This is a genomic window from Bradyrhizobium sp. Arg816 (assembly GCF_029989365.1).
In the GTDB taxonomy this organism is placed as follows: Bacteria; Pseudomonadota; Alphaproteobacteria; order Rhizobiales; family Xanthobacteraceae; genus Bradyrhizobium.
The window spans coordinates 55,411-159,475 of sequence record NZ_JAPRAQ010000019.1 but is presented as its reverse complement, the minus strand read 5'-3'; the positions used below and the strand labels follow the sequence as shown (position 1 = coordinate 159,475).

Below are 104,065 nucleotides of genomic sequence, written 5' to 3'. Positions count from 1 at the left end.
GCGCGTCGAAACGCGGGGCCCGCGGCGCACGCGGGGCGTCGCCCGGGTCATCGACATTGAAGGACGGGCGGTCGGCACGCGGCGGCGGCGGAGCCGGACGGGTGCGCGGAGCGGCCGGCTGAGACGGCGGCGGGTTGCCCTCGGCGGCGCGGGTGCTGGCCCGGCGGAAGGCGTCACCGCTGCCGCTGCTGCGGGCGCCGCCACCGGGACCGGGGCGCGAGGCCTCCCGGGCGCGCTGGGCGGCTTCCGATTCGACCTTGCGGACGGCCTCTTCCAGCGACAGCCGTTCGCGGGTGATCTCGGATTCGGAGAGCGGCGGTTGCACGCTGCGGAGCTGCGCGATCAGGGCCGTGCGCGCGCGCTCATAGAGCGCGCGACGGCTTTCGCCGGGAGCGTTGGGGTCCAGGGCGGCAATAGCGCGGGCGATCAGCGGATAGTAATCAGCCATTTCAACTCAACTAGCGCACGTCCCGGTAAGATATCGTTAAGCCTCAAACGGATTTTGCACCAGAATAGTATCCTCGCGTTCGGGGCTGGTGGAAAGCAGTGCGACCGGACACCCCACCAATTCCTCGATCCGGCGGACATATTTGATGGCCTGGGCCGGCAAGTCTGCCCAGGAGCGGGCATTGGCGGTCGGCTCCTTCCAGCCCTCGATGGTCTCGTAGATCGGCTCGACCCGGGCCTGGGCGCCCTCGCCGGCCGGGAAGTGGTCGATCTCCTTGCCGTCCAGCCTGTAGCCGGTGCAGACCTCGATCGTGTCGAAGCCGTCGAGGATGTCGAGCTTGGTCAGCGCCAGGCCGTTGATGCCGCAGGTCCGCACGGTCTGGCGGACCAGCACGGCGTCGAACCAGCCGCAGCGGCGCTTGCGTCCGGTATTGACCCCGAACTCGCGGCCCCGGCGGCCGATCTCCTCGCCGATCTCATTCAGAAGCTCGGTCGGGAATGGGCCCTGGCCGACCCGGGTCGTGTAGGCCTTGCAGATGCCGAGCACATAACCGACCGCGCCCGGGCCCATACCGGTGCCGGTTGCCGCCTGCGCCGCCACCGTGTTGGACGACGTCACATAGGGATAGGTGCCGTGATCGACGTCGAGCAGCGCGCCCTGCGCGCCTTCGAACAGGATGCGCTTGCCGGCGCGCCGCTCCTGATCGAGCAGGCGCCACACCGTCTCGGCATAGGGCAGAAGCTGAGGCGCCAGCGCGCTCAGCTCCTTCAGAATGTCCTTGCCGTCGAACTCGGGCAGGTTCAGGCCGCGGCGCAATGCATTGTGGTGAGCAAGCAGCCGGTCGATCTTGTGCGGCAGGGTGTCGAGGTCGGCGAGGTCCATCAGGCGGATGGCACGACGGCCGACCTTGTCCTCATAAGCCGGCCCGATGCCGCGACGTGTGGTGCCGATCGCAGTCGCCGAGTTGGAGGACTCGCGCAGAGCGTCGAGCTCGCGGTGCAACGGCAGGATCAGCGTGACATTCTCTGCGACGCGCAGGTTCTCCGGGCCGACCGCCACGCCCTGTCCGCGCAGCTTGGCGACCTCGTCGAGGAAGGCCTGCGCATCGAACACGACGCCATTGCCGATCACCGCCAGTTTCGACGGGCGCAGCACGCCCGAGGGCAACAGCGCGAGCTTGTAGGTCTCGCCATTGATGACCAGCGTATGGCCGGCGTTGTGGCCGCCCTGGAAGCGCGCGACGATGTCGGCCTGCTCCGACAACCAGTCGACGATCTTGCCCTTTCCTTCGTCGCCCCACTGGGCTCCGACGACGACAACGTTGGCCATTCGCGGGTAATCCTCTGAAGATTTTAGATGCGCCAGCCCAGCTGACGGCCGGAGCCGTTCGCACGCGAGGCAGCCAACCGGATAAAGGAAGCAGCCTCTCTAGGCAAGCAAGAACGGGGCTTTTTCGGGGCTCAGGACGCACTTTAACCCTTTGATATCCCCGGAAAATCCAGAAGCCTTCCATGGCCATTTCGTAAGCTTCCGCCAAAGCGCGAGGCTGACCCGCCACTGCATGGTCGCGATGCGTCCGCCCCCCGTTGATGCAGGCTCGATTTCCGTGTCTTTGGGGAGCCGCCGGGCTATCTGCCGGCCCGACCTCGCCGGGCCGGGGCTCCGGCGCATGACGGGGCCATAACAATCACAATGTCCGCCACCGGCCAGACCACGGGCTCCGAATCATCCAGTCACAGCTGGATCGCCAACCAGCCTTACCTGCTGCTCAGCATCACCGCGCTGTGCTGGGCCGGCAACGCCATTGTCGGGCGGCTCGCCGCCGGCCACATCCCGCCGGTGACGCTGTCGTTCCTGCGCTGGACCTTCGCCTTCCTGCTGGTGCTGCCGTTCGCCTGGAAACATCTCGCCCAGGACTGGCCCGCGATCCGCAGCAGGCTCGGCCTGATGATCGTGCTGTCGATCACCGGCATCGGCGCCTTCAACACGCTGCAATATTGGGCGCTGGAACATACCCAGGCGCTCAACACGCTGCTGCTGCAGTCGGCAGCGCCCCTGATCGTGGCGCTGTGGTCGCTGGCCATCCTCGGCGTCCGCCTCACCGCGGCACAGGCGTTCGGCGTAGCTCTCTCGATGTGCGGCGTGCTGACGATCCTGCTGCATGGCGATTTCACCACGCTGTCGAACATCGCGTTCAACAAGGGCGACCTCATCTTCATCGTCGCGCTGATCATCTTCGCGCTGTATTCGGTGCTGACCCTGAAGCGGCCGCCGATGCACGGCCTGTCGTTCCTCGCCTTCACCTTCGGCGCCGGCGCCGCCTGCCTCATCCCGCTCGAGATATGGGAATTGTCCGCGCGTCCCGTGATGAAGCTCGACGGGCCGAACCTGCTGACGCTGTTCTATGTCGCGGTGTTCCCGTCGACGCTCGCCTATCTCTGCTTCAATCGTGGCGTGCGCCTGATCGGCGCCAACCGCGCCGCGCCGTTCTTTCATGTCGTGCCGGTGTTCGGCTCGATCATGGCGATGGCATTCCTCGGCGAACACCCGCAGGCGTTCCACTTCATCGGCTTCGCGCTGGTGCTGGCCGGTGTGTTCGTGGCGTCAAGGAAGCAGACGACGTAGGGTCGCCTTCAGATATAGCGCGCAGCCCCCATGCAAAGCGCGGTGATGCCGAGCAGGCCCGCCGCCACGCGCTGGGCGATCGCGATGCGCGAACGCACGCCCTGGAGATCGCCGGCACCACGGCGCAGGGTGAGGACTGCGCGAGGACCGATGGCCGCCTGAACGCCGACCGCGATCAGCGCGCAAACCGCGCCAAGCGCCAGCACCTGCTCCGCCGTACCGAAGCTGCCGGCATGAACGAGATGGCCGAGATAGCCCCCGGTCAGGATCGCAATCGTCGCCGCGCCAAGCTGGGGAAAGACGAGTTGCTCGCCGCCGGCTCCGCCGGTGCGTGCCAGCGCGAAACTTGATCCGGCCCAAAACACGGACGACAACACATGAAGCGACAAGGCGATCACGAGGGCAGTCTGCATGGCAAGCTCCAAACCGGCTTCTATATTGGATATACAACTTGTATAGTCAATGCGTCAAGATGAAGGCGAGGCGATGCCGAAGCGCAGCTATGTGAGCCCGACGCGGGCGTCCGCGGCGGCGGAAACGCGCGAGCGCATCATCGCGGCCGGCGCACGCCTGCTGCGAAAGGACGCGAGCATCGCGAACTTCTCCCTCGACGTGGTGGCGAAGGCGGCCGGCGTCACGCGACTGACCGTCTACAACCAGTTCGGATCGCGGCGCGGCTTGCTGGAAGCCGTGTTCGACGACATCGCGCGCGAGGGCGGCCTGTTCGAGCTGGCCGAGGTGATGACGATGGCGGACCCGCGTGCGGCGCTCGACCGCGTCGTATCGATCTTCTGTACTTTCTGGTCGCACGATCCTGCCATTGACGGGCTCAACCAAGCCATGGCGACCGATCCCGAATTCGGCGAGGCGCTGGTCGCGCGCAACGAACGGCGTCGCGAGCTGCTGACGGGGCTCATCACGCGCATCACGGAGAAGCGCGCGGGCAAACGGGCCGTGCAGGACGCAGTCGACCTGATCTTCGTGCTGACGAGCTATCCGACGTTTGGGGCGCTGAGCCAGCAGCGTTCGACGGAGGACGTCTGCCGCCTGCTGCAGATGACCTGTCGTGACGCTGTGGATGCGGTGACGCAGGAGCGGAAGAAGTGAATGTTCCGCTTCCTTCTCCCCTTGCAAGGGGAGATGGGAAGATCGCGCGCTATTTCGTCTTGAACTTGCTGTACGCCTCACTCGTGGCAATGATCACGTGCTCGGCGCAGCCGTTGACGCGATGCGGATCGGCCTGCGTCTCGTAGGCCTCCGACGTCATCATGTCGATGAAAGCCGCAACCGTCGGGTAATGGACCAGCGCGACGAAATCCCAGTCGTTGCCGTCGTGCGGACCGAGCGCGACGGCTCTGGCTTCGCCGGTCCAGAGCAGCGTGCCGCCGCGTGCCTTGATCATCGGCACCGTGATCGCGCTGTAGCGCAAGTACGCGTCCCAGCCGGAACCGTCGCCGTCGCGCGAGCGCTGGTGAAAACGCATCAGGTTCAGCATCACAACCGGCGCATTTGCATCGAGCCGCTCCAGGCCCTCGATGTTCAACATATTAACCGCCAATGACACCTCCTCAAGCCATGCCTGCATTGTAGCCTTGCGGCCGCGTGACTTGTGTCACAACAGAAATCCGGCACAAGCTTGTATCCAACGCCAATGACGATTGCCTCGCCCGCGCCACCGGCCTCGAATCCGGCCAGTTGGCTCAACAACCAGCCTTACCTGCTGCTCAGCCTGAGCTCGCTGTTCTGGGCCGGCAACATCGTGCTCGCGCGCCATGTCGGCGCGCATGTGCCGCCGCTGACGGTGACCACGATCCGCTGGTTCGGCGTGTTCCTGATCCTGTTGCCGTTCGCCTGGCCGCATCTGAAGCGCGACTGGCCGAATTTGCGCAAGAGCCTGCCGCTGATGCTGTTCCTGTCGCTGGTCGGCTTCGCCTTCAACAACGCGATCTCGTACTGGGCGATGCAATACACGGAGGCGCTGAACGCGCTGCTGATCCAGTCGGCCGGACCGCTGTTCGTGGCGCTGTGGTCGCTGGTGCTGTTCGGCGTGCGGCTGACGGGTGCGCAACTCGCCGGCATCGCGATCTCGCTTCTCGGCGTGCTGATCATCATCCTGCGCGGCGATCTCGCCGCGCTCGCGAGCATCAGCTTCAACAGGGGCGACATCATGTTCGCCTCCTCGCTGGTGGCGTTCGGGCTCTACTCCGCCTTTATCCCGCGGCGGCCTAAGATCCACCAGCTCTCCTTTCTCTCCTTCACCACCTTTTGCGGCGCAACGATGTTGCTGCCCGCCGCGATCTGGGAAGCGCTAAGCGGCCGTGTCCTGCAACTCGACGCGGTGACGCTGGCGACGCTGGGTTACATCCTGATCTTTCCCTCGACGCTGGCCTATCTCTTCTTCAACCGCGGCGTGGCGCTGATCGGCCCGAACCGCGCCGCACCGTTCTTCCATCTGGTCCCGGTGTTCGGCTCGGCGATGGCGATCCTGCTGCTCGGCGAAAAGCTCCAGCCGTTTCATTTGATCGGCTATGCACTCGTGCTCGCCGGCGTCGTGTTCGCCTCTCGCCAGGGATCGTCGGTGAAGTAATTCCGCAACGCGGGCGACAAACTCCCGTCTTCCGATTTTTGCGAAGAGAAGCTAGGTTCCCCGCCAACGAAAAAGAGGGAACGTCCAGACATGCTGTCATCACTGATCCGCGCTCTGCGCGCTGCCGGCGCGGCCGCACTTTGTCTCGCCGCCACATCCGCCGCGCAGGCCGACAATTATCCGAACCGCAACATCACGCTGGTGCTACCGTTCGCGGCCGGTAGCGGCACCGACACCACGACGCGGCTGATCTCGCAGCATTTGTCGCAGGCGCTCGGCGTCGGCATCGTGATCGAGAACAAGGCCGGCGCCAACGGCATGATCGCCGCGACCTTTGTCGCGCGCGCCGCCCCCGACGGCTACACGCTGCTGGTGACGACCAACACCACGCATTCGGCCAATCCCTATCTGCTCAAGAGCCTGACCTACGATCCGGTGAAGGATTTCACCCCGATCGCGCGGACCGGCGACCTGCCCTTCATGCTGGTGATTCACCCGGAGGTGCCGGCCAAGACCGTCGGCGAGCTCGTCGCCTACGGCAAGGCCAATCCGGGCAAGCTGAGCTACGCGTCGGGGTCGTCCTCGGCGATCGTGTCGGGTGCGACCTTTGCGCACAATGCCGGGCTCGAGCTCCTGCACGTGCCCTACAAGAGCTCGCCGCCGGCGCTCAACGACGTCATGGGCGGCCGCGTCTCGATGATGTTCGTGGACATCCTGACCGGCCTGCCCCACGTCCAGGGCAACGCGCTGCGCGCGCTCGCCGTCACCACCAAGGACCGCTCGCCGCTGGTGCCGAACCTGCCCTCGATGCAGGAGGCCGGCGTGCCGGATTTCGACATCTCGTCGTGGCAGGGCTATTTCGGCCCCGCCGGCATGCCCAAGGAGATCGTGACCAGACTCAACGCCGAGATCAGGAAGATCGTCGAGAAGCCGGAGATCAAGGCCCAGCTCGCCACGCTCGGCATGGACGCCTTCTCCGGCACGCCGGAGCAGCTCGGCACGTTCGTCAACGAGCAGCTGGTGCTGTGGGAGAAGCTGATCACGAACGCGAAGATCGAGAAGCAGTAGCAGCTCTCGTAGGGTGGGCAAAGCGAAGCGTGCCCACCGAGACGTCACCGCGCACTCAAAAAGAAAAGGTGGGCACGACGCTTTCGCGTCTTTGCCCACCCTACGAATTCAGCGCAAGAATTTACGCCGCGCGGACCTTGGCGAGGAAGCCGTCGACGGCGCTGCGTAGCGCGCCGGACTGGCTGTCCAGCTCGCGGGCGTTGGTGAGCACGTCGGTGGCGGCAGTGCCGGTCGCTTCCGCGGCCGAAGTGACGCTGCCGATATTGGCGTTGATCTCGCTCGAGCCGGCCGCGACCGACTGGATGTTGCGGGCGATCTCGCGGGTCGCTTCGCCCTGCTGCTCGATCGAGGCGGAAATGCCGGCGGTGATCTCGCTCATCTCGGCGATGGTCTGGGTGATGCCGGAGATCGCCGTGACCGCGTCGCTGGTCGAGGTCTGCATCGCCGCCACTTGCGCGGAGATTTCCTCGGTTGCCTTCGCGGTCTGGTTCGCCAGCGCCTTGACCTCGGAGGCCACCACCGCGAAGCCGCGGCCGGACTCGCCGGCGCGCGCCGCTTCGATGGTGGCGTTGAGCGCGAGCAGGTTGGTCTGCGCCGCGATCGAATGGATCAGCTTGACGACCTCGCCGATCTTCTCGGCGCCGGTCGAGAGCACCTGCACGGTGGCGTTGGTGCGCTCGGCATCGTTGACGGCCCGGCTCGCGACTTCGGTCGAGCGCGTGACCTGGCGGGAGATTTCCGCAACCGAGCTCGACAATTCTTCGGCGGCTGCGGCAACCGTGCCGACATTGCCGGAGGCTTTTTGCGAGGCGGCGCCGACCGTCGCCGCACGCGACGAGGCGTCGCTGGCCGTCGCAGTCATCGACTGCGCCGTGCTCTGCATGCCAGCGGCGGCCGAGGAGACCGAGCGGACGATGCCGTTGACGCTGCGTTCGAAGTCGCTGGCGATGCCCTCCATCGCGCTGCGACGTTCCGCCGCGGCACGCTGCTTGGCATCGGCCTCGGTCTTCTCGAGGTCGCGGATGCGGACCGCGTTGTCCTTGAAGATCTGGACGGTCGAGGCCATCGCGCCGACCTCGTCGCCACGGCCGACGCCGGGAATCTCACCCTCGAGCTTGCCGTCGGCGAGATCCTTCATGCGGGTGCCGAGCAGCGCCAGCGGGCGGCTGATGCTGCGGCCGAGCAGCCAAGCGACGCTGCCGGCGACAATGACGATGCCGAGCATGGCGAAGCCGAGCAGCCAGTAGACCGGGCCCATCTTGGCGTCGATGTCGTCGAGATAGGCGCCGGTGCCGAGATACATGTCGAAGCCGGGGACCGCGACCGCATAGCCGATCTTGCGGATCGGCGTTTCCTGGCCGGGCTTCACATATTCATAATAGAGCAGGATCGAGCCGTTGGCCTTGACACCGTCCATCAGCTCGACGGACAGCTTGCGACCGTTGGTCACGACGTCCATGCGGTTGGCGCCGACCTGCTTCGGATCGGGCGCGAGCTGGGTGATGCCGTCGTAGGATGTGCCGAACAGATAACCCGAGCCGTTGTCGTAGGTCATCGCATTGCCGTAGCGGCGAAGGTCGGCCATCGCCACATCCTTCGTCAGCTCGCCGGCATCGACGCGTTTCTTCAGCGCCGCGGCGTAGTTGCGACCGAGGTCGACGATCGATTTGGCCTGGTCGATGCGCGCATTCACCATCTCGCGCTTCATCAGATAGCCGGCGAGAACACCGGAGACGCACAGGCCGAACAGGGTGACGCCGACGAGGATACCGAGCTTCGGGACGATCTTCAGATTGCTCAACTTCACGGGACAGCTCCGGCAATAATGGGATACGGACGCGCAAGGGAATCGAAAAATTTGAATCAACTTTTAGTGGGTGACCTCTTATCAACCTGTTACGGGCGGCTCCGTAGAAGCCCGGACGGAAGGCAGAAACAGCCAAACAAATCGCCGCGGCGGCAACCGACGATTGTACGCGACCGCCCCGATTTCGCGTAAAAGACGCAAAGGCCCACCGCGAAGGCCGGGCCACAACAAGAACCGACAGACCAAATCGGGAGCAGGAAATGCCGAAATACAGGGTGGTGACGCCGAAGGGCGCGAGCTTCACGGTCGCAGGCAGCGACTATTCCTTCGAGCGCGAGGCGCTCGATCCGATCGATGCCGAGATCGTCGAAGCCCCCGCCAACGAGGCCGAGTTCATCGCCGCCGCGAAAACCGCCGATGCCATCTACGCCAAGGGCATCCCGATCTCCAAGACCATCATCGACGCGCTGGAGAGCTGCAAGGTGATCACGCTCGGCTCGGTCGGCGTCGACAGCGTCGACGTGAAGGCCGCGACCGCCCGCGGCATTCCCGTCACCAACATTCCCGACACCTTCATCGAGGAGGTCGCCGACCACGCCATGATGCTGCTGCTCGCCGGCTTCCGCCGCCTGGTCGAGCAGGACAGGATGGCGCGCGACGGGCGCTGGGCCGAAGGCCGGCCTGCGCTGTTGAAGATCCCGCGGCTGATGGGCCAGACGCTCGGCTTCATCTCGTTCGGCCGCGTCGCGCGTGCCGTTGCGAAGCGCGCCGCCCCGTTCGGGCTGCGCATGATGGCCTACGATCCCTTCATCCAGGAAACGCTGATGTACGACCACGGCGTGATCCCGGCGACGCTGAACGAGGTGCTATCGCAATCCGACTTCGTCTCGATGCACGCCCCCGCTCGGCCCGAGGTGCATCACATGCTCACCGAGAAGCACTTCCGGCAGATGAAGAAAGGCTCGGTCTTCATCAATACCGGCCGCGGCGCCACCGTGGACGAGGAAAGCCTGATCAAGGCGCTCCAGGAGGGCTGGATTGCGCACGCCGCGCTCGACGTGCTGGAGAAGGAGCCGCCCTCGCACAACAATCCCATCCTCAGCATGGAGAACGTGACGCTGACCGCCCATGTCGCCTCGGCCTCGGCACGCTTCGATGAGGCGCGCAAGCGCCGCGTGGGCTACGAATTGTCACTGGTGCTTCAGGGCATGTGGCCGGTAAGCTGCGTCAATCCGTCGGTGCTGCAGAACACCGCGCTCCGTCGCTGGCAGCCCGTCAGCATGGATCGCGGCCCGAACAGCTAGGCGGCCGGCGCCAAGCGCGCCGGGAATCGGCAAGAGACCGAAACGGCCCTTCACCGGCGATCAACGCCGGGAAGGGAGACATCATAGGGAGGAACTGATGAGGAACGACATCACGCGTCGTGATGCCTTGGTGCTGGGCCTGTCCGCTACGGCGCTCGCGGCAACCGGTGTTGCAGCGCACGCTCAATCCGCAATCAAGGCCGCCGACGTCCCCGCACCGAAACTGCCGATCGAAAAAGGCGCAACCCTGCGCATGCTGCGGCCGGTGCGCTTCGTCCAGGCCGACGAAGACGTGTTCCGCGCCAACGCAGCCAAGTTCACCAAGGAGACCGGGGTCGAGGTCAAGGTCGACTTCGTCGGCTGGGAGGACATCAACCAGCAGACCGCGGTAACCGCCAATTCCGGCGCCGGCCCCGACATCATCATCGGCTTCTCCGATGCTCCGCACATCTATATCGACAAGCTGATCGAGCTGACCGACGTCGCCGACTATGTCGGCAAGCGCTATGGCGGCTGGCTGCCGCTGGCGCAGCGCTACGGCAAGAGGAACAAGAGCGACGCCTGGATCGGACTGCCGTTCGGCGCCACCGCGGGCCCCCTGATCTACCGCAAGTCGATCCTGCAATCGGTCGGCTTCGACAAGGTACCGGAGGACCACGCCGGCATCGTCGACCTCTGCCAGAAGCTGCAGAAGGCCGGCAAGCCGGCCGGCTTCGCACTCGGCAACGCCAAGGGCGACGGCAACGGGTTCGCGAACTGGGCACTGTGGTCACACAACGCCGCCCTGCTCGACGAAGAGGGCAACGTCGTCATCAACAGCAAGGAAACGATCGCCGCGCTGAACTGGGTCAAGCAGCTCTACCCGACCTTCATCCCCGGCACGACCTCGTGGAACGACGTCAGCAACAACCGCGCCTACGCCTCCCAGGAGATCTCCCTGAGCGCCAACGGCGTCTCGCTGTATTTCTCCCTGAAGAACGATCCGGCGACCAAGGCGATCGCCGACGATACCGAACATCAATTGCTGCCGAAGGGCCTGGCCAAGGTTTCTCCGATGGCGGGCCTGACGCTGAACGCCATGGTGTTCAAGCACAGCCAGTATCCCAACGCCGCGAAGGCCTTCCTGCAATACATGCTGGAGAAGGACCAGTACGAGCCGTGGCTCAACGCCAATTCCGGCTATTGGGCCCAGCCGCTGGCGGCCTATGCCGATGCCGCCGTGTGGTCGCAGGATCCCAAGGTCCAGCTGTTCAAGAACACCATGAACAGCACCTATTACGACGGCTATGCGGGTCCGATCTCGACGGCGACCGGCGCCGTCAGCGCCGACTACGTGCTGATTCAGATGTGCGCCTCGGTCGCGACCGGCGCTGCGACGCCGGAGGCCGCAGCCGCGGAAGCCGAGCAGCGCTGCAAGCGGTACTTCCGGCGGCAGAAGTAGAGACCGTCATTGCGAGCGAAGCAATCCAGTCCGTCCCCGCGGCAACAACCCGGATTGCTTCGTCGCTTCGCTCCTCGCAATGACAACGTGGTGAAAGCCTAGAACAGGACAACACACTGATGTCCGTGACCACACTTCCCCCTCTCGCCCTCGCCCACCGGCAGCCAAACTGGCTGGTCCGCCTGTTCGACTACAAGCCGTTCCTGATCGTGATGTGTCTTGCGCCCGCGATCGGGCTGCTCGCGGTGTTCCTGACCTATCCGCTCGGCCTCGGCATCTGGCTCGCCTTCACCGACACGACGATCGGCCGCAAGGGCGTCTATGTCGGCCTGGAGAACTTCCAGTATCTGCTCACCGATTCCCTATGGTGGAACGCGGTGTTCTACAGCGTCGTCTACACCGGGATCGCGACCTTCGGGAAATTCGCGCTCGGCTTCTGGCTTGCGCTGCTGCTCAACAACCATTTTCCGTTCAAGAGCCTGCTGCGGGCGATCATCCTCCTGCCCTGGATCGTGCCGACGGTGCTGTCGGCGCTGGCGTTCTGGTGGATCTACGATCCGCAATTCTCGATCATCTCCTATTTGCTGGTGGACGTGCTGCATTGGCGCACGACCAATGTCGATTTCCTCGGCTCGCCCTGGCCGGCGCGCTTCTCGCTGATCGCTGCCAATATCTGGCGCGGCATTCCCTTCGTCGCGATCTCGCTGCTGGCGGGCCTGCAGACCATCTCACCCTCGCTCTACGAGGCCGCGATGCTCGACGGCGCCAGCGCCTGGCAGCGCTTCCGCTACATCACCTTCCCGATGATGATGCCGATCCTCGCCATCGTCATGACCTTCTCGATCATCTTCACCTTCACCGACTTCCAGCTGGTCTACGCCATCACCCGCGGCGGTCCCGGCAACTCGACCCATCTGCTGGCGACGCTGGCCTTCCAGCGCGGCATCGCCGGCGGCGAGCTCGGCGAAGGTGCCGCGATCGCGGTGTCGATGATCCCATTCCTGGTGTTCGCGACGGTGTTCTCCTATTTCGGCCTGGCGCGCCGCAAATGGCAGCAGGGAGAGAGCAATGACTGATACCGTCGCCCAACCTGCCGTGGCCGACGCGAAGGCGGCGCCCGACACCATGGCCTGGGATTCCGGGCTGCGGCGGCTCATGATGATCTACCTGCCGCTCGGCTGCTTCGTGCTGATCCTGCTGTTTCCGTTCTACTGGATGGCGATCACGTCGTTCAAGCCGAACGCGGAGCTGATGAACTACAAGGAGCACAATCCGTTCTGGATCTCCTCGCCGACGCTGGCGCACATCAAGCACCTGCTGTTCAACACCTCATATCCGCGCTGGTTGTGGACGACGATGACGGTCGCGATCGGCTCGACCACGCTGTCGCTGATCGCCAGCACGCTCGCCGCCTATGCCATCGAGCGCCTGCGCTTCCGCGGCAGTCCCTATGTCGGCCTCGGCATCTATCTCGCCTATCTCGTGCCGCCGTCGATCCTGTTCATCCCGCTCGCCACCGTCGTGGTGCAGTTCGGCCTGTTCGACTCACCGATGGCGCTGATCCTGGTCTATCCGACCTTCCTGGTGCCGTTCTGCACCTGGCTCCTGATCGGCTATTTCAAGTCGATCCCCTACGAGCTCGAGGAATGCGCGCTGGTCGACGGCGCCACGCGCCTGCAGATCCTGCGGCGGATCACGCTGCCGCTGGCGGTGCCCGGGCTGATCTCGGCCGGCATCTTCTCCTTCACGCTGTCCTGGAACGAGTTCATCTACGCGCTCGCCTTCATCCAGAGCGGCGCCAACAAGACCGTGCCGGTCGCGATCCTGACCGAGCTCGTCACCGGCGACGTCTACCAGTGGGGGGCGCTGATGGCGGGATCGCTGCTCGGCTCGCTGCCGGTTGCGATCTTCTATTCGCTGTTCGTGGATTATTACGTCTCCTCGCTGACCGGCGCGGTAAAGGAGTAACGGACCACGGCGCGCAATCGTCGCGCATCGTGCAATCCTGATAGACGGCTTTCGTCCTTGGTCGCACCTTGCCGCGTCAGCGGCAGGGGCGACCGTGGGCACAGTCGATACTCGCCCCAGAAAGCGAGCATCGCATGGGATCGCCAAAGCTCCATTCCATGTCTCGACGCGGCTTTTGCCTGTGCTGCGTCGGCGCTACGTTCGCCGCCACGGCGGGATGGCTTAGCCCTCGACAGGCCTACGCAGAAGTCCGCGGCCTCGTCAGTCTGATCAAGGACAGCGCGGCAACGTCTCCCATCACGACCTACAAGCTGCGCAACAATGTCAGCGTGCTCGAAGGATCCGGCGGCAACATTGCCGTCCTCACGGGACCTGACGGCAAGCTTCTGGTCGATGCCGGCATCGGCGTCTCACGCCCTCAGCTCAGCAAGGCGCTGACCGAACTCGGCAGCGAACCAATCGCGCATCTGATCAATACGCACTGGCACTTCGACCACGCTGACGGTAACGAATGGCTGCATGCGGCAGGCGCGACGATTCTCGCGCACGAAAATACCCGCAAGCACCTTTCCGTCGTTCAGCGGGTCGAGGATTGGGACTACAATTTCCTCGCCCTACCAGCCAGCGCTTTGCCTGCGGAAGTGTTCGCCAAGGACCACAACTTGAAGCTCAACGGCGCATCGATCACCCTGAAATATTACGGGCCCGCGCATACCGACAGCGATATTTCGGTGATGTTCGCCGAAGCCAACGTTCTGCATGTCGGAGATACGTTCTGGAACGGCATCTATCCATTCATCGACTATTCGACCGGCGGCAGCATCGACGGCATGATTGCGGCGTCCGACGCCAATCTCGCCGCGGCCAAAAGCGACACCATCATCATTCCCGGTCATGGCAAGCCCGTCAGCAACAAGGCGGAGCTCCAGGAATTCCGCGACATGCTGGTCGCAATCCGGGACAATGTCGGCAATCTCAAGAAGAAGGGAAAGACGCGCGACGAGGCCGTTGCCGCCAAGCCGACGGCCGCGTTCGATGCGAAATTTGGCCAGTTCGTCATCGACCCCGGCTTTTTCACCAGGCTGGTCTACGAAGGCGTATGAGACGTAGCGATGCGGCGACCGAGGTAAAGGAGTAGATGTCGGCTGCGGCGTTTCGCCCAGTTTCACAAAACTGCAATATGCCATCCGCATAAGGCGTCGTCCGCTAACAGGAGACGCACATGCGCGCGATTTTTCTTGCCTCCGTCGCAACGATCATTCTCACCGCGAGCACCGCGCTTGCACAGAACGAGGGTGAATTCCCGGCGAAGCTCGCCGGCCACGTGGTGATGCCGGCCGCGACCTTCATCGACGCGCCGGCCGACGCGCCTGCCGATCTCAAGACCTCGGGCAAATACACCACCGGCAAGCGCGTCGACGCGCTCGGCACCGTGATGGGCAAGTCCTACGAGCGTGCGACCGGCGTGTCGCTGCCGTTCAAGGGCCAGCCGCTGCAGGGCCATTCCGGCATCAAGCACATGCCCGACGGCAGCTACTGGGTCATCACCGACAACGGCATGGGCGCACGCGCCAACTCGCCGGATTCGATGCTGTACCTGAACCGCTACAAGATGGATTGGGCCAGCGGCAAGATCGAGCGTCAGGAAACCATCTTCCTGCACGATCCCGACAAGAAGGTGCCGTTCCGCATCGTGCATGAGGACACCCAGAAGCGTTACCTGACCGGCTCCGATTTCGACACCGAGGGCTTCCAGATCATCGGCGACACCTTCTGGATCGGCGACGAGTTCGGCCCCTATATCCTGAAGGCCGACAAATCAGGCAAGATCCTCGGCGTGTTCGAGACGGTTGCCGACGGCAAGCCGGTGCGCTCGCCGGACAACTGGGCCGTGGCAACGCCGGGCGCGCCGGGCGCGACCTACACCAATGTCAACCTGCGCCGCTCCAAGGGCTATGAGGGCTTTGCGTCGTCCAAGGACGGCAAGTTCCTCTACGGGCTGCTCGAGGGCCCGCTGTGGGATGCCGACAAGAAGGACTGGGAGAAGGTCGACGGCAAGGAAGCCTCCCGCATCCTCGAATTCGACGTCGCCGCCGAGAAATTCACCGGCCGCTACTGGCAATATGTGTTCGAGCAGAACGGCAACGCCATCGGCGACTTCAACATGATCGATCAGGCCTCCGGCCTCATCATCGAGCGCGACAACGGCGAAGGCACCGCCGACAAGGCCTGCCCGCAAGGCACCCGCGGCGAGAACTGCTTCCCCGACATCGCCAAGTTCAAGCGCGTCTACAAGATCGAGCTGACCGACGCCAATGTCGGCAAGCCCGTGCGCAAGATCGGCTATATCGACCTGATGAAGATCCAGGACCCCGATAAGAAGGCGCGCAAGCCGCTCAATGACGGCGTCTACACCTTCCCGTTCTTCACCATCGAGAACGTCGATCGCGTCGACGAGACCCACATCATCGTCGGCAACGACAACAACCTGCCGTTCTCGTCCAGCCGCGATCCCAACAAGGCCGACGACGACGAGTTCATGCTGCTCGAGGTCGCGGATTTCCTGAAGGCGAAGTAAGCCGAACTCGCTCCTCTCCCTCTCCCCGCTTGCGGGGAGAGGGTTGGAGACGACAGCGTCGCCTCAACCTCCATCATTGCGAGCGCAGCGAAGCAATCCAGAATCTTTCCGCGGAGGCAGTCTGGATTGCTTCGCTGCACTCGCAATGACGAGGGTAGAGCTTTATTCCGCACTCTCGATGAGTCCGCGGAGAGGCATCATCACCTCACCGTAAACTCCACCGGAATCGTAAAGCCCATCGAACCGTTCTTGATCTCGTCCGGGATCGGCGGAAACGGCGCGGCCTGGCGGACCATCGACATGGCCTGGGCATCGAAGGCGGCGACGCCGGATGAGCCGGCGAGGCGGCTGGACGTGACCTGCCCGCCGCGGCTGAGCGTGAAACTGAGCCTCGCGACACCGCGCGCGCCGCCACCACTCGAAGGATATTGGTGAAAGCGCATCAGATGCGCGCGAACGCGTTGATTGTAGGACGCGATTGCTGAAGCCACGGCGCCTGCACTCATGGCAGACGCCATCGGCGCCTCGCGCTCGGCCCGCGGCGGCGCGCTGGTCCGTGGCGCAGGCGTCGCATCCGAGCGCTTTTTGGCTTCGCGGCGAACCACCTTGGGCTTCTCCGGCGCGGTCTTTTCGACCGGCACGATCTTCGCAGGTTCGGGCTTGGCAGGTAGCGGCTCCAGCTTCTGCTCCGGTGGCGCAACGACTTCAGGCTTTTCCTGCGGCGGCGTCGGCGCGATGGTCTCCTCGACGGCCTGCTGCTGCATCGGCTCCGGAGGCGAGGCGTCGGCCTCCTGCATCACCGGCCCGGGCGCGACGTTGTCCGGCGTCGGCTGCGGTGCCGAGGTCACCGGCGCCATATCGACCATGATCGCCGGGAAGGTGACGCCCTGCTCCGGCTGCGACCTGAGCCAGCTCATCGCCAGCACCGCAGCGGCAACATGCAACGCCACGATCACCGCGCCCGATACACCCCAGCGCGCGGTTTCGCGCTCGCCAAGCGGCTCGTGCAGGGCAAAGGCGTTCGCGGCCATCAGCTGCGTCCGTCGAGACCGACCAGCGCGACCTTGAGGTAGCCGGCATTGCGCAAGGTGTTCATCACCTCCATCAAATCGCCGTAGCTCACGGCCTTGTCGGCGCGCAGATAGATGCGCTCGTCCTTGCGGCCATTGGTGGCCGCAGCGAGCGCAGCGGCGAGGCCGTCGCGTGCCATCGTGTCTTCGCCGACGGCCACGGTGAGATCCGGCTTCACCGTCACGAAGGTCGGCTTGTCCGGCCGTGGCGCCGGCTCGGCTGCGGTCGCCGGCAGCTCGACGCCGATATCGACGGTCGCGAGCGGGGCGGCCACCATGAAGATGATCAGCAGCACCAGCATCACGTCGATGAACGGCGTGACGTTGATCTCATGGGTGACGTCGAGATCGCCGGGGTCGCCGCGCCTCAGCGGCGATCCCCCGCGTGCACCGAGCTTGGCAGCCATGGCCTACTCCGCCGCCCGCGCCAGGCGGAACTCTCTGTTGTCGCGTTGCCGGCTGACCAGCAGCATGAGCTGCGCCGAGGCGTCCCCAAGCAGCGCGCGGTAATTGGCGATGCCGCGGACGAGATGGTTGTAGATCACCACCGCCGGAATAGCCGCGACGAGTCCGAGCGCTGTCGCAAGCAGCGCCTCGGCGATGCCGGGCGCGACCACCGCAAGGCTCGTGGTGTGGCTCTCGGAGATGCCGATGAAGGAGTTCATGATGCCCCAGACGGTGCCGAACAGGCCGACGAACGGCGCCGTGGCGCCGATGGTCGCGAGCACGCCGGTGCCGCGCGCGATCTGCCTGGACATCGCCGCCTCGACCCGTTCCAGCCGCAGCGCCACGCGCTCCTGGAGGCCGTCATCGACAATGCCGCCGGAGAGCTCGGCCTCCTTGGCACAGGACTGGATGAGCTGGGCGACCGCATCATGCGCGTCGCCGGTCCGCTCCGCCGCCTCCGCCAGCTTCATCCTGCCCTCGAGCGCGCGCGTCCGCTGCACGGCGAGCGCGCCTTTGCGGCGCAGCTCGATGGTCTTGGCGAGCCACACCGTCCACGTCACCAGCGAGGCGATGGCGAGCCCGACCATCACCGTCTTCACGATGATGTCGGCACCGAGGAACATGCCCCAGGGCGACAGATTGCGCGGCAACAGCGCTTCGTCGATCGCGAAGGCCGGGGCCGGCGCGAGCGCCAGCGCGATTGCTAGGATCATGTGCCGAAGCCCAAAATTGCCCTGCATCCTGATCTCCCGACAGACAGAAGGAAATTACGCCGCGCCCCGTGCCGCGACGCGATCCGCCAGTTGCCGGAATCGCACGAGCTGATCCGCCCGCAGCGCCCGGGTCTCGTCGCGGCCGACAAAGACCTTGAACATGATGCCGCCGTCGGCATTGACGAAGGCAACGAAGGCCGAGGTCTTGCCCATGAAGGGACGCTCGACGAAGGCTAAGGCCGCGCAGCGCTCGTGGCGGAGATGGCCGTGCAAGCCCTTCGGCTGCATCAGGTTGAAATAGCCGCGGCCGATCTCGCCCGCCGGGACCGCGCCCGTGAACTCGAAGATCGCGTCATCCGTATGCACGATCAGCGTGACCTCGCCCCACGCGGCGATGTCCTGCATGGCGGCGGCGAAGTGATCGCCGCCACCGATACGCACCATCGACGACGGCAGCGCCTCGATCACCGCGCGTGGAGTGACCTTGCGCTCGCGCGCAACGTCCTCGATCACCGCACCGGGATTGTCAGCCATATACGCCTTGAGATCGGCGAGATCGGTGCTCAGCATGTCCGGCTCCCTTTCGTGATCCGCCGCGATCTCAAGCGGCCGCGTTCGTCTTGCGCTCGGTCATGATGACCTCGAACCCTTCGAACTTGGGATGGCCGAGATAGAGGCTTTCGCCGGTCTTGTTGTCGGCGCGCGCGTGGGCGCGACGGAATTCGTCCGATCGCGTCCAGGCCTCGAAGGCTGCCTTGTCGACCCACACCGTGTGCGAGGAATACAGCGTGTGGTCCTCGAGCGCCGGCCCCTTGAGCAGGTGGAATTCGACGAAGCCGGCCATGCTGCCGAGATAGGATTCGCGGGTGCGCCAGACGGTCTCGAAAGCGACCTCCGAGCCGAGCTTCACCTGGAAACGATTCATGGCGATGAACATAAGAGTCTCTCCTTCTGATCAAGACGAAAATGCGCCGAAGCCGCGCTGGAGCATCAGCGCGGCCCGGCGAGGATTGCGGGTGTCGCGAACCTTTCGGCTTACGCACCTCCAAAGTGAATCTTCAAGCCGGCCTTGTAGACCCTGCCAGGTCCCGGGCTCGACCACAGCACGTCGTTCTGCGTGGTGCCGTCGGTCGAGGTGCCGGGAATGGCGTAAGGCCGGTAGTACTGGTTCAAGAGGTTGTCGATCGAGGCCGAGAACACGATGTCCCTGGTCGCGTTGTAGGTCAGGTACAGGTTGACCAGCTCGTACCCGGTCGCAGGCAAATAGCCGGCGGGCACGTCGTTGTTGGGACCGAACGAGGCCCACTGTGCGGACAGGATCAGCGTGCGATCGAGCAGGCGGACACCACCGGTCGTGACGACCTTGCGCGGGGTGATGCTCGCGAGCCCGACATTGGTGACAGCGTTCTTGCCCTGGATGTAATGGCCGGCGACGCCGATGAACCAGTTGCCGGCATCGTACATCGTCTCCGCTTCGAAACCCTGGATACGGGCCTGTGCGATGTTCTGATACTGGTAGTACTGGCTGAAGGAGCCGAACGGCGGCACCGCAACCGGCGCCGAAGCGACGAGATCGATGTAATCCGAAACATCGTTGCGGAACAGGTTGATCTTGCCGCGGAAGGAGTCACTGGCGCTGAAGATGTTGTCGTACTTCAGATTGAAGCCCACTTCCTTGTTCTTGCCGACTTCGGGACGAAGATTCGGGTTGGGCAGGAAGCAGAACAGACCGACAGTTCCGTCGGGACAGGGGAAGAAGGCCGGTCCGCCGCCGGTCGCGTGCGCGCCGGAGATCACGGTCTCCGTGATCGATGGAGCGCGATAGCCTTCGGCGTAGCTGACATAGGGCTGGAAGCCGGCAACCGGCGTCACGCCGAGAGTGATCTTCGGCGAGAAGCGGTCGCCGCTGCCATTGGTCTTGCCCGATTCCAGATCGTAGCGGTCGTAGCGGATCGCACTCACCGCCTCGAACCAGGTGCTGTAGTTCTGCTTCAACTGCAGGAACCCGCCCGACACGGTGCGGATGCCGCTCGGCGTCGTGATGTTGGAGTTGCCGCGGCTGTCGGTCGTGATCACGTCATCCTGGAACGCGTCGAAGCCCACGGTGAGCGCATTGCGCCAGTCGCCGACGTTGAAGCGCGTGGTGTTGTTCGCGTCGATACCGTAGGTATTGAGGACATAGCCGCGCTTGTCGCCGACGCAGCCCGAGATGTTGTTGCCGAAATTGCCGGTGCCGCACAGGGCCGCGCCCGATGTCGAATAGTGATAGGTCTTGGTCTGGTCGTTATCGACGCGGTTGCCGTAGACCGACATGTGCCAGTCGAACAGATTGTCGCTCGGCAGCGCATAATTCCAGGTGATCGTGCCGGTGTAGTTCTTAGCGTCGGAGGCGTAGACCGACGAGCCCTGATAGAGCGCGCGCTGGGCTGGGGTCGCGACTGGCCCCCTGTTGAACTGGCCGATATCGTATTGATAGTCCTGGAAGATGGCGCCGAACTTGACCTCGTGGCCGAGGGCGGGACGCACCGTGAGCTTCATCAGGCCGCTCTCGACCTGGTTGCCGGTGTTACCGATCTCGGTGCCGTTGCCGTCCTTGTAATTTCCTTGCGTGCGGTAGACCGCGCCGCCGAAGATATCGACGTCGGGCGTGGCGCGCACGCCGCCGAACACCGAGCCGAGGCCGCGATTGTTGTTGGAGCCGTAGGAGCCGGAGAGATCGACGCCCCAGCGCTCGCCGGGACGCAGCACATCATTGATGTCCTTGGTGCGGAACGAGACCAGGCCGCCGATCGCACCGGAGCCGTAGATGTTGGCAGTCGGGCCGCGCACGACGTCGACACCACCGACCAGTTCGGGATCGAGGAAGAAGGAGCCGCTCGCATTGTGACCGGTGCGCTGGTAATTCTGCCGCGCACCGTCGACGACGACCGCGACGCGCCCGAACTCCTGCAAACCGCGGATGTTGATGACGGTCGCGGGATCATCGCCGCGCTCCTGGAACGACACGCCGGGCACGGCATAGAAGATGTCGGACAACCGGTTCGGCTGAAGCCCCTGGATCTGGTCGAGCGAAATCGAGCTGACCGGCGCGAGCGCATCGATCGCGCGCTCCTTGGTCTTCGTTGCTGCGACCGTAATGGTGTCGAGCACCTGAACCGGCGCCGTGCCGCCGGTCTGGGCGCGGGCGTTCATGATTTCAGGCGTTGCCTGCTGTGCAACTTGCGGCTTGGCTTGCCTGCGCTTGGCCTGCTTCGCCCGTTCAGACGACGTACTTTCGGCCTGCGGCGATGCGGTCTGCGCAAAACTGCTCACCGGCGACACCGCCGCAATTGAAACCACCGACGCGCCCAAAATCAGCGCGCGCGAATACCTAGCCCCGTCAGCCATACACCCAACCCAATCATGAGATGTCTTGTTTGGCTGGCGTGCGCTCGCGCGGCGAGCGACTAGCTGGCTATTCTCTGGTGCAGACCCCCGGCCCGCATTGTTCCATTTGGTTACGTGGCAACACCCTGACGGTCAATGTCATCCGGTTGCAGTTTATATCGATTGTAAATTGCCGCCGTTGGAATGCGCCTGATGCCGCTTATACAAACAAGACGCATCTGAAATTTCGAAAGCGCATCACACCTACCATGTCAGCAGCGTCCGGAGACAATAGCGGCGATGCGGCGGGGCCGACACAAAGCCCTTCTGCAACAACGAGAACTCTAACCATGCGCGGGAGCCGGATCGACAGCCGCGAGCTCTTTGCGGCGGAGCGCGAGATCATCATCGCGCATGGCGAGGACGCCTATCGCCTTCGCCTGACCTCGCAGAACAAGCTGATCCTGACGAAGTAACCTGCAATGACATTTTGTCGCACCCTCGCAAACCTGCTGCTTTCCGGCACAATCGCGCTTGGCTCCGCCGCGCACGCCGCCGGTATCACCGTGCATGATGCGCGCAATCGCGATGTCGCCGTTGCCGACTTCGCGCGCACCGTTTCGATCGGCGGCGCCATCACCGAGATCCTCTATGCGCTCGGGCTGGAGAATCGCCTGGTCGGCGTCGACACCACGAGCCTGTATCCGGCGGCGGCGCTGCACGACAAACCCAATGTCGGCTACATGCGTCAGATTTCGGCCGAGGGCGTGCTGGGCCTCAACCCGACCCTGATCCTGGCGATCCAGGGATCGGGCCCGCGCGAGACCATGGACCTGCTGGAGACGGCGAAGGTGCCGCTTGTGCTAGTGCCCGAGACCTTCTCCGAGGAGGGCCTGATCGAGAAGATCAAGCTGGTCGGCCATGCCATGGGCGTCGATGCGCGCGCCGAATGCCTGGCGACCGCAGTGGCTGCGGATCTTGCGCAGCTGCGCGCACTGCGTGCCAAGGTCACGAAGCCGGTCCGCGTGATGTTCGTGATGTCGCTCCTGAACGGACGGGCGATGGTCGCCGGTCACAAGACCGCTGCCGACGAGATCATCCAGCTCGCGGGCGCCACCAACGCGGTCGAGGATTACGACGGCTACAAGAACATCGGCGACGAGGCGATCGTCGCGGCAAAACCCGACGTCGTGCTGTCGATCGAGCGCGGCAAGGATTCGCTCCAGGCCGACGCGGTCTACGCCCATCCCGGCTTCGCCCTGACGCCGGTCGCTGCCAACAAGAGCTTCATCACGATGGACGGCCTCTATCTGCTCGGCTTCGGACCGCGCACGGCATCTGCGGCGCGTGATCTCTCCGTCAAGCTCTATCCGGCATTGGCTAACGGCGGCGCCTTCACGTCGGCTCTGTCGGCGGCGAACTGCCGGCAATGAGCGTGGCGATCGGGACGGACTCGCGGAGCCCGCGGCGCGCGGGCGCAGGACGGCGATTTACGTCGATTGCCATTCCCCTTCTCTTGGTGATCCTCGCGGCCACCGCCATCGTCGCGCTGACCGTGGGCGCAGCCGGCATTCCCCTCTCTCGCTTGCCCGCCGCGCTCGGTCTTGCAGGCAACACCACCGCCGACGCCATGACGGCGCGCGACCAGCTCGTGTTGTGGTCGATCCGCATTCCCCGGATCGCGGCGACCGCGATGGTCGGCGGCCTGCTCGCCGCGGCCGGCGCGATCATGCAAGGATTGTTTCGCAACCCGCTCGCCGATCCCGCGCTGGTCGGCGTCTCCAGCGGCGGCGCGTTGGCGGCCGCGAGCGCGATCGTCTTCACCGATTCGCGCTTCGGCGAGACGCTGCGTTTCCTTCAGACCGAGCTCTTGCCGCTCGCGGCCTTTGCGGGCTCGCTGGTGACCACCGCGATCCTTTACGGCATCTCCAGCCGCGCCGGGCGGACCTCGATCGCGATCTTCCTGCTCGCCGGCGTCGCCATCACGGCCATCACCAATGCCGGCATCGGGCTTCTGGTGTTCATCGCCGACGACCGCCAGCTTCGCGACATTACATTCTGGCTGCTGGGCTCGATGAGCGGCGCGACCTGGACCAAGACCGCCGTGCTCGCGCCGATCCTCATCATCGGGCTCGGCGCCTTCGCCTTCATCGCACGCGGTCTCGATCTCCTGGTGCTTGGCGAGGCCGACGCGTTTCACGGCGGCGTCGACGTCGAGCGTCTGAAGCGGATCTCGATCGTCATGGTCTCCGCCATGACCGGGGTCGCGGTGTCGATCAGTGGCGTCATCGGCTTCGTCGGCATCGTCGTGCCGCATCTGCTCCGCCTCATCATCGGGCCGGCGCACCGCCTGTTGCTGCCGGCCTCGGTGCTGCTCGGCGCGATCCTGATGGTCGGCGCCGACACGCTGGCGCGCACCATCGTGGCGCCCGCGGAGATGCCGGTCGGCATCCTGACCGCGGCCGTCGGCGCGCCTGTCTTCCTCGGCATCCTGCTGCGCCAGCGCGGGCTCGCCTCACTATGAGCGCCGTGATCGAGGCGCGACGCTTAAGCAAGCGCGCCGGCCGCGCCACGCTGCTCGATGGGGTCGGTCTCTCGGTTGAAGCCGGCGAGATGGTCGCGATCATCGGCCCGAACGGCGCCGGCAAGTCGACGCTGCTGCGGCTACTCTCCGGCGATCTTCGTCCGAGCGAGGGCGAGGTGCGGCTGAAGCAACGCGACATAACGAGCTATACACCGCGCGAGCTCGCCGCGCGCCGTGCGATGCTGTCCCAGCACATCAACGTCACCTTCCCCTTCACGGTCGAGGAGATCGTGCTGATGGGCGCGGGCGACCGCAGCCTGCGCGATGCCGTGCCGCTCGTCGACGCCGCGCTCGATGAGGTCGGCCTCGCACATTTCCGCGAACGGCAATTGCCGACGCTGTCGGGCGGCGAGCAGCAGCGCACTCATTTCGCCCGCGTGCTGGTGCAGCTCGCCTGCGGCGAGGCCGAGCACGGACCAGGACTTCTGCTGCTGGACGAGCCGACATCGAGCCTCGATCTGCGTCACCAGATCGACCTCGTCGAAGCCGCGCGCCGCCGCGCTGCAGGCGGCACGGCTGTCATCGCAATCCTGCACGACCTCAACCTCGCGATCCGCTTCGCCGACCGGCTGATCGTGCTGAACGGCGGCAGGCTTGCCGCCGACGGCCCGCGCAGCAAAATCGTCACGCGCGAGACCATCCGCGACATCTTCGAAATCGACGCCGTCGTTCATCAGGCCGACGACGGCGTGCCCTACGTGCTGCCGCAATCGATGCGCGCGGCGACGCCTGCTTCGCGGTGAAGGTGCACTCCCTCGCCCTGCTTGCGGGGCCGCGACGAGCTTCGCTCGCGCTGTGAGGGTTGGGGTGAGGGGCCTCCCTCCACACGCGAGATCGTCGAGAGACCTGTACCCCCTCACCCGGATTGCATCTTCGATGCAATCCGACCTCTCCCCCGCAAGCGCGGCGAGGTAAGAAGGCATCACGCCTCAGGCTCCTAACCCGCCGGCGCCATGACGATGCCCTTGTCCTTGGGCCAGCGGATGCGCCAGGCGAACTTGATCTCCTTGATCTCGCCGGGTTTTCCGTCGAACGCCCATTCCAGCACGCCGCGCTTGTCGCGCAGATTGGTGGTCGTGGGCGGCGTGGTCGAGGACAGCATCTCGACGCCAATATCCTCGCTCTCGCTGACCGGAAGCTGATCCTCGATCGCGATGCGGATCGGGAAGTCGTGCCCGTTACGAACGACGGTGCGGAACGAACGCGTGTCGGTCTTGGATGACGCGATCACGCCGGCCGTGCCTTCGTTCTGCCTGATGACGGTGCGCTCGATCTTGATCTTGTCGTCGGCACCGAAGCCGAGCCGGATCGCGTCGTTCCGCGCGCCGGTCGAGAATTTACTGCGACCGACGAACGTGCCGTCGCGGAAGATCGCGACCTTGCCGGGCAGCAGATTGGTATCCTCGGCAAGCTTGAATGACGCCTCGAGGTAAGCGGTGGGATCCATGACCGGGGCGGCGCGGATGGCGAGGTCAGGCGTCACCGTCATGGAGGAGATGAGCAGGCTCTTGGCGCCCTCATTAGCGCCGAGACTGACGCGGCCGCTGATCTGATACACGGCCTGGAAATCGCCGATCTCGGCGTTGGCCTGCTGCTCGTCCGCGCGCTCACGCAGCTCGGGCTCCGCCGCTTTCGCCATCGCCGGAGATTGCGCCTGCCGCGTCATCGGCTGCGCGGGCATCGCCATGTCCGACGCCGTGCCCAATGCCAGCGGCTTCGGCAGTTGCGGATACCTCACGACCAGCGAATTCAGCTCCGGCGCGCTACCGCCGCGGCTGACGCGAACGGTGGAAACACCGAGGCTGACATTCGACCAGTCTTCGCCGGTCGACTGCGTAACCTCGGCGCGGCGAACCAGCTCGAGCTGCGGCTTGCGATCCTTGGCACCGGTGTCGAGCCGGGCGTCATACAGCGGCAGCCAGCGCGCATTGCGGACTGCATAAGTCACCCGCAACGTCGCCTTCGTCGCGGCGGCGGAGGCGACATCGATGCGAACCTCGAGCTTGCTCGGCGGCTTGGCGGAACGCTCCGCTTCAAGTTGCGCGAGCTGCCGATCGATCTCGCGCTGCTTTCGCGTGGCGTCGCGGATCGCGGTGTCGGCGGTCGCGATCTCCTCGGCGACCGCGGCAAAGGCCGCACGCCATTCGGTGATCGGCCGAGCCTCGCCCTTCTCGCCAAGGCCGGCGGGAGAAGCCTCCGCAAAGTGCTGCGCGAATTTGCGCCGGGCGTTGGCCGCATCGATGTCGCCTTGCAGATCGGCGCGCTGATCCTTCAACGCTTCGATGCGCTTGTCGAGCTCGGGCAAGTTGATGGGAGGCGCCGCGCGCGGCGGCCGCGCGTCGATGGTCCCGATGGTGAGTTTGGCGCCCGCCTCGCCCTCGACCCGGAGGGAGGATGGATCGAGCGAAAGCGGAAAGTCCTTGGCCACCAGCGTGCTGTCGCCGGAGGCGAGGTCCAGCGCGATGATACGGGTGACGGTGGCGCCATCGGGATAGACGGTGACGGTGTCGATGGCCGATGTGGCGTCCACATCGGCGGCCCATGATGGCGACGCGGCCGCCATGGTCACCAGAACCAGGCTCGTCGTTGCCAAACATCTTGCGGTGATGCGCATAAAGTCCCTCCTGCCTTATCGCCGCGCCGCCAGCCGGACGCGTGCGATCAAATGCCTCGCCAACATGGTTGGACGCGGCAGCGAAGGAACTGGTTCGATTGAGGTTTCCGTGGGGCGTCGCCGCGGCGGCACCAAGGCCGCGGAACGTGTCGTCGTCCCGTGGCGAAGCCGTTAAACTCAGATCCTTAGACCTGGATGGGCGACCCCTGGCCGAAGATGCGGCGGAGCAGATCAGTCACGTTCCGGGCGCCTGCCTTCTTCAGGATGCCGGCGCGATAGCCTTCGACCGTGCGCGCGCTCAGATGCATGCGCCGGGCGATCTCCTTGTTGGTCAGGCCGGCAGCAAGGTGCTCGAGCACATCGCCTTCGCGCCCGGTCAGGGGCTCGCAGCCGGGCAGCCAGCGTTGCCGGTTTGAACCCGGCTGCGCGAACTCGTCGATGGCGGCATCGATCCGGTCGACGATGTCGCGGGTGCGGAACGGCTTCTCGATGAAGTCGGCCGCGCCGCTCTTGATCGCGTCGACAGCCATGGCGATGCTGCCGTTCGCCGAGGTTACCAGAACCGGCGCCATGCAGTTCTCCTCGCGCAGGCGCTTGAGCACGTCGAGGGCGGAACGATCCGGCGGCATCTCCAGCAGCACGCAGGCCGGCATCCGCGCCTTGGCTTCCGAGAGCAGCGACGCGCCGTCGGCAAAGCAGATCACGTCATAGGCGCTCTGTTGAAGCGCCATTGAAAGTTGTTCGCGGGAGGTCGCGTCAGTTTCAATGACGAATACCTCACCCTTGGAAAGCAAGTTTCCCGGCATCATCCCGATCCAGCAATGTCTTGGTCAAATGGCCCGAGACGGCAGCGGGGCTTCGTCGCGCCGCGTCGTCATACGCACGGCATTCACGCCCGTGCTTCGGTTTCCCTTATGTATGTTCCATCCTGTTCCCGGATTTGACGGATCGGGACAGAAACTTTACATTTCGGGACATCTGCGGGAATGGCTGGCAGGAACGGGTCGCATGACCGACCTCATTCGCAGCGCAGGCTTGAGCTACTACCCGGATGTCGCCCGGTCGGTCGGACTCGACCCGAAACAGATGATGCGCAAGGTCAGGCTGCCGCTGGCCGTGCTCGACAAGCCCGATACCCCCATTGCCGTGACCAGCCTGCGCCGGCTGCTCGAATTGTCGGCAGAGGCGTCGGGTGCCGAAGATTTCGGCTTGCGGCTCGCCGAGCGCGGCGGGCTGACCAATTTCGGCGCGGTCGGCCTGATCGTGCGTGAACAGGCGACCGTCAGTGAGGCCATCGAAGCGTTCTCGCGCTTCATCCACGTTCATCACGACGGCATGAAGCTTGAGGTCACGCGCGACAAGCAGACCGTGACGGTCACACTGCATCTGCGCGGCCGGCAGCCGACCGCGCCGCGCCAGTCGATCGACATGGCGCTCGGCAGCGTCCACCGCATCATCCAGTCGCTGTTCAGCAGCGATTGGCGGCCGCTCGAGGTACATCTGCATTATCCGCCACCGCACGACCGCAAGCGCTACCGCGACTTCTTCGGTTGCCGCGTCACCTTCAATGCCGATGACGATGCGATCCTGTTGTCGGCGCATGACATGGAGCGGCGGATCCCGAGCGCGCATCCGCTGATCGCGAGCTATCTGCGCAAACGGATCGAGGCGATCGAGACGCGGCCGGCAAGCTGGGAGGGGAAGGTCGACGAGGTGGTACGCATCCTGCTCGCAAGCGGCGACTGCACGGTCGAGCGCGTGGCCGAGCATCTCGCCTGCACCCGCCGCACCATCCATCGGCACCTCGCCGCATCAGGCACCAGCTTTTCTGCCATCCTCGACGCGCAGCGCGCCGATCTCGTGATCCAGCTGATCGACGACCCCGGCCGGCCGCTGGCCGATGTCGCCGCGCAGCTCGGCTTCTCCGCGCAGAGCGCGATGGCGCGCTGGTTCCGCGGCCGCTTCGGCTGCACCATCACTGCATGGCGCAAGGGCGTGCGGCCACTGGCCAAGCCCGTCGGCGTTCCCTCGGCGTCCGCGGCCTAGGCTCAGCGTGCCGGAGCGGGCACGCCCATGATGGCAAGGGCGCGCCGCGGATTTCCGGCGAGCAGCGGTCCGAATGCGACGGCAAAGCCGAGGAACGCGACGATCCAGCCGCAGGCCGCAATATGCAGCAGCACATCGCTTTGCGCCGGCAACGCAACAGCAGCCACCCGCGCCAGTGCCGCGATGATGATCGCGACATAGATGCCCTGGGTGGCGAGTGACGCCGTCAGCGCCTGCCCGGTATGGCCAAGGCTCGCGCGCGTCATCACCGCAAGTGTCATGATTCCGGCAGCCCCCGTCATCCAGGCGTGAATGCCCGCGCTCGGCGGCAGCAGGCCGAAGCCGGCCAGGGCGTTGAGGAGAAAACCGAGCGGCACGAAGACGTACCCGACATGCAGGATCAGCAGCAGCGGTTCGCGCGACGTGCGGTCGCCGGCCCAGCGCGCGAACCGCACCAGATGGAGCACACCGACGAGCGCCATCACCACGCCGGTGACCGTGTTCAGCGGCGCCACGATCCATGCGATCAGCGCGAGCGCGCTCAATCCGACCACCGCGCCGTCAAAACGCCCGAACGTCACCGGCAGGCGGCCGGGATTGAACTTGACCAGCCAGTTGCGGGTGAAGCTCGGGATGATGCGGCCTCCGATCAGCGAGATCAGCAGCACGACCACGCCGATGCCGACGCGGATGCTGACATCGGCCGCGCCCTCGAAGTGCGCTTCGAGATGGAAGGCGACGTTACCGGCGAGCAGCACCAGCACGAGCACCACCACCGGCAGATTGCGCCAATTGCCGCCCGCGATGATTTCGCGCGTGGCCGCGGCAACGACCAATGCCAGGAAGGCGGCATCGACGACGAGCGCGAACGCCCAACCGATATCGGCGGACACAGTCACCGCGGCGCGTCCGGCAAGCCAGACGACCAGCAGCGCGCCCAGCGACGTCCCCTGGATCGGCAGCCGCCCGGTCCAGTTCGGGATCGCCGTGAACAGGAATCCCGTGATCACCGCCGGCAGGAAGCCATAGAGCATTTCGTGGACGTGCCAGTCGCGCGGCGCGAAGGCCGAACTCACCGACAAGTCGCCGTAGAACATCGGCAGCCACGCCAGGATCGACAGCCCCGCCTGGATCGCGGCGAGCAGGAAAAACGGCCGAAAGCTGTTCGCAAACAGCGGCCAGCCCTCAAAGTTACGGGATCGGGCGCCAGCCATGGGAGCAACTCCTGTGAATTCGGACGGTCACTTGGATCGTCATTTGGAAAAATACTGCCGTCCGGCCGGCCCGTTTTGCGCTATCGCAAACTGCCTGACGAATACAGGTGCCATCACACTCCCTGATGCCAAGGAGGCAGAATGGCCAAGGTCGACACATCGCTGGTTGCGCATTTGCCGCTGTTTTCAGGCGTCAAGCCGGAGGACCTCGAGGAAATCCTGCGCGAGGCCCGCTCGGCGCGCTATCCCAGGAACAGCGCCATTTTCGAACAGGGCGCCGACGCGCAATCGTTCTTCCTGCTGCTGCACGGCCACGTCCGCGCGGCCAAAACCACCCCGACCGGCGAGCAGATCGTGGTGCGCTATGTCGCCCCCGGCGAGACCTTCGGGCTCGCGATGGCGATCGGAGCGGCGCACTATCCGGCGACCGCGATGGCGGTCGACGACAGCGTGGTGCTGATCTGGCCGAATTCGGCGTGGCCGCGGCTGATCGAGCGATTTCCGGCAATCGCCGCCAACACGCTCCAGACTGTCGGCGCGCGACTGCAGGAGAGCCACACCCGCATCCTGGAAATGTCGACCCAGCAGGTCGAGCAGCGCGTCGCGCATGCGCTGCTGCGGCTCGCAAAACAGTCCGGCAGGAAGCTCGACCACGGCATCGAGATCGACTTCCCGATCAGCCGCCAGGACATCGCGCAGATGACCGGCACCACGCTGCACACCGTCAGCCGCATCCTGAGCGGCTGGGAGAGCCAAGGCCTCGTCGAGAGCGGCCGCCAGCGCATCATCCTGCGCGATCCGCACAAGATCGTCGTGCTGGCGGAGCGTACGGCGGACGGCAATTCTGCGTAAGATAGGGGTGAGGGCGCTTCCGCTTACGGCGCAAGCCCGCCCTCACCCGGGAGTCCGCGCGCGACCCGCGCGAACTCCGACCTGCCTCACGCCGGCACGCATTCGCACAGCGCAGCGAGGAATTTGTCGCGATCGATGCCATGCTCGCGGCAGGCGTCTTCCACGGTATGGAAGGTCGCGATCGGACAGCCGACGCAAGCCATCCTGAAGGCGAGGAACACGCGGATCGTGTGCGGCGCCGCACGCATGATGTCATCGACCAGATCGTCGGATCGGAAGGGCATGGACAACTCCGTTCCGAAGTGACGATAGCCGAGGGGGGCCGAGCTTCTTTGTTGAAGCGCAAGCTGGTGGTTGCTTCTTCGTTTCCCCGTTCTTACGGGGAGACGTGAACTACACCGCCCTGCTGTGCAACTGCTTCGCCGGGTCCAGATGCGCATCGAACGCCGCGGCGACGCTGCGGACCAGGAAGCGCGAGTCGGTTGCGACCGCAAGACGGTCGCCGTCGAGCCTGACGATGCCGTCCGAGATCAACGGCTTCAGGCGCGCGGCCGATTGCAGCATCGCTTCGGGTTCCGCGCCATGGCGCGCGCAGATGTCGCCGAGATCCGCGCTGAACTCGCACATGATGCGCTCGATGATATCGGCGCGCAGCCGGTCGTCGTCGGTGAGCCCGTAGCCCTTGGCCGTCGCGAGGCGACCGGCGGCGATGCTTTGCGCGTAGGCGCCGATCTGCACCTGGTTTTGCACATAGCCCTGCGGCAGATGTCCGATCGCGCTGGCGCCGAAACCGAGCAGGACCTCGCCTCTGTCGGTGGTGTAGCCCTGGAAATTGCGCCGCAGCGTCCGTTCCTCGAAGGCCACGGCCATCGCATCGTCGGGTCGCGCGAAATGATCGAGTCCGATCTGCACGTATCCGGCCTCCTTCAGCGCATTGGCGATCGCGCAGGCCTGATCATGACGCGCGAGGCCGTCCGGCAGCGCGGCCTCGTTGATCATGCGCTGGTGCTTCTTGAAATCAGGCACGTGAGCATAGCCGAACACCGAGAAACGATCGGGCCCGAGTTCGAGGCTGCGCCGAACGGTGTCCAGACAGGACGCGACGGTCTGGTGCGGCAGCCCATAGATGAGGTCGAAGTTGATCCCGTTGATGCCGGCGCGATGCAGCCTATCGACGACGGAAGCCGTCTGCTCATAGCTCTGCACGCGATTGATCGCGCGCTGCACGACCGGATCGAGGCTCTGCACGCCCAGGCTGGCGCGGTTGACGCCGGAGAGCCGCATGGCCTCCACCATCTCTGATGTCAGCGTGCGTGGGTCGATCTCGACCGCGATCTCGGCCGAGGGCAGCACGAAGAACGAATGGCGCATCGCTGCCATCAACTCGGCAAAGGCCTCCGGCGCCATGATGGTCGGCGTGCCGCCACCGAAATGGATATGCTCGACCTTGATGCGGCGGCCGATGGTTTCAGACACCTGCGCGATCTCGCTGCGCAGCGTCCGCTGATAGGCGGCGATCAGCCCGTCGCGGCGGACGATCTGGGTATGGCAGCCGCAATACCAGCACATCTCGCGGCAGAACGGCACGTGCAGATAAAGTGACGCGCTGGCGCCTGCCGGGAGTCCGGCGAGCCATTCGGCATAAATATCCGGGCCGACCGCCGGCGAGAAATGCGGTGCGGTCGGATAGCTCGTGTAGCGCGGCAGACGTTCTTCGCCGTAGCTCGCTGCGAGATCGGTCCTCATATCTCACCCATTCGTAAATCGATGCCACGCGGTGGCGCGGCAAATCCCTGTTAGCATTGGATGACGCGTTTTCGGGCGGACCACCTTGCGCTCGCTCAAAGTCCGAGCGCCGGATCGGAGCCATGATCACGTTCAATCATGACTCACTGGAGATAGGCCATGGCGTCGCTCGCGCTCGATCTCGTTCTCTGGCTCACCGGCGTTCGCGGTCATATCCCGCGCTTCGACGATTTTCGTCCCGTTCCCGCGGCACATTCTGCCGGCGCAGGTCATCTCATGCGGGTGCTGGCGATCACCGCCGCCATCTTCGCCGCGCTGTCGCTCGCGGTCTGGGGCACGGTCTGGATTGCGATCCAGCTTCTCTGATCGACAACCATAGATTCACAATCGAGCGCAGCTGAACATGCGAACGATTTGCCGCTGGCGCAACTGACGCCGCGCGACGTCGTGCATTTCGCACGGCCGATACGCGCTTCGGCAAACCTCCTAAGGATTTTACCGGAGGCGAATTCGGCAAAAGCTTGTCGCAGCGCAAACACTCTTGCCGTAACAGGCGCAGACTGCATCCGTCATCAAAACCCTTTCAGATGAAGGATGCTTCCGATGTTCACCCGCAGAGCCGCATTGATCGGCGCCGCCGCGACCGCCCTGATGCTCGCGACACCCGCGTTCGCCGCCGGCGACCTCAAGCTGCCGCGGCAGAAGGTCGAGCTGGTCGCCCCGCCCTTCGTGCACGCGCACGAGCAGGCCACGACGCAGGGGCCCAAGATCGTCGAGTTCAAGCTCAACATCGAGGAGAAGAAGGTCGTCATCGACGACAAGGGCACCACCTTCCAGGCCATGACCTTCAACGGCTCGATGCCGGGCCCGCTGATGGTCGTGCATGAAGGCGACTACGTCGAGGTGACGCTGGTCAATCCCGCGACCAACACCATGCCGCACAACATCGACTTCCACTCCGCGACCGGCGCGCTCGGCGGCGCCGAGCTCACGCTGGTCAATCCCGGCGAGCAGGTCGTGCTGCGCTGGAAGGCAACGCGGACCGGTGTGTTCGTCTATCACTGCGCCCCGGGCGGCCCGATGATCCCCTGGCATGTCGTCTCCGGCATGAACGGCGCGGTGATGGTGCTGCCGCGCGACGGACTGAACGACGGCAAGGGCCACGCGCTGAAATACGACAAGGTCTACTATGTCGGCGAGCAGGACATGTATGTGCCGCGCGACGAGAAGGGCAATTTCAAGTCCTATGATTCGCCGGGCGAAGCCTTCACCGAGACCGAAGAGGTGATGAAGAAGCTGATCCCCACGCATGTGGTGTTCAACGGCAAGGTCGGCGCGCTCACCGGCAAGAACGCGTTGACGGCCAAGGTCGGCGAGAACGTGCTGATCGTGCATTCGCAGGCCAATCGCGACAGCCGTCCGCATCTGATCGGCGGCCATGGCGACTATGTCTGGGAGACCGGAAAATTCTCCAATGCGCCGGAGACCGGGCTCGAGACCTGGTTCATCCGCGGCGGCTCCGCGGGAGCGGCGCTCTACAAATTCCTGCAGCCCGGCATCTACGCCTATGTCACGCATAATCTGATCGAGGCAGCCGACCTCGGCGCCACCGCGCACTTCAAGGTCGAAGGCAAGTGGAACGACGATCTGATGACCCAGGTGAAGGCGCCCACGGAGATACCGGCTCCCAACACCAACTAGACGCGACAAGGGGCCGGTCATCGCCGGCCCCTTCCTTCTTCGGGGGACGACCATGCTGATCGCATTCAAGCTGAAACTGCTGCTCGCCTGCGCCGCCGGGCTCGCAGGGCCGATCGCCGTGGCGCCGCTGGTCTCGGACATGGCGGTCCACGGCACGGCGACGGAGCCTGCCATCGTCAGGGTCGCGCCGGGCAGTCTCTCCTATCGCGAGGCCGGCGATTTCACCCGCGCCGGGCAACAGGCCGAAGTGCCGCTGCGCGCGATGCGCTTCAACCGGCCGCTGCACATCATGCGGCACCAGGTCTCGTCATCCGACTATGAGCTCTGCGTGCAGGATAGCGCGTGCCGGGCGCTCGATCGCGGCGTCGCGATTGCGTCTGATCGTCCCGCGGTGCAGGTGAGCTGGCACGATGCGCAGGCCTATGCGGGCTGGCTGTCGCGCAAGACCGGCCACACCTATCGCCTGCCGAGCGACGCGGAATGGGCCTTTGCGGCAGGCTCCCGGTTCAGGGACGACGGCGCGCCTGTGGACGCAGACGATCCTTCAAAGCGCTGGATCAGCCGTTACGAGCGTGAATCCGAGCGCGATTTCTCCGACACCACGGCCCATCCGTTCGGCAAGTTCGGCCCCAACGAGCACGGCATCGAGGACATTGCCGGCAATGTCTGGGAATGGACCTCGACCTGCTTCGTGCGCTCGCGGATCGACGAAGCCGGCAATGCCGGCCGCCCGACCGTGAATTGCGGCGTGCGCGTCGAGCCGAGGGCGCGCACCGCGCCTACGTCACCGACTTCATCCGCGACGCTCGCGCCGGCGGCTGCGCGCAGGGCGTACCGCCCGCCAATCTCGGCTTCCGCCTGGTGCGCGAGGAGCCGTCATGGGTCGCGAGCGTGTCGGCGCGGTGGGGCAAGGTGTGGGCGGCGAGGTCGTAGCGGCACGCCTCTGCTGTCGTTGCCCGCGAAGGCGGGCAATCCAGTGCTCCGAGACGGTTGTGCTGGAATCGATAGGCCGCGGCGTACTGGATGCCCCGCCTTCGCGGGGCATGACAGCGTCAAATGCGGGAGGCGCGAGCGTCAAACAACGCCCCGCCCGGGCTACTCCTCAAACGAAAATGGCCGGGACGAAGCCCGGCCATTTCACAATCATTCGAGACTGCTCTCTTACGTATTCTTCAGCGCGACGCGGAATTCGGCTTCGGTCTTGGCCTTGACCTCGTCGAGCGAGACGCCGTCGGCGAGCTCGATCAGGGCCATACCGCCGTCGCCATGCTTGTCGATGGTGAAGACGGCGAGATCGGTGACGACCATGTCGACCACGCGCTCGCCGGTCAGCGGCAGATTGCACTTCTTCAGCAGCTTCGAGCCGTCCTTGGCCGAATGCTCCATCACGACGACGACGCGCTTGACGCCGGCGACGAGATCCATCGCGCCGCCCATGCCCTTGACCATCTTGCCGGGGATCATCCAGTTGGCGAGATCGCCGTTCTGGGCCACCTGCATGGCGCCGAGGATCGACAGATCCATGTGGCCACCGCGGATCATCCCGAAGGAATCCGCGCTCGAGAAATACGAGGTCGACGGCAGCTCGCTCACGGTCTGCTTGCCGGCATTGATGAGGTCGGCATCCACCTCGTCCTCATAGGGGAACGGTCCCATGCCGAGCATGCCGTTCTCGCTCTGGAGGCTGACATCGACCCCGTCGGGGATGAAGTTCGAGACCAGCGTCGGGATGCCGATGCCGAGATTGACGTAGTAGCCGTCGCGCAGTTCCTTGGCGGCGCGCGCAGCCATCTGTTCACGGGTCCAGGCCATGTGAGTCTCCTGACGCTTAAGCGGCGGTGCGCGGACGGGTGTTGCGGAATTCGATGCGCTTCTTGGCCGTACCGACCTCGACGATGCGCTTCACGAAGATGCCGGGCGTGTGGATGTGGTCGGGATTGAGTTCACCGGCCGGAACCAGATGCTCGACCTCGGCGACCGTGATCTTGGCGGCGGTCGCCATCATCGGGTTAAAGTTGCGCGCGGTCTTGCGGTAGATCAGGTTGCCGGCGGTGTCGCCCTTCCAGGCGTGGACGATGGCGAGGTCGGCGAACAGGCCGCGCTCCATCAGGTACTTCTCGCCGTCGAACTCCTTCACTTCCTTGCCTTCGGCGATCAGCGTGCCGACGCCGGTCTTGGTGTAGAAGGCCGGGATACCGGCGCCGCCGGCGCGGATGCGCTCGGCCAGCGTGCCCTGCGGATTGAATTCGAGTTCCAGTTCGCCGGCCAGGAATTGCTGGGCGAACAGCTTGTTCTCGCCGACATAGGACGAGATCATCTTCTTGATCTGGCGGGTTTCGAGCAGGCGGCTGAGGCCGATGCCGTCGACGCCGGCATTGTTGGAGACGACCGTCAGGCCCTTGACGCCGGATTCGCGGATCGCGTCCGACAGCTCCTCGGCGATGCCGCAGAGGCCGAAGCCGCCCGACATGATCATCATGTTGTCCTTGAGAACGCCCTCAAGAGCCGACTTGGCGTCGGGATAGACCTTGTTCATGCAAAAAACCTCGACTGAACCTTCGGCTGGCAGGCGTCGCGCCTCATTGGCGGCGATTATTAGGCGAAATCCTCCAAAGCCGTCAATGATACGGGGTTCTCCGTTCCGCGGTCCGGTGATAGAAGCTGCCCACGCCGTGGGCAGAGCCGTCCGCGGCCTTGAAAGCGACAAGAAAACCCATCAAGTTGCGGGGGTTGGGCGTGGGCACGCAGGTTTCCGGTCCGCCCTTCTGGCTCCAGCGACCAACCCGATCAGGACATGCCATTGACCATGGCCCAAGGAATGAAGCGCCTCGGGACGCCGATCGCGGCGCTGCTCGGCCTCGCGCTGATCGCCCTGATCGCGACCTCCTGGCTCATCAACCGCGACGCGCTGCGCAAGGCGGTGGAAACGCAGATCCGCGACGTCACCGGGCTCGAGCTCAGCGTGGCAGGCAGCATCGACATTTCGCTGCTGCCGGCGAGCTACATTTCCTTCCATGACGTCGGCCTGAAGGGCGGCGGCACCAGCGATCCCGCGCTCCATGTCGACGTGCTCACCGCCAATCTCCGGCTGCTGCCGCTGCTGCTGCAGCGGTTCGAGATCGCCGACCTGACCCTGCTGCGGCCGCGCATCCATGTCAGCCTGAAGCAGGATGGCGAAAGCAACTGGACGCCCTTCATCCAGACCATTGCGCGCACCATGAAGCCGGGCGCCGACAACCAGGTGTCGTTCTCCGAGATCAGAATCCAGGACGGTGTGCTCAATTACGAGGACGCCACCACCCACGCCCCCGAGAAGTTCGAGGACATCGACCTGTCGCTGGCCTGGCCCTCGATCTCGCGGTCCTTCGCCGCGACCGGACAATTCGACTGGCGCGGCGAGCGCGTCGACGGCTCGATCAGCTTCGCCGATTTCGTCGCCGCCCTCTCCGGCGACCGCTCCGGGCTGAAGGCGCGGATCGCCAGCGCCCCGCTCAAGCTTGCCTTCGACGGCAGCGTCGCCAACCGCACCAGCCCGATGATGGAAGGCACGCTCACCATCGACAGCCCGTCCTTGCGCAACGCGCTGCGCTGGACCGGTCAGCCGCAGCCCGGCAGCGGCGGCTTCGGCCGTTTCGCGCTGAAGGCGCGCGCCAATGTCGTCGGCGCCTCGATCGCGCTCACCAACGTCAATGTCGAGCTCGACGGCAACACCGCCGAGGGCGTGATGACCTACGCCAATAACGGCCGGCAGACGCTGCAAGCGACGCTTGCCGCCGACGCGCTCGACTTCACGCCTTATATCTCGACCTTCCGCCTGCTCGCCAGCGGCGCCCGCGACTGGAACAGGCAGCTGTTCGATCTCAACGGGCTTTCGACCACCGACCTCGACATGCGCCTGTCGGCAGCCAGGCTGACAGTCGGGTCGTCGAAGCTCGGCCGCACCGCGATCGGCGCCAATCTGCGCAACGGCACGCTGGCGCTCTCCGTCGGCGAAGCTCAGGTCTATGGCGGCATCGCCAAGGGCTCGTTCGGGATCGCGCGCTCCGACACCGTCGCCGACGTCAAGGCGCAATTCCAGTTCACCGATGTCGATCTTCAGGCCTGCGCCTCCGAATTGTTCGGCCTCAACAAGCTGTCCGGCCGCGGCAACATCAACGTCTCGCTGCTGGCCTCCGGCTCCAGCCCGTTCGGCCTCGTGCAGTCGCTCGACGGCACTGCCACCGTGACCGGGCACGACGGTGCGATCTCGGGCTTCAACGCCGAGCAGCTCCTGAAGCGGCTGGAGCGGCGGCCGCTGTCGGGTGGCGGCAATTTCCGCAACGGCTCGACCCCTTATGACACCCTCACCATCGCGGTGAAATTCTCCGATGGGATCGCCACCGCCGAGGACATCCGCATCGAGGGGCCGGCTGCGAAGATCACGCTGACGGGCACCGCCTCGGTGCCGACGCGCGAATACGACATGAAGGGCGTGGCGAGCCTCAATACGACGTCCGGCTTTCAGTTGCCCTTCATGGTGCAGGGTCCCTGGGACGATCCGCTGGTCTTCCCCGACCCCGAAAGCCTGATCCGCCAGTCGCCTGCGGCGTCCCCCTTCCTGGACCTCCTGAAGCGGCGCATCACCGGCGAGAAGCACCCTGCGCCGGCAGATTCGCCGACGGCGGAGAATGCCAAGGAAAACGCCAAGGACAACGCGAAGTCCAACTGAGGACGGCGATCGTCCGGCGCTGCCGGACCATCGCGAATTGATCCGGCCGAATTGATGCGGCGATTGGATCGATGCGCGGATTAAGCATCTCCGCTGGCCCCACACCCCACGACCTATGTCTGACAAGATGCCGCTAGATCGGCTGACGGCCATGCGCTAGTGTTTTATACGACCGGTTAAAAACACCGGCCGTTTGAGGGAGAAAAACGTGAGATCCAAGGTTATTGGCGCAGTATCATTGGCGGTCGCTGCGGTTGGGCTTTTTGCGGCCACTGCACCCGCCTTTGCGCAGCAGAAGACGATCACGGTCTGGTGGGGCAAGGGCTTCTATCGGTCCGAAGACGACGCGCTGATCGAGACGATCAAGAAGTTCGAAGCCAAGACCGGCATCAAGGTCGAATTGTCGCAGTACGCGATCCAGGACATGATTCCGAAGACGGTCGCCGCGCTCGATGCCGGCACCGTGCCCGATGTTGCCTATTCCGATTCCTACGACGTGCAGGCGCAGGGCAAGTGGGCCTATGAGGGCAAGCTCGAGGACCTCACGGACGTCATGGAGCCGATCAAGGGCCGGTTCGTGCAGAACACGCTCGACGCGTCGATCCTCTACAACGACGTCACCAAGAAGAAGGCCTATTACGGCTTCCCGCTGAAGCAGCAGAGCATGCATGTCGAGATCTGGAACGACATGCTGGAGAAGGCCGGCTTCAAGCTCGCCGACATCCCGACCGATTGGGCGGGCTACTGGACGTTCTGGTGCGACAAGGTCCAGCCGGGTATCCGCAAAGCCACCGGCCAGCGCATCTACGGCGTCGGCCAGCCGATGGGCGTGGAATCCACCGACGCCTTCCAGTCGTTCTACACCTTCATGGACGCCTACCACGTCAAGCTGGTCGACGACGATGGCAAGCTCCTGGTCGACGATCCCAAGGTGCGCGAGAATCTGATCAGCGCGCTGAAGGATTACACCGACACCTATATCAAGGGCTGCACGCCGCCCTCCTCCACAACCTGGAAGGACCCCGACAACAATGTCGCCTTCCACAACAAGACCATCGTGATGACCCACAACTTCACGATCTCGATCGCCGCGAAGTGGTTTGAGGACTCGCAGAACCAGGCTCTCACGCAGGAGCAGCGCGACGCCGGCAAGAAGGCCTATGAGCAGGACATCGTCACGGCGTCCTTCCCGAAGGCGCCGGATGGTTCGACCATCCGCTACCGCTCGGACGTCAAGACCGGGCTGGTGTTCACCGCGGCCAAGAACAAGGCCGAGGCCAAGCAGTTCATCAGCTTCCTGCTCCAGGAAGAGAATGTTCGCCCCTATATCGAGGGCGCGCTCGGCCGCTGGTTCCCGGTGACCAAGGAAAGCCAGGCCAGCCCGTTCTGGCAGGCCGACAAGCACCGCAAGGCGGTCTACGCCCAGTTCACCGGCGGCACCGCCGCGTTCGACTTCACCAAGAACTGGAAGTTCACGATCCTCAACAACGAGAACGTCTGGGCCAAGGCGATGAACCGGGTCGTCAGCGAAAAGGTCCCGGTCGACAAGGCCGTCGACGAGTTGATCGTCCGCATCAAGCAGGTTGCAGGCTAAATCTTCTTTCTTCCTCTCCCCGCTGGCGCGGGGAGAGGCGAAACGCTAATACCGGCCGCCTCGTGCGGCCGGAAGTCCTTTCAAAGAGTCCTGAAGAATGGCGATTACGCTCTCTGGCGATCAGTCGATGCCCGCTCCGCCCTTGTCGTCGCGGCTGACCCCGGCGCAGGTCTGGGGCATCGTGCTGCTCGCGCCCTATCTGCTCGTCTTCCTCGCCTTCGTTGTCTATCCCGTCTGCTACGGGCTGTGGCTGGCGCGGGCCCCGTCGAATTATGTCGCGCTGTTTCACGATCCGATCTTCGCGCGCGCCGCGGTCAACACGCTGATCTTCCTGGTCATCGGCATCAACATCAAGATGCTGATCGCGCTGTTCCTGTCCGGCTTCTTCGCGCAGCAGCGCACCTGGATCAAATGGCTCTCGGTGATCTTCATCCTGCCCTGGGCGGTGCCGTCGATCCCGACCATCCTGTCGGTGCGCTTCATGTTCAATCCCGAATGGGGCGTGGTCAACCACCTCATCTTCTCCCTCACCGGCGACGACGGCCCGAACTGGCTGAACGACCCGACCGTGGCGCTGAGCATGGCGATCGGCGTGCACATCTGGAAGTCACTGCCGTTCTGGACGCTGATCCTGATCACCGGACGCCTTGCGATCGCGCACGATCTGTTCGAGGCCGCCGAGGTCGATGGTGCGAGCTGGTGGCAGAAATTCCGCTACATCACCTGGCCGTCGATGCAGACGCTCTACATCACCTGCACGCTGCTCTCGATGATCTGGACGCTCGGCGATTTCAACAGCGTCTATCTGCTCACCGGCGGTGGCCCGGCTGACCTCACGCACGTGCTGGCGACGCTGGGTATCCGCTATCTCCGGCTCGACCAGCTCTCGCTCGCGATGGCCTCCATCGTCTGCGCGATGCCGTTCGTCCTGCCGCTCGTGTACTTTATGATGAAACGGTTGTCGCGATGAAGCTTCCCGGCGTAAGCGAATTTTCCTGGCGCGACGTCGCGGTCGAAGCGCGGCTGCTGCTGATCGGAATTCCCGTCTTCCTGTGGACGATGATTCCGATCTACCACATGTTCCTGTTCGCGATCTCCCCGAAGGAGGACGCGTTCTCGGGCAAGCTGTGGCCGGATCATCCGACGCTCCACAACTTCGAGATCGTGTTCAAGCAGCAGCACTACTTCCTGCGCGACTTCTACATCCAGTTCTGGAACTCGACGGTGATCGCAGTCTCCGTCGGCGTGCTAACGCTGTTCATTGCGACCGCGGCTGCGTTCTCGATCTCGCGGCTGAAGGTGCCGGGCGGACGCAGCGTGTTGAACCTCGCACTCTTCACCTATTTCATTCCGGCCGCGTTCCTCGCCGTGCCGATGTACCGCACCATGGGCAATTACGGCCTGCTCAACAATCACTGGTCGCTGATCCTGGCCATGGTGACGATCGCCAGCCCCTACGCGATCTGGGTGCTCAAGCAGGCCTCCGACAAGCTGCCGGTCGAGCTGGACGAAGCCGCGGTGATGGACGGCGCCACGACGCTCCAGATCTTCCGCCTGGTCTACCTGCCGCTGATGATGCCCTCGCTGGTCGCGATCGGCACCTATGCGGTGCTGCTCGCCTGGAACGAATATCTCTACGCGTTCCTGCTTCTATCCAACGACCGCGAGATCACCCTCCCCGTCGCACTCGGCAACTTCCTCGCTGCCGACGATTCGCCCTGGGAGCTGTTGATGACCACCGGCTTCATTTACGCGCTGCCGCCGGCCGCAGTCTACTACGCCTTCCGCCGCTACATGGTGGGCGGGCTCACGGCAGGCGCGGTGAAGTCGTAGGGACTTTTCGTCATTGCGAGCGTAGCGAAGCAATCCAGAATCTCTCCGCGACGGCAGTCTGGATTGCTTCGCTGCGCTCGCAATGACAGCCGGACCTATAGCGGCGCCGCGCTCTCGCCCTGCGAGCTCGACAGTTTCGAGGCAAGCGAGGCGATGACGATGACCACCGCGATCAGGGCGATCACCAGCGTGCAGATCGCGTTGATCTCGGGCTTCACGCCAAGCCGCACCTCCGAGTAGATCCGGATCGGCAGCGTCGCCGAGCCGGGGCCGGTGGTGAAACTCGCGATTACGAGATCGTCGAGCGACAGCGTGAAGGCCAGCATCCAGCCCGCCACGATCGCGGGCGCGATCAGCGGCAGCGTCACGGCGACGAAGGCGCGAACCGGGTTGCAGCCGAGGTCCATCGCCGCCTCCTCCAGCGAACGGTCGAGCGAGCCGAGGCGGGACTGCACGACCACCGCGACGAAGCACATCGTCAGCGTGGTGTGGGCGATCGTCACCGTCCAGAAGCCGCGCTCGGCGTTGAGCGCGACGAACAGCAGCAGCAGCGACAATCCGGTGATCACCTCCGGCATCACCAGCGGCGCGTAGAGCATGCCCGAGAACAGCGTGCGGCCGCGAAACCGCTCGCCGCGCGACAGCGTAACGGCTGCGAGCGTGCCGAGCAGCGTGGCGATGGTCGCAGAGGAGACCGCGACCCGCAGGCTCATCCAGGCCGCCTCGATCATGGCGCGGTCGTTGAAGAACTCGTGGTACCAGCGCAGCGACCAGCCGCCCCACACCGTCACCAGCCGCGAGGCGTTGAAGGAATAGATGACGAGGATGAGGATCGGCAGATAGAGGAATGCAAGCCCCAGCGCGAGCGAGGCGATGTTGAAGCGAGACAGGCGGGAGACCTTGCGCATCGCTTCAGCGCCCCTGTTCCAGCTGCCGCTTCTGCAGCCGCTCGTACAGCAGCAGCGGCACCAGCAGCAGCACCAGCAGCACGATCGCCGCTGCGGAGGCCACCGGCCAGTCCTTGTTGGTGAAGAATTCGAGCCACAGGGTCTGGCCGATCATCAGCGAATTGGAGCCGGCCAGAAGGTCAGGAATCACGAACTCGCCCACGATGGGGATGAAGCACAGCAGCACGCCGGCACCGACGCCGGGCAGCGACAGCGGAAAGGTGACGAGCCAGAACACCTGCCAGGGCGGCGCGCCGAGATCAGAGGCCGCCTCCTCCAGCACCGGCTCCATTTTCGCGAGCGTCGCGTAGAGCGGCAGGATCATGAACGGCAGATAGGAGTAGACGATGCCGATATACATCGCAGTGTCGGTCGAGAGCCACACCACCGGCTGGCTGACCAGATGCAGCGCCAGCAGGATCTGGTTCAGCAGGCCGTCATGCTGGAGGATGTTGATCCAGGCATAGATGCGGATCAGGAACGAGGTCCAGAACGGCACGATCACCAGCACCATCGCCACCGCCTGCCAGCGCTTCGGCAACCGCGCCATGCCATAGGCGATGGGATAGCCGATCACGAGCAATAGCGCAGTCGCGGTGACGGCGACGGTGAGGCTGCGCACATAGGCGAACACGTAGATGTCGTCGGAGGCGATCAGCCTAAAATTGTCGATCGACAGCGCGGCGAACGCGGCCTTGAGCGCCTCCCATCCCGCCATCAGGTCGAACACCGGTTCGTAGGGCGGCTGCGCGATCGCCGTCTGCGACAGGCTGATCTTGAGCACGAAGCCGAACGGCACCAGGAAGAACAGCAGCATCCAGACATAGGGCGCGATCGCGGCAAAGCGCGCCGGCCGCGCGAAGATGCGGCGCGAGCTCATGATTGCAGCACCACGCAGTCGTCGGGCGTGAACCAGGCGACGACATGCTGGTTCAGGCTGTAGGCGTCGACGTCGAGGCGCGCGCTGTTGGGGACCGACGCCTGCACGATTCCGCCGGCATCGAGCTTCACCTTGTAGGTGGTGGTGCCGCCGAGATAGCAGATGTCGGCGACCACGCCGTCTAGGCTGTTGATCGCCGTCTCACGACCGGCCACGCTCACCGGACCGCGACGCGACAGCTTGACCTTCTCCGGGCGGATCGCGACCGCCAATTTTCCCGCGCCGACGCCTTCGCGCGGCTCGGCGACCACCAGCGCACCCGCATCACGCGTGCCAATGATCAGACGATGACCGTCGCGCAATTTGGACTCGCCGTCGAACAGATTGATGTCGCCGACGAACTCCGCGATCCAGCGCGAGCGCGGCGCTTCATAGAGTTCGCGGGGGCTCGCGACCTGGGCCAGCTTGCCGGCCTTCATCACGCCGATCCGGCTCGCCATGGTCATGGCTTCCTCCTGGTCGTGGGTGACGATGATGAAGGTCATGCCGAGCCGGCGCTGCAGCTCCATCAGCTCGCCCTGCGTGCTCTCGCGCAGCTTCTTGTCGAGCGCCGCGAGGGGCTCGTCGAGCAGCAGAAGCTGCGGCCGCCGCGCCAATGCACGCGCCAGCGCCACGCGCTGACGCTGACCGCCGGAGAGCTGGTCGGGCTTACGCTTCTCCAACCCCTCGAGCTTCACCAGCGCAATCATTTCCGCCACGCGCGTGGCGATGTCGCCGCGCGCCATGCCGGCCCGCTTCAGGCCGAACGCAATGTTGTCGCGCACGGAGAGATGCGGAAATAGCGCGTAGTTCTGGAACATCATGTTGATCGGGCGCTCATGCGGCAGCGCCTGCGCGATGTCCCGGCCGCCGAGCAAGATGCGCCCTTCGTCCGGCGCTTCGAACCCGGCGAGCATACGCAAGAGCGTGGTCTTGCCACAGCCGCTGGGGCCCAGCAGCGCGAAGAACTCGCCGGCCTTGATGTCGAGCGACACGCCGTCGACGGCCCGGAACGTCCCAAAGGTCTTGGCGACGCCCTCGATGCGCAGCAGCGGCTGCCCCGCCGCAGGAAGCGCATCTCCGCCGGCGTCTATCTTGGGCAATTCGTCCGTCATGGTCCCTGCCAACCCCGATTCCGCCGCACGCTAGCGGCCGATCGTCCCCAGCTCAACCGGTTCAGGGGGTAACTTCCACCGCAGTCCCGTAGCCCGGATGGAGCGCAAGCGTAATCCGGGACGGTCCATCGGTGGTGAGACTTTCCCGGATTGCGCTTCGCTCCATCCGGGCTACGCCACTAGCTCACACTCGCCATGAACGCGGCCAGCGCGTCGCGATCCGCCGCCGGCATCGTCAGACCGAGCTTGGAACGCCGCCACAGAATATCGTCGGGAAAACGCGCCCATTCGTGGGTCATGAGATAGCGCACCTCGGCGCCGGTCAGTTCGGGACCGAAGGCCGGACCGAGCTCCTCACGGCTCTTCGCCTCGCCGAGCACTGCGGCTAATCGCGAGCCATAGGCGGCAACCAGACGCTGGGCCTGCGGCTCCGACAGAAAGCGCCAGCGGTCGCGGGCGAGGTCGACTTCGGTGTCGAAACGATCCCAGGCAAAGTCTCCGCCGGGCAACGCTGCGCCAGCCGTCCAGGGCGGCGACATCGGATAGAACGGCGTCAGCTTCGTCACGGCCCGCTCGGCGCGCAGGCGCGCGGTGGTGACGTCGCCGCCGAACATCGTGATCAGCGGCGCCTTGCGCCGGCGCGCGTGGAACAGCGTCGTCCCGTCGCGCCGCCGCACGGACGCCAGCGTCAGGTTGACGCCGGAGACCGCACGCACCACGTCGGTGGGCGCGACGCGCTCGCGGAAATAGCGGCTGGCCGCCTCGCAGAGATAGCTGACGTCGGCCCCAGGCATCGCCACGATCGCGGGATCACCGGTGAAATCACGGGTGACCGTTCCGATCAGCGTGAAATCGCGTTCGAGGGGGCTCGCGAAGATCAGCCGCCCATCGCTGTTCTGGAAGACGTAGACGTTGTCGGACTCGAACAGCCTGGGCACGATGATCTGGCTCATCTGCATGGCCGCCATGGTGGGCTGCGGCTGGCGCAGCACGGTCTCTGCGACGATCGACGTCCAGCCGCCGCTGGCATTGGCCAGCGCCCGGGCCGTGATCACGCGGCGATGGCCACGATCGACCACCGCGAGGCGCCATGTATCGGTTCGATCGGCGCGGACACAGCGCGCCCCGGTCCGGATCGCAGCGCCGCGTTCGGCGGCGTCCAGCGCCGTCAGCACCACCAGGCGGGAATCATCGACGACGCAGTCCGAATATTCGAAAGCCGTGCCGAACGGGCGCTTCAGCGCGTTGCCGACCGGATGATGCGTGATGTCGAGGGTCGTCGCGGCAGGCAGGCCGCTCCGACCGGTGAGGCTGTCATAGAGGTACAAGCCGGCGCGCAGCAGCCAGGGTGGACGCTCCTCGGAATGGGCCGGGATCACGAAACGCATCGGCCGGACCAGATGCGGCGCGATGGCAAGCCAGGTCCGGCGCTCGGCCAACGCCCGGCGCACCCGCCAAAAACCGCGGCGTTCCAGCACCGACAGATCGCCATGGATCAGCCGCGGCGTCGCCGATGACGCCGCGCCGCCGAGATCGCCCTGCTCCAGCAGAATGACCCGCAGGCCGCGGCCGGCCGCATCGCGAGCGAGGCTGACACCGTTCAGGCCGCCGCCGATGATCGCAAGGTCGTAATCCGCCATGAAGCCGTCGAATGGGAGCTAGCGCCTGCCATCACTAGAGCCATTTCCATTCCGATGAAATCGGAACGGAGCTTTGGATTCTTGTTTTGACGTGTTTTCTTTGCGCGAACCGGTATCCACTTGGCTCGAAAACGCTCTAGCCGGTCTTGAGCGCAAGCTCCATCGTCTCGGCGCGGCCGACGAGGCCGGCATATTTGCCGATCGGCAGCGGCTTGCCGAGCAGGTAGCCCTGCACGCCGTCGCAACCTTCCTTGGCAAGGAAGGCGAGCTGATCGAGGGTCTCGACGCCCTCGGCGATGATCGACATTTCGAGGCCGTGGCCGAGATCGATCACGGCGCGCACGATGGCCGCCGATTGCGGATTGCGGCCGAGATTCATGATGAAGGCGCGGTCGATCTTGATCTTGTCGAACGGGAACGCCTGGAGATAGCTCAGCGAAGAGTAACCGCTGCCAAAATCGTCCATGGAGATGCGCACGCCGAGCGCCTTCAGCCGGCGCAGCAGCGCGAGACCGCGATCAAAGTCCTCGATCAGCACGCCCTCGGTGATTTCCAGCTCGAGCCGGCCGGGCGCCAGGCCCGTCTCGATCAGGATCGAATGGACCAGCCCGACCACGTCGCCGTGCATGAACTGCGCCGGCGACAAATTGACCGCGACCTGGAGCGGCTTCGGCCAGGACGCCGCCTCGCGGCAGGCCTGCCGCAAAATCCACTCGCCCATCTCGACGATCAGGCCGCTCTCCTCGGCGATCGGGATGAATTCGGCCGGGGAGACCTGGCCGCGCACCGGATGCTGCCAGCGCGCCAGCGCCTCGAAACCGATGATCTCGCTCTCGGCGACACTGTGGCGCGCGATCCCCTGCGGCTGGAAGGCGAGCGAAAGCTCGCCGTTCTTGATCGCGTTCGACAGGTCCTGATGCAGCACGCGGCGATCGCGGATCTGCTGGTCCATCTCCGGCTGGTAAAGGCTGATCGTGCCGCGCGACTTCTGCTTGGCGCGGAACAGCGCCGCGCCGGCATTGGCCAGCAGCGACGCGCCGTCGGCACCATTATGCGGGAAGATCGACATGCCGGTGGTGACGCCGGCGCGGACCGCCCGGCCGTCGATCTGAAATTCCCGGGCAACGGCCTCGCCGAGCTGCTGCGCCAGCGCAAGGCCCGCCTCCGGCTGCTTGCCGTCGATGATGAGGCCGAACTCGTCGCCGGACAGGCGCGCCACCACGCCGCCGCGTGCGGAATCCTGAAGCCGGTGGGCCACCTCGATCAAGAGCTTGTCGCCGAGCGCATGACCGAAGACGTCGTTGACCTCCTTGAGGCCGTCGAGGTCGAGGCAGAGCACGGCGAACTCCTCGCTGGTGCCTTCGCAGGCCTCGATCATCTGGGTCAGCGCCTGAAGGAAGGCGGCGCGGTTCGGCAAATCGGTGAGGCCGTCGTGATAGGCCATGTGCGCCATGCGCGACTCGGTCTGCCGGCGGTCGGTGACGTCTTCGTGGGTCTTGATCAGATATTGCGGCTCGCCGGCATCGCTGAGCACGGTCGCCCGCCGGGTCAGGAACAGCCGCAGGCCGTCCTTGGTGGAGATCGGGTGCTCCTCGGTGATCATCCCGCGCTTCTTGATCGCGGCCTCGTCGCGCGCGATGATCAGCTTGGCTTCCTTGGGATTGAAGATGTCGGAGGCGGTCAGGCCCGTGGCTTCCTCGCGCCGGCGGTTGAGGATGGTCTCGGCGCTGCGGTTGGCGAGCAGGTAGCGGCCGTCCTTGACCTGCTCCACGATCAGCGCCACCGGGATGTTGTCGACCACGAGCTCCAAGAACTTTTTCGTGCTCTCCAGCTCCTGCGACAGCGAGCGGCGGTCGGTGATATCCTCGAACACGAGCATCAGGAATTCGGGCTTGTTGCTCTCGTTGCGGACCACGATCCGGATCGAGGCAACCATGCGCCGTTCACCGGCGCGGTCAACTTCGAATTCATTGCGGAACTGGCCGTCCGACGAATTCAGCGCCGCCTTGTCGGCCGCCTCGATGCTGGCCGCCGAGATGGGCGCGAACAGCTCCCGCGCATTCTTGCCGACGGCGTGGTCGCGCGAGAACCCCCAGAACCGTTCATAGGCGCTGTTGGCGAAGATGTAACGACCGTCCTCGATGTTCTTCGCGGCGACGCAGGCCGGCACGTTGTCCAGCACGGTTTCCAGGAATTGCTTGGTGGAGGCGAGCTGCCGTGACAGCTTGCGCTGATCGCTGACGTCCAGATGCGTCGCGACCGAGCCGCCGTTCGGCAACACGAAATATTTCACCAGGATGGCGCGGCCATCAGGCAGTTCGGTGATCAGGCCGTTGGCGCTCGCCGCCTTCTCGTAGAACTCGTCGTCGGAGACACCGCCGAGGACGTCGCGCTTGCGCCTGAGTTCGAGGATGTCGTAGCCGGTCATGCCGGTCCACAGGTCCGAGCGCGCCAGGCCGTAGATCTCGAGATAGCGGTCGTTGCAGAACATGATGCGTCGTTGCGCATCCGTCATCACCACGCCCTGGTTGAGATTGTTCATGGCGGAGGAGACGAAGGCGTTGCGCCGCAGCTGCAAGCGCCTGGTGCGACGCAGCGAGGAATGGATCCATAGCGCGATGGCGGCCAGGAACGCACAGACGACGATGCCGCCGATCAGCGCTTCCCAGACCAAATTGGGATCGAGCTTGCCGAGATAGCTCGGCGGGGCGAAGCTGTCCGCGAGCGCGAAGGCGCGCGCGGGCGCGACCGCGCTGCCCAGGCACACGACGGCCTGCACAGCAATCGGAAGCGTGCTGCCCACGTGCCAGTTCTTCTCAGCCATCAGCCACCCGCGATTTCAACGTCGGATTGTCTGGCTTCACGGGTTTGGATCGGGTAAACGCCTGTACGCGCAACAGAAAAATGTGACGCCAAATACGGCAATTGCCCTGACATGATAAATGTTTCCTTAATGGAAAACGGCCCGGCGCCGTGGTTCTCGGGCCTGATGCCACCGATGCTTTCAACGGATAAACTGCACAACCATGGATAGGGTCGATTGCGTCGTCATCGGAGCTGGCGTCGTCGGGCTCGCGGTGGCTCGAAAGCTTGCCCAGGCCGGGCGCGAGGTGATCGTGCTCGAGGAAGCCGAGGCCATCGGCACCATTACCTCCTCGCGCAACAGCGAGGTGATCCATGCCGGGATCTATTACCGCGCCGGCAGCTGGATGGCGCGCATGTGCGTCAGCGGCAAGCATGCGCTGTATCGCTACTGCGGCGAGCGCGGCATCCCGCACAAGAATTGCGGCAAGCTGATCGTCGCGACCAGCGCCAAGGAGACCGAGAAGCTGCAATCGATCAAGGCGCATGCCGAGGCCAATGGCGTGCTCGACATGCAGCTGCTCACCGGCGAGGCCGCACGCGCGCTGGAGCCGGCGCTCGCCTGCGATGCCGCGCTGCTCTCGCCATCGACCGGCATCATCGACAGCCACGCCTACATGCTCTCGCTGCGCGGCGAGGCCGAGGCGGCCGGCGCGGCCTTTGCGTTTCACACCCCGCTGATCCGCGCCAAGGCATCAGGCGATGTGATCGAGATCGACGCCGGCGGCGAAGCGCCGATGACGCTGCAATGCGGCCTGCTCGTCAACGCCGCCGGGCTCTCGGCAACAACGGTCGCACGCCACATCGACGGCATGCCGATTGACCGGATTCCGCCGGCCTATCTCGCCAAGGGAAATTATTTCAGCTGCAACGCCAGGGCACCGTTCTCGCACCTGATCTACCCGGTGCCCGAGCCGGGTGGGCTCGGCGTGCACCTGACGCTGGACATGGCCGGGCAGGCACGCTTCGGCCCCGACGTCGAGTGGATCGAGACGATCAATTACGAGGTCGATCCATCACGCGCCGAGCGCTTCTATCCGGCGATCCGGAAATACTGGCCGACGCTGCCCGACGGCGCGCTGATCCCGAGCTATTCAGGCATTCGCCCGAAGATCGTGCCGCCGGCGGTGGCTACGCAGGATTTTCTGATGCAGGGCCCGCGCGATCACGGCGTCGAAGGACTGATCAACCTGTTCGGCATCGAATCGCCGGGGCTGACGTCATCGCTCGCGATCGCGGACCACGTCGCTGAGCTCGCAAACGTCTAGAGCGTTTTCGAAGCGAAGTGGATACCGGCTCGCGTAAAGAACGCCGCGCAAATAGCTTTGCACGGCGCTAACCTTCACGCAGGGATGAGCAATAGCTCTCACCCCTGCGTGAAGGGTAGGTTCAATTCTACGCTGTTACAGGGGTTACTAGTGGAGCGTGTCGCCGGTGTGCTTCAAACGCTCGATCTGGTCCTTGACCATCAACTTCCGTCGCTTCAACTCAACAATTTGCAGGTCGTCTGTTGAAAGGTGCACGAGAGCTTCGTGCAATTCGTTTTCGAGCGTTTTGTGCTTCCGCTCCAATTCAACCAGATGTGCCTGAATTGTCATTCGAAACCTCCTCGGTAGGGGGAAACCTTGGATTCGATCCGGACGAGCAAGTGTACATCACCGATTCGCTCTGTCGATATGTATCCGTCGTCGCAGCGTCATTTTTGAAAATTCATATGTAATGAAGCGTGAGTAAGGAACCACGCTGAAAAAATCCATGATATCAATGTGCTTGCGCAACGTCGCAACGAATCGTCGAAATATCTTGCGAGAGTTCGGTGAGCGGCGGCCCGAGATCGCTTGCGATCACGGCGCGCAAGGACGATAATTTCCACAGGGCATCCACAGCCTTGAATCTCACGCCCATCGGGTTTTCGGCCACCGCGAACATGACCAATGAAGACGAGCGTGAGCTCGAAGCCGAGCTCACCCGGTTGCAGCAAGAACACCGAGATCTCGATGCCGCGATCGATGCGATGCATCAATCGCCTGCCCCCGACCTATTGCGGTTACAACGGTTGAAGAAGCGCAAGCTGTTGTTGCGCGACCGTATCGCGTTCATCGAGGACCAGATCACGCCGGACATCATCGCCTGATCCGCGAAGCCCTTTTGGGGCGCCTCGCGGCATCCGAATCCGCTTGACTCGAAAAGAACAAAATAGGAACATTTGGGTATCCTACCGCCCCAGGAAACGCCCAGGAAACCCCCGAGGACAACGCAGATGTCGGCAACCGCCCTTCTCGACAACAGCCATTATGAACAGGCCTGCGACCAGGCGATCGCAATGTGCGACGGCAACCTGCGCAGCACCATCAAGGCGCTGATCATGGCCAACGAATATCTGGAAGCAGAGCTGGAAGAATTACAGGCGGCGATTTCAGCCGGCTGCATTCCCGAGACCGCACGCAGCAAAGTGCGGAGCAACAGCAGCGCCGCCTGAGTTCAAAGCGCGATCGAGATCGCGCTTTTATTTTTTGAGCATGATCTCGTCGGAAAACCGCTTCACACTTTTCCGGATCATGCTCCATCGGAGCAACGCCATGTCGGATGTGACCTACTACGTTGCAATGCCCTTCCTGATCGATGCCGACGGATCGCCTGTCGCGGGCGCCGCGGAGGAATGCCAGAGCTCGGCGGCCGCGTTGCGGCGCGCCGAGATCCTGGCGCACGGTGCCGGCCATATCGGCGCGGTTGCGTTCAGCCGCAGCGGCGATCCTATGACCGGCGAATTCGGCGACGCGACGCTGCTGCGCAAGTTCGGCAACGTGCCGGAAGATCTGGCCACGCTGTAAGGGTTGTTGCGTGAGCATGATCTCAGCGCAAACGCGGTCCGCGTTTGTCGCGAAGATCGTGCCCTAGTTGCTGACCAGCCTGATCCGCGGCTCGTGCCGGCGGTGCGCCTTGCGCACATACATGGCGGCATCAGCCTCCTCCAGCGCGCAGCCTGCGTCGGACTGCGCCCCCAGCAGCGCGACACCTGCGGAGGCGCCCGCGGTCACGCGCTGACCGCGAAAGGCAAACGACAATTCGTCGATCGCCTGTTCGAAGGTGGCAGCCTTCGCCTTGGCGTCGGTCTCGCTGAGATTCCAGAGCAGCAGCGCAAACTCGTCGCCGCCCAGCCGGCCGACCACGTCCGAGGCACGGACCTGCCGCGTCAGGGTGGCCGCAATCGCCTTGAGCACCTCGTCTCCGGCGGCATGGCCGAAGGAATCGTTGATCGGCTTCAGGCGATCGACGTCGAGGACGATCAGCGCGCCGCTGGCGCGGTAGCGCTTCATGTAGGCGATGGCGCGCGCGAGCTCGCGCTCGAAGCCGCGCCGGTTCGGAATCTCGAGCAGGAAATCGGTGTCGGCCGCAGCTTCCAGTTCCGCAACCCGCCGCTCCGCCTCCCTGAGCTTGCTCCGCAAGCCGCGGATGGTCGCCCTGGTGTCGTCGGCGGCCGACGCTCCGCGCCGCGCCGGCTTGCCCAGAATCTTGGCCGAGCGCTTCGCCAGCCGCCTGGGGGCGGCTTTGGAGCGGCTGGCGCTGGCTTTCCGGCCCTTTTTGGCCTTCGCAGCGCTCGCCCTTTTTGGTTTCTTCATGGGCATCCTGCTCAATGAAGGCTTGCGGGGATTCACCAAGACAGGATAGTGCATTCCCTTCTCCTTGCCACCGCCTTGCGAGCCACCGGCCGGAACCGTTAATCTGGCCTATCTTTCTGTTTTCCGAGCACAATTGACGTCATGACCGCGCCGATCGCCATCATCATGGGAAGCCAGTCGGACTGGGAGACGATGCGGCATGCCGCCGACACGCTCGCAGCGCTCGGCGTTGCCGCCGAGACCCGCATCGTTTCGGCACACCGCACCCCCGACCGGTTGTTTGCATTCGCCAAGGGCGCCAAGGCGGCAGGCTACAAGGTCATCATCGCCGGCGCGGGTGGCGCTGCGCATCTGCCCGGCATGGCGGCGGCGCTGACGGAACTGCCGGTGTTCGGCGTTCCCGTCGAATCCAGGACGCTCAAAGGCATCGATTCGCTCTATTCGATCGTGCAGATGCCCGCGGGCATCCCGGTCGGCACCCTCGCCATCGGCAAGGCTGGCGCGATCAACGCGGCGCTGCTTGCAGCTTCGGTGCTCGCATTGTCCGACCCGGCCCTATCCGACCGCCTCGTCGCCTGGCGCAAGGCACAGACCGAGGCGGTTGCGGAGCGCCCGGAGGACAAGGCGTGACTGACGCAAAGCAGGTGAAGCTGAAGCCCGGCGACACCATCGGAATCCTCGGCGGCGGACAATTGGGGCGGATGCTGGCCATGGCCGCGGCGCGACTCGGCCTGCGCTGCCAGGTATTCTCGCCCGATCCGGACTCGCCCGCCTTCGACGTCGTGCTGAACGCGACCTGCGCCGAATATGCCGACGTCGAAGCACTCGAGCTGTTTGCCAACGATGTCGACGTCATCACCTACGAATTCGAGAACGTGCCGTCTGCCGCCGCGATGGTGCTCGACGCGCGCCGCCCGGTGCTGCCCAACCGCAAGATCCTCGAGACCACCCAGGACCGGCTCGCCGAGAAGGATTTCGTGACGCGGCTCGGCATCGGCACCGCAGCCTATGCCGACGTCACCTCGGTCTCCTCGCTGCGCGAGGCGATCGTCCGGATCGGCCTTCCGGCCGTGCTGAAGACCCGCCGCTTCGGCTATGACGGCAAGGGCCAGGCCATCATCCGCGAGGGCGACGACATCGCCAAGGTCTGGACCAGTCTCGCCACCAAATCGGCGATCCTCGAAGCCTTCATCCCGTACGAGCGCGAGATCTCCGTGATTGCGGCGCGGTCGGCGACCGGCCAGGTCGAGTGCTTCGACGTCACCGAGAACGAGCACCGCGACCACATTCTGAAGATATCCCGCGCCCCCGCACAGATTCCGGATGCGCTCGCGGAAGAAGCGCGCAGCATCGCCGGCAAGATCGCCGGCGCGCTCGATTATGTCGGCGTGCTCGCGGTCGAGATGTTCGTGCTCGCCAACGGCACCGGGCCGAAGGTGCTGGTCAACGAGATCGCCCCGCGCGTGCACAATTCCGGACACTGGACGCTCGACGGCGCCTCGGTTTCGCAGTTCGAGCAGCACATCCGCGCCATTGCCGGCTGGCCGCTCGGCAAGGCCGTGCGCCACGGCGAAATCGTCACCATGACCAATCTGATCGGCGACGAGATCAACGATTACGAGAAGTGGCTGAGCGTGCCGGGCGCGACCGTGCATGTCTACGGCAAGGGCGCGCCGCGCCCCGGCCGCAAGATGGGCCACGTCACCGAAGTCAGGCCGACGAAGGGCAAGTAGCGGGACCGCGGCGCATGCCGCGATCCCGTCTTTCGATCAGGCCGTCTTCACGCCCGCGACGACGCCAGAGGGCTCCTCGCTGAGCCAGCGATAGAGCACCCCGCCCAGCGCGCCGCCGATCAGCGGTGCGACCCAGAACAGCCAGAGCTGCGACAGCGCCCAGCCGCCGACGAACAGCGCGGGCCCGGTGCTGCGCGCCGGGTTCACCGACGTGTTGGTGACGGGGATGCTGACGAGATGGATCATCACCAGCGCGAGCCCGATCGCGAGCGGGGCGAAGCCCGCTGGCGCGCGGCCATGGGTGGCGCCCATGATGACGAACAGGAACATCACGGTCATCACCACCTCGGTGACGAAGCAGGCGATCAAGCTGTACTGGCCGGGCGAATGCGCGTCGTAGCCGTTCGACGCAAAACCCTTGCTGACATCGAATCCGGGAGCACCGCTGGCGATTATGTAAAGCAGCTGGGCGGCGACGATTGCGCCGCAGACCTGCGCGATCACGTAAGGCAGGATCTGTCCCGCCGGGAAGCGTCCTCCGGCGGCAAGCCCGACGGTGACGGCCGGGTTGAGGTGGCAGCCCGAGATGTGCCCGATCGCATAGGCCATGGTGACGACGCTCAAGCCGAACGCCAGGGACACGCCGACCAGGCCGATTCCGACCTGCGGAAAGCCGGCGGCGATCACCGCGCTGCCGCAGCCTGCGAATGTGAGCCAGAATGTGCCGATCGCCTCGGCAGCGTATTTCTTCATATCCATGTGACGTCTCCCCTAATTCCAGGAATTTCCGGAGCAAAGCTCCGGGAACTGCCCCACCCTTGGCGCCGAATCACCCAAATCGGGGCCGTACGGAGGTATTTTCGCCTCATTTAATGGCTGAACTTGGCCCGAAAACCTGCTTGGCAGGTGGACATCGCGGGTTTTGTCTGATACATCCGCGCGCTCAAGGTTAAGGGCTTGTGCGTTTCGCCATCCCCTTTGACTTACCAGAATTCAAATCCGATCCACTGAAGAGGATGCCGCGTGCAGGTTCTCGTTCGCGATAACAATGTCGATCAAGCCCTCAAGGCGCTGAAGAAGAAGATGCAGCGCGAGGGAATTTTCCGCGAGATGAAGCTCCGCGGTCATTATGAGAAGCCCTCCGAGAAGAAGGCCCGCGAAAAGGCCGAGGCCGTGCGCCGCGCGCGCAAGCTGGCCCGCAAGAAGCTGCAGCGTGAAGGCCTGCTGCCGATGAAGCCGAAGCCGGTGTTCGGCGCCGGTCCCGGCGGTGATCGTGGCGGCCGCAGCGGCCCGGGTGCAGGTCCGCGCGGACCGCGCTGATTCTGCCTGGCTTGCAGGACTTCAGTTTTCCAAGACTTCAGTTTTCCAAGACTTCAGATTCCGATGACGCGGGCCCCTGGCCCGCGTTATTGTTTTGTGAGCGGTGCCTTCTCTGGGACGGGGGCACTACCGATGCGGCACCAGCGCGAGCGAACCGTAGATGGCCTCCCCTTTCCCCGAACGCCGCTTGGCGCGCCTACGCCAGATCTGGCGACAGCCGTTCGCGCTCGGCTTGATGGGGATTGCGCTGTGCGGCTGCTCCTTCGATCTCGGCTCCATGATGCCCGAGAAGGAGAAGCCGCAGGAGGCGCCCAAGGCGGCTGCGACTGCCGCCGACAGCGCGGTCAGCGCCGGCAATGTCAGCGAGGCCCAGGCTCACACCGCAAAAGGCCAGACCCTGGCAAAGGCGGGGGAGACGGCTGGCGCCCTGGACGAGTTCAACCGGGCCGTCGCGCTCGATCCCTACAACGCACAGGCGCTTTATGGTCGCGCCCTGATCTATCAGGGCAACAACGAGCATAATTTCGCCATCGCCGATTTCAGCGCCGCCAACGGGCTCAATCCGCAAAAGGTCGAGCCGTTGCTCGGCCGCGCCATCAGCTATCTCGCGATCGGCAAGGTCAAGGAAGCGGCGGCCGATCTCGATGAGGCCTCCGAGGTCGATCCGCACAACGCGCAGGTGTGGACCGCGCGCGGACAGGCCTATGAGCGGCTCGGTGACAAGGCCAAGGCGGCCACGTCCTACAACAAGGCGGTCGCGCTACGTCCACGCGACGATACCGCCCGCAGCGGCCTCGCCCGCGTCGGCGGCTGACACTGACAGGGCAGCCAGGCCGCCGTCTAATCGGGGGTGGAGCTCTTCGGCAGGACCGAGTGGAACATCGACTTCATGCCGGACAGCATCTCGTCGGCCACATTGGTCTTCTTCGGCCGCGGCATGGCCCCGCCAGCATCGGCACGCAGATCAAGCGGGGGCGCGATCATCGGGACCGGTATATCGGCCGGCGGCGTCATCCGGTTCGGATCGTCATTGCCGACCGAGGAAGTGTAAGACGGCGACGAACCGCTATTGCCATAGGCCTCGGGCGAAGGCGTCGACACCGTGATCGGCGGCGGCAGCGGACGCACTGAGGACGGCTCCGTGGAGATGATACGCGGGGCCTCCGGGGTGCGGGCGGCTTCCCGCACCGCAGGCTCCGGGGTCCGCTCGACCGGCTTGGTCTCAACCGATTTGGTTTCGGGAGATCTGGCCTCAGCGGCCTTCTCAGCAGCCTTGCCCTCAGGCGACTTGCGCAGGCGCTCGATGGCCGCCCGCGCGAGATCGTTGGCGTCGGGGGTCGCGGCCGGCGCCGAATTGGCCTCCACCACCGGAGCTGCGGCGGGAGCCGTGACAGCCGGATTGGACTTGGCGGCCGCCTTTTCACGCGCGGAGCTACGGCTGCGCGGGCCAGTCTCGGCGGGAGCGACGTCTGCGGCCTTGGTCTCGGCGGCTGGCTGATGATCGGCCGGGTTTTCGGCCGCCACCTTGTCCACGCCCTTTTCGGAAACGTTCTTCTCAGCAACGCCCTTGGCCTTCACGCCGGGCGCGGGAAGGTTGGCGGTGTCGGTCGGCTTGCCGTCACTGCCAGCCTGGGCAGGCGCTACCACGGCCGCGGGGGCGTCAGTCGCCGGCTTGGCGTTGATGTAGTGGTTAACAATGTACGCCCCGATGATCGTCGCGAGCACCGAGGGTAAAATATCCATCGAGATTTTAGCGAGGTATTTCAACATTTCTCGGCCACTCCCCGCGCGATCAGATGCGGGAACTTTGGGGCATTGTAAGGGATCAACTGCGACGGATCGATGGCAAAGGTAACGGCAGACTTACGGCTTCAGCTCGATCTCAAGGAACACGATCTCGGTTGAGGTTTCGTTAAGTACGTCATGTTGGACCCCGGCCTTGCGAAAGTAAGATTTTCCGGCCGCGAGCTGCGCCTTGGAACGCTCGCCGCCGGGCGCCACGATGGTCATCTCGCCGGCCACGACGGGAACAATCACATAGTCCATGCCGTGGGTGTGATGCCCAGTCGCGCTGCCCGGGGAGAGCCGCCATTCGGTCACCCGCACCTGCTCGTTGTCGACCTGAACCTCAGATTTGGCGGCAAGCATCGGGAGTTTCCTTCTACGGCACGAAAACCATGAACACGTAGACGGCAAATACCACCATATGGACCAGCCCGAACAGGACATTGGTCCTGCCGGTGCCGAAAGTCAGCATGCTCAACAAGAATGTCAGGAACAGCAGGGCCGTGTTCTGGGGATTGAGGCCCAGCACGAGCGGCTGGTCGAGCACGTAGGTGGCGACCCCGACCGCCGGAATGGTCAGGCCGATGGTTGCGAGCGAGGATCCGAGCGCCAGGTTGATGCTCTTCTGGAGGTCGTTCTTGCGCGCCGCCGCAATCGCCGAGACGCCCTCCGGCATCAGGATCAGGAGGGCGACGAGGAGGCCCGCGAACGCCGGCGGGGCGCCGATCTGAACGGCGACAGCGTCCACCACCAGCGAGAACTTCTTGGCGAGGAGGACGACCGCCAACAGCGAGATCAGCAGCAGCACGATGCTCAGCACCAGCATCCTGCCCGACAAATGCGCCTCTCCGCCCTCGCCGTCCGCCCGCTCGTGGACGAAATAGTCCTTGTGCAGGACGATCTGGGTGTAGAGGAACACGCCGTAGAGCACGATCGTTGCGAGATCGACGAAGCCGAGCTGGAGCGTCGAATAGATCGGGCCCGGCGTCGTCAGCGTATAGTTGGGCATGATCAGGGTGATGGTTGCCATCGCAATCAGCACGCTGAGATAGACGTTGGCGCCCGAGACCTGAAAGCCCTGCTCGCGATAGCGCATGCCGCCGATGAAGACGCAGAGGCCGACCAGGCCATTGCAGACGATCATCACGACGGCGAACACGGTGTCGCGGGCGAGCTCCGGGGCCGGCTTGTCGCCCAGCATGATCGTGGTGATCAGCGCGACCTCGATGATGGTCACCGCCAGCGTCAGCAGCAGCGTGCCGTAGGGCTCGCCGATGCGCTCCGCGATCACCTCGGAATGATGAACGGCCGCGAACACGGTGCCGAACAGGATCACCAGGAGCACGATCGCGAACAGGGCTCCGCCCGCCGTTAGCGTAAAGCTGTAGCCGGTCGCGGTCACGATCAGGAACAGCAGCACCGCCAGAGCGGGGAAGATCCAGGACGACCGCGGCATCGGTCCGTGTGCGCTCATGCGGGCGATTCCTTCAAATGGGAGGCCGATTATGCGCGAGAAGATCGCGTCCGTCAGCCCTCAGGTCCCATTGATGAAGTTTCGTGCGATGTCGATGGCGCCAAAGCTGCCGAGATCGTCGTGCCCGCCGCCGGGAATGCGGACGAACTGCTTCGGCCCGCGGGCCAGCGCAAACAATTTCTCGCCGAATGCGATCGGGATGGTCTGGTCCTGCGCGCCATGCACGACCAGGAGCGGAGCCGTGACGCGTGCGATGCGCTCATCCGAGTGGAAGGGGTCGCGGATCAGGAGGCGAACCGGAGCGAACCAGAAATGCGCGGCGGCGACGTCGGCGATCGACGTATAGGGCGCCTCGAGGATCAGCTTCCCGACCGGATGTTCGGAGGCGACGGCGACCGCAACGCCGGTCCCGAGCGAGAAGCCCCAGACGACAAGGCGCCGGGCGTCATAGCGCGCCGCCGCGAACGCATACGCAGCCGCGCCATCGCGCAGCAGACCATCTTCGCTCGGTGCGCCGCCGGAGCCCGCGTAGCCGCGATAAGACAGCGCGACGAGACCGGTGCCGTCAGCCGTGATCGCCTTGAAGCGGCCGGCAAGGCCGGCGAGAGAATCGCCGTTGCCGTGGAAGAACAGCACCACGGCACGGCCAGGCTTTGGCGGCACGTGCCAGACGATGACCTTCTCGCCGTCGGACGTCGTCAGGACATGCTCTTCGGCGTCTGGAAGTCCCGCGGCAGCGGGCGCCGTGCGCTCGGCCGTCGGTATCGGAAACAGCATCGCGCGCTGTTTGGCAAACAGCAGGACGAGACCGGCGAGGTAGCCGGCCGCAAGGATGGTGGCGGTCCATTTCAGGAATGTCATCGCGGCCCCCACCATTTCCGGAGTTCAGGGCTTGCGACGGCGCTTGAGCAATTTGAGGACGTCGGTGCGGATGCTCAAGGGAATCTCGCGGCAGCCGCACGCCGCCGCATGGGCGACGTGCCATGCGACACGCTGCTCGCGCGTCGCTTTCGGTGGCATGCGATGGGACCGGTGCCACTCCTTGTTCAGGGCCACGGTCCGCTCGCCTTCCGCGCTACATCGCCTTGACGATGTTCTCGGTAACCTTCTTGGCGTCGCCGAGCAGCATCATGGTGTTGTCGCGATAGAACAGCGGATTGTCGATACCGGCATAGCCCGAGGCGAGCGAGCGCTTGATGAACATCACGGTGCCGGCCTTCCAGACCTGCAGGACGGGCATGCCGTAGATCGGCGAGGTCTTGTCCTCTTCGGCCGCCGGGTTGGTGACGTCGTTGGCGCCGATCACGAAGGCGATGTCGGCCTGCGCGAATTCGGAGTTGATGTCCTCGAGCTCGAACACCTCGTCGTAGGGAACGTTGGCTTCGGCGAGCAGCACGTTCATGTGGCCGGGCATGCGGCCCGCGACCGGATGAATGGCGTACTTCACCTCGACGCCTTCCTTCTTCAGGATATCGCCCATTTCGCGCAGCGCGTGCTGGGCCTGCGCCACCGCCATGCCGTAGCCGGGCACGATGATGACCTTCTGGGCGTTCTTCATGATGAAGGCGGCGTCGTCGGCCGAGCCGAGCTTGGCGGGCTTCTGCTCACCGCCGCCACCGCCGGCCGCGGCGGTCTCGCCGCCGAAGCCGCCGAGGATGACCGAGATGAAGGACCGGTTCATCGCGTGGCACATGATGTAGGACAGGATCGCACCGGACGAGCCGACCAGCGCGCCGGTGATGATCAGCGCGGAATTGCCCAGCGTGAAGCCGATGCCGGCCGCGGCCCAGCCGGAATAGGAGTTCAGCATCGAGATCACGACCGGCATGTCGGCGCCGCCGATCGGGATGATCATGAGCACGCCGAGCGCCAGCGCGATGATGACGATCAGCCAGAAGTCGAGCGCGCTGCCCGACATCACCAGCCCGACGATGAAGACGACGAGCAGAACTGCAAGCACGATATTGATGGCGTGGCGGAACGGCAGGATGATCGGCGCGCCGCTCATCCGCGCGGACAGCTTCAGGAACGCGATCACCGAGCCGGTGAAGGTCAACGCGCCGATGGCGACGCCGAGCGACATCTCGACCAGGCTCTGCGGATGGATGTTGCCGGGGGTGCCAATGTCGAAAGCCTCGGGCGCGTAGAACGCGCCGGCGGCGACCAGCACCGCGGCCATGCCGACGAGCGAGTGGAAGGCGGCGACCAGTTCGGGCATCGAGGTCATCGGCACGCGGCGGGCGATGACCGCGCCGATCGCGGCACCGATGGCGATGCCGACGATGACGAGCACCCAGGCGAGGCCGTCTGCCGGCGGATGGTTGGCGAGCGTGGTGGCGACCGCGATCGCCATGCCGATCATGCCGAACAGATTGCCCTGGCGCGACGAAGCCGGGCTCGACAGCCCGCGCAGCGACAGGATGAACAGCACTCCCGCCACGAGATACAAAAATGCAGAGAGGTTGGCGCTCATCTCAGGTCCCCATTGATCCCATCAGCCCGAGGTGGCCGCTTACTTCGACTTCTTCTTGTACATCGCCAGCATGCGCTGGGTGACAAGGAAGCCGCCGAAGATGTTGATGCAGGCGAAGATCAGCGCGACGAAGCCGAAGGCGCGTGCCCAGCCCGAGCCGCTCGAGACATTGGCGACGCCGCCGGCGAGGAGCGCGCCGACCACGATCACCGACGAGATCGCATTGGTCACGCTCATCAGCGGCGTGTGCAGCGCCGGCGTCACCGACCACACCACGAAATAGCCGACGAAGACGGCGAGGACGAAGATCGACAGCCGGAAGATGAAGGGGTCGACGACCTGTGCTGCATGCTCCATGGCGGCTCTCCTTAAACCTTCGGCTGGAAGTTCGGGTGGATCACGGCGCCGTCCTTGGTCAGGGCGGTGGCCTTGACGAGCTCGTCGTCCCAGTTCACGGCGAGCTTCTTCTCGTTCTTGTCGACCATGGTCTCGATGAAGGAGAACAGATTGCGTGCGTAGAGGCTGGAGGCCGAGGCCGCGACGCGGCCGGCGACGTTGGTGTAGCCGACGATCTTGATGCCATCGAGGTCGACCACCTCACCGGGCCTGGCGCCCTCGACATTGCCGCCGCGCTCGACCGCGAGATCGACCAGCACCGAACCCGGCTTCATCGACTTGACCACTTCAGCACTGACGAGCTTCGGCGCAGGCCGGCCCGGAATCAGCGCGGTCGTGATCACGATGTCCTGCTTCTTGATGTGCTCGGCGGTGAGCGCGGCCTGCTTGGCCTGGTACTCCTTCGACATTTCCTTGGCGTAGCCGCCCGCGGTCTGCGCGTTCTTGAACTCCTCGTCCTCAACGGCGAGGAATTTTGCGCCGAGCGATTCCACCTGCTCCTTCGTGGCCGGACGCACGTCCGTGGCAGTCACGATGGCGCCGAGACGGCGCGCGGTCGCGATCGCCTGGAGGCCGGCAACGCCGACGCCCATCACGAATACCTTTGCGGCGGGCACGGTGCCGGCGGCGGTCATCATCATCGGAAAGGCACGGCCGAAGGCCTCGGCCCCCTCGATCACGGCGCGGTAGCCGGCAAGGTTCGCCTGCGACGACAGCACGTCCATCACCTGTGCACGGGTGATGCGCGGCATCAGTTCCATCGCGAAGGCGGAGACGCCGGAATCGGCGATCGTCTTCAGCGCGGCCTCGTTGCCGTAGGGGTCCATGATGGCGATGACGAGTGCACCGCGCTTGTACTGTGCGAGCTCGGAGGCCTCAGGACGCTTCACCTTGATGATGATGTCGGCGTCCTTCAGCGCATCGGCGCTGACGGTGGCGCCCACGGCGGTGAATTCGGAATCCGGCAGGCCCGATTTGAGGCCGGCGCCCGGCTCGACGGCGATCTCGGCGCCCAACGCCTTGAACTTCTTCACCGTATCAGGCGAAGCGGCGACACGCGGCTCCGACGGATCGATTTCCTTGGCAACGGCGATCTTCATAGGCCCTCCGGCGACGCGGGACAGCGCGCGCGCAAACTTAAGCGTTACTCCCGCAGCGTTCGATACCGGTTTTGGGACCGGCTTGGATGCAAATTTTGTAGGCGGCAGCTGCTGCTGGCGTGTGCGGCTGCCGATAGGTCAGGTCAGGAAGATCGCCATCAGGATCACGATGAGCGCGACCGAGGCCGTGCCGTACTTCACCAGCTTGATGAAGCCCTCATAGGTCTGCTCGTGGGCAACGTAGTCGTTGCCGTCGGCGGTGGTGTACGCCACTTCGCTATGGTCAGCCATGCATTGTCCCCAGTCGAAAGTCGAATTCTTGGGCTGGGATACCGCAAACCTTCGGGCAGGGCAACGGCACCGATGGCCGGTTTTCGGGCAAATCAGGTGATTTGGAATTCCGATTGCCGGGAATCCGGCTGTCGCGCTGCTCAGCCCTGATCGATCATCGTGGCGGTGACGCTCGCGGTTTGCCGCCGGGGCACCGGAAGACCGAACGCCGCGCGCACCGCGTCGATCGCCGGCTCGCCCGCTTCAGTGAATCGGGCCATATGCGGATCGACGCCGCACCCGACCGCGACCGGATTGTCACCGGACAGGAAACCGTGCGCCATGTGGAAGCCGAGCGCGCGGTAGACCTCGAACTGCTCTTCCGAGAAGAACTGGTCACCTGTGGTCTCGTGCGGGAAGCGATCGTTTCGCCGCGCGTAGTCCCGGATATAGTCGTTCTCGTCGCCGTTGAGCGACGATTTGACGTAAACGAGATAACCCTGCTCGTCGCCTCCATAGTCGATGGTGCCAATCGCGACGTGGACGTGGTCTCGCGCAATCTCGTCGTGCTCGTCGGCCGCGCCGGGATCACCCGCCTTGTCGGCATTGCGCGCCATCAGCGCGCGCGTGCGCTCGCGGATCGGCGTCCATGGCAGGTCGATGCGGACGCCGAGATCGATGCGGGCGTAACGCTGCAACGTCATCAGGGAACCGAAATTCATCGGCGCATCGGCTTCCGCATCGACCGCGATGATCACCTTGCAGCGGCGCCGCAACAGCTCGTAGACGCCGAGATTCTCGATATGGCCGCCGTCCGTCAGATAGACGCTGTCGCTGTTCTCGTACAGGCGCCCCGATATCTCCGACCAGAAATAGATCGGCGTGGAGCGGCGCTGCGGCCGGACACGCTCATCGACGTAACGCGGGTTCTTCAGCCAATAGCCGAGCCGGACGTTGAGGAGCGCAAGCGTGGGCGTCAGCGCCTTGATCGAACTCGAACCCATGTTCGAGGAGGCCGCAGCTCCGGAAATCGCCATTGCGGTGGCGAGATCGAGACTTTGCTCGTCGTCCTGCACCAGAGCGGTGGGCGCATAGCCCGTCGCCTCGCTGCCGACGTTCAGGGCGGAGAACACGAAGAAGTCCGCGTTGCGTCCGCGCCGGTTGGCAAAGTCGGAGCCTTGAATGTTCAGCGCCGTATTGATGAGCTGATAGGGCGCGTGCAGCTTCGGCGCGGCCGGCTGCCCTGGAACCCGGGCCGGCGCGGCCGGCGCGGCGTAGAGATCCGTCAGCTTCATGCGATCGAGCGCCTTGAAATCGCGCCCCTGGTCGAGACTGGCTTCGGCGGGCGCGACGCGCCCGTCGGCCGAACGCGTCGGATCGAACAGGAAGGCCTTGCTCAGGCGATCGCGATAGAGCCGGTGCAACGAGTTCGCATTCGGCGTCAGAAAGAACGAGATGGCGAACAGCAGGACGCCGGCGAACGTGTAGAGGATCACCATGTCCAGACTGTAGGAGTAGGCGAGCTCCGAAGCGTTGCCCTGGAACAGACTGGGAAAACGCACCTGAACCACCTGCCCCGCTTTGCGAGCCAGGAACAGGAGCCAGGCGGGCGTGTGCCAGGTCGGCGTCAACTGCTCGGCATCTGCCACGACCTGCGGTGCGGCGTTCGGCGTGATTTCCGCCGACAAGGTCCCCTTGCTGGCGTCGAACTGAATCCTGCCTGCGAGGCTGCCGGACGGCGCGTTCGATTTGGCATTGACCAGGCACTCTCGCTGGGAGGTTGCGCCCATAACCGAAGGGCACCTCTCGAACAGGTCGTTGGCGATGCCCCAATAGGACAGATAGAGGTATGCGACCCAGATGACGAGCGGAAGCGCAAGGCCCGCGATCCATAGCGCGACCTTGGCGACGACCGCGAGCACAAGCGAACCCCATTGCGAGGATGCGCTGTTGCCCTTCAGCAATTCCACGAATTGCTGCCTGAACGCGGTGACGAAGACGCCGATTGGCGCGGCCACCGCCGCGAGCGACTTGATCCAGGTGATCGCAACCGCAGCAGCCGGTCCACCGATTGCGCTGCTCTCGGCGACATCGAACATCTGCTCCAGCATGAAGGGCTGAAACTCGAAGAAGGCGATCACCGCCAGCAGCACCAGGACGGTCGCGCCCATGCTCGGCCAGTGCGATCGAAACTCCTGCCGCTTGCCGGGGCTCGCGAGCGACTGCTTGAGCGCCCATCCGAAAACAGGACGCCCCCGAGGATTGCGATCGACAGGCTCAACGCAAAATGCTGGACCTTGAGAAACCGCGCGAAGTCGCACGCGACGCCCAGCAACAGCGCGATCCCGCCGATATAGGCGAACACGACGCTGGGACCGCTGCCGCGGACGGAGCGGGAGGTGAGATAGGCGAGCCCGCTGCAAGCGAACATCACCAGCGCGACGACCAGGCCGAATGTGCTGAAACCGTAACGATCGATGTCGCTGAAATCGTGCAGCTCGCACAACGTCCTGTTGTTGAGACTGACGCCGAAGATGTTCGCATCCGTCAGGCAGCTCCGCAGCGGCGTCGACCAGATGGTGACGGCGGCAAGCAGCAGCACGACGGGTAACGTCAACCCGATATTGGCGACCAGTCCCCGCACGACGATCGCAACTCCGGTCAGAAGATCGCGGACACCGGCAGGGATCAGATAGTTGGAATAGTTGCGCAGGTGTCCGACCGACGGCGTATCACTGATCTCGGCGGACGTGACGGTTCCGCCGGCAGGTCTTTCGCCGAATACAAAGCGCCGTGCCGTCGTCATGGTGGCGCTGAGAGAGGTGCCGATATAGCCGCCGCCCGACACCGTGGAGAGATAGTCGATCCGGCCGATCAGATTGTGGTGGTTCAGTGCCTGGAGCACGCCGAGGCAAACGGCCGACGAGCGAATGCCACCGCCGGACAACGCAAGCCCGACGACGTCGAGCAACTGGCAGGGTTGCAGGCCGTCGGCATCGAGGCGCCGTTCCGGTTCGCGTCGGGTGTTGATCGCCTCGATCTCATCGCAGACGATCTGATGGTGCTTCTCGCACCAGGGCGTTTCCTGATCGACGGCGGCGGCATTTCTCGCCATCGGAGCCGGCGTGGCGGGCCCTTGATGGAGCATGGGTGCCTCCCCAGGGAGAAACCGATCAATCCACAATCAATAGTAGAAAATCATTTTCCAAGTATCTGTTGAGTTAGTCTTGCGGGCCGCGCGAACGTTCAATCCCACGTAGCAAATAGCCGGCCTCCGCCGCGAAGATCGCCCGCGCCCACGGATGGAACTGGGGGCCGCAAAACTTGCGGCACCCGCATTCCGTGCGCCGGGAAGGAACTCGCGCTTCGCCTCAGCCCATCGCCTCGAGCTCGTCGATCATCCCGGCAATGACCGAGAGGCCGCCGTCCCAGAATTTGGGATCCTTGGCATCGAGCCCGAACGGCCGCAGCAGCTCGGAATAATGCTTGGTGCCGCCGGCGGCGAGCATGTCGAGGTAGCGCTCGGCAAAGCCTTCGGCCGCATTCTCGTAGACGGCGTAGAGCGAGTTCACGAGACAATCGCCGAAGGCATAGGCGTAGACGTAGAACGGCGAGTGGATGAAGTGCGGGATGTACATCCAGTAGTTCTCGTAGCCCGCCTTGATCTCGATCGCAGGCCCCAGGCTCTCGCCCTGCACCGACAGCCAGATCTCGCCGAGCCGCGTCGCGGTGAGCTCGCCATTCTTGCGCTCGGTGTGGACCGCGCGCTCGAACGAATAGAACGCGATCTGCCGCACCACGGTGTTGATCATGTCCTCGACCTTGCCGGCGAGCAGCGCCTGTCGCTGTTTCGCATTCTTGGTCTGGGCCAGCAGCCGCTTGAAGGTGAGCATCTCGCCGAACACGCTCGCGGTCTCGGCCAGCGTCAGCGGCGTCGGCGCCATCAGCGCGCCGTTCTTCGCGGCCAGCACCTGGTGCACGCCATGGCCGAGCTCATGCGCGAGCGTCATCACGTCGCGCGGCTTGCCCTGGTAGTTCATCAGCACGTAAGGATGCGCCGACGGCGTGGTCGGATGCGAGAACGCGCCCGGCGCCTTGCCCGGACGCACCGGCGCGTCGATCCAGCGATCGGTGAAGAAGCGCTCGGCGATCTCGGCCATTTTGGGCGAGAAGCCGCGATAGGCCGTCAGCACCATGTTGCGCGCATCGGGCCAGCCGATGACGTCGGTCGCGGCGAACGGCAGCGGCGCGTTGCGGTCCCAGTAAGCGAGCCGCTTCTTGCCGAACCACTTCGCCTTCAACGCATAGTAGCGATGCGACAGCTTTGGATAGGCGGCACGGACGGAGGCAACCAGCGCATCCACCACCTCGCGCTCGACTCGATTGCTCAGATGCCGGGAATCCGCGACGTCCTTGAACCCGCGCCAATTGTCGGAGATGTCCTTGTCCTTGGCGAGCGTGTTGGTGATCAGCGCGAAGGTGCGCTCATTGGCCTTGAAGGTTTTGGCCAGCGCTTCGGCCGCAGCCTTGCGCTTGGCGCCATCACGGTCCTGCAGGAAATTGAGCGTCGGCTCGATCGCCAGTTCTTTTGCACCGACCTTGAAGCGCAGGCCCGAGATGGTCTGATCGAACAGCCGGTTGAAGGCGGAATAGCCGGTTTGCGACTTCTCCAGGAAGAGCTGCTCGAGCTTGTCGTCGAGCTGGTACGGCTTCTCCTTGCGCAGATCCTCGATCCAGGGACGGTAATGCGCGAGCTCGGCGGCCTGCATCGCGCGGTTCAAAATATCGTCATCGACGCGGTTGAGCTCGAGCGCGAAGAACAGGAGATGCGTGGACGCCGCCGTCAGCCGCTCGGAGACATCGCCGTAAAACTTTGAAATCTTGGGATCAACGCTGTCGCCGGCATGGACGAGACCGGCATAGGAGCCGAGACGGCCGGCGAGATCGTCGATCGCCTCATAGCGTCGCACCGCCTCGGCGAGCCATTTTCCGCCATCTTCGTTTGCTGTCCCTGTGGCGAGCTTGCCCTTGTAGTCGGTCTCGAACGCGACGCAATCGGCGTCCATGCTTTCGAGATCGCGCGCCACTTCCGGCGCATCGATCCCGGAATAGAGGTCGGCGAGGTTCCACTCCGGAAGCCTGCCGGTCTTGCCCGCAGGCTTTGCGGGCGAAGATTTGGAGGACTTTGCCTTGGCGGCGGATTTCCTGGTGCTTGGCTTGCGGAGAGCGGGCTTGCTGGAGGCAGACTTCTTGAGAGCAGATTTGGAGCGCGAATTCATTGTGTGGGAAACCTGTGTCAACAAGCGCGACGGCGGGCGGGGGCATCAAGGTTTAAGAGTGCGTTAATCGGCTTCGGCCAGAGTGACCCGATTCGAGACAGATAGTAGTAGCGTGCGGGGAACACCATGGCTGCCTGTATTTTGATCGCCGACGATGACGCTGTAGCCCGCCGGCTGGTCGAGAACATGGTGCAGAAATGCGGCTATGAGACGGTCGTCGTGGACTCCGGCGACGCCGCGATCGCCGCCCTCACCGCCCCCGATGCACCGGCGATCGACGCCGTCATCCTCGATCTCGTGATGCCGGGCCTCGACGGCATGGGCGTGCTGGCGAAAATCCGCGAGGCCGGCCTCGGCGTCCCCGTCATCGTGCAGACCGCCCATGGCGGCATCGACAACGTGATCTCGGCGATGCGCGCGGGCGCGGCTGATTTCGTCGTCAAGCCGGTTGGCTTGGAGCGGCTCCAGGTCTCTCTGCGCAACGCACTCAATGCCTCCGCGCTCAAGGGCGAGTTGCAGCGTATCCGTCACAGCCGCGAGGGCCGGCTGACTTTCTCCGACATCATCACCCGCGCCGAGGCGATGGCGGCCGTGATGCGCGCCGCGCAGAAGGCCGCGGGCTCGTCGATCCCTGTGCTGATCGAGGGCGAGTCCGGCGTCGGCAAGGAGATGTTCGCACGCGCCATCCATGGCAGCGGCGAGCGCAAGGCAAAGCCGTTCGTCGCGGTCAATTGCGGCGCGATCCCCGACAATCTGGTCGAGTCGATCCTGTTCGGCCACGAGAAGGGCGCCTTCACCGGCGCCACCGAACGGCACACCGGCAAGTTCGTCGAGGCTCATGGCGGCACGCTGTTCCTGGACGAGGTCAGCGAGCTGCCGCTCACCGCGCAGGTCAAGCTGCTACGCGCACTTCAGGAAGGCGCGGTCGAAGCCGTCGGCGGGCGCAAGCCGTTGAAGGTCGACGTCCGGATCATCTCCGCGACCAACCGCAGGCTGCTGGAGCGGGTGAAGCAGGGCCATTTCCGCGAAGATCTGTTCTATCGCCTCCACGTGCTGCCGCTGACGATCCCCTCGCTGCGGGCGCGGCGTGAGGACATCCCGCATCTGCTCCGGCATTTCCTGGCGCGCTTTGCCGCCGAGGAGAACCGCCCCATCGCCGGCATCAGCGGCGAGGCCGTGGCGTACCTCGCCCAGCTCGACTGGCCCGGCAACATCCGCCAGCTCGAAAACGCGGTCTACCGCGCGGTGGTGATGAGCGAGGGCGACCAGCTTGACCTTGCCGACTTCCCCCTGCTGACCTCGCAGTCGCATCTCGAGACCGACATCCCGACCGCGCCGCTGATGCTCGAGCCGATCGCGGCGCCCTCGGTGGTGTCGGGTGGTGAAATACCGATCGCCCCGCTGCCGCTGGCGGGGACCCTTTCCATGCTGACCCCCACCGGCGACGTCCGCCCGCTGGACGACATGGAGAACGAGATCATCCGCTTCGCGATCTCGCATTATCGGGGGCAGATGTCCGAGGTCGCCCGCCGCCTCAAAATCGGCCGGTCCACGCTCTACCGCAAGCTCGACGAAGCCGGGGTTCCCGGACATGGCGGCAAAAGCGGTGAGGAGACGCCCTAAGCCTCATGCGAACGGAGGTTCGCCTGGCGTTGCGATGCGGCCGCAAGCCCTTCGCATTACGGCAAAATCCGGCTGCGACGTGAACCGTGACTTGGAAGTGACAGACACATGGAAAAGCGTCTGCCAAAGCCGCACAATCCGTTGCAAACGGGCTTTCTTGAAGTCAGTTTGTCGTGAGTTGTCCCGGCTAGCGCTGGCCGCCAAAACGGGGCCTGTATATCGTCTGCGTAGGATTCGTTCGTCCGCGTATGAATCGTTGCGTGCAGGCGTGCAACTTTCGAGCGGCCGGCGCAGTTTAGCCGAAGCTCATTAGGCGATAATGAAGCTGTTCCACGAGGGACAGTTCACCCGAGGGGTGCGACACAATGCGTGACTGTTTGAACCACCGTGCGGGCTTTGACCGCGTCTTGATGACGGTCGCGGCGACCTTCCTCACGGTATCGGCCAGCTCGGCCCTGGCGCAGGATCAGGCGCGCAGCAGCGCCGCCGAACTCGCGATCGAAGCCGCGATCCCGCGCCCCGAGCCCGCAAACGTGCCGCCCCCGACCGCATCCGATATCAAGCTCGACACCACCGCGACGGTTCAGGATTCCGCAAAGGAGCCGACCAAGGAAACTGCGAAGGAACCGGTGAAGGCCGAAGCCGCACCGGCCCCCGACAAGGTCGAGACCAAGCCTTCCGACGTCGCCACCACGCCTACACCTGAGGCGCCGAAGAGCGAAACCGCCAAGATCGAGCCCGCCAAGATCGAGCCCGCCAAATCCGAACCAGCAAAGGCCGACACCGCGACGGCAACGCCGGCCGCGCCTGCGGCCCCCGCTGCGGCTCCGGCCGCCGAGCCGGTGAAGGCCGCGAGCAACGTGCCCGCCGCCGACCAGCCGGTCGCCGACAAGCTCAAGGACATCATCGGCGCCAAGACCTCGCGCCATTTCGACCGCAAGAACGAGCGCGCCGCGATCGAGAAGTTTTACGGTGCACGCGACTTCGCGCCGGTCTGGACCCAAGGCGGCAGCCTCACCTCTGCGGCCAAGGGCGTGATCGCGCGGCTGAAGGATGCGGCCTCCGACGGTCTCAATGCCGCCGACTACCCGGTGCCGGATTTCGCCGCCGCCACGATGCCCGATGCGCTCGCCGATGCCGAGCTGAAGCTCACCGCCAGCATGTTCGACTATGCGCGCCAAGCCCAGAGCGGCCGCATGCACTGGTCGCAGGTCAGCGGCGACATCCTCTATCCCGAGCATCCGGTCGATCCGAGCGAGGTGCTCGCCAAGGTCACGACCGCAGCCGATGCCTCCGCAGCGCTCGACAGCTACAACCCGCCGCAGAAGCTCTACAAGGAGCTGAAGGCCAAGCTCGCCGAGCTGCGCGGCCTGGGCAGCGGCCCGGTGATCGAGATCGCCGACGGTCCGGCGCTGAAATACACTCCGGCCGGCAAGAAGCAGGCTGAAATCGTCGTTGAAGATCCGCGCGTGCCGCAGCTCCGCACCAAGCTCGGCCTCGCCGAGAACGCCAGCGACACCCGCTATGACGCCACCGTCGCCGAAGCCGTGCGCAAATTCCAGAGCGGCGCCGAGATGAAGGTGACAGGCATCCTCGACGACAAGACCGTCAAGGCGATCAACACCCCGAAGCGCGACAAGCAGATCGACACGGTGCTGGTGAACATGGAGCGCTGGCGCTGGCTGCCGCGCGACCTCGGCGTCCCCTCGCTGGGCGATGCCTATGTCATCCTCAACATTCCCGACTACACGCTGAAGGTGATGCAGCGCGGCCAGCAGGTCTGGACCACCCGCGTCGTCACCGGCAAGCCGGGCACGCATGCGACCCCGCTGCTGACCGAGACGATGAAGTACATCACGGTCAATCCGACCTGGAACGTGCCGCCGTCGATCGTCTACAACGAATATCTGCCGGCGCTTCAGCAGGACCCGACCGTGCTCCAGCGCATGGGCCTCAAGCTCGAGCAGAACCGCGACGGCTCGGTGCACATCTCGCAGCCGCCCGGTGAAGCGAACGCGCTCGGCCGCATCCGCTTCAACTTCCCGAACAAGTTCCTGGTCTATCAGCACGACACGCCGGACAAGAACCTGTTCGCCAGGGATGACCGCGCCTTCAGCCATGGCTGCATGCGCGTGCAGAATCCGGATCAGTACGCTTCCGTTCTGCTCAACATCGCCATGCCGAACGAGAAGTACACGCCGGAGCGCGTGCGCAGCATGTACGGCAAGAGCGAGATCGACCTGAAATTCCCGACGCCGATCCCGGTCAACATCACCTACCAGACCGCGTTCGTGGACGATGGCGGCAAGCTGCAAATCCGCAAGGACGTCTATGGCCGTGACGCGACCATGATCAACATCCTGAAGAACAGCCGCGGCAAGGACCTCGAGAACGTCGTTGCTCACTCGCAGCCGAGCTATTCGCGCCCGGCGACGACGCTGCCCTCGGGCGTGGCGATTGCCAACAATGGCGGCGGCTTCGGCTCGTCGGGTCCGAACTTCTTCGAGCGGCTGTTCGGGGCCCCGACCCCGCCGCCGGCACCGGTCGGCCGCCGGCCGCAGCAGCAGCGGGTGTTTACCCGCTGAGGCCTCCCCGACCGGGCTTTGTCGGAAATTCTCAAGCAAGATCAGCGACCTCATCCCCTGGATGGGGTCGCTTAACGTTAACCATTCTCCACCCGAACTCCGGCAGCGGGCGTTTTTTTGCCACACTGAGCCGCTTAGGTTCTTATTCTGACTTGGTTTGGGGTCGGGAAGGTCAACCTCGAATTAACCTTCTCGCTTTAAGAAAGCGTTCATCCTCTTTCGCGCGCTAACGGGGTTGCCGGGAGAGTCCATTTTGAACGCTCGTCGACTGGGTGGGCTCATTCGTGCTGACTGGTCTCGCACGCAAATTCGCAGTGCTGTCGTTGTCCCATGCGGGAGTGAAGGCCGGATCCCGGATCGGCCTCGCGTCCGCACTGCTGCTTGCTGCCGCGGGCTCGGTCCATGACGCCGCCGCGCTGAACGAGACCAAGACGCTCTCGTTCCACCACACCCATTCCGGCGAAGACCTCACCGTCACCTTCAAGCGCGACGGCCGCTTCGACGAGGCCGCGCTGAAGCAGCTCAACCACTTCCTGCGCGACTGGCGCACCCAGGACGAGACGGTCATGGACCGTCGCCTCTTCGACATCCTCTGGGAAGTCTATCGCGACGTCGACGGCAAGCAGCCGATCCAGATCATCTCTTCCTACCGCTCGCCCGCCACCAACGCGATGCTCCGCCGCCGCTCCTCGGGCGTGGCGCGCTTCAGCCAGCACATGCTGGGGCATGCGATGGACTTCCACATTCCGGGCGTGCCGCTGGAGCAGATCCGCTTCGCCGGCCTGCGCCTGCAGCGCGGCGGCGTCGGCTTCTATCCGACCTCCGGCTCGCCCTTCGTGCATCTGGACACCGGTAGCATCCGGCACTGGCCGCGCATGACGCATGACCAGCTCGCCCGCGTGTTCCCGGATGGCCGCACGGTCCACGTTCCGACCGACGGCACGCCGCTGAAGGGCTATGAGCTGGCCAAGGCCGACATCGAGCGCCGCGGCACTGGCGACGATTCCGGCGGCAAGCCGAGTTTCTTTGCCGCCCTGTTCAAGAGCAAGTCGGCTCCGGCCGCCACGAGCAGCGACGAGGATGACGAGGGCGCGCCCGCCCCGGCCGCGAAGCCTGTTGCGCCGACCGTGGTTGCCGCCGCGGTCAAGCCGGCGGATCCGGTGCCGACACCGCGCGCCAAGCCGCAGATCGCCGCTGCGATCCAGCTCGCTTCGGCCGATGCGCAGCTCGTTGCGCCGCCCAAGCCGAAGCCCGCGCCCGTGGCTGACAAGCCGACAGCCGGCAAATCTGTTGAGGGCAAGCCCGAGACCCCGGCCGACATTATCAATGCCCGCGGCTTCTGGGATACCCCTGCGACCCCGCAGCAGGCGACGCCAGCTCAAGTGGCTGCGCTGAAGGCCCGCCAAGCGCTCGCCGCCGCCACCGATCCGCAAGCAACCGCAAGCGTCACGAACGCTGCCTTCCAGGCGCTGGCCTATGCGCCGGCCGCCTCTCCGGTCGACCGCGCCAACGTCGTCGCCGCCTCCGCGCCGGTCCCGCGCACAGGCCGCCCCGCCGCCGGGTCCCGCAACGTCGCTCAGGCGACCGAGATCAACACGGTAGTCGGCAAGAGCGTCGACGGCAGGGTCGCGACCGCGACCCGCCTCTCCGCCGCCAGGGGCGAGAGCATCTGGCTCAAGATCGTGATGCTGTCGCCGAGCGCCAGCCGCGCGATGTCGGTGACGCTGATGGGCGAGCTCGATACCGTTGCCCTGCGCGGCTATTTCGTCAAACCGCAGGCCGTGATCGCGATGGGCTTTGCCGACGATCCGATGCAGGGCCTGTCCTGCGACAGCTTTACGGGCAGCGCGACCGCGAAGCTCGAGACGACGTCGTTCGTCATGCGCACCGCCGCGCTGCGCTGAGATCTTTCCCCTCACGCCGTTCGGTAGTCCCGCAAGCCGGGATGAAGCCAACGGGTCGGCGCGAAGCGCCGCCCGATTACAGGCTCCGCGCAATCCTGGAGCACGACAGCGCCACACGCTCAAGTGTCGTCCCGGCCTGGTGCGCATCTGCACTAAGGGAGATTCCCCCACTTCCAACGGGTAATCCACCCGGTATCGCTACGCATTCCAAACGCGCATTGTGGCAATGCGCCCAGAACGGACGCGATGACAAAGTCCGAGGACGCGATTGCGTTTGCCTTGGTGTTCCGCGTTTCCGCAGCGGCGCCGCATCTCAAGGGAAGTCGCCACAGCGAAGTAGGAGCATGCGATGTCAGTTCCATGCAAGTCTGAGCTCAGCCTTCTGAACCACGACGAGCGCGAAGTCATATTGAGTACGCACCATCCCGTGGTCGGAGAGATGGAGCGCGATGGACTTGAGAGCCTTCGCGCCCGACTTCGGGATCTGCGCGACAGGGAGCGCACATTGTCGCGGCATCGACGCCGCGAAACAAAGGGAACAGCCGACCCGCGCGGCAAGAGTTTCTCCGGCACGGCAGAGCATGCAAACCGGCGCCAATCGGTTTTCGCTGCCGCCATCAAGCGCGTCAAGAACGAGCTGAGGCGCATCCGAAAGTTTGAAGCACGACGGGAGCTCGGGGAAGCGGCGCGACGGGCGTTAGCACTCCGTCGGGCGCGTCAGTTTTCTCGCCCGCAGACGACCCCAACTTCACAGGACGGCATGCGGTCCATCCCAAGCCGTCGCCGGATCAAGAAACTCCCACCGGAAAAAATCGGAAGAGTCTCGCAGGCCAACAAGCGGGCGCAGGCCCGACGAGACGCCAAACGCGGACGCGGCAATTGAGACCGAGACCGACAATCTTGCGGATCGAGGCTGCGTGCCGGACCGGCGCAATGGCGTGCTCGCCACTTCCAAGACTACAGTGTCGAAGCCTGCAGCTTCTATCTCGCTTTCCTGACCCGCCGATCCAGATGATATGTCAACGCCAGCGAGAGGCAGACGGTGAGCTCCTGCTTCGGCAGCGCGCCGGATAGGGGCAACAGCAAAGCCCTGGTCTGCCGATATTCGAACTCATCGGGAAAGCGCTCGCGGAACGTATCGACCAGCGTCGTCTTGCAGTTGAACAAAATGGCGGCGTGCTCGGAGTCCTTGAGGCGGCCGAGCCGAATCGTGGAGCCGCTGCCGGTCTCATCGGTCAAGTAAGCCGGCTCGCCCCATTTCAGCGTTTCGGTGAGCTTGCCAACCTCTTCATGCGCCGCAGCGGTCGCGAAGATCAGCGCACGTACCTGAAGCAACCGCTTGCCGATCGGCGCCGGAAGGGCGCGAAAGGCACGGTCCACCTCGCGCGGCAGCGACGGGGCAGTCACAGCGGTCTCCGTTCACAAACGAAGTGCAACACGCCACGCTTGTAGCCCGGATGGAGCGAAAGCGTAATCCGGGGAATGCTTCTGTACTGCGAGAACCCGGATTTCGCTGCGCTCCATCCGGGCTACGGCAGCAGTGCTAGAGGCGCATCGCCTCAGAGCATTCCCAGCGCCTGCATATAGGTCTCGAGGATCGTCTCGGCCTCGGCGCGCTCGTTCGGGTCCTGCTTGCGCATGCGCACGATGGTGCGCAGTGCCTTGACGTCGTAGCCATTGCCCTTGCTCTCGGCATAGACGTCGCGGATGTCGTCGGAGATCGCCTTCTTCTCTTCCTCCAGCCGCTCGATGCGCTCGATGATGGATTTGAGCTGGTCCTTGGCAAATTTCGTCGCGGGCTCGTCGTCGCGGACGGCGGCGGTGGTGGCCATCTTGGTACTCCAAATAGAACTGGCAAAACGAGGTGACGCCGGCATCCTCACCGCGCGTGCTGGTTGACCCTTAGGGTTCGCGGCTCTCGCGTTCAAGGCAGCATCGCGCTCGTCCACAGCGCGCCCACACCTTCCTGCGGCGGAGCGAAGAAAGAAGTTGTGTGGTGCGACTCACCGCCGGACTGCCGGCGAGGCCGTTCAGTGCCCGGGGTGAACCTTCTTCATGGCTTCGAGCTGCTCGGGCGCGGCCGTGCCCTGGTATTTCGACTTCCAGGTCTCGTAGGGCATGCCGTAGACGGCCTCGCGGCTCTCGTCCTTGGTCAGCGCGACGCCTTGGGCGTCGGCGGCGTCCTTGAGCCAGTTGGACAGGCAGTTGCGGCAGAAGCCGGCCAGATTCATCAGATCGATGTTCTGGACGTCGGTCCGCGTCTTCAGATGATCGACCAGGCGCCGGAAAGCGGCCGCCTCGAGCTCCGTTCTGGTTTTGTCGTCGATTGCCATGGCTGGATCCCTTCGGCCTGAATTGGTTCTGCCCCCGATGGGGGTCACCCTTACGGGATCAGGTGGGCCCTTGTCACAGATTTTGCCATATCACGGCGCAAACGGCGCCAGAGCCAACCCGAAGGCCGGTTCCCCGGCCCTACGCCAAATCGTCAATCATCTGGTATACGTTCCGCGACAATGATCGCCGAATCTCCCCGCGCCCCCCTTCGCCTGCTCGCCCGGTTGGTCCCGGTGCTGGTGGTTGGCCTGCTGTGCCTGTGGGCCAGCCCGGCCTCCGCCGACTTCCGGCTTTGCAACAACACCTCGAGCCGGGTCGGCATTGCGCTCGGCTACAAGGACGCCGAGGGCTGGACCACTGAGGGCTGGTGGAACATCTCGTCCCGCTCCTGCGAGACCCTGCTGCGGGGAACGCTGGTCGCCCGCTACTATTACATCTACGCGATCGACTATGACCGCGGCGGCGAATGGTCGGGGCAGGCCTTCATGTGCTCGCGTGACAAGGAATTCACCATCCGCGGCACCGAGGATTGCCTCGCGCGCGGCTACGACCGGACCGGCTATTTCGAGGTCGATACCGGCGAGCAGCGGGCCTGGACGGTTCAGCTCACCGACGCCAACGAGCAGCCGTCACAGCAGCAGCGCGTGCCCGGCCTGCCGGGCCCGGTCGGCCCGGGTGGCGGCGTTCCGGGTTTGCCCAATAGTCCGCCCGGTGGTACGCCCCCCGCCGCGCCTGGCCTTCCGCCAGCTCCCTCGCCACCGTCTGGAAATAAGCCATGAGGCGTCTTCGCCGTATCAAGATTCTCGCGACCCTGGGGCCTGCCTCTTCGGACCTCGCGATGATCCGCCGCCTGTTCGAGGCCGGCGCCGATCTGTTCCGCATCAACATGAGCCACACCCCGCATGACAAGATGCGGGAGCTGGTCGCGACGATCCGCAACGTCGAGAGCAGCTATGGCCGGCCGATCGGCATCCTGGTCGATCTTCAGGGGCCGAAGCTCAGGCTCGGCGCCTTCGCCGAAGGCGCGGTCCAGCTCCAGAACGGCCAGATCTTCACGCTCGATTCAAACAAGGCGCCGGGCGATGCGACGCGCGTCAATCTCCCGCATCCGGAGATCCTGGCTGCGCTCAGGCCCGGCCATTCGCTGCTGCTCGACGACGGCAAGGTGCGCCTGATCGCTGAGGAGACCTCGAAAGAGCACGCGGTGACGCGTGTCGTGGTCGGCGGCCGGATGTCCGACCGCAAGGGCGTCAGCCTGCCCGACACTGATCTGCCGGTCTCGGCGATGACGCCGAAGGACCGCGCCGACCTCGAGGCCGCGCTGGTGACCGGCGTCGACTGGATCGCGCTGTCCTTCGTGCAGCGCGCCGACGACGTGATCGAGGCCAAGAAGATGATCCGCGGCCGCGCCGCGGTGATGGCCAAGATCGAGAAGCCGCAGGCGATCGACCGCCTCGCCGACATCATCGAGGCCTCCGACGCGCTGATGGTGGCGCGCGGCGACCTCGGCGTCGAGCTGCCGCTGGAACGCGTGCCGAGCCTGCAGAAGCAGATGACGCGCATGGCGCGCCGCGCCGGCAAGCCGGTGGTGATCGCGACCCAGATGCTGGAATCGATGATCCAGTCGCCGGTGCCGACCCGCGCCGAGGTTTCCGACGTCGCCACCGCCGTCTATGAGGGCGCCGACGCCATCATGCTGTCGGCGGAATCGGCGGCCGGCAAATTCCCGGTCGAGGCGGTCTCGACCATGAACCGTATCGGCGAGGAGGTCGAGCGCGACCCGACTTATCGTTCGGTCATCACTGCTCAGCGCCCCGCGCCGGAAACCACCGCCGGCGACGCCATCGCGGACGCCGCGCGGCAGATCGCCGAGACGCTCGACCTGCCGGCGCTGATCTGCTGGACCAGCTCGGGCTCGACCGCCGTGCGCGTGGCCCGCGAGCGACCGAAGCCGCCGATCGTGGCGATCACCCCGAACATAGCCGCCGGACGCCGTCTCGCCGTCGTCTGGGGCGTGCATTGCGTGGTGGCGGACGACGCCCGCGACCAGGACGACATGGTGAGCCGCGCCGGCCAGATCGCCTTCCGCGACGGCTTTGTCCGCGCCGGCCAGCGCGTCATCATCGTCGCCGGCGTGCCGCTCGGCATCCCCGGCACCACCAACATGGTGCGCATCGCCTCGGTCGGCCCCGAGGGCGACGCGAATTTGTAGGCCCGCCGGGCAGGCCAAACAAAAATGTCGAAAACAACCCCATGCACAGTAGCCGGCGTTGCCGGCGAACGTGCTTGGGTTTCGTGGAAAGGCGTGCTCCGGCAATGACCTGAGCGGAAGCAGGTCCCGGCCCCGGCCGCGCCCGGCTTTTTAAGCCCCGACCAGCGCTTTCGCCGCCGGCAGCAGCGTCTGCTGCACCACCAGACCCCTGGCACGGGCATCCATCACGCCGACGGCGCGCAGGGCCAGCAGCGTCACGGTCTGCACCGCATCGCGCATCCTGGCGGGATCGTCGAGATTGTCGGGCGCGAGCGGCCCGACCAGGGCCTCATGCAGCGCCCCTAACAGCGCGGTGGCGGCGAGCGCGGTATCCTGAGCCGGCAAATGGCCGGCACGTACGGCGGCGTCGATCCGTGCGGCGATCTCGCCGGCGATCTCGCGGCGGCTGGCCAGGCGGGACGCGCTGACATCGACGTCGACCGGCTCAGCCAGAATGCCCCAGGCCAGCCTGCGCTGCGACAGCGTATGGACCGCCACGGTGGTGACGGCCGCCGCCAGCGCCGAGGATGGGCCGGGCGCGGCATCGGCCGCCCGGCGGATCGCCGCGAGCTCGTCGCGCGACACCTCGGCAATCAATTCGGAGATCAGCTCGGACTTGGACGGGAAGTAGCGGTAGACCGTTCCGGCCGCGACACTGGCCCGGACCGCAACCGGCGCGATCTGCACCGCCGCCATCCCGCCTTCCGCCGCAGCTTCCCGCGCCGCAGCAAGGATCGCACTGCGCCTGGCCGCAAGGCGCTTCACCACTTGATGCGTTCGCCGATAAACCATGGCGCGCTTCCTGTCCCGCACGCCAGCCGCACGCCCCGCGGCCGAACGCGTCGTCAATGCAATAGATGCAAATCGTCCCGCAAGGACTGAACAACTATTCAAAGTGAATGACAAGATGCAAATGCGTCAGGCGTCACGCCGAACGGACGGGAGCGCCATGGCTGGTGACACCGACTGGAGGGCTTTGAAGAAGAACGTGCCGGGAAGCTTGCCTGCGGGCCCATCCTTCGAGACACCCGCCTGCGGCGGCCCCTCAGGACGAGGTCGCGTTTCGCGGCAGGATATCAGACCTTCATGGTGAGGAGCCCGCCAAAGCGGGCATCTCCGGACGATGCTCTGCATCGCCGGGCGAACCATGCAGCCTGAGCAGCCTCCGGCTCACGCCACCGCCCAAAAGAAAGAGCCCCGTCCGGGACGGGGCTCTCGAAATTCTCAGATCGTCCGGACTTACTTGAGGCTGGACGAGATCGAACCGAACTTGGTGTTCAGCGAGCTGCCGAGGTTGTTGACGACGGTGATGATCGCCAGCGCGATGCCGGCAGCGATCAGGCCGTATTCAATGGCGGTGGCGCCGGATTCGTCCTTCACGAAACGCGAAACGAGGTTCTTCATAGACTGCTCCCAAAGAGTACACGAGGCTTACGAATGGTGTGGTCTTCGGCTTCCCAGCGCCGCCCAACCATGGAACCGAACCTAGAGGCAAAGAATTGCGCCGCAGTTAATTCGACTGCGTAAACACGGAGCGGATTGCACGTATTCGACGATGGTAAAGGAGAATTGAAAACAATCCGTTAAATCGTAGCCATCCGCGGCAATGCCGCGGCGGCGCGATTTACCCGAAGTTATGACCGCGCATGGTCCAATGCCGCCCGCTCGGCCTGAAGCGCGATGAGATGAATCGTTCATCGTGCTTCAGGTTGTTGCTTGAGCATGATCTTCCCGGAAAACCGCTACACGCTTTGCGCTAACGCGGCCCTTCGGGTCCGGATCATGCTCCGGCGGACAAGAACAAGCAGGACGACGAGGCGGCATGTCCCTTTCCTTTGCCAACAGCATTGCGATGCAGAGCCGCGCGCGAGCACTGCTGCCGCTCTGCGTCGGTGCCGGCACCTATCTGTTCTTCCTCTTCGTCGGCGACACGCTGCTTCAGGACTCCGACTCGTTCTGGCAGATCAAGATCGGGCAATGGATCCTCGATCACGGCGCCCTGCCCTACACCGACTTCTATTCTTTCACGCGCCCGGGGGAATCCTGGATCTCGACGTCGTGGCTGTCGCAGGTGCTATTCGCCTTCTCCTATGCGCAATGGGGCTGGGCAGGTCCGGTCATCCTCACCGCGACCGGGATGGCGCTCACCGCGGCGGTCTTCGTCTATCTGCTCGACGCGCAGATCGAGGCGCCGCGCGCGGTGCTGTTCGCAATGCTGGCGCTGGTGCTGTCGATCCATCACGTGCTGGCGCGTCCGCATATTCTGGCGCTGCCCGTCATGGTGGCGTGGGTCGGCCTGCTGATGGCGGCTGCCGACCGCAGAAGCGCGCCGTCCTGGTATTGGCTGCCGCTGATGGCGCTCTGGGCGAATTTGCATGGCGGCTTCGTGCTGGGCCTCGCGCTGATCGGTCCGATCTCGCTCGAAGCGGTCGAGCATGCCGAGAAGGGACAACGGCTGAAGCTGTTCATGCGCTGGGTGCTGTTCGGCGTCGGCGCGCTGGTCGCTGCCTGCTGCACGCCTTACGGCTGGCGGACGCTGATGGGCGCGACCAACATCCTCAGCCTCGGCGAATTGCTGTCGCTGATCTTCGAATGGATGCCGGCGAACTTTGCCACCTTCACCGGGTTCGAAGGCGCACTGCTCGGCCTGATCGCGCTCGGCTATTATCGCGGCCTCGTGCTGTCGGCGCCGCGGATCTTCCTGATCCTGTTCCTGACCTGGGGCGCGCTGACCCATGTCAGGAATATCGAGGCCTTCGCCTTCCTGGTGCCGCTGGTGCTGGCAAAGCCGCTCGGCGAGATGTTCCCGCGCCCGCCAGCGGACACCGCCGGCGCCGACCGCCGGCCGGCCCGCTATGTCACCGCGCTCGGCGCGCTCATGATCGTGGCCGCGAGCTGGACCTCGACCTCGCTCTACATGGGACACCATCGCTTCACGTTCACGATGACGCAGACGCCGGTTGCGGCGGTCGACCTGCTCGAAAAACTCAGGGTGCAGCGCATCTTCAACGCCTATCAGTTCGGCGGCTATCTGATCTCGCGCGACATCCCCGTTTACGTCGACGGCCGCGCCGAGCTCTATGGCGAAAAGTTCGTCATGGACTTCTTCAAGGCGACGGAGGGCAAGAAGCCCGAGCTGCTGCCGCGCCTGCTCGACCAGTACAAGATCGACGCGACGCTATTGGTCGCCGATGCGCCGGGCCCGCAAATCCTCGACCAGCTCAAGGGCTGGAAGCGGATCTATACGGACGACATCGCGGTCATTCATGTGCGGGACAATGCGGACGGCGCGGCGGTGCCGTTGAAGTGAGGAAGCGGCTTCAGCCGTGTCCTCCCAGAGGCGACATTCGCGTAAAGATGTGAAGCGGACCCAGGCGCGCACTCCGGCCATTTCGTCGTTTGCCCCATACGCGACATAGGTGCAGTGCCATTGCGGCGAGGGACACGCCCGACGACTAGGCGCGTCCCAAGTCACCAATAGGGCATCGCTCGGCATGCCGCGAACGCCTCTGCAAAGGCATAGTTGTTGTCCTAATTTTCAATTGCCGCGTTGTCGCTCGGTGGCATAGATTATCTGTGAGCGGTTGTTAAACCGCGCACCGCATTCATTGACGAAAAGTTAGACTACACTCGTTTGATCCAAGCCCGGCCATCGACATGCTGGACTTGGGTCGAGACGCGCGTCGGCCCGCCTACCAGTGCGAGGTGATCGCGTGACATCAGACCCAAACCGACAGCCTGATCTTCCGTGCCGTCACCGACCTTCGGTGAGGGCCCTGACACGTGCAGGCGTTTCCAGGGAAAGGAAAACTCATGAGCATCAAGCGAACTGCTATTGGCTTCTTAACAGTCGCGTGCCTCATTGGAGCCGCGATGCTTTTGCCGAACGTTGGCCAAGCTCAGGATGCAAAGGTCAATACAGCGATGGATCTCTTGGAGTCGATGGCGAACAAACTTGGCTCGCCAAAGATCGAAGGGGCTGACACTGTCGCTGGGAAGGATGTGCCCGCCATTTATTTCGGTTCAACCAAGATGAACAACAACTTTGACCTGGTTGATCAGGTCGTGAAGCAAGCTCAGGGGACGGCAACGATCTTCGTGAAGAGCGGTGACGAGTATGTCCGCGTTGCCACCAACGTCAAAAAGGACGATGGCTCGCGAGCGATCGGAACCATTCTGGATCCCAAAGGCAAAGCGATCGAGTCTATCAGGAAAGGCGAGGCGTTCTATGGAGAGGTGGACATCCTCGGCAAACCCTACATCACAGGGTACAAGCCGATACGCGATTCGGCGAAAGACGTGATCGGCATCTATTATGTCGGTTATTTGAAATAAGCCGTACACGCGCGACCTCACCGGGGCTTAGCGCTGTCTGTTGCGGCGCGTGAGTCGCCTGTTGGCCCATCAGCGAAGTGGCGACACCTTTCATTGAGGTGCGCTTGATGGCGTAGAGCGGACTGACTTTGCTCGCTCTGAGTTCTTCGCATTTTGACCCTGACCTGACATTGACCCTAGCCCAAAAGGAACACCCTGTGCTTTGATACGTGGGACGGAATCTACCGATCTCGCGGGGGCCGTTTTGGCCGACAATTGCGTGGAACGGAGGCTTGCGGCAATTCTGGCGGCGGATGTTGCCGGATACAGCCGCCTGATGGGTATGGACGAAGAAGACGTGCTGGCTCGCCTCAAGGCCGCCAGAAAGTCTCTTTTCGATCCCTCCATCGCCGTGCATCGCGGACGGATCGTCAAGACGACCGGCGACGGCATGCTGGTCGAGTTCGCCAGCGCCGTCGATGCAGCGCGATGCGCCATCGAGGTGCAGCGCGGCATGGTTGAGCAAAATGCCGCGGTGCCGCAGGCCAAGCGGATCGAATTTCGCGTCGGCATCCACGTCGGCGACATCATAATCGACGAGAATGATATCTTCGGGGACGGCGTCAATATCGCCGCCCGCCTTGAAGGCATCGCCGAGCCCGGCGGCATCTGCATCTCCGAGGACACGCAACGTCAAATCCGCGGCAAGGTCGATATCGCCTTCGAGGACATGGGTCCGCAGAACCTGAAGAACATCGTTGAGCCGATGCGCGCGTGGCGATTGAGGATAAACGCGGATGGTTCTGCGGCAATTTCGAAAAGGTCGCCGGTCGAGACCACCCAGGCTCTGGCGCTGCCCGACAAGCCGTCCATCGCCGTGCTGCCGTTCCAGAACATGTCAGGCGATCCCGAACAGGAATACTTCGCGGACGGAATAGCGGAGGACATCATCACCGCGCTGTCCCGTTTCAAGGCGCTGTTCGTCATCGCCCGCAATTCGAGCTTCACATACAAGGGACGCGCTGTCGACATCAAGCAAGTGGGGCGCGAGCTTGGCGTGCGCTATGTGCTGGAAGGAAGCGTTCGCAAGGCGGCAAACCGGGTGCGCATCACGGGACAGCTCGTCGATACCCCTACGGGGGGACATCTCTGGGCTGACCGGTTTGACGGTGGACTCACCGACATCTTCGACCTGCAGGACCAGGTCACCGAGAGCATAGTCGGAGCGATCGCACCGGCGGTTGAAAAAGCCGAGATCGAGCGCGCCAAGCGCAAGCCTACCGAGAGTCTTGATGCCTATGATCACTACTTACGCGGTTTGGCCAGCTCTTATCAGTTTGCTAACCGGCAAGCGAACGAAGAGGCGTTACGCCTATTCAACAGGGCGATCAAGCTCGACCCAGGTTTTGCGTCAGCTTACGGTCGTGCCGCCCTTTGCTACACCTTTGCCAAGACCAATGGCTGGATTTCAGTCACACCGAGCGAGACTGCCAAAGTAAAGAAGCTCGTTCAGAGGGCGGTTGAGCTGGGAAAAGACGACGTGATCGCCCTCGCGGCGAGCGGATATGTATCAGCGTTTGTATTACTCGATCTCGGGGGAGGCGCCGCCTTGATCGATCGCGCGCTCATGTTCAATGCCAATTGGGCCGAGGCATGGTTTTGGGGTGGCTGGGTGAAGAACTGGCTAGGCGAGCCGGAAACGGCAATCGAGCGCTTCGCCCGTGCCATCCGCCTCAACCCGCTTGATCCGTTTATGAGCGGGATGCGAACTGGGACCTCGCATGCCCATTTCTTCCTGGGCCACTATGGCGACGCGGCATCGTGGGCGGCAATGGCGTTGCAGGACAATCCGGACTTTCAACCTGCGTTACGTATGGACGCCGCAAGCAAGGCAATGGCCGGACGACTGGAGCAGGCACAAAAGGCGGTGGCTCGGCTGCGACAATTGAATCCTTCGGTGCGTGTCTCCAATCTCAAAAGCGTGCTCGGCCCCTATCGGCGCGCCGAAGATCTCGCTCGATACGAGGAAGGGTTGCGGCGAGCCGGGCTGCCCGAATGACCTCTACGGCCACGGTGCGGCAAGAGAGTGAGAGCCGCAACTTCCGCCCTTGGCCCATCAGCGAAGTGATGACACCTTTCATTGAGGTCCGCTTGGTGGGGTAGAGCGGACTGACTTTGCTCACTCTGAGTTCTTCGCATTTTGACCCTTAGCCGTCCTAAGCCACTTGCCGCATTCGCGACGCAGCATTTGCAGCCACAGAGTGCGACGACTGTACAGAGTGCGACGACTATCGTGACGTGATACTTTGCGCCCTCGTCCTTACGCTGCGATGAGGGGCGAATGAAACGGCGGGAGTTCATAGCGGGCACTGCGGCGCTGCTTGTTTCGCCAGGTTATTCGCGTGCGCAGGGAAAGCGCCGTCGGCTCGGCTTTCTTGCTGTGGGAGATGGAAGCGGGAAAGCCCTAAATCAAGCCGAGCTTGTGCTTCTCGATGCTCTGAGAAGCCTCGGCTGGATCGAGGGAAAAAATCTCGTCATAGATTATCGCTTTTCCCAACCCTCGGATCGACTGGCGGCTTCCGTCGCCGATCTGATTGCCCTCAGTCCCGAGCTGCTCATCGCTCCGGGACCGCATGCGGCCGTAGCGCTGAAGTCGGCAACAACCACCATTCCGATTGTATTCGTGAGTGTGGCCGATCCCGTGAAGCTTGGTCTCGTGCAAAGCCTGTCGCGACCCGGAGGCAACGTGACGGGCCTTTCAACCATGGTACCGGACGACTTCCTGGCGAAACGTCTCGAAATCCTTCGAGAACTTGTTCCCGGCGCCTCGAAAATCGCGCTCTTGGTCAATCCGACCAACCCAATGCAAAGGATATATCTCGCAGAAGACGTCCCCCAAGCCGGGAACTCGGCGTGGTTTTGATGCCGGTCGAAGCGACCACGGCCGACGAAATCGACGCCGCCTTTGCGTCCGCTGCCGCCGAGCACGCCGATGCGATCATCGATTTTGGCGATACGCTCACCTATGTCCAGGCACCGCGGATCATCGCGCTCGCTGCGAAGTATCGCCTGCCGGCAAACTATCTGTTCCGGCACTATGCTGATGGCGGACTGTCGGTGTACGGAGCCGACGCCCGCGATCTGTTCCGCCGCGCGGCGAGCTACGTGGACAAGATACTCAAAGGTACCAAGCCTTCTGACCTCCCGGTGGAACGGCCAACCAAATTCGAGCTTCTGATCAACATGAAGACCGCCAAGGCGCTCGGCCTCACCGTGCCGCCCTCGTTGCTTATCCGCGCCGACGAGGTGATCGAATAGCAACGACAATTGCGGCGGTGCATGAGTCCTTCCTGGCCCCGCGGCAGCCATTTCCGCGTTCAAAGCTGACGTCGGCTTTCGCCCCGAAGCGGGCACTTGCGGTTTAAAGACCGATTGGTCTATATATTTGTCATGAGCCGCCAAACCCCAGTGCAGTCGCCGCGTGGCCGCCCGCGAAGTTTCGACATGGACGCCGCCGTCGAACGCGCGATGGGCGTGTTCTGGTCACGCGGCTATCACGCCACAGCGCTGCCGGACCTGCTGCGTGCGACAAGGCTCTCGCGCGGCAGCCTTTACGCCGCGTTCGGCGACAAGCACTCGCTGTTCCTGCTTGCGCTTGATCGTTACATTGCCGATGCCGTTGCGCGGATGGATGTCGAACTCGCTCCCGCCAGAGAACCGATTGACGGCCTGCGGGCCTTCCTTGCCGGCTATCTCGACCGCATGAGCGGTGCCAATGGCCGGCGCGGCTGCCTGCTGGTGGCCACGGCCATGGAGCTGGCTGGCCAGGACGCGGAAGCCGGCCGTCGCATCGCAGGCTTTTTCAAAGTAATGGAGGCCCGGGTGGCGGATGCGTTTTCGCGGGCGAAGACGGCAGGCAAGCTGGTCGATGGTGTTGAGCCTTCAAGTGCCGCCCGAATTCTGGTCTGTTTCCTTTGGGGGCTCCGAGTGGTCGCCAAAACGGCACCGACACGGATCACATGGCAAGCCACCGTTAACGCGCTTCTCGACCGCTTCATCAGGTAGACAACCCATATGAGCCTTGGACGCCTCCGCCATCGACGCGTCGATATATAGACTGATCGGTCTTGAAAAGGAATGACGCCATGTCTGCTCTCCAGATCGTCTGCGCTGTGGCCGTTCCCCTGCTCTGGGGTTATCAGTTCGTGGTCATCAAAGTGGGCGTTACGGAGTTTCCGCCTCTCTTCTTCCTCGCACTGCGCTTCCTCGCCATGGCGCTGCTGCTCGTTCCGTTCGTCAAAAGACCCACGCGTCAACAGTTCGGCCCTGTCGCAGCTATTTCGTTCTTCCTTGGTGGACTGAACTTCGGGCTCTTCTATGTTGGCCTTGGGCTCGGCTCGGGAAGCCTGTCGGCCGTCGCCTATCAACTCGCCCCGCCCTTCACCGTCCTGCTGGCCTGGCCGCTGCTCGCGGAGCGGCCGTCTCTCGCCACGTCCGCCGGCGTGGTGCTGGCATTCGTCGGCGTGGTCGTGTTGGCAGCCGCGCCCGGCCTGTCGGCAAACGCGCTTCCGCTGCTGCTTGTGGTCGGGGCAGCCTTCGCATTCGCTACGTCCAACGTCCTGACGAAACGCTACGGACCTTTTGATCCCCTGATGTTGATGGGGTGGTCGTCGCTGCTCACGGTGCCGCAGGTCATGTTGATGTCGTTGCTGCTTGAATACGGACAAGTGGCGAGCCTCGTCACGGCGGATGGACGCGGCTGGCTGGCACTCGCCTACACGATCTTCATCGGAGGAATTGTCGGGTTCGGCCTTTGGTTCTGGCTCATCGCCCGCTGCTCCATCAGCCGCGTTGCCCCCTTCGGCCTGCTGCTTCCGGTGTTCGCCTTGACGTCGAGCGTGCTGTTCCTTGGCGAACGCATCACCCCCAACCTGATTGTCGGCGGACTGCTCGCGATATCGGGCGTGGCGATGACACAAGTCAGACCGAGCGCGCGACCCATTTGAGCCCGGACGTTGCGTTGTGGCATCGCTGTCGTCTGCCCGGCAACGGAGATCACGAGGCTTCACGTCTCGGTGGTAGACGGTGTTGCGACGTGACGTCCCCAACTTGCCGTGCGCTAATATCCGACGGTCGAACAGGAGGGCGTATCATCATGTTTCGCAATCTTCTCGCCGCACTTCTCGTCACGGTCGCGATCAGCGCGGCACATGCGGCGCCGCAATGGCTGAACCTGCCGCCGACGCCGACACTGCCCAAGGCGACGCAGAGCGGCTTCGCGCCCGTCAACGGCATCAAGGTCTGGTACGCAATTTTCGGCCGCGGCGAGCCCGTCCTGTTGCTGCATGGCGGCCTCGCCAACGCCAATTATTGGGGCCACCAGGTCCGCGCGCTGCAACGGCACTATCAGGTCATCGTCATGGACAGCCGCGGGCATGGACGCAGCAGTCGTAATCAGGAGCCGTATGGCTACGATCTGATGGCCTCGGACGTGGTCGCCCTGCTCGATTACCTCAAGATCAGGAACGCTGCGATCGTCGGCTGGAGCGACGGCGCGATCATCGGCCTCGACATCGCGATGAAGCATCCGGAGCGGGTCAGCAAGCTGTTCGCCTTCGCGGCGAATTCGGACCCGTCAGGCGTTGCCGACATCGCGTCGAGCGACGTCTTCAATGCCTACATCGCGAGAGCCGGCGAGGAGTACAAGCGCCTGTCGCCGACCCCGACCGAATACAAGAGCTTCGTCGCGGAGATCACCAAAATGTGGGAGAGCCAGCCGAAATGGACGGCGTCGGATCTTGCGGCGATCAAGGTCCCGACATGGATCGTGGACGGCGACCACGACGAGGCGATCAAGCGCGAGAACACCGAATTCATGGCGGCGAACATTCCGGGGGCCGGCCTGCTGATCCAGCCGGGGGTCAGTCACTTCTCGTTCCTGCAGGATCCCGAGCAGTTCAATGACGACGTGCTGCATTTTCTGGAGCGGAAGGATGCCGCGAAGTGAGATATCGTAGGGTGGGAAAGCGTAGCGTGCCCACCACTTCTGTCGCAATTGCCGAGAGATGGTGGGCACGGCGCAAGAGCGCCTTTGCCCACCCTACGAGACCGGAGCCTCGTTGCGAGCACGGCGCCTCCAATGACGGGGCCAACAAAAAACGCGGCGTTTCCGCCGCGTTTTTCAATTCGATTGGCCGCGTCTCGATTACGCCTGCGGCTGCGGCTCCAGGCCGGGATCCGGATCAGGCCGCGGGCGCGACTTGCCGGCCGGGGGCACGGCGGAGGCGCGCGGCGTGGTCGGCTCGAGCACGGACTCGCGGTTCGGCTTCTTGCCTTTGAGCAGGTCGACGATCTCGTCACCGGACAGCGTCTCGAACTCGAGCAAGCCCTTGGCGAGCGCCTCGAGGTCGGCACGCTTCTCGGTGAGAATGCGGGTCGCTTCGTTGTAGCCTTCTTCCACGAAACGCCGGATCTCGGTGTCGATCTTCTGGACCGTGGCTTCCGACGCGTTCTGGGTACGCGACACCGACATGCCCAGGAAAACCTCGTCCTGGTTCTCGCCGTAGGAGACGGTGCCGAGCGCCTCGGAGAGGCCCCAGCGCGTCACCATCATGCGGGCCAGGCGCGTCGCCTGCTCGATGTCGGAGGATGCACCCGAGGTCACCTTCTCACGGCCGAAGATCAGCTCCTCGGCGACGCGGCCACCCATCATGATGGCGAGGCGCGAGGTCATCTGCTCCAGCGACATCGACAGCTTGTCGCGTTCGGGCAGCTGCATCACCATGCCCAGCGCACGGCCGCGCGGAATGATGGTCGCCTTGTGGATCGGATCGGTCGCGACGACGTTGAGGCCGACGATGGCGTGGCCACCCTCGTGATAGGCCGTCAGCAGCTTCTCTTCCTCGGTCATGACGAGCGACTTGCGCTCAGCGCCCATCATCACCTTGTCCTTGGCCTCTTCGAACTCGGCCTGCGTCACCATCCGCTTGTTGCGGCGGGCGGCGGTCAGCGCGGCTTCGTTGACGAGGTTCATCAGGTCGGCGCCGGAGAAGCCGGGGGTGCCGCGCGCGATGGTCTTGAGGTTGATATCCGGCGCCAAGGGCACCTTGCGGACGTGAACCTTGAGGATCTGCTCGCGGCCGACGACGTCGGGATTGGGCACCACGACCTGACGGTCGAAGCGGCCCGGACGCAGCAGCGCGGGATCGAGCACGTCGGGACGGTTGGTCGCCGCGATCAGGATCACGCCCTCGTTGGCCTCGAAGCCGTCCATCTCGACCAGCAACTGGTTCAGCGTCTGCTCGCGCTCGTCATTGCCGCCGCCGAGACCGGCGCCACGGTGACGGCCGACCGCGTCGATTTCGTCGATGAAGATGATGCAGGGCGCGTTCTTCTTGGCCTGCTCGAACATGTCGCGGACGCGGCTGGCGCCGACGCCGACGAACATTTCGACGAAGTCCGAACCCGAAATGGTGAAGAACGGCACGTTGGCTTCGCCCGCGACCGCACGCGCGATCAGGGTCTTGCCGGTGCCGGGAGGGCCGACCAGCAGCACGCCGCGCGGAATGCGGCCGCCGAGGCGCTGGAACTTGCCGGGGTCGCGCAGGAATTCGACGATCTCCTGCAGGTCCTGCTTGGCTTCGTCGACGCCGGCGACGTCCTCGAAGGTGACGCGGCCATGGGCCTCGGTCAGCATCTTGGCGCGCGACTTGCCGAAGCCCATCGCCTTGCCGGCGCCGCCCTGCATCTGCCGCGACAGGAAGATCCAGACGCCGATCAGCGCGATGAAGGGCAGCCAGGAGACCAGCAGCGAGACGAACCACGGCACGTTGTCGCCGGGCGGCTTCGCGGTGATCTGGACCTTGCTGTCATAGAGGCGCTTCACCAGCGTCGGATCGTTCGGCGCATAGGTCTGGAAGCTCGAGCCGTTGGTGAAGGTGCCGTGGATGTCCGGGCCCTGGATCACGACGTCGCGCACATTGCCGCGGTCAACTTCGCTCAGGAGCTGGGAGAAGGCGATGTCCTGCGAGGAGGCGCGCTGGCCCGGATTCTGGAAGAGCGTGAACAACGCCAACAGCAGCAAGACAATGATGACCCAGAGGGCGAAATTGCGCAGATTGGCGTTCATCGATCTTCCTTCGTGGTCGCGCGGATCGCGGCCTGATCCTTGGGCCGTAGCAGTTATTTTGTCAGTGCGAGGAAATCCCCAAGGAATCCTCTTGGTTAGACGGATACAATCTAGGTGCCGCCCCGGTCGCTGCCAAGGGAACGAGATGGGACTATTTATCCCATCTTAGAGCGATTCCCGCTGAAATAATGGCGATCTGCCCGGGGTTTTTCCTGCCTGGTTCCTGCCTGGTTAAGGTGTCCTGACGGCGCGCGGCGGAAACGGCCGGTGTCATGATCCGCCCTCATCCGCCCCTCATCCGTCCCTTGGACCGCCGGGCCGGCGCCGGTGCGATGTGGATACGCCCCCCGGCAAGGCTGATCAAGGCTCCCGCAAGGGTCTGCTTCAGGACCGGCCGGCCATTTGCGGCTGCGCGGGGGCTTGCAGCGATGGCCTGATCGAGCGCGGCCAAGAGGGTTTCGACCTTGCCGAGTTCCGCCGGCCCCTCATGGCCAAGGGCATTGACGGCCCGCAGCAGGAGCCGCAGCCGGACCTCCTCCGGCAGATTGGCGAATGCCGAGGCCTCGAAGCTGCGACCGCGCGCCTGCGGCGCATCGCCGCGCATCCGAAGCTGAAGGAAGCGTTCGGCGCCATCGACCAGCACGTCGACCGCCGCATTGGCGCGCGCCAGCCTGCCTGCGAGCCGCGCCAGGCTCCTGCTGTCGCCCCCCTCGGCCGCGAGCTGCGGCAGCAGCGCGCGCAGCCGCGGCCGGGTGAAGGTGGTGTCGCGATTGGTGGGATCATCGGCAAAGCCGATCTTCGCCCGCCTCAAGGTCGCGATCAGCTGCGACTTCGGGACATCGAGCAGCGGCCGCACCAGCACGACGCCCTCACGCTCCGTGAGGCGCGCCATCGCCGACAGCCCCGCAAGCCCGCTGCCGCGGACAAGGCGCATCAACAGGGTCTCGGCCTGGTCGTCGCGGGTGTGGGCGGTCAGCACATGGCTCGCGCCGACATTGCGCGCGGCTTGCGCAAGCAGGCGGTAGCGGGCTTCGCGCGCAGCGGCGGGCAGTCCGGTGTTCGGCTTCGCGCCGTGCCAGCGCAGGGTCCGGTGCGCCAGCCCGAGTTCAGCCGCCAACCGCTTGACATCGCGCGCCTCGCGCGCCGCCTCCGGGCGCAGGCCGTGATCGACGGTGACGACGGTCAGTTGCGGACCGCGTGCCAGGCCGCGCCTCCAGCGTGCGGCGAGCCACATCAGCGCGACCGAGTCAGGTCCGCCGGAGACCGCGAGCACCAGCGCGGGCGCGCTTCTGAGCTCGGCGAAGAGTTGCTTCGCCGCGCGCGCCGAGATCGGTGAATTGTCGTCGTCTGACATGACGCTGCCCAGGCAATCGCCAGACTATTTAGCGCGGCGCCATCCGCATTGTCAGCGCGCAAATATTGCGCGTCAGCACTTCACCCGCTTCTGCTCGCGATCGACGGCGGATTTGACGCCGGCGGAGGCGCGCGGATATTTGCGGCCGACCTCGCCGAAGGCGGCGCAGGCGGCTTCCTTCTCCTTCAACGCGGCCAGCGACTGGCCGAGCCGCAGCAGCGCATCCGGCGCCTTGGCGGATTTGTCGTATTTGGTGGTGACGGCGAGGAAGGCTTCCGCGGAGTCGCGATATTGCTGGCGCTGGAAATAGCTTTCGCCGAGCCAGTATTGCGCATCGCCGAGCAGCGGATCGCTCGGATGTTTCTGCGCAAAGTTCTTCATGGTCTGCTCGGCGAGCGCATAGTCCTTGCGCTGCATGTAGCCGATGCCGAGGTCGAACTCGTCGCGCGGCGTTGCAGATGGCGGCAGGGTGGTCAGGCCGGCGCCCCCGGCGGGCCCCTGCTGGGCCGGCGGATAGCCGGGCTGGGCTGCCGGCGGCACGCCTTGCTGGTAGCGCGGGCTGGTGTTGGCGAGATCGAGCGGCTCGCCGGCAGCACGCCCGCCGGGCGCGCCTGCCGCCATCGGCTGCTGCCCACCACCGAGCGCGCGCGGCGCGCCGGGCGCATTCGGGTTCTGGTTCGGATCGAAGGAATCACCGCGGCGGCGCACGCCGGGCGCACCGGGCGCCGGCTGCTCCTGAACGATCGGCGCGGGAGCAGCGATCTGCGGCTGCTCGTAATTCGGCTGGGCCTGTTGCTGCTGGCGATAGGCCGGCGCCGACTGCGCCGGCGGTACGGCTGCGACAGAGGGTTGGACCGGCACCTGTCCGGGCGCGGCTTGCGCGCCTCCCTCGAGCGCCCGCAGCCGCTCCTCGAGCTGGCGGTTGCGATATTGCAGCTCCTCGTTCTGGCCGGTGAGCTGGCGCAGCTGGTTCTCCAGCCGCTCGATCCGCATCTCGGGATCATCGTCCGACTGCGCCAGTGCGGGCGAGCACAAAGTGAACAGCGCGGCGATTGCCACGGTGCCGGTAAAGACCTTGGATCTGGATGACATCTTGCCCTGACGACGAAAACGAAATCTGCGACGGAACCTGCGACGCGCCACACATTGAAAGGCAGTACGCCAAAAATGTGACTGGCACCACGGGGTTTCGGTCACAGATGGCTGAAACGAAACCGGCGCCCGAGAGGGCGCCGGCATAATCGGTTCCTGAAGATGAACGGCGCCTGACTGATCGTCAGGAGCTCGCGTTCAGCACCGTGACGGCGCGACGGTTCTGCGACCAGCAGGAGATATCGTTACAGACGGCGACCGGCCGCTCCTTGCCGTAGGAGATCGTGCGCATGCGGTTCGGATCGATGCCGCGCGAGGCGAGGAACGAACGCACCGACTGGGCGCGACGGGCGCCGAGTGCGATGTTGTATTCGCGGGTGCCGCGCTCGTCGGCATGCCCCTCGATGGTGAAGCTGTACTGCCGATAGTTCTGGAGCCACTGCGCCTGCTTCTCCAGGGTCACGATCGCCTGCGGCGTCAGATCGGTCTGGTCGCTCTCGAAGAACACGCGGTCGCCCACGTTAACGACGAAATCCTGCTGACTGCCGGGCGTCGCAGCATTGGCCATCGCATCCGTCGCTGCGTTCTTGTTCGCGCATGCGCCCATCGACAGCGCGATCGCAACCACCGCGGCCAGCTTCAATCCCTGGAGGATACGCATAGGATATTTCATTCCGGAGCCTCCACGCTCACGTTCGTCCACTGCTGTCCGGTCTACAGGGGGTTGGTTAAGCGAACGTTCCGTCAACCTTGATGGAACCTTGCTTCAGCCGGTCAAATGCCCCCAAACCGCGAAAAGCAACCGTCATGGTTAATGGGTTCTAAATGTGGCGCGAGGGTGAAGCAACCTGCAGCAACCGGCAAAAGTGCAGGTTTTTGCTGGAATTTTGGGCTCGGACGAATGATGGGGATGAACGGAGCCCCGGTCGAAAGGCGCGCGGCGGCTCGAGGCGGCGACGGCCGGCAATCAGACGTGAACGGCTTCCGGCACCAGTGAGGACCGCTGCGGGATCTCGCGCTGCCCGCCGCGCCCGAACAGCATCCGCCGCTCGAAGGCGGTGGAGCGCATGATCGGATAGCGCTCGAACACCTTCTTCCGGAAGGTCGGGAAATCGGCCGCCATCAGTCCGAACGGCTTGGTGAGACCCGGAACCAGGCGGGGCTCGGCAATCGTCTCGTGCAGGAACACCCGCCGGTAGAAGGCCTGATGCTCGGGACGCACGATGGCGAGGCCGAGATCGGCATTGAAGTGCTCGCACGCCATGTAGGCGAGCCGGGTCGTCAGATAGGGCAATTCCGGTACCCGCTTCACCTGGTCGGGATCGGCGACAAAGCGGGTCGGGTCGATCATGACCTCGCCGCGATCGAGCCGCGGCAGCAGGATGTCGGGGAAGACGTCGGCCGAAGTGGACTCGCGCCATTCCGAAGTCAGCACGCTGATGCGCACGGAGCTGCAGAGCTGGCCGCGGAGATAGACGCCGAAGGTCCACGCGTTCGGCAGCTCGTCGTAGCGGTCGGTGACCCGGGCTTCCGCGGATTCCCTGACGGCACCCTCGCGCAGATAGGCGCGGTAGCGGAGGTTGTAGATTTGCTCCTTCTCCGCGTCCGTCTCCGCGAGATGATAGTCGACGTCGGTCAGAAGCTCCGCTCCCCGTCCAACAGCCGAAATGACAGATCTGGCTGAGGACTGCATTCGAACTCCTTACCCACCACCTACAACGACACGCGAGCCCGGGCCATTTGCCGCTGAACAACTTACGCGCGCGTGACGATTTATTAACACCTCCTTAACGACGATGCAAAGCAATCGACGCGATAGGGTTAACCTCCGTAGCACTACGGTAGGTTCAGCAACTGCCTGAGACGACGTGCAATTTCTGGATGTGGACTCAGGCGAAGGAGCGTGAGCCGACGACCTGGAGCAGGCTCTCGCCGCGCCGCCCATGCGAGGCGTTGAGGAGCTGGCGCATCCGCACGGCGGGCACCGGACGGCTGAACAGATAGCCTTGCGCCTCGGAGACGGTGCCGTCGGCGCTGATCAGCTCGAGCTGCTCGTTGGTCTCGATGCCCTCGACCACCACCGCCATGCCGAGGTCGGCTGACAGCCGCGCCACGCCACGCAGCAGCGTCAACGGCCGGTCGGTGTCGATGCCCTCGAGGAAGGAGCGGTCGATCTTCACCTTCTGCATCGGGAAATTGTGCAGATAGCTGAGGCTGGAATAGCCGGTGCCGAAATCGTCGAGCGAGATGCGCACGCCGAGCGCATGCAATTGCGACAGCGTGTCGTGGGTGAGCTGGGTGTTACGAAGCAGCGAGGACTCCGTGATCTCGATCTCCAGCCGGTGGGCCGGCAGCCCCGAGACCTCGAGCGCGTAGCGGATTTCGCTGAGCACGTCGCGCTGGTGGAATTGCTGCGGCGAGAAGTTGACGGCGACGCTGACGCTGTCGGGCCACTTCATGCATTCCATGCAGGCGCGGCGCAGGATCCAGCGGCCGAGATCGACGATCAGCCCCATGTCCTCGGCGACCGGGATGATGTCGACCGGCGAGACCGTGCCGCGCACCGGATGATTCCAGCGCAGCAGCGCCTCGCAGGTGGTGATCTTGCCGGACTTCAGATTGACCAGCGGCTGGTAGAACAGCTCGAACTCCTCGTTGGCCAGCGCCTTGCGCAGGTCGAGCTCGAGGATGCGGCGGGCCTCGACGGTCGCCGCCATCTCGTCGCGGAAGAAGCAGAAGGTGCCGCGGCCGTCGGCCTTGGCGCGGTAGAGCGCCATGTCGGCGTTCTTGAGCAGCGTGTCGGCCCTGACGTCGCCGTCCGGCGAGGTCAGCGCGATGCCGACGCTGGCGCCGATCTCGACCAGATGATTGTCGATGCGGTAGCGCTCGCTCAGGCGTTCGACGATGCGGCGGGCGAGGCTCGCGGCATCCTCGGCCGAGCTGATGTTTTGCTGGAACACGACGAACTCGTCGCCGCCGAAGCGCGCGACGAAATCCTCGGGGCGCAGCATCTCGCGCAGGCGGTTGGCGACCGCGCACAGGAGCTGGTCGCCGCAGGGATGGCCGAGCGTGTCGTTGACCTGCTTGAACTGGTCGAGATCGACGAACAGCAGCGCGGAGAGGCGCTCGGCATCGTGCGAGATCGCCAGCAACCGTTCGATCTCGTCGCGGAACGAGACCCGGTTGGGCAGCGCCGTGAGCTCGTCATAGCGGGCGAGATGGGTGATCCGGGCTTCCGCGTTGGTGCGTTCGGTGATGTCTTCCAACAGCAGCACCGTACCGCCGCCGGTCATCGGCTGGAACGTCCAGGCGAGCGCGCGGCCGCGCGAGGAATCCGGATCGGCGGTGGCGATCTCGCAGATCCGCGCATGCTCGATCTCGGCCAGGATCTGCTTGCCGCTCTCGACCGAGATGGAGCCTGCGGCGACGCAGGCCGACACGATGTCGGCAGCGGTGGCGCCACGCTTGACCAGATCTTCGGGCAACGCCATCAGCTCGCCGAAGCGGTGGTTCATCACCGCAAGGCGGCCGTCCGCGCGAAACATGCACAGGCCATGCGGCATGTTGTTGAGCGCGGTGTCGAACTGGCTTGCCAGCGCGGATTCACGGAAGCTCGAGGTCAGCGCCTTGACGAAGATCGCATGCAGGCTGAGATTGATGTTCTTCAGCCCGACGAAGAAGAACACGAGCAGGATGGCGAGCCCGATGTGGTAGAAGCCGCCATGCAGCAGCAGCGCAAGCGACATCGGTGCGCAGGCGAGCGCGACGTGCCACTGGATCACCCGGGGCTGGCCGTAATTGCGGGCGGCGCCGCCGGCGGTGTAGCCGATGCCGATGGCGACACAGAGCATGTCGGCAATCGGATCATCGTTGTTATAGATGACGACGAAGGACCACAGGCCGAGCACCGCCGCATAGCTGAGCGCGCCGAGCCAGTAGCGCGGCTCCAGGTGCTTGGCTTCCTCGAATGACAATGGGTGCGTGCGGTTTTCGTATCCGCGCATCTGGAACGCGCGCGCGGTGCCGATGGCGATCAGCAGAAATGCGAGCGGCCACAGCCAGACGTCGCCGGTCTTCAACGCAGTCATGACCGCGGCCACGGCCGCGGAGGCCGAGCCCAGGAAGATCGCCCAGAAATTCTGCACCATAGAGTTGATGAGAGCGGCGTAGAGTATCGGCTCCAGCTCGTCTCGATCGCTCTGCTTCTGGTCGGCCAGCTGCATCGGCTTGTTACGCGTCCTGTTTGGCGCGTACTTTTACCCAGACCTGATGAAGCCTTTCTGAGGGAACATCGTTAAAGTCGAGTTGTTTTTCGGCAATAGCGAACATGTTTCCGCTGAAATATCAAGCAGCTAGGCAAGCGTTGCCGGGCACAAGGTGAAGGAAAGCTTGCGTCCTGCACCAAACCCCGAAAAAATCGGCATGTTTTTTCGGAAACATCGCGCGTCTGAACGCGCAATGTCTTAGCCCCGATGTTTCACGCGAACCTGTATCCACTTCGCTCGCAAGCGCTCTAGCCGGGTGTCGAGGACAGCAGCGGCGACCATGCCGGGTCGGAGGCGAAGCCCGGCGTCGGCACCTTGAGCTCGTTGCGGCCGGAGATGTCGACGGAGAACAGCGAGGGCCCGCCGCTGCCGCCGGGATCGCGGAAGAACATCAGCACGCGGCCGTTCGGCGAGAAGGTCGGCCCTTCGTTGTGATAGCCCGAAGTGAGGAGACGCTCGCCGGAGCCGTCCGGCTTCATGACCCCGATCGAGAACTGCCCGCCGCCCTGCCTGGTGAAGGCGATGTAATCGCCCTTCGGCGACCACACCGGCGTCGAATAGGTGGCGTTGGTGTCGTCCTTGGAGAAGGAGATGCGCTGCGCCTGTCCGCCGCCCGCGGCCATCACATAGATCTGCGACCTGCCGCCGCGATCGGACTCGAAGCAGATGCGGGTGCCGTCTGGCGAGTAGGACGGAGAGGTGTCGATCGCCGGCGTGTCGGTGAGGCGCGTGGTCGAGCGCGAGCGCAGATCCATCACGAACAGGTTGGAATTGCCGCCCTGCTGCAGGCTCATGATGACGCGCTGGCCGTCCGGCGAGAAGCGCGGCGCAAATGTCATGCCGGGGAAGTTGCCGACGATCTCGCGCTGGCCGGTCTCGATGTTGAAGAGATAGACCTTCGGATCGCCCTGGCCGAACTCCATGTAGGTGATCTCTTGCGAGTTCGGCGAGAAGCGCGGCGTCAGCACGAGGTCGGAGCCGCGGGTCAGATAGCGCACATTGGCGCCGTCCTGGTCCATCATCGCGAGCCGCTTGACGCGGCGCTCCTTCGGCCCGGTCTCGTCGACGAACACGACGCGGCTGTCGAAATAGCCCTTCTCGCCGGTCATCCGCTCGTAGATCTGGTCGGAGATGATGTGGGCGATGCGGCGCCAATATTCCGGCGACGTGAAATATTGCTGGCCCGCGAGCTGCTGGCCGGAGATGACGTCCCACAGGCGGAATTCGGCCTTGAGCCTTCCGTCCTGCTGCCGCGTCATGCGGCCGGTGACGAGGGCCTGCGCGTTGATGGTCTTCCAGTTCTGGAATTGCGGCGCGACGTCGATGTTGCTGATGCGCTCGATGAAGGCGGCCTGGTCGATCGGGGCAAACAGGCCCGAGCGCTTGAGATTGTTGGTGATGACCTGCGTAACGCCGTTGCCGACGTCGCCGTCGGACGGCGAGCCCGGCACGAAGTTGCTGATTGCGATCGGGATCGGCTGGAATTCGGTTGGGTCGATGCGAAGGCGCCCCTGCTGGCCCTGGGCGAAGGCGTGTCCGCCTCCGAGCATCGCAAGCGTCGATCCGGTCAGGGTCATGAAGCGGCGGCGGTTCATCGAGCTCACGTCATTCATCGCAAAAATCTTTTGTTCTGATGTCACAACATATCTTTCAGGCCGAAAGTCATCGGGATGAGCTTCCAGCTCTCGTACTGCTGCTTCGGCATGAACGAGTAGACCTGACACTGCACGATGGCGCGCTTGGCGCTCTCCGCCACCGCCTGGGCAATCGACCGCGAAGGTCCGCGCACCGCGACGACGATGGGCTCGGACGCGAGCGATCCGTCGATCTTCATGGGAATATCGATGTCGGCCTCGTACTGGTCGGCATCCTGCCCGTTATAGGTCGGCGTGAAGCAGCGCTTGACCGCGCCCTGGAACGCGCCGCGCCAGGTCGCGACATTGGCAACGGCCGTGCCGGTCGCCGATCCCAGCGAAGCCGACGCATTCAGCGCCGTTCCCGTGAGTTCGTGCCGGGTCGCGGCGCGCTTGTCGAGGTCGCGCTGGATCTGCGCGGGATCGAAGCTGCGCTCCTTGGGCTTCGGCTGCTGCTGCGGCTGCACGGCCGCGACCTTTTGCTCGACCGGCTTGGGCGGCGGCTTCTTGGTCTCCAGCTTCTTCTGGAGCTCGGCGATCGGATCTTCCTTGGCCGGATCAGGCTTCTTTTCCTGCGGCTTCGGCTCTTCTTTGGGCTTGGCCTCGGCAACGGGCTTGGGCGGCTCGGGCTTCTTCTCGACCGGCTTCTCGGCGGGTTTCGGCGGCGGCTCGGGCGTCGAGTTGGTCTTGATCAGCTCTTTCTTCTCGGTGACCTTGCCGACCGCGTCTTCCTCGGGCTTGGCCTCGGCGATCTTCTCGACCTTGGGCTTCGGCTCTTCCTTCTTGCCGGTCTTCTGCCCCGACATCATCTGCGCAAGCTGATCGGTGGAGATGATGTCGATCGGAAGCGACTCTTCCGCGACAAAGGCCTTGCTGCTAAAGGTGACCAGTCCCCATCCAAGCACGAGGACGTGGAGGGCAATCGACGCAACGAGTGTCTTGTCGACGTTCACCTTCACCGGTTTACCCCTGATCCGCCTCGGTCACGAGCGCCAGCTTCTTGAAGCCTGCGCCGGACAACAGGCCCATGACCTTGGCCACCGTTCCGTAATCCGCCTTCTTGTCCGCGCGCAGATAGATGCGCTCCTCGAGCCCGCCGCGCGCGTCCGTGATCGCCTTCAGCTTCGGGATCAACTCGTTGATCGCGATCTCGGCGTCGTTGATGAACACCTTGCACTTGATGTCGACCGACATCTGGATCGGCTTCTGATCGTTGTTTTCGAGGCTCTTGGCCTGGGTCTGAGGCAGGTCGAGCGGCACACCGACCGTCAACATCGGAGCCGACACCATGAAGATGATGAGCAGCACCAGCATCACGTCCACCATCGGCGTGACGTTGATCTCGGCCACGACCGGCTTGCGCCGGCCGCGGCGCCCGCCGCCTCCGGACGAACTGGCTACGTTCATCGCCATGATCGAGTGCCCAAATTGCCCCTCACACTATACATGCCGTCCGTCAGCCCCGCTCGTCGATCTGACGCGACAGAATGGCGGAAAATTCATCGGCGAAACCTTCGAGCCGCTGGGCCTGCCGGTTCACCTCGGACGTGAACTTATTGTAGAAAATAGTGGCAGGAATGGCGGCGATAAGGCCGACGGCGGTCGCAAACAACGCTTCGGCAATGCCGGGCGCCACCACCGCCAGGGAGGTATTTTTCGACGCCGCGATCGACTGGAAGCTCGACATGATGCCCCAGACCGTGCCGAACAGGCCGACGAAGGGGCCGGCGGAGCCGACGGTGGCGAGCACCAGCAGGCGGCGTTCCAACCGCTCGACCTCGCGCGCAATCGAGACGTTCATGACCTTGTCGATGCGCATCTGAAGACCGGCGACCGAACGGGCCTGGTTCTCGAAGGAACGCTTCCACTCGCGCATCGCGGCAACGAAGCAGGCCGCCATGGAATGCGTCGGCTTGGCCGAGAGCTGCCGATAGAGCTCCTCGATCGATTCGCCAGACCAGAATGCCTGCTCGAACCGGTCCATCGAGCGCCGCGTGCGCGCGTAAAGAAAGATCTTGTCGATCGCAATGGCCCAGACCCAGACCGAGCAGGCGAGAAGCCCCAGCATCACCGCTTTCACGATCCAGTGAGCCTGCCAGAACAGCGCAATCAGCGACACGTCCGCGGAAGCGGCAACCGGAAGGGCTGACTGAGCCACGTCGGCCGGATTCATAAGCAGTATCCTCTCAAGGCGATCATTTACCTGACCTCTCCGGCCAGCAAATGGCTGCCGGTTCCCCAACAGCCGCGCTAGAACCGGCGCGGCCGGCAAGCCCGCTCAAAGCCTTGTCTTTCTGGGGTGCAGGGGCTCGTCCAAAGCCGGCCGTCTGCATTCCCTGCCAAGATGTCAAAACTATGGGCCTTGAGCACGGCTCCGGGCACGACTGTCCGCAATTACCAGAGCCCGCCGATGGTTAACGTGCGGTTACCACGGCCGAATTTGGCTGCCGGAAAGGTAGGCAGCGCAGGCGGTTGGCCGCTTTGCCGCGGGACATGGCCGCCGACGGATAGGAGCCGCCCGCTCCGGGCAAGATCGGTTCCCTCCCTCCTTGCGGGGGAGGGCCAGGGAGAGGGGTACCACACGGAGACTCCAACGAAACGAAGAAATCGGAAGCGCGCAACGGCGCCTTTTCCTGGGCTACCCCTCTCCCCCGCCCTCCCCCGCAAGGGGGGAGGGAGCGCAGTGTGCTCCGTGCGGGCACCCGATTTCTTACGCTGTCCGTTCGATCACCGCTGCCATCAGCGGTCGATTTGCCCGACGGATTCAGCCTGATAGGCTGCATAGACCAACAAGGGCCGGGACAGCCGGCCTCGCCAAGGGAGCAAGCCGTGCAAAATGCGGGAACACACCTGCGGTCGATGGCCGCCGCGATCATATCGATCAGCCTCGTCACGTTCATCCCCGCGCGCGCTGCGTCGGTCGCGCCGGTCGCCGCGCAAAACGGCATGGTGGTGTCCGCGCAGCATCTGGCAACCCAGGTCGGTGTCGATGTGCTGAAGCGCGGCGGCAATGCCGTCGATGCCGCTGTGGCCGTCGGCTATGCCTTGGCCGTCGTCTATCCGGCCGCCGGCAATCTCGGTGGTGGCGGCTTCATGACGATCCAGCTCGCCGACGGCCGCAAAACCTTCCTCGATTTCCGCGAGACCGCGCCCAAGGCGGCGACGGCCAACATGTATCTCGACAAGGATGGCAACGTCATCAAGGGCATCTCGACCAAGGGGCATCTGGCTGTGGGTGTGCCAGGCTCCGTCTCGGGCATGGAATATGCGCGCGAAAAATACGGCACCATGAAGCGCGCCGACCTGCTCGCTCCCGCGATCCAGCTTGCCGAAC

Annotated in this window: 97 protein-coding genes and 2 pseudogenes (1 of these 99 cut by a window edge); 46 read left to right on the top strand and 53 right to left on the bottom strand. The window is 64.5% G+C overall.

Annotation, left to right across the window (positions count from 1 at the left end):
• Window positions 1-448, bottom strand: a pseudogene (locus OWC48_RS33930) (hypothetical protein); the annotation flags it as partial.
• A gap of 36 nt (window positions 449-484) precedes the next feature.
• Window positions 485-1,777: an adenylosuccinate synthase gene (locus OWC48_RS33925; protein ID WP_282523869.1), complete on the bottom strand. Its 1,293-nt coding sequence runs from the start codon at window positions 1,775-1,777 to the stop codon at window positions 485-487.
• A 363-nt stretch (window positions 1,778-2,140) separates the two neighbouring features.
• Between OWC48_RS33925 and OWC48_RS33920 the strand changes: the two genes are divergently transcribed.
• Complete coding sequence (locus tag OWC48_RS33920) at window positions 2,141-3,073, top strand: DMT family transporter (protein WP_282523868.1); 933 nt, start codon at window positions 2,141-2,143, stop codon at window positions 3,071-3,073.
• An 8-nt stretch (window positions 3,074-3,081) separates the two neighbouring features.
• On the opposite strand, the gene OWC48_RS33915 is transcribed toward OWC48_RS33920, so the two are convergent.
• Window positions 3,082-3,486, bottom strand: a complete 405-nt coding sequence (locus tag OWC48_RS33915; RefSeq protein WP_282523867.1) for a hypothetical protein — start codon at window positions 3,484-3,486, stop codon at window positions 3,082-3,084.
• A gap of 49 nt (window positions 3,487-3,535) precedes the next feature.
• On the opposite strand from OWC48_RS33915, the gene OWC48_RS33910 reads away from it, so the two are divergent.
• Window positions 3,536-4,180, top strand: coding sequence for a TetR/AcrR family transcriptional regulator (locus tag OWC48_RS33910; RefSeq protein WP_282523866.1), 645 nt, complete (start codon window positions 3,536-3,538; stop codon window positions 4,178-4,180).
• A gap of 49 nt (window positions 4,181-4,229) precedes the next feature.
• Here the strand turns inward: OWC48_RS33910 and OWC48_RS33905 are convergent, their stop codons facing one another.
• Entirely contained in the window at window positions 4,230-4,631 is a 402-nt protein-coding gene (locus tag OWC48_RS33905) for a DUF1330 domain-containing protein (protein ID WP_282523865.1), read from the bottom strand.
• 93 nt (window positions 4,632-4,724) lie between these two features.
• On the opposite strand from OWC48_RS33905, the gene OWC48_RS33900 reads away from it, so the two are divergent.
• Window positions 4,725-5,660: a DMT family transporter gene (locus tag OWC48_RS33900; RefSeq protein WP_282523864.1), complete on the top strand. Its 936-nt coding sequence runs from the start codon at window positions 4,725-4,727 to the stop codon at window positions 5,658-5,660.
• 90 nt (window positions 5,661-5,750) lie between these two features.
• Window positions 5,751-6,728 (top strand): tripartite tricarboxylate transporter substrate binding protein, encoded by a 978-nt coding sequence (locus tag OWC48_RS33895; RefSeq protein ID WP_282523863.1) that lies wholly within the window; start codon window positions 5,751-5,753, stop codon window positions 6,726-6,728.
• Window positions 6,729-6,849: 121 nt separating this feature from the next.
• Here the strand turns inward: OWC48_RS33895 and OWC48_RS33890 are convergent, their stop codons facing one another.
• Complete coding sequence (locus OWC48_RS33890) at window positions 6,850-8,535, bottom strand: methyl-accepting chemotaxis protein (RefSeq protein ID WP_282523862.1); 1,686 nt, start codon at window positions 8,533-8,535, stop codon at window positions 6,850-6,852.
• A 260-nt stretch (window positions 8,536-8,795) separates the two neighbouring features.
• Between OWC48_RS33890 and OWC48_RS33885 the strand changes: the two genes are divergently transcribed.
• The 6 genes from OWC48_RS33885 (at window position 8,796) to OWC48_RS33860 (ending at window position 15,826) form a co-directional block, all read left to right on the top strand.
• Window positions 8,796-9,839 (top strand): C-terminal binding protein, encoded by a 1,044-nt coding sequence (locus OWC48_RS33885; protein ID WP_282523861.1) that lies wholly within the window; start codon window positions 8,796-8,798, stop codon window positions 9,837-9,839.
• A 97-nt stretch (window positions 9,840-9,936) separates the two neighbouring features.
• A complete protein-coding gene (locus OWC48_RS33880) occupies window positions 9,937-11,280 on the top strand; it encodes an ABC transporter substrate-binding protein (RefSeq protein WP_282523860.1) in 1,344 nt (447 codons plus the stop codon).
• Window positions 11,281-11,399: 119 nt separating this feature from the next.
• Window positions 11,400-12,356 (top strand): carbohydrate ABC transporter permease, encoded by a 957-nt coding sequence (locus OWC48_RS33875; protein ID WP_282523859.1) that lies wholly within the window; start codon window positions 11,400-11,402, stop codon window positions 12,354-12,356.
• Window positions 12,349-13,248 carry a carbohydrate ABC transporter permease gene (locus OWC48_RS33870; RefSeq protein WP_282523858.1) on the top strand — a complete coding sequence of 300 codons (900 nt, stop codon included), beginning with the start codon at window positions 12,349-12,351 and terminating at the stop codon, window positions 13,246-13,248. The genes OWC48_RS33875 and OWC48_RS33870 overlap by 8 nt, the downstream gene beginning before the upstream one ends.
• A 134-nt stretch (window positions 13,249-13,382) precedes the next feature.
• Entirely contained in the window at window positions 13,383-14,351 is a 969-nt protein-coding gene (locus tag OWC48_RS33865; protein ID WP_282523857.1) for an MBL fold metallo-hydrolase, read from the top strand.
• A gap of 119 nt (window positions 14,352-14,470) precedes the next feature.
• Window positions 14,471-15,826: an esterase-like activity of phytase family protein gene (locus OWC48_RS33860; RefSeq protein ID WP_282523856.1), complete on the top strand. Its 1,356-nt coding sequence runs from the start codon at window positions 14,471-14,473 to the stop codon at window positions 15,824-15,826.
• 200 nt (window positions 15,827-16,026) lie between these two features.
• Here OWC48_RS33860 and OWC48_RS33855 read toward each other — a convergent pair whose 3' ends face one another.
• The 6 genes from OWC48_RS33855 to OWC48_RS33830 all read right to left on the bottom strand — a co-directional run bounded on the left by OWC48_RS33855 (window position 16,027) and on the right by OWC48_RS33830 (window position 21,443).
• Window positions 16,027-16,857 carry an energy transducer TonB gene (locus OWC48_RS33855; RefSeq protein ID WP_282523855.1) on the bottom strand — a complete coding sequence of 277 codons (831 nt, stop codon included), beginning with the start codon at window positions 16,855-16,857 and terminating at the stop codon, window positions 16,027-16,029.
• Window positions 16,857-17,303, bottom strand: a complete 447-nt coding sequence (gene exbD / locus OWC48_RS33850; protein WP_208084677.1) for a TonB system transport protein ExbD — start codon at window positions 17,301-17,303, stop codon at window positions 16,857-16,859. The genes OWC48_RS33855 and exbD overlap by 1 nt, the downstream gene beginning before the upstream one ends.
• Window positions 17,304-17,306: 3 nt before the next feature.
• Window positions 17,307-18,083: a tonB-system energizer ExbB gene (exbB, locus tag OWC48_RS33845; RefSeq protein WP_282523854.1), complete on the bottom strand. Its 777-nt coding sequence runs from the start codon at window positions 18,081-18,083 to the stop codon at window positions 17,307-17,309.
• Window positions 18,084-18,110: 27 nt separating this feature from the next.
• On the bottom strand, window positions 18,111-18,626 hold the full coding sequence (hutX, locus tag OWC48_RS33840; RefSeq protein ID WP_282523853.1) for a heme utilization cystosolic carrier protein HutX: 516 nt from the start codon (window positions 18,624-18,626) through the stop codon (window positions 18,111-18,113).
• A gap of 31 nt (window positions 18,627-18,657) precedes the next feature.
• Window positions 18,658-18,993 carry an antibiotic biosynthesis monooxygenase gene (locus OWC48_RS33835; RefSeq protein WP_282523852.1) on the bottom strand — a complete coding sequence of 112 codons (336 nt, stop codon included), beginning with the start codon at window positions 18,991-18,993 and terminating at the stop codon, window positions 18,658-18,660.
• 98 nt (window positions 18,994-19,091) lie between these two features.
• Window positions 19,092-21,443 (bottom strand): TonB-dependent hemoglobin/transferrin/lactoferrin family receptor, encoded by a 2,352-nt coding sequence (locus OWC48_RS33830; RefSeq protein ID WP_282523851.1) that lies wholly within the window; start codon window positions 21,441-21,443, stop codon window positions 19,092-19,094.
• Between the two features lie 248 nt (window positions 21,444-21,691).
• On the opposite strand from OWC48_RS33830, the gene OWC48_RS33825 reads away from it, so the two are divergent.
• The 4 genes from OWC48_RS33825 to OWC48_RS33810 are packed head-to-tail and all read left to right on the top strand — an operon-like array spanning window position 21,692 to window position 24,749.
• Window positions 21,692-21,898 carry a hemin uptake protein HemP gene (locus OWC48_RS33825; RefSeq protein ID WP_282523876.1) on the top strand — a complete coding sequence of 69 codons (207 nt, stop codon included), beginning with the start codon at window positions 21,692-21,694 and terminating at the stop codon, window positions 21,896-21,898.
• 6 nt (window positions 21,899-21,904) lie between these two features.
• Entirely contained in the window at window positions 21,905-22,855 is a 951-nt protein-coding gene (locus OWC48_RS33820) for a hemin ABC transporter substrate-binding protein (protein ID WP_282523850.1), read from the top strand.
• Entirely contained in the window at window positions 22,852-23,946 is a 1,095-nt protein-coding gene (locus OWC48_RS33815) for an iron ABC transporter permease (RefSeq protein ID WP_282523849.1), read from the top strand. Before OWC48_RS33820 ends, OWC48_RS33815 begins: the two co-directional genes overlap by 4 nt.
• Complete coding sequence (locus tag OWC48_RS33810) at window positions 23,943-24,749, top strand: heme ABC transporter ATP-binding protein (protein WP_282523848.1); 807 nt, start codon at window positions 23,943-23,945, stop codon at window positions 24,747-24,749. Before OWC48_RS33815 ends, OWC48_RS33810 begins: the two co-directional genes overlap by 4 nt.
• A gap of 194 nt (window positions 24,750-24,943) precedes the next feature.
• On the opposite strand, the gene OWC48_RS33805 is transcribed toward OWC48_RS33810, so the two are convergent.
• Both OWC48_RS33805 and OWC48_RS33800 read right to left on the bottom strand, forming a co-directional pair.
• Window positions 24,944-26,620 carry a mucoidy inhibitor MuiA family protein gene (locus OWC48_RS33805; RefSeq protein ID WP_282523847.1) on the bottom strand — a complete coding sequence of 559 codons (1,677 nt, stop codon included), beginning with the start codon at window positions 26,618-26,620 and terminating at the stop codon, window positions 24,944-24,946.
• 185 nt (window positions 26,621-26,805) lie between these two features.
• Complete coding sequence (locus OWC48_RS33800) at window positions 26,806-27,426, bottom strand: response regulator transcription factor (protein WP_282523846.1); 621 nt, start codon at window positions 27,424-27,426, stop codon at window positions 26,806-26,808.
• A 202-nt stretch (window positions 27,427-27,628) separates the two neighbouring features.
• Between OWC48_RS33800 and OWC48_RS33795 the strand changes: the two genes are divergently transcribed.
• Window positions 27,629-28,666 (top strand): AraC family transcriptional regulator, encoded by a 1,038-nt coding sequence (locus OWC48_RS33795; RefSeq protein ID WP_282523845.1) that lies wholly within the window; start codon window positions 27,629-27,631, stop codon window positions 28,664-28,666.
• Between the two features lie 2 nt (window positions 28,667-28,668).
• Here OWC48_RS33795 and OWC48_RS33790 read toward each other — a convergent pair whose 3' ends face one another.
• Window positions 28,669-29,880 carry an NnrS family protein gene (locus tag OWC48_RS33790; RefSeq protein WP_282523844.1) on the bottom strand — a complete coding sequence of 404 codons (1,212 nt, stop codon included), beginning with the start codon at window positions 29,878-29,880 and terminating at the stop codon, window positions 28,669-28,671.
• Between the two features lie 141 nt (window positions 29,881-30,021).
• Between OWC48_RS33790 and OWC48_RS33785 the strand changes: the two genes are divergently transcribed.
• Window positions 30,022-30,732, top strand: coding sequence for a Crp/Fnr family transcriptional regulator (locus OWC48_RS33785; protein ID WP_282523843.1), 711 nt, complete (start codon window positions 30,022-30,024; stop codon window positions 30,730-30,732).
• A gap of 86 nt (window positions 30,733-30,818) precedes the next feature.
• Here OWC48_RS33785 and OWC48_RS33780 read toward each other — a convergent pair whose 3' ends face one another.
• Complete coding sequence (locus OWC48_RS33780; RefSeq protein ID WP_014492467.1) at window positions 30,819-31,016, bottom strand: DUF1858 domain-containing protein; 198 nt, start codon at window positions 31,014-31,016, stop codon at window positions 30,819-30,821.
• Between the two features lie 109 nt (window positions 31,017-31,125).
• Window positions 31,126-32,478 carry an oxygen-independent coproporphyrinogen III oxidase gene (gene hemN / locus OWC48_RS33775; protein ID WP_282523842.1) on the bottom strand — a complete coding sequence of 451 codons (1,353 nt, stop codon included), beginning with the start codon at window positions 32,476-32,478 and terminating at the stop codon, window positions 31,126-31,128.
• 159 nt (window positions 32,479-32,637) lie between these two features.
• Here hemN and OWC48_RS33770 point away from each other — a divergent pair, with 159 nt between their 5' ends.
• The 3 genes and pseudogenes from OWC48_RS33770 (at window position 32,638) to OWC48_RS33760 (ending at window position 35,112) form a co-directional block, all read left to right on the top strand.
• Window positions 32,638-32,844 (top strand): hypothetical protein, encoded by a 207-nt coding sequence (locus OWC48_RS33770; RefSeq protein ID WP_282523841.1) that lies wholly within the window; start codon window positions 32,638-32,640, stop codon window positions 32,842-32,844.
• Between the two features lie 237 nt (window positions 32,845-33,081).
• The gene (nirK, locus tag OWC48_RS33765; protein WP_282523840.1) at window positions 33,082-34,179 is read left to right on the top strand and encodes a copper-containing nitrite reductase; all 1,098 of its coding nucleotides are present in this window, start codon (window positions 33,082-33,084) and stop codon (window positions 34,177-34,179) included.
• A 52-nt stretch (window positions 34,180-34,231) separates the two neighbouring features.
• Window positions 34,232-35,112, top strand: a pseudogene (locus tag OWC48_RS33760) (formylglycine-generating enzyme family protein).
• 228 nt (window positions 35,113-35,340) lie between these two features.
• On the opposite strand, the gene OWC48_RS33755 reads toward OWC48_RS33760, so the two are convergent.
• Both OWC48_RS33755 and OWC48_RS33750 read right to left on the bottom strand, forming a co-directional pair.
• Window positions 35,341-35,991, bottom strand: a complete 651-nt coding sequence (locus tag OWC48_RS33755; protein WP_011089829.1) for a 3-oxoacid CoA-transferase subunit B — start codon at window positions 35,989-35,991, stop codon at window positions 35,341-35,343.
• A gap of 16 nt (window positions 35,992-36,007) precedes the next feature.
• Complete coding sequence (locus tag OWC48_RS33750; RefSeq protein ID WP_028151658.1) at window positions 36,008-36,715, bottom strand: CoA transferase subunit A; 708 nt, start codon at window positions 36,713-36,715, stop codon at window positions 36,008-36,010.
• A 270-nt stretch (window positions 36,716-36,985) separates the two neighbouring features.
• On the opposite strand from OWC48_RS33750, the gene OWC48_RS33745 reads away from it, so the two are divergent.
• The 4 genes from OWC48_RS33745 to OWC48_RS33730 all read left to right on the top strand — a co-directional run bounded on the left by OWC48_RS33745 (window position 36,986) and on the right by OWC48_RS33730 (window position 42,314).
• Complete coding sequence (locus OWC48_RS33745) at window positions 36,986-38,887, top strand: AsmA family protein (RefSeq protein WP_282523875.1); 1,902 nt, start codon at window positions 36,986-36,988, stop codon at window positions 38,885-38,887.
• Window positions 38,888-39,095: 208 nt separating this feature from the next.
• Window positions 39,096-40,481: an ABC transporter substrate-binding protein gene (locus OWC48_RS33740; RefSeq protein WP_071909773.1), complete on the top strand. Its 1,386-nt coding sequence runs from the start codon at window positions 39,096-39,098 to the stop codon at window positions 40,479-40,481.
• Between the two features lie 97 nt (window positions 40,482-40,578).
• On the top strand, window positions 40,579-41,451 hold the full coding sequence (locus OWC48_RS33735; protein WP_063981138.1) for a carbohydrate ABC transporter permease: 873 nt from the start codon (window positions 40,579-40,581) through the stop codon (window positions 41,449-41,451).
• Entirely contained in the window at window positions 41,448-42,314 is an 867-nt protein-coding gene (locus OWC48_RS33730; RefSeq protein ID WP_282523839.1) for a carbohydrate ABC transporter permease, read from the top strand. The genes OWC48_RS33735 and OWC48_RS33730 overlap by 4 nt, the downstream gene beginning before the upstream one ends.
• Before the next feature lie 95 nt (window positions 42,315-42,409).
• Here OWC48_RS33730 and OWC48_RS33725 read toward each other — a convergent pair whose 3' ends face one another.
• The 5 genes from OWC48_RS33725 to OWC48_RS33705 all read right to left on the bottom strand — a co-directional run bounded on the left by OWC48_RS33725 (window position 42,410) and on the right by OWC48_RS33705 (window position 49,759).
• Window positions 42,410-43,222 (bottom strand): ABC transporter permease, encoded by an 813-nt coding sequence (locus tag OWC48_RS33725; protein ID WP_028161035.1) that lies wholly within the window; start codon window positions 43,220-43,222, stop codon window positions 42,410-42,412.
• Between the two features lie 4 nt (window positions 43,223-43,226).
• Window positions 43,227-44,141, bottom strand: a complete 915-nt coding sequence (locus OWC48_RS33720) for an ABC transporter permease (protein ID WP_282523838.1) — start codon at window positions 44,139-44,141, stop codon at window positions 43,227-43,229.
• On the bottom strand, window positions 44,138-45,295 hold the full coding sequence (locus OWC48_RS33715) for an ABC transporter ATP-binding protein (protein ID WP_282523837.1): 1,158 nt from the start codon (window positions 45,293-45,295) through the stop codon (window positions 44,138-44,140). Before OWC48_RS33715 ends, OWC48_RS33720 begins: the two co-directional genes overlap by 4 nt.
• A 179-nt stretch (window positions 45,296-45,474) precedes the next feature.
• Window positions 45,475-46,935, bottom strand: coding sequence for a glycerol-3-phosphate dehydrogenase (locus OWC48_RS33710; protein ID WP_282523836.1), 1,461 nt, complete (start codon window positions 46,933-46,935; stop codon window positions 45,475-45,477).
• Window positions 46,936-47,071: 136 nt separating this feature from the next.
• Window positions 47,072-49,759: an EAL domain-containing protein gene (locus tag OWC48_RS33705; protein ID WP_282523835.1), complete on the bottom strand. Its 2,688-nt coding sequence runs from the start codon at window positions 49,757-49,759 to the stop codon at window positions 47,072-47,074.
• Window positions 49,760-49,961: 202 nt separating this feature from the next.
• Here OWC48_RS33705 and OWC48_RS33700 point away from each other — a divergent pair, with 202 nt between their 5' ends.
• Window positions 49,962-51,065 carry an NAD(P)/FAD-dependent oxidoreductase gene (locus OWC48_RS33700; protein WP_282523834.1) on the top strand — a complete coding sequence of 368 codons (1,104 nt, stop codon included), beginning with the start codon at window positions 49,962-49,964 and terminating at the stop codon, window positions 51,063-51,065.
• A 147-nt stretch (window positions 51,066-51,212) separates the two neighbouring features.
• Here OWC48_RS33700 and OWC48_RS33695 read toward each other — a convergent pair whose 3' ends face one another.
• On the bottom strand, window positions 51,213-51,395 hold the full coding sequence (locus tag OWC48_RS33695; protein WP_008131172.1) for a YdcH family protein: 183 nt from the start codon (window positions 51,393-51,395) through the stop codon (window positions 51,213-51,215).
• 329 nt (window positions 51,396-51,724) lie between these two features.
• Between OWC48_RS33695 and OWC48_RS33690 the strand changes: the two genes are divergently transcribed.
• From OWC48_RS33690 to OWC48_RS33680, 3 genes are all read left to right on the top strand, one after another.
• Complete coding sequence (locus OWC48_RS33690) at window positions 51,725-51,931, top strand: YdcH family protein (RefSeq protein ID WP_063986093.1); 207 nt, start codon at window positions 51,725-51,727, stop codon at window positions 51,929-51,931.
• A 126-nt stretch (window positions 51,932-52,057) separates the two neighbouring features.
• Window positions 52,058-52,276 (top strand): hypothetical protein, encoded by a 219-nt coding sequence (locus tag OWC48_RS33685; protein ID WP_014492449.1) that lies wholly within the window; start codon window positions 52,058-52,060, stop codon window positions 52,274-52,276.
• Window positions 52,277-52,376: 100 nt separating this feature from the next.
• Window positions 52,377-52,628 carry a hypothetical protein gene (locus OWC48_RS33680; protein WP_063981128.1) on the top strand — a complete coding sequence of 84 codons (252 nt, stop codon included), beginning with the start codon at window positions 52,377-52,379 and terminating at the stop codon, window positions 52,626-52,628.
• A 63-nt stretch (window positions 52,629-52,691) separates the two neighbouring features.
• On the opposite strand, the gene OWC48_RS33675 is transcribed toward OWC48_RS33680, so the two are convergent.
• Complete coding sequence (locus OWC48_RS33675) at window positions 52,692-53,417, bottom strand: GGDEF domain-containing protein (protein WP_282523833.1); 726 nt, start codon at window positions 53,415-53,417, stop codon at window positions 52,692-52,694.
• Between the two features lie 141 nt (window positions 53,418-53,558).
• Between OWC48_RS33675 and purE the strand changes: the two genes are divergently transcribed.
• The gene (gene purE, locus OWC48_RS33670; RefSeq protein WP_282523832.1) at window positions 53,559-54,047 is read left to right on the top strand and encodes a 5-(carboxyamino)imidazole ribonucleotide mutase; all 489 of its coding nucleotides are present in this window, start codon (window positions 53,559-53,561) and stop codon (window positions 54,045-54,047) included.
• Complete coding sequence (locus OWC48_RS33665) at window positions 54,044-55,150, top strand: 5-(carboxyamino)imidazole ribonucleotide synthase (protein WP_282523831.1); 1,107 nt, start codon at window positions 54,044-54,046, stop codon at window positions 55,148-55,150. The genes purE and OWC48_RS33665 overlap by 4 nt, the downstream gene beginning before the upstream one ends.
• 36 nt (window positions 55,151-55,186) lie before the next feature.
• Here OWC48_RS33665 and aqpZ read toward each other — a convergent pair whose 3' ends face one another.
• Window positions 55,187-55,909, bottom strand: a complete 723-nt coding sequence (aqpZ, locus tag OWC48_RS33660) for an aquaporin Z (protein ID WP_282523830.1) — start codon at window positions 55,907-55,909, stop codon at window positions 55,187-55,189.
• A gap of 264 nt (window positions 55,910-56,173) precedes the next feature.
• Between aqpZ and rpsU the strand changes: the two genes are divergently transcribed.
• Both rpsU and OWC48_RS33650 read left to right on the top strand, forming a co-directional pair.
• Window positions 56,174-56,470, top strand: coding sequence for a 30S ribosomal protein S21 (gene rpsU / locus OWC48_RS33655; RefSeq protein WP_014492442.1), 297 nt, complete (start codon window positions 56,174-56,176; stop codon window positions 56,468-56,470).
• 160 nt (window positions 56,471-56,630) lie between these two features.
• Entirely contained in the window at window positions 56,631-57,284 is a 654-nt protein-coding gene (locus tag OWC48_RS33650; protein ID WP_282523829.1) for a tetratricopeptide repeat protein, read from the top strand.
• Window positions 57,285-57,310: 26 nt separating this feature from the next.
• Here OWC48_RS33650 and OWC48_RS33645 read toward each other — a convergent pair whose 3' ends face one another.
• The 12 genes from OWC48_RS33645 to OWC48_RS33590 form a co-directional block, all read right to left on the bottom strand.
• Window positions 57,311-58,240 (bottom strand): hypothetical protein, encoded by a 930-nt coding sequence (locus OWC48_RS33645; RefSeq protein ID WP_282523828.1) that lies wholly within the window; start codon window positions 58,238-58,240, stop codon window positions 57,311-57,313.
• A 93-nt stretch (window positions 58,241-58,333) separates the two neighbouring features.
• The gene (locus OWC48_RS33640) at window positions 58,334-58,618 is read right to left on the bottom strand and encodes a cupin domain-containing protein (protein ID WP_282523827.1); all 285 of its coding nucleotides are present in this window, start codon (window positions 58,616-58,618) and stop codon (window positions 58,334-58,336) included.
• Window positions 58,619-58,631: 13 nt separating this feature from the next.
• Window positions 58,632-59,729, bottom strand: a complete 1,098-nt coding sequence (locus OWC48_RS33635; protein ID WP_282523826.1) for a calcium:proton antiporter — start codon at window positions 59,727-59,729, stop codon at window positions 58,632-58,634.
• Between the two features lie 60 nt (window positions 59,730-59,789).
• Window positions 59,790-60,590 (bottom strand): alpha/beta hydrolase, encoded by an 801-nt coding sequence (locus OWC48_RS33630; RefSeq protein WP_282523825.1) that lies wholly within the window; start codon window positions 60,588-60,590, stop codon window positions 59,790-59,792.
• A gap of 24 nt (window positions 60,591-60,614) precedes the next feature.
• On the bottom strand, window positions 60,615-60,785 hold the full coding sequence (locus OWC48_RS33625; protein ID WP_282523824.1) for a hypothetical protein: 171 nt from the start codon (window positions 60,783-60,785) through the stop codon (window positions 60,615-60,617).
• Between the two features lie 19 nt (window positions 60,786-60,804).
• Window positions 60,805-62,202 (bottom strand): NAD(P)(+) transhydrogenase (Re/Si-specific) subunit beta, encoded by a 1,398-nt coding sequence (locus tag OWC48_RS33620; protein WP_282523823.1) that lies wholly within the window; start codon window positions 62,200-62,202, stop codon window positions 60,805-60,807.
• Window positions 62,203-62,241: 39 nt separating this feature from the next.
• Window positions 62,242-62,559 carry a proton-translocating transhydrogenase family protein gene (locus OWC48_RS33615; protein ID WP_014492434.1) on the bottom strand — a complete coding sequence of 106 codons (318 nt, stop codon included), beginning with the start codon at window positions 62,557-62,559 and terminating at the stop codon, window positions 62,242-62,244.
• Window positions 62,560-62,570: 11 nt separating this feature from the next.
• On the bottom strand, window positions 62,571-63,698 hold the full coding sequence (locus OWC48_RS33610) for a Re/Si-specific NAD(P)(+) transhydrogenase subunit alpha (protein ID WP_282523822.1): 1,128 nt from the start codon (window positions 63,696-63,698) through the stop codon (window positions 62,571-62,573).
• A gap of 138 nt (window positions 63,699-63,836) precedes the next feature.
• Window positions 63,837-63,989 (bottom strand): aa3-type cytochrome c oxidase subunit IV, encoded by a 153-nt coding sequence (locus OWC48_RS33605; protein WP_008136857.1) that lies wholly within the window; start codon window positions 63,987-63,989, stop codon window positions 63,837-63,839.
• A 140-nt stretch (window positions 63,990-64,129) separates the two neighbouring features.
• Window positions 64,130-66,139: a hypothetical protein gene (locus tag OWC48_RS33600; protein WP_282523821.1), complete on the bottom strand. Its 2,010-nt coding sequence runs from the start codon at window positions 66,137-66,139 to the stop codon at window positions 64,130-64,132.
• Window positions 66,106-67,116: a patatin-like phospholipase family protein gene (locus OWC48_RS33595; RefSeq protein ID WP_282523820.1), complete on the bottom strand. Its 1,011-nt coding sequence runs from the start codon at window positions 67,114-67,116 to the stop codon at window positions 66,106-66,108. Before OWC48_RS33595 ends, OWC48_RS33600 begins: the two co-directional genes overlap by 34 nt.
• 223 nt (window positions 67,117-67,339) lie before the next feature.
• Entirely contained in the window at window positions 67,340-69,247 is a 1,908-nt protein-coding gene (locus OWC48_RS33590; protein ID WP_282523819.1) for a M3 family oligoendopeptidase, read from the bottom strand.
• Between the two features lie 126 nt (window positions 69,248-69,373).
• Between OWC48_RS33590 and OWC48_RS33585 the strand changes: the two genes are divergently transcribed.
• The 4 genes from OWC48_RS33585 (at window position 69,374) to OWC48_RS33570 (ending at window position 76,242) form a co-directional block, all read left to right on the top strand.
• Window positions 69,374-70,870, top strand: coding sequence for a sigma-54 dependent transcriptional regulator (locus tag OWC48_RS33585; RefSeq protein ID WP_282523818.1), 1,497 nt, complete (start codon window positions 69,374-69,376; stop codon window positions 70,868-70,870).
• Window positions 70,871-71,235: 365 nt separating this feature from the next.
• The gene (locus tag OWC48_RS33580; protein WP_282523817.1) at window positions 71,236-73,455 is read left to right on the top strand and encodes a murein L,D-transpeptidase; all 2,220 of its coding nucleotides are present in this window, start codon (window positions 71,236-71,238) and stop codon (window positions 73,453-73,455) included.
• A gap of 284 nt (window positions 73,456-73,739) precedes the next feature.
• Complete coding sequence (locus tag OWC48_RS33575; RefSeq protein ID WP_282523816.1) at window positions 73,740-75,359, top strand: DUF882 domain-containing protein; 1,620 nt, start codon at window positions 73,740-73,742, stop codon at window positions 75,357-75,359.
• Between the two features lie 349 nt (window positions 75,360-75,708).
• Window positions 75,709-76,242 (top strand): hypothetical protein, encoded by a 534-nt coding sequence (locus OWC48_RS33570; protein WP_208073010.1) that lies wholly within the window; start codon window positions 75,709-75,711, stop codon window positions 76,240-76,242.
• A gap of 98 nt (window positions 76,243-76,340) precedes the next feature.
• Here the strand turns inward: OWC48_RS33570 and OWC48_RS33565 are convergent, their stop codons facing one another.
• The 3 genes from OWC48_RS33565 to OWC48_RS33555 form a co-directional block, all read right to left on the bottom strand.
• A complete protein-coding gene (locus tag OWC48_RS33565; RefSeq protein WP_282523815.1) occupies window positions 76,341-76,766 on the bottom strand; it encodes a DUF1801 domain-containing protein in 426 nt (141 codons plus the stop codon).
• A gap of 152 nt (window positions 76,767-76,918) precedes the next feature.
• Window positions 76,919-77,191 carry a DUF2312 domain-containing protein gene (locus OWC48_RS33560; protein ID WP_094976882.1) on the bottom strand — a complete coding sequence of 91 codons (273 nt, stop codon included), beginning with the start codon at window positions 77,189-77,191 and terminating at the stop codon, window positions 76,919-76,921.
• Window positions 77,192-77,389: 198 nt separating this feature from the next.
• Window positions 77,390-77,692, bottom strand: coding sequence for a DUF1244 domain-containing protein (locus tag OWC48_RS33555; protein WP_282523814.1), 303 nt, complete (start codon window positions 77,690-77,692; stop codon window positions 77,390-77,392).
• Window positions 77,693-77,872: 180 nt separating this feature from the next.
• Here OWC48_RS33555 and OWC48_RS33550 point away from each other — a divergent pair, with 180 nt between their 5' ends.
• A complete protein-coding gene (locus OWC48_RS33550) occupies window positions 77,873-78,472 on the top strand; it encodes a DUF1036 domain-containing protein (RefSeq protein WP_014492424.1) in 600 nt (199 codons plus the stop codon).
• Entirely contained in the window at window positions 78,469-79,905 is a 1,437-nt protein-coding gene (gene pyk, locus OWC48_RS33545; protein ID WP_282523813.1) for a pyruvate kinase, read from the top strand. Before OWC48_RS33550 ends, pyk begins: the two co-directional genes overlap by 4 nt.
• Before the next feature lie 150 nt (window positions 79,906-80,055).
• Here pyk and OWC48_RS33540 read toward each other — a convergent pair whose 3' ends face one another.
• Both OWC48_RS33540 and OWC48_RS33535 read right to left on the bottom strand, forming a co-directional pair.
• Window positions 80,056-80,736, bottom strand: coding sequence for a TetR/AcrR family transcriptional regulator (locus OWC48_RS33540; RefSeq protein WP_028161058.1), 681 nt, complete (start codon window positions 80,734-80,736; stop codon window positions 80,056-80,058).
• A gap of 447 nt (window positions 80,737-81,183) precedes the next feature.
• The gene (locus OWC48_RS33535) at window positions 81,184-81,348 is read right to left on the bottom strand and encodes a Flp family type IVb pilin (protein WP_014492421.1); all 165 of its coding nucleotides are present in this window, start codon (window positions 81,346-81,348) and stop codon (window positions 81,184-81,186) included.
• Window positions 81,349-81,766: 418 nt separating this feature from the next.
• Here OWC48_RS33535 and OWC48_RS33530 point away from each other — a divergent pair, with 418 nt between their 5' ends.
• From OWC48_RS33530 to OWC48_RS33495, 8 genes are all read left to right on the top strand, one after another.
• Window positions 81,767-83,254: a hypothetical protein gene (locus OWC48_RS33530; protein WP_282523812.1), complete on the top strand. Its 1,488-nt coding sequence runs from the start codon at window positions 81,767-81,769 to the stop codon at window positions 83,252-83,254.
• Between the two features lie 503 nt (window positions 83,255-83,757).
• Window positions 83,758-84,279, top strand: a complete 522-nt coding sequence (locus OWC48_RS33525; RefSeq protein ID WP_282523811.1) for a Cache 3/Cache 2 fusion domain-containing protein — start codon at window positions 83,758-83,760, stop codon at window positions 84,277-84,279.
• A gap of 244 nt (window positions 84,280-84,523) precedes the next feature.
• Window positions 84,524-86,317, top strand: coding sequence for an adenylate/guanylate cyclase domain-containing protein (locus OWC48_RS33520; protein WP_282523810.1), 1,794 nt, complete (start codon window positions 84,524-84,526; stop codon window positions 86,315-86,317).
• A gap of 282 nt (window positions 86,318-86,599) precedes the next feature.
• Entirely contained in the window at window positions 86,600-87,181 is a 582-nt protein-coding gene (locus OWC48_RS33515; RefSeq protein WP_282523809.1) for an ABC transporter substrate-binding protein, read from the top strand.
• Complete coding sequence (locus OWC48_RS33510) at window positions 87,181-87,576, top strand: ABC transporter substrate binding protein (RefSeq protein ID WP_282523874.1); 396 nt, start codon at window positions 87,181-87,183, stop codon at window positions 87,574-87,576. The genes OWC48_RS33515 and OWC48_RS33510 overlap by 1 nt, the downstream gene beginning before the upstream one ends.
• Before the next feature lie 186 nt (window positions 87,577-87,762).
• Window positions 87,763-88,323: a TetR/AcrR family transcriptional regulator gene (locus OWC48_RS33505; protein WP_282523808.1), complete on the top strand. Its 561-nt coding sequence runs from the start codon at window positions 87,763-87,765 to the stop codon at window positions 88,321-88,323.
• An 80-nt stretch (window positions 88,324-88,403) separates the two neighbouring features.
• Window positions 88,404-89,264, top strand: coding sequence for a DMT family transporter (locus tag OWC48_RS33500; RefSeq protein ID WP_282523807.1), 861 nt, complete (start codon window positions 88,404-88,406; stop codon window positions 89,262-89,264).
• 149 nt (window positions 89,265-89,413) lie between these two features.
• On the top strand, window positions 89,414-90,265 hold the full coding sequence (locus OWC48_RS33495) for an alpha/beta fold hydrolase (protein ID WP_282523806.1): 852 nt from the start codon (window positions 89,414-89,416) through the stop codon (window positions 90,263-90,265).
• 198 nt (window positions 90,266-90,463) lie between these two features.
• Here the strand turns inward: OWC48_RS33495 and ftsH are convergent, their stop codons facing one another.
• The 10 genes from ftsH to tolQ form a co-directional block, all read right to left on the bottom strand.
• On the bottom strand, window positions 90,464-92,386 hold the full coding sequence (ftsH, locus tag OWC48_RS33490; protein WP_008136887.1) for an ATP-dependent zinc metalloprotease FtsH: 1,923 nt from the start codon (window positions 92,384-92,386) through the stop codon (window positions 90,464-90,466).
• A gap of 283 nt (window positions 92,387-92,669) precedes the next feature.
• A complete protein-coding gene (gene tilS / locus OWC48_RS33485; protein WP_282523805.1) occupies window positions 92,670-93,740 on the bottom strand; it encodes a tRNA lysidine(34) synthetase TilS in 1,071 nt (356 codons plus the stop codon).
• A 72-nt stretch (window positions 93,741-93,812) separates the two neighbouring features.
• On the bottom strand, window positions 93,813-94,832 hold the full coding sequence (gene ybgF / locus OWC48_RS33480) for a tol-pal system protein YbgF (RefSeq protein ID WP_282523804.1): 1,020 nt from the start codon (window positions 94,830-94,832) through the stop codon (window positions 93,813-93,815).
• A gap of 184 nt (window positions 94,833-95,016) precedes the next feature.
• Window positions 95,017-95,505, bottom strand: coding sequence for a peptidoglycan-associated lipoprotein Pal (pal, locus tag OWC48_RS33475; RefSeq protein WP_028152222.1), 489 nt, complete (start codon window positions 95,503-95,505; stop codon window positions 95,017-95,019).
• Window positions 95,506-95,799: 294 nt separating this feature from the next.
• Window positions 95,800-96,525 carry an N-acyl amino acid synthase FeeM domain-containing protein gene (locus tag OWC48_RS33470; protein WP_014492409.1) on the bottom strand — a complete coding sequence of 242 codons (726 nt, stop codon included), beginning with the start codon at window positions 96,523-96,525 and terminating at the stop codon, window positions 95,800-95,802.
• 196 nt (window positions 96,526-96,721) lie between these two features.
• Window positions 96,722-99,055 (bottom strand): bifunctional diguanylate cyclase/phosphodiesterase, encoded by a 2,334-nt coding sequence (locus tag OWC48_RS33465; protein ID WP_282523803.1) that lies wholly within the window; start codon window positions 99,053-99,055, stop codon window positions 96,722-96,724.
• A 290-nt stretch (window positions 99,056-99,345) separates the two neighbouring features.
• Window positions 99,346-100,692, bottom strand: a complete 1,347-nt coding sequence (gene tolB, locus OWC48_RS33460; protein WP_282523873.1) for a Tol-Pal system beta propeller repeat protein TolB — start codon at window positions 100,690-100,692, stop codon at window positions 99,346-99,348.
• Window positions 100,693-100,733: 41 nt separating this feature from the next.
• On the bottom strand, window positions 100,734-101,690 hold the full coding sequence (locus OWC48_RS33455) for a protein TolA (protein WP_282523802.1): 957 nt from the start codon (window positions 101,688-101,690) through the stop codon (window positions 100,734-100,736).
• Between the two features lie 4 nt (window positions 101,691-101,694).
• Entirely contained in the window at window positions 101,695-102,144 is a 450-nt protein-coding gene (gene tolR / locus OWC48_RS33450; protein WP_282523801.1) for a protein TolR, read from the bottom strand.
• Between the two features lie 43 nt (window positions 102,145-102,187).
• On the bottom strand, window positions 102,188-102,904 hold the full coding sequence (gene tolQ / locus OWC48_RS33445) for a protein TolQ (RefSeq protein WP_282523872.1): 717 nt from the start codon (window positions 102,902-102,904) through the stop codon (window positions 102,188-102,190).
• A gap of 686 nt (window positions 102,905-103,590) precedes the next feature.
• Here tolQ and ggt point away from each other — a divergent pair.
• On the top strand, window positions 103,591-104,065 hold the 5' end (the start) of the coding sequence (gene ggt, locus OWC48_RS33440) for a gamma-glutamyltransferase (RefSeq protein ID WP_282523871.1). It continues 1,232 nt past the right edge of the window; 475 of the gene's 1,707 nt are visible here — the first part of the coding sequence; it begins with the start codon at window positions 103,591-103,593; its stop codon lies off the right edge, out of view.

What these genes read in the sequence shown, in the direction of transcription:
- OWC48_RS33835 (WP_282523852.1), bottom strand. Translation starts at nt 18,993, where the DNA reads ATGTTCATCGCCATGAATCGTTTCCAGGTGAAGCTCGGCTCGGAGGTC.
- OWC48_RS33615 (WP_014492434.1), bottom strand. Translation starts at nt 62,559, where the DNA reads ATGGAGCATGCAGCACAGGTCGTCGACCCCTTCATCTTCCGGCTGTCG.
- OWC48_RS33755 (WP_011089829.1), bottom strand. Translation starts at nt 35,991, where the DNA reads ATGGCCTGGACCCGTGAACAGATGGCTGCGCGCGCCGCCAAGGAACTG.
- OWC48_RS33780 (WP_014492467.1), bottom strand. Translation starts at nt 31,016, where the DNA reads ATGCCCTTCCGATCCGACGATCTGGTCGATGACATCATGCGTGCGGCG.
- OWC48_RS33865 (WP_282523857.1), top strand. Translation starts at nt 13,383, where the DNA reads ATGGGATCGCCAAAGCTCCATTCCATGTCTCGACGCGGCTTTTGCCTG.
- OWC48_RS33920 (WP_282523868.1), top strand. Translation starts at nt 2,141, where the DNA reads ATGTCCGCCACCGGCCAGACCACGGGCTCCGAATCATCCAGTCACAGC.
- OWC48_RS33810 (WP_282523848.1), top strand. Translation starts at nt 23,943, where the DNA reads ATGAGCGCCGTGATCGAGGCGCGACGCTTAAGCAAGCGCGCCGGCCGC.
- OWC48_RS33910 (WP_282523866.1), top strand. Translation starts at nt 3,536, where the DNA reads ATGCGTCAAGATGAAGGCGAGGCGATGCCGAAGCGCAGCTATGTGAGC.
- OWC48_RS33695 (WP_008131172.1), bottom strand. Translation starts at nt 51,395, where the DNA reads ATGACAATTCAGGCACATCTGGTTGAATTGGAGCGGAAGCACAAAACG.
- OWC48_RS33705 (WP_282523835.1), bottom strand. Translation starts at nt 49,759, where the DNA reads ATGGCTGAGAAGAACTGGCACGTGGGCAGCACGCTTCCGATTGCTGTG.
- OWC48_RS33580 (WP_282523817.1), top strand. Translation starts at nt 71,236, where the DNA reads ATGCGTGACTGTTTGAACCACCGTGCGGGCTTTGACCGCGTCTTGATG.
- aqpZ (WP_282523830.1), bottom strand. Translation starts at nt 55,909, where the DNA reads ATGGATATGAAGAAATACGCTGCCGAGGCGATCGGCACATTCTGGCTC.
- OWC48_RS33650 (WP_282523829.1), top strand. Translation starts at nt 56,631, where the DNA reads ATGGCCTCCCCTTTCCCCGAACGCCGCTTGGCGCGCCTACGCCAGATC.
- OWC48_RS33785 (WP_282523843.1), top strand. Translation starts at nt 30,022, where the DNA reads ATGGCCAAGGTCGACACATCGCTGGTTGCGCATTTGCCGCTGTTTTCA.
- OWC48_RS33715 (WP_282523837.1), bottom strand. Translation starts at nt 45,295, where the DNA reads ATGACGGACGAATTGCCCAAGATAGACGCCGGCGGAGATGCGCTTCCT.
- OWC48_RS33820 (WP_282523850.1), top strand. Translation starts at nt 21,905, where the DNA reads ATGACATTTTGTCGCACCCTCGCAAACCTGCTGCTTTCCGGCACAATC.
- OWC48_RS33825 (WP_282523876.1), top strand. Translation starts at nt 21,692, where the DNA reads ATGTCAGCAGCGTCCGGAGACAATAGCGGCGATGCGGCGGGGCCGACA.
- OWC48_RS33465 (WP_282523803.1), bottom strand. Translation starts at nt 99,055, where the DNA reads ATGCAGCTGGCCGACCAGAAGCAGAGCGATCGAGACGAGCTGGAGCCG.
- exbB (WP_282523854.1), bottom strand. Translation starts at nt 18,083, where the DNA reads ATGCAGGGCAATTTTGGGCTTCGGCACATGATCCTAGCAATCGCGCTG.
- OWC48_RS33720 (WP_282523838.1), bottom strand. Translation starts at nt 44,141, where the DNA reads ATGAGCTCGCGCCGCATCTTCGCGCGGCCGGCGCGCTTTGCCGCGATC.
- exbD (WP_208084677.1), bottom strand. Translation starts at nt 17,303, where the DNA reads ATGGCTGCCAAGCTCGGTGCACGCGGGGGATCGCCGCTGAGGCGCGGC.
- OWC48_RS33770 (WP_282523841.1), top strand. Translation starts at nt 32,638, where the DNA reads ATGGCGTCGCTCGCGCTCGATCTCGTTCTCTGGCTCACCGGCGTTCGC.
- OWC48_RS33900 (WP_282523864.1), top strand. Translation starts at nt 4,725, where the DNA reads ATGACGATTGCCTCGCCCGCGCCACCGGCCTCGAATCCGGCCAGTTGG.
- OWC48_RS33855 (WP_282523855.1), bottom strand. Translation starts at nt 16,857, where the DNA reads ATGGCCGCGAACGCCTTTGCCCTGCACGAGCCGCTTGGCGAGCGCGAA.
- tolB (WP_282523873.1), bottom strand. Translation starts at nt 100,692, where the DNA reads ATGAACCGCCGCCGCTTCATGACCCTGACCGGATCGACGCTTGCGATG.
- OWC48_RS33735 (WP_063981138.1), top strand. Translation starts at nt 40,579, where the DNA reads ATGGCGATTACGCTCTCTGGCGATCAGTCGATGCCCGCTCCGCCCTTG.
- pal (WP_028152222.1), bottom strand. Translation starts at nt 95,505, where the DNA reads ATGAAATATCCTATGCGTATCCTCCAGGGATTGAAGCTGGCCGCGGTG.
- OWC48_RS33535 (WP_014492421.1), bottom strand. Translation starts at nt 81,348, where the DNA reads ATGAAGAACCTCGTTTCGCGTTTCGTGAAGGACGAATCCGGCGCCACC.
- OWC48_RS33710 (WP_282523836.1), bottom strand. Translation starts at nt 46,935, where the DNA reads ATGGCGGATTACGACCTTGCGATCATCGGCGGCGGCCTGAACGGTGTC.
- OWC48_RS33800 (WP_282523846.1), bottom strand. Translation starts at nt 27,426, where the DNA reads ATGCCGGGAAACTTGCTTTCCAAGGGTGAGGTATTCGTCATTGAAACT.
- OWC48_RS33745 (WP_282523875.1), top strand. Translation starts at nt 36,986, where the DNA reads ATGGCCCAAGGAATGAAGCGCCTCGGGACGCCGATCGCGGCGCTGCTC.
- OWC48_RS33605 (WP_008136857.1), bottom strand. Translation starts at nt 63,989, where the DNA reads ATGGCTGACCATAGCGAAGTGGCGTACACCACCGCCGACGGCAACGAC.
- OWC48_RS33630 (WP_282523825.1), bottom strand. Translation starts at nt 60,590, where the DNA reads ATGACATTCCTGAAATGGACCGCCACCATCCTTGCGGCCGGCTACCTC.
- OWC48_RS33515 (WP_282523809.1), top strand. Translation starts at nt 86,600, where the DNA reads ATGAAACGGCGGGAGTTCATAGCGGGCACTGCGGCGCTGCTTGTTTCG.
- OWC48_RS33870 (WP_282523858.1), top strand. Translation starts at nt 12,349, where the DNA reads ATGACTGATACCGTCGCCCAACCTGCCGTGGCCGACGCGAAGGCGGCG.
- OWC48_RS33690 (WP_063986093.1), top strand. Translation starts at nt 51,725, where the DNA reads ATGACCAATGAAGACGAGCGTGAGCTCGAAGCCGAGCTCACCCGGTTG.
- OWC48_RS33880 (WP_282523860.1), top strand. Translation starts at nt 9,937, where the DNA reads ATGAGGAACGACATCACGCGTCGTGATGCCTTGGTGCTGGGCCTGTCC.
- OWC48_RS33830 (WP_282523851.1), bottom strand. Translation starts at nt 21,443, where the DNA reads ATGGCTGACGGGGCTAGGTATTCGCGCGCGCTGATTTTGGGCGCGTCG.
- OWC48_RS33595 (WP_282523820.1), bottom strand. Translation starts at nt 67,116, where the DNA reads ATGCTCCATCAAGGGCCCGCCACGCCGGCTCCGATGGCGAGAAATGCC.
- OWC48_RS33730 (WP_282523839.1), top strand. Translation starts at nt 41,448, where the DNA reads ATGAAGCTTCCCGGCGTAAGCGAATTTTCCTGGCGCGACGTCGCGGTC.
- OWC48_RS33675 (WP_282523833.1), bottom strand. Translation starts at nt 53,417, where the DNA reads ATGAAGAAACCAAAAAGGGCGAGCGCTGCGAAGGCCAAAAAGGGCCGG.
- OWC48_RS33550 (WP_014492424.1), top strand. Translation starts at nt 77,873, where the DNA reads ATGATCGCCGAATCTCCCCGCGCCCCCCTTCGCCTGCTCGCCCGGTTG.
- OWC48_RS33610 (WP_282523822.1), bottom strand. Translation starts at nt 63,698, where the DNA reads ATGAAGATCGCCGTTGCCAAGGAAATCGATCCGTCGGAGCCGCGTGTC.
- OWC48_RS33620 (WP_282523823.1), bottom strand. Translation starts at nt 62,202, where the DNA reads ATGAGCGCCAACCTCTCTGCATTTTTGTATCTCGTGGCGGGAGTGCTG.
- OWC48_RS33530 (WP_282523812.1), top strand. Translation starts at nt 81,767, where the DNA reads ATGTCCCTTTCCTTTGCCAACAGCATTGCGATGCAGAGCCGCGCGCGA.
- OWC48_RS33790 (WP_282523844.1), bottom strand. Translation starts at nt 29,880, where the DNA reads ATGGCTGGCGCCCGATCCCGTAACTTTGAGGGCTGGCCGCTGTTTGCG.
- OWC48_RS33925 (WP_282523869.1), bottom strand. Translation starts at nt 1,777, where the DNA reads ATGGCCAACGTTGTCGTCGTCGGAGCCCAGTGGGGCGACGAAGGAAAG.
- tolR (WP_282523801.1), bottom strand. Translation starts at nt 102,144, where the DNA reads ATGGCGATGAACGTAGCCAGTTCGTCCGGAGGCGGCGGGCGCCGCGGC.
- ftsH (WP_008136887.1), bottom strand. Translation starts at nt 92,386, where the DNA reads ATGAACGCCAATCTGCGCAATTTCGCCCTCTGGGTCATCATTGTCTTG.
- nirK (WP_282523840.1), top strand. Translation starts at nt 33,082, where the DNA reads ATGTTCACCCGCAGAGCCGCATTGATCGGCGCCGCCGCGACCGCCCTG.
- OWC48_RS33585 (WP_282523818.1), top strand. Translation starts at nt 69,374, where the DNA reads ATGGCTGCCTGTATTTTGATCGCCGACGATGACGCTGTAGCCCGCCGG.
- OWC48_RS33795 (WP_282523845.1), top strand. Translation starts at nt 27,629, where the DNA reads ATGACCGACCTCATTCGCAGCGCAGGCTTGAGCTACTACCCGGATGTC.
- OWC48_RS33805 (WP_282523847.1), bottom strand. Translation starts at nt 26,620, where the DNA reads ATGCGCATCACCGCAAGATGTTTGGCAACGACGAGCCTGGTTCTGGTG.
- pyk (WP_282523813.1), top strand. Translation starts at nt 78,469, where the DNA reads ATGAGGCGTCTTCGCCGTATCAAGATTCTCGCGACCCTGGGGCCTGCC.
- OWC48_RS33505 (WP_282523808.1), top strand. Translation starts at nt 87,763, where the DNA reads ATGGACGCCGCCGTCGAACGCGCGATGGGCGTGTTCTGGTCACGCGGC.
- OWC48_RS33600 (WP_282523821.1), bottom strand. Translation starts at nt 66,139, where the DNA reads ATGGGCGCGACCGTCCTGGTGCTGCTGGCGGTGATCGCCTTCTTCGAG.
- OWC48_RS33885 (WP_282523861.1), top strand. Translation starts at nt 8,796, where the DNA reads ATGCCGAAATACAGGGTGGTGACGCCGAAGGGCGCGAGCTTCACGGTC.
- OWC48_RS33815 (WP_282523849.1), top strand. Translation starts at nt 22,852, where the DNA reads ATGAGCGTGGCGATCGGGACGGACTCGCGGAGCCCGCGGCGCGCGGGC.
- OWC48_RS33685 (WP_014492449.1), top strand. Translation starts at nt 52,058, where the DNA reads ATGTCGGCAACCGCCCTTCTCGACAACAGCCATTATGAACAGGCCTGC.
- OWC48_RS33540 (WP_028161058.1), bottom strand. Translation starts at nt 80,736, where the DNA reads ATGGTTTATCGGCGAACGCATCAAGTGGTGAAGCGCCTTGCGGCCAGG.
- OWC48_RS33860 (WP_282523856.1), top strand. Translation starts at nt 14,471, where the DNA reads ATGCGCGCGATTTTTCTTGCCTCCGTCGCAACGATCATTCTCACCGCG.
- OWC48_RS33895 (WP_282523863.1), top strand. Translation starts at nt 5,751, where the DNA reads ATGCTGTCATCACTGATCCGCGCTCTGCGCGCTGCCGGCGCGGCCGCA.
- OWC48_RS33725 (WP_028161035.1), bottom strand. Translation starts at nt 43,222, where the DNA reads ATGCGCAAGGTCTCCCGCCTGTCTCGCTTCAACATCGCCTCGCTCGCG.
- hemN (WP_282523842.1), bottom strand. Translation starts at nt 32,478, where the DNA reads ATGAGGACCGATCTCGCAGCGAGCTACGGCGAAGAACGTCTGCCGCGC.
- tilS (WP_282523805.1), bottom strand. Translation starts at nt 93,740, where the DNA reads ATGTCAGACGACGACAATTCACCGATCTCGGCGCGCGCGGCGAAGCAA.
- OWC48_RS33560 (WP_094976882.1), bottom strand. Translation starts at nt 77,191, where the DNA reads ATGGCCACCACCGCCGCCGTCCGCGACGACGAGCCCGCGACGAAATTT.
- OWC48_RS33590 (WP_282523819.1), bottom strand. Translation starts at nt 69,247, where the DNA reads ATGAATTCGCGCTCCAAATCTGCTCTCAAGAAGTCTGCCTCCAGCAAG.
- OWC48_RS33875 (WP_282523859.1), top strand. Translation starts at nt 11,400, where the DNA reads ATGTCCGTGACCACACTTCCCCCTCTCGCCCTCGCCCACCGGCAGCCA.
- OWC48_RS33555 (WP_282523814.1), bottom strand. Translation starts at nt 77,692, where the DNA reads ATGGCAATCGACGACAAAACCAGAACGGAGCTCGAGGCGGCCGCTTTC.
- OWC48_RS33680 (WP_063981128.1), top strand. Translation starts at nt 52,377, where the DNA reads ATGTCGGATGTGACCTACTACGTTGCAATGCCCTTCCTGATCGATGCC.
- OWC48_RS33645 (WP_282523828.1), bottom strand. Translation starts at nt 58,240, where the DNA reads ATGTTGAAATACCTCGCTAAAATCTCGATGGATATTTTACCCTCGGTG.
- OWC48_RS33640 (WP_282523827.1), bottom strand. Translation starts at nt 58,618, where the DNA reads ATGCTTGCCGCCAAATCTGAGGTTCAGGTCGACAACGAGCAGGTGCGG.
- purE (WP_282523832.1), top strand. Translation starts at nt 53,559, where the DNA reads ATGACCGCGCCGATCGCCATCATCATGGGAAGCCAGTCGGACTGGGAG.
- OWC48_RS33750 (WP_028151658.1), bottom strand. Translation starts at nt 36,715, where the DNA reads ATGAACAAGGTCTATCCCGACGCCAAGTCGGCTCTTGAGGGCGTTCTC.
- OWC48_RS33570 (WP_208073010.1), top strand. Translation starts at nt 75,709, where the DNA reads ATGTCAGTTCCATGCAAGTCTGAGCTCAGCCTTCTGAACCACGACGAG.
- OWC48_RS33510 (WP_282523874.1), top strand. Translation starts at nt 87,181, where the DNA reads ATGCCGGTCGAAGCGACCACGGCCGACGAAATCGACGCCGCCTTTGCG.
- hutX (WP_282523853.1), bottom strand. Translation starts at nt 18,626, where the DNA reads ATGCTGAGCACCGATCTCGCCGATCTCAAGGCGTATATGGCTGACAAT.
- OWC48_RS33700 (WP_282523834.1), top strand. Translation starts at nt 49,962, where the DNA reads ATGGATAGGGTCGATTGCGTCGTCATCGGAGCTGGCGTCGTCGGGCTC.
- tolQ (WP_282523872.1), bottom strand. Translation starts at nt 102,904, where the DNA reads ATGAATCCGGCCGACGTGGCTCAGTCAGCCCTTCCGGTTGCCGCTTCC.
- OWC48_RS33915 (WP_282523867.1), bottom strand. Translation starts at nt 3,486, where the DNA reads ATGCAGACTGCCCTCGTGATCGCCTTGTCGCTTCATGTGTTGTCGTCC.
- OWC48_RS33635 (WP_282523826.1), bottom strand. Translation starts at nt 59,729, where the DNA reads ATGAGCGCACACGGACCGATGCCGCGGTCGTCCTGGATCTTCCCCGCT.
- OWC48_RS33500 (WP_282523807.1), top strand. Translation starts at nt 88,404, where the DNA reads ATGTCTGCTCTCCAGATCGTCTGCGCTGTGGCCGTTCCCCTGCTCTGG.
- OWC48_RS33525 (WP_282523811.1), top strand. Translation starts at nt 83,758, where the DNA reads ATGAGCATCAAGCGAACTGCTATTGGCTTCTTAACAGTCGCGTGCCTC.
- OWC48_RS33495 (WP_282523806.1), top strand. Translation starts at nt 89,414, where the DNA reads ATGTTTCGCAATCTTCTCGCCGCACTTCTCGTCACGGTCGCGATCAGC.
- ybgF (WP_282523804.1), bottom strand. Translation starts at nt 94,832, where the DNA reads ATGTCATCCAGATCCAAGGTCTTTACCGGCACCGTGGCAATCGCCGCG.
- OWC48_RS33470 (WP_014492409.1), bottom strand. Translation starts at nt 96,525, where the DNA reads ATGCAGTCCTCAGCCAGATCTGTCATTTCGGCTGTTGGACGGGGAGCG.